A 108,890-nucleotide genomic window follows, 5' to 3' on the forward strand; every position below is an offset into this window, starting at 1 on the left:
GTCGGAGTCAGCCTGACGCAATCGGGCACGAAGTTGCGGCGAGCCTTGTAATTGCTGCACTGGCCGCTCTGCCGGTCGAGCAGGCGGCAGGCGACGTTGGTCGGATAGATGCGGCCCGTATCCTCATCCTCGGCCTTGTGCAGGCAGCATTTGCCGCATCCGTCGCACAGCGCTTCCCATTCCGCGCGGTCCAGTTGGTCCAGGGGTTTTTCCCAGAAAGGCGTCACTTGATCCATTTACCCAGGAAGGCCTGCACTTTGTCCGGCGCGCCTTCGTCCACGTCCGCGGTCGACGGATCGTCCACCGGCACCAGCGCCACCGGCTTGCCGTCGCCATCGAACAGATAGGGCGTGCGGCTGTGACTCACCAGATAGCCGCTCGCGCCCTCTGCTTTTTCGGGATTATAAATGACGACGAAGTCCTTGGCGACCTTCGCGATCTGTGCATCCGTGCCGGTCAGGCCGATGAGGCGCGGGTGGAAGGCCGCGACATAGGTTTTGAGCACCGCTGGCGTGTCGCGCTTGGGATCCACGCTGATCAGCATCGGCTGCACCTTGGCGGCGAGCGCCGGCTTCTCCTTCTCGAACCGGGCAAAGCCCTGCATGATGCGCTGCAAATCCACCGGGCACACATCGGGGCAATAGGTGTAACCGAAATAGACGATCCGGTACTGGCCCTTGAAATCCTCCCAGCGCGTCGGCTTGCCGTCCTGATTTGTCAGGGTGAAGGATGCGCCGATGCGCGCACCGGCGAGGTCGCCCTGCACGCTCTCGCTTGATGCATTGCCGCCCACGCCCATATTGCAAGCGGCCAGCAGGGCCAGCATCGGCAGGATGAGCAAGGGAAGGGCGGAAGCCTTGGCGTCTTTGTTCATGGCACGGCCAGCCATGCCCTGCTAGGGATGGATTTGCAAACGCAACGGGGCGCATGATGACGACGAAGACGATTTCGGCCTTTCTCGGTTTGGCGGCACTGGCCATGGCGGCCGCCACGCCGGCACGCGCGCAGTTTTCCGACAATTATAATTTTCTTAAGGCGGTGAAGGACAAGGACGGGCAAAAGGTCACCGACCTGATCCAGAAGCCCGGCTCGACGGTCATCAACAGCCGCGACGTCACCAGCGGGGAAAATGCCCTGCATATCGTCGTCGCGCGCCGCGACGCGACCTGGCTCGCCTTCCTGCTGGCGAAGGGCGCCAATCCCAACCTTACCGACAATGATGGCAACACACCGCTGATGGACGCGGTGCAGGGCCGGTTCGAAGAGGGCGTGCGTACGCTGCTCGCCAACCGCGCGCAGGTCGACAAGGTGAATGACAGCGGCGAAACCCCGCTCATCCGCGCCGTTCAGCTGCGCGACGTCGGCCTCGTCCGGCTGCTGGTGGCGCAGGGTGCCAATCCGGACAAGCGCGACACCATCGCCGGCATGTCCGCGAAGGACTATGCCAAGCGCGACAACCGCACGCCGGGCCTCGCCGAAGCGCTGGACGCGGCCAAGGCCGGAGCCAAGCCCACCGGCCCGGTGCAGGGCCCGGTTTTCTGACGATCGTCCGACCGCGCGCTACCAGCCCAGTTCCGCTGCATGATCGGGATCGCTGAGCGCCGTCAGCCGCCGCGCCGCACGGCGCGCGAAGCGCAGCGTCTCCGCCTTGCGCCGCGCCGCCGCCAGCGGTTCCACCGGGGCGGGGCGCACCAGCTCCGCGTCATACTGGTCCGCGACGATCAGGCCGGTGCGGTTCGGCCATAGCGCCTCGCTCTCAAAAAGGGTCAGATCGAACCCCGCGGGCACCGCCCAGAAAAACCGGTCGCAATAGTCGAAATAATCCGGCCATTTCATGTCGCCGACCAGGTCGGCCCGGCTGCATTTGATTTCCACGATGGTCAGCCGTCCGGCGGCGTCGATCGCCATGATGTCCGCGCGCCGGCCATTGGGCAGCGGCACTTCCAATATGCCGCTCATGTCGTGCCGGAAGAACAGGCGCAACGTGCCCCGCGCCACCGCCAGCGCGGTGCCGTCGGTCAGGGGCGAACATGTCTCGGTCGTGGCGGCATCCATGACCCGACCTTAGAACAATCGGGGAACAAATGAAAAGGCCGTTTCGGCATCCCGAAACGGCCTTGTTCAGACGCTGCTGCCTGACGGCAGGTTCAGCGATAGAAGATATGGTTGTCGATCGACGCCAGCTTGGTCTTGCCCCATGCCGGCGAAACGCGGCGAGCATGGAAATAGAGCGCGCCTTCCGCCAGGCTGTCCCACTCGTCCTGCGCCGCGATCTGCGCGATCGCAACGGCTTCACGCCAGCTGCGGCTCTCGGTGCGAATCGGGGGCATGCCACCGCCGCGCACGAAGCTGAACTGGCTCGGCTGGTAGACCACGCCGCACAGGCTGCTGGCGAAGCGGCCCGACTTGGCGCGGTTGATGATGACGCGCGCGACGGCCAGCTGGCCTTCCAGGCTCTCGCCCTTCGCTTCGAAATAGACCGCTCCCGCCAGGCACTTCATGTCGCCGTCAAGCTCCTCGGGCGCGCCTTGGGCGTCGACCAGAGCAGCGAGGCTGCGTGCCGGAACATTGGAGTCGGAAGAAAGAACGGCATCGCCCTTGGGGGCGGAGGCCAGCGGCTGCGCGACTTCGCGCGGCGCGGCGAAAATGACGGGCTTCTGCCCCGTCGCGGCTTCGATGGGAAGCGTGGTGGCCGATGCCAGCGTCTCGCTCGCAATCGACATGTCGGACGCCATGACCGCTGCGGATACGGACAAGGCAAAGGCTGCGGCGATCGCAGCTTTCAGGCGGAAACTCATCTGGGCTCAAAATAAGGCGGTTCTTGGCCGGGGCGTCGTCTTTTAACCCAAATCTTCTCTCGACGACCGGCCGCCCCCCGTCTGCGTGTTTACCGCGCCCGCCCCCCATGGGCGAAAGCGGCAACCTGCGCGTTGGCGTGGGCGGCCCTGTGCACGGACCATGACGATGAGTCAACGATCAGCAGATCGTTCCAGCGGCGAACCGTTCCGCATCCGGGATGTCGAGTTCTATTATCCACAGGTCGGGGTCCGACCTGCGGCGACGCGCCAGATATTGATCCAGCGCCTCCGGCCCCTCCTCCGCCGAGGGGCCACAACGCATCAACGCGCCACCGCCGTCAAGGTTCGACACGCGCTCGAACAAACCCTGAAACGCCCCTTTTTCAAGCGCCTGGACCAGGATGACGCCGCTGATGGCATCCCCCTTCGCCACCACCGTGGCAAAGCCGCCGCTGTCGGTCACGCGGCGGCGCAGTGCCCCCACCAGCATCTCGCTGGTGAGCCGCGGATCAGCCGGCATAGCCGGGCAGGGAGGAGAGGGGGAATTGCGATCGCATGAAGGTGCCCGTGCCGCGTCCCACTTCTTCCCCGTCCGAATCGATCAGGCTCGCTTCGGCGACATAGACGCGGCGCTTGCCGCTGATCCATCGCCCCTCGGCACGGATTCGCCCCGGCCCGATCGGCCGGGTGAAGAGCAGGTTGAAGGCGGTCGTCAGCAGGAAACGGTCGCTGACCAGGCTGTTGGCGGCGTAGAAGGCCGCATCGTCCAGCATCTTGAAATAGACGGTGCCATGCACAGCACCTGCGGCATGGAACTGGCTTTCGTCCACGTCGAAATCGATGATCGACCGCCCGGCGCCCGGAATAATAAGTTCGGAACGGAACAGACGATTGATCGGTGCGGATCGATAGAGCGATTCGAGCGCCCGGAAATGCGCCGCCTCGCCGCTCGGCCCGTCAGGCAGCGTCACGCGCGCCCGCGCCAGACAGCAGCGCATGGAGCGCGCCGGTCGACTTCGCGCCGCGTAACTGCGCGACGACAGTCTCATCGCGCAGATAGCGGGATACGCGCGCCAGCGTCTTCAGATGCTCGGCGCCGCTATCCTGCGGCGACAGCAGCGCGAATACGACGTCCACCGGCGCGTCGTCCACCGCGTCGAACGGCACTGCAGGGTCCAGCAGCACGACAACGCCGCACATCCGCTCCAGCCCCGGAATCTTGGCATGGGGAATGGCGACTCCGCCGCCGAATCCGGTCGATCCCAGCCGCTCGCGCTCGAACAGGGCGTCACCCACCTCGTCGGCATCCAGGCCATAGGCGCAATTGGCCAGCGCCGCGATCTTCTGGAACAGGGCCTTCTTGCCATTGGCGGCGAGGCCCGTAGCCAACGCTTCGGGGGAAACGATGTCGTTGAAATGAACCATGGTCAATCCGAACCGGCCGAGCCGCGCCTTGAATTTCCGCGCGCTCCTCGGACTATGAAAGCCCGGCCCCATAAGCCGCCTGCGGGGCAAGGTCAACTGGCGGGGGAGGGGGCGGACGATAGCGACCGTCCGCCAACCTTCCATTCATCGGGGGAGGGGTTCTACCCAGCCGCCACCCATACCTTCAGGCACGGGGTTCTACCCAGCCTATCGTCCCGTCATGGCGACGATAGACCATATTATAGGCGGACGTCCCCGCATTCAGGAACAGCAGCGCGTTGGTGTTGCGCAGGTCCAGCATCATGACTGCGTCGGACACGCTAGCTTCGGGAATGTCGACGCGCGTCTCCGCCACAATCAGCGGCGCGTCCGTCGCCTCCTCTTCCTCGCTGCCGCCAGCGAAGATGGTGTATCCGGCACCATCGATCTCATCCAGCGCGTATCCGTTGCTGCGCTGCGCTTCGGCCGCCGCCGCCTGCGCGCTGCGATCCTTCAACCGGCGCATATAGCGGCGCAGCTGCTTTTCGATCCGGTCTGCCGCCTGGTCGAAGGACGGGTGCGCCTCCTGCGCCTCGCCCGCGCCCTTCAGGATCAGGCCGGTCATCACATGGCACACGATGTCGCAATGGAAAGCGCCATGGGGCGCGGTGCGGAACGTCACCTGGGCGGAAAGCGCGCGGGAGAAATATTTCTCGGCCATGGCCTGCAAACGGTCGGTGACGTGGCTCTTGAGCGCGTCGCCCGTTTCGACCTGATGTCCGGAAACACGAATATCCATATGCCTTCTCCTTGTTCTTGCCGCGCCGCCGGGAAGGCGGTGCGGTTCATTCGGGAGGCATAGGCCATTGGGTAAGGGTCTATGCCTCCTGCAACCAGAGCGGCTCCTTCAGCGTCGCGACGAACGCTGCATGCCGCTCCAGCTCCTCCGCGCTGGCCGCAAAGACCCGCGCAGGACGTACAGGGCGAACCGTGGCGCCAGCCGTCAGTTCCACCCTGACAGTTTCTTTTATCTCCTCTTGTGCCAGACCCAGGCCGATCTGCCGGCCGCCGGTCAGTTCGATGTAAAGCTGCGCCAGCAATTCCGCGTCCAGCAGCGCCCCATGCTTGACGCGATGGCTGCGGTCGATGCCATAACGGGTGCAGAGCGCGTCCAGGCTGTGCTTCGCGCCTGGATGCAACTGGCGCGCGATCGCGACCGTGTCGATCATCCGGTTCATCGATACTTCCGGATGACCGCACAGCTTCAATTCATGGTTCAGGAAGCCGAAGTCGAACCGCGCATTGTGCGCGACCAGCGGGCTGTCCTCCAGAAATTCCAGCAGCTCCAGCGCGCCGCGCCCGAAGACCGGATGCTTGGCGAGGAAATCGGCAGAAAGCCCATGCACGGCGAAGGCGGCGGCGGGCATGTCGCGCTCGGGATGATAATAAGCGTGGAAGGTCCGACCGGTCGGCACCCGGTTGATCAGCTCTATGCACCCGATCTCGACCAGCCGGTCCCCCGATGCCGGATCGAATCCTGTCGTTTCGGTATCGAAAATGACTTCGCGCATGGCCTCTTCAACGACTCTTGCCAGCCTATCTTATCGGCCTGTCTTCGCGCCAAGGCAAGCGACCAGACGCCGCACCTGCGCGCGCGTGTCGGCGAAAGTGGTGCCGGTGTGAATAATATGGTCCGCCCGTCGCCGCTTTTCCGCGTCGGGCGTCTGCAACCGCATGATCTGGCGGAATTTGGCCGGCGTCATGCCCGGCCGCGCGAGCACCCGGCGGCGCTGCTTCCATGCGGGCGCGGTCACCACGATCACCCCGGCCAGCTTTTTGTGCCCGCGCGTCTCGAACAGCAGGGGGATATCGAGGATAACGAACGCGCGGCTGCGGTGGCGGCGCAGAAAGGCGCGCCGGCTGGCCTGCACCGCCGGATGAACGATGGCTTCCAGCGCGCGCCGTTCATGCGGATGGCCGAACACCGCCGCACCCAGTTTCGCGCGGTCGACCCCCTGCGCCCCTGTCGTACCGGGAAAGCGCGCCTCGATCGCCGGCAGCAGCGCGCCGCCAGGCCCTTGCAGGCGATGCACCTCGGCATCCGCGTCGAACAACGGCACGCCCTCGCGCCGGAACATCGCCGCCACCGCCGACTTGCCCATGCCGATAGATCCGGTGAGGCCGTAGACCTTCATTCCCCCGCCGACAGCAGCAGCGCGCGCAACTCCGCGTCCAGCTCGCGCGGGGCCTGCGCGTCGAAGAAGATGTCGAAGGCCAATGCCGCCTGCCCGATCAGCATCTCCAGGCCATCGAGCGTCTTGAGTCCGCGTGCCCGCGCCGCCTTTAAGAGTGCGGTTTCCAGCGGCGCGTAGACGATGTCATAGACCGTCGCGCTATCCGGCAGCTGGGAAAGATCCAGCTCCAGCACCGGCTGCCCGACCATGCCGAGCGACGTCGAATTGACCAGCAGGTCGGCGGGCGGCAGGGGATCGGTCAGCGCGAGGACGCGGCCCTTCACCCCGGCGCGATCGAGCAGCGCCTGCCCTTTCGCCCGGTCACGCGCCATGATTATGATCTCCGGCACGCCCAGGCTGATCAGCGCAAACAGGATCGCCCGCGCCGCGCCGCCCGTACCGATCAGCACCGCGCTTTGGCCCTTCCACTTGTCGCGCAGCAACGGCTGCAGGAACCCGCCCGCGTCCGTGTTGGTGCCGATCAACGGACCGCCGGTTTCGCTGGCGATCGTGTTGATCGCGCCGATCCGCTCCCGCACACCGCCGGGATCGTCGACATAGTCCATCACCGCGATCTTGTGCGGAATGGTGATGTTGCACCCCAGCCAGTCCGGGTCGGCCCGTCGCCTCAGGAAATAGGCGGACAGGCCCTCCGCCGTCACATGCGTCTTGCGATATTCCGCCTCGATATCGAGCGCATTCAGCCAGAAATTGTGGATCAGCGGCGATTTGCTGTGCGCGATCGGATCGCCGATCACTTCGGCATAGGGGAGCTGGTCGGTCATGCCGCCAGAACGCCCCGCACGCGCAGAAAGTCAAGCAGGGGCAGCAGGGGGAGTCCCTGAATCGCGAACTGGCTGCCCTCGATCCGGCTGAACAGTTGAGCGCCCGGCCCCTCGATCCGGTAACAGCCCACGCACCAGCGCAGCTGCTCCCAGTCCGCGTCCAGATAGGCGTCGATGAAGCCGTCGGACAATGGCCGCACCGTCATCGGCACCCGCTCGACATGCCGCCAGATCGCCTCGCCGTTCAAAGCTATCACCGCCGCGCTGTGAAGATGATGCACCCGGCCGGACAGCAGGCGAAGGATGCGCCGCGCATCCTCCCTGTCCACGGCCTTGTCGATCATCTCGCCGCGCTCTTCGCCGTCACCGATCGACAGCGTCTGGTCGCACCCCAGCACCAGAGCGCCGGGCGCGCGCCGTGACACGCGCAGCGCCTTCAGCTCCGCCAGCGCGTCCGCCAAAGCCCGCGCGTCGAGCCCGTCCGCCCGCAGCGCTTCCTTCGCCGCCTCCTCGTCCACCTGTGGAGACAGCGCCTCGAACGGCACCTGCGCCGCGCTCAGCATGGCCCGCCGGCTTGCGCTCTGCGACGCCAGCACGATCATGCCCCGGCCTCCGCCTGGCCGTCCGCGCCTTCCGCCAGTTCGCGGTCGTTGAACAGGTTGATGATCGCGGCGGCGGCCTCCTCGATCGACCGGCGGGTCATGTCGATCACCGGCCAGCCATTGTCGGCGAACATGCGCCGCGCAAAGGCCAGTTCCGCCTGCACCTTGTCATTGTCGACATAGGCGGTTTCGGGCGCCTGGTTGAGCGACAGCAGCCGGTTGCGCCGGATCTGGATCAACCGTTCCGGACTGACGGTCAGGCCCACGACCATCGGATGCTTCAGCGAGAACAGGCTGCGCGGCGGCGGTGATTCCGGCACCAGCGGAATGTTCGCGGTCTTGTATCCCCGGTTGGCGAGGTAGATGGAGGTCGGCGTCTTGGACGCGCGCGACACGCCGGCTAGGACGATGTCGGCTTCCTCCCAATTTTCATGGCCCACGCCATCGTCATGGGCGATGGTGAACTGAATCGCCTCGATCCGCGCAAAATAGGCCTCGTCCAATATATGCTTGCGCCCGGGACGCGTGCGCGTCTCCTGCCCCAATATGTTGGACAGCGCGTCTGCCACGCTGTCGAGCGCCGCGACATGGGGCAGGCCCAGCGCGCGGCATCGCGTCTCCAACCGCCTGCGCAGCGGATGGTTGGTGAGGGTGAAGAGGACGAGACCGGGGTTCGCCGCGATCTCTTCCATGATCCGGTCGAGGTGGACATCGGACCGCACCATCGGCCAGAAATGGCGGACCGCTTCGACATTTTCGAACAGCCCGATCGCTGCCTTGGCGATATTCTCCAGCGTCTCGCCGGTGGAGTCGGACAGCAGGTGCAGGTGGATGCGCGCCATAGCGCATCTCTGTGGGCAGGTTGTGGATAAAGCAAGGGATGAAATCGGGGATGAAATGCCGCCTTCATCCCGTCCCTGCAGCCCGGACTCTTATCCACAAGGCCCCCACAGGCCCGATTTTTCATCCACATGCTGTGGATAATGGGGATGATCGGACTGACTCGGACGGCAAAGCATAGGGCTGGGGAGTCAAGCTGTTGGCAAAACCGGGCACAGCGCATAAACCCCGCTGCCAACGGAGCATCTATCTCCATCCACCTTTGAATCTAATATTAAGAGAGAATAAGATGCCCGTGGACGCCCTCGCCGGATCGACTGAAACATCTTTGGTCGAAAAGCCTCTGCTCGGCGTCCTGCGCGGCGAGGTGCCTGTCGTTCCGCCGATGTGGCTGATGCGCCAGGCGGGCCGCTACCTGCCCGAATATCGCGCGCTCCGGGCGCAAATGGGCGGCTTTCTCGAACTGGTCTATGACAGCGAAGCCGCCGCCGAAGTCACGCTTCAGCCGCTCCGCCGCTTCGGCTTCGATGGCGCGATCCTCTTTTCCGACATTTTGATCGTTCCCTATGCCATGGGACAGGATCTCTGGTTCGAGGCTGGCGAAGGCCCACGCCTCGCGCCGATCCTCGCCGAAACCGACCTGTCGGCGCTGACGCCCGACTTCTCCCGCTTCGACGCCGTCTATGACACCGTTAGGCGGGTGAAGGCGGCGCTGGATCCCGCCGTCACCTTCCTGGGCTTTGCGGGCAGTCCCTGGACCGTGGCCACCTATATGGTCGCGGGGCAGGGCAGCAAGGATCATGGAGCGGCGCGACGCATGGCCTACCAGCAGCCAGAGCGTTTTGCCGCCCTCATCGACGCGATCATCGAGGCGACCGTCACTTATCTCTCCGGCCAGATCGACGCGGGGGTGGAGGCGGTGCAGCTGTTCGACAGCTGGGCCGGCAGCCTTGCGCCCGCGCAGTTCGAACGCTGGGTGATCGAACCCAACCGCCGCATCGTCGAACGGCTGAAGGCGATCCATCCCGACGTCCCGGTGATCGGCTTTCCGAAGGGCGCAGGCGCGAAGCTCGCGGACTATGCCCGGCTGACCGGCGTCGATGCCGTGGGCGTCGACGAAACGATCGATCCCAATTGGGCCAATGAAGCGCTACCCGCCGGCATGCCGGTGCAGGGCAATCTCGATCCGCTGGCGCTCATTGCCGGCGGCGCGGTGGTCGAGCAGGCGGTGGACAACATTCGCGCCGCCTTCGCCGGCCGGCCGCATATCCTCAATCTCGGCCATGGCATATTACCCGACACGCCCATTGCGCATGTCGAGGCGCTCATTAGCTATGTGCGGCGATAAGGAGCACTGACCCATGGCTTATCTCGGCGCCGCCTATCTCTGGGTGAAGGCCGCCCATGTCATCTTCGTCATCTTCCTGATGGCGGGGCTGTTCATGATACCGCGCTTCTTCGTCTATCATCAGGAAACCGCGCCCGGATCGCCGGAGGACCGCAAATGGGTGGAGCGCGAGACGCGGCTGCTCAAGATCATTCTCAATCCGTCGCTGGTTCTCGTCTGGATCTTCGGCCTGATGCTCATGGTGGAGATCGGCGCCTGGAACTTCGGCTGGTTCCACTTGAAGCTGCTCTTCGTCCTGGGCCTCTCCGCCTATCATGGCTGGATCGCGGGCTATGCGAAGAAGCTCGCGAAGGGGCAGAGGCCCCTGTCCGACAAACAATTGCGCATGATGAACGAGATACCAGGCGTTGCCGCCGCGATCATCGTCATCGCGGTGATCGTCAAGCCCTTCTGAGCCCATGTCCTAAAGGCGGCGCATCATGGTAGAAGGATGCTGCCGCTTTGCGATAGGATCAGCCCCGCGCAACTTTATGTCAATTTCTGCGGGACATATGCGAAGTTAAGCGGGATCGACCGCGATATTGTCGATGAGGCGCGTCCGCCCCAACCGCGCCGCGCCCAGCAGCCGGGCGGGGCGATCCAGCAGCGTCATCGGCTCCAGGGTGGCGGCGTCGCACAGCGTCACATAATCGACCGGATCGAAGCCATGCTGGCCGAGAGTGGTGATCGCCTTCGCCAGCGCGCCCTCCACCGGCTCGCCCTTCTCGATCTGCCGTTTCGCTTCGCCCAGCGCGCGGGGCAGGGCCAGTGCCGCCTTGCGCTCCTCCTCGCTCAGATAGGCATTGCGCGAGGAGAGGGCGAGGCCGTCTTCGGCCCGCTGCGTCGGCATGCCGATGATCTCGATCGGCAGGTCCAGGTCCGAAACCATGCGCCGGATGACGGCGAGCTGCTGATAATCCTTTTCGCCGAAGATCGCGACATCGGGTCGCACCTGATTGAACAATTTGGTGACCACCGTGGCGACCCCGTCGAAATGCCCCGGCCGCGCCGCGCCGTCCAACCCTTCGCTGACGCCAGACACGCTGATGTTGGTGGCGAAGCCCACCGGATACATGACCTCGACCGTTGGCGCCCAGAGGATATCCACGGCCGCCGCGGCAAGCATCTGCGCGTCCTTGGCTTCGCGCCTTGGATAGGCGTCCAGATCCTCGTTCGGTCCGAACTGTTTGGGATTGACGAAGATCGACACGGCCACATGCCGTCCGTGTCGGCGCGCTTCCTCCACCAACGCCATGTGCCCGTCATGCAGTGCGCCCATGGTGGGCACCAGCGCCAGCGGCTTTCCGTCGCGTTTCAGCGCGGCCACGGCGGCACGGAGGGCGGGCAGGTCACGCAGCGTTTGCACGGAAGGATGGGCTCCGATAAGGGCGATGGAAACAGGGATGACCTGCTAGGCATGGGCCGGCGGGACCGTCAACACAGATTGCGACAACAAGGGTTATCACCGGACCAATGGCCACTCCGCAGCCGCACCTCATCGTCTTCGCCAATGAAAAGGGCGGCACCGGCAAGTCGACCACGGCGGTCCATACCGCCATCGCCCTGACGGCGCTTGGCCACAGGGTCGGCATGATCGACCTCGACCCGCGCCAGCGCACCGTCACCCGCTACATGGAAAACCGCGCCGAAACCGCGCGCCGCCGCTCCATCGAGCTTCCCGCACCCGAATTCGCCGTTCTGAAGGGCGACAGCATCGACGCGCTGGAGGCGGAATCGGCCGCCGTGTCGGAGGGCAAGGATTTCCTGATCGTCGATACCCCCGGCCGTGACGACGCCTTCGCCCGGCACATGGCGGCGCGCGCCAACACGCTCGTCACGCCGATGAACGACAGCTTTGTCGATTTCGACCTCATCGGCCAGGTGGACGCCGAAACCTTCAAAGTGCGCCGGCTGTCCTTCTATTCGGAACTGATCTTCGAAGCGCGCAAGACCCGCGCCAAGGCGGACGGCGTGTCGATCGATTGGGTCGTGCTGCGCAACCGCGTCCAGCATCATGACGCCCGCAACAAGAAGCGGGTGGGCGACGCGCTCATGGAACTGTCCCGCCGCGTCGGCTTCCGCGTCATTCCGGGCCTGTCGGAACGCGTGATCTTCCGCGAGCTCTTCCCCTCGGGCCTGACCCTCCTCGACAAGGGGCATCTGGGCGACTTGGGCGTCAGCCACATCGCCGCGCGGCAGGAATTGCGCGAAATGGTATCGGGCCTCGCCCTTCCCACCCGCGATGGCGCGGTGCCGATGGACCTGCTCGGCGCAGCCTGATGGGCCTGCTTGCGCTGTTGCTGGCTGGCCTTGCGGTCTGGCTGATCTGGACGGGAAGGCTGCAACGCATGACGGCAAAGGACGGGATGGCGCTGGGCGCGGCGCTGGTGGGTGCGGTGCTGGCGGCCAAAGGCAAGCCGGTGATCGGCGCGCCGTTGCTGATCGGTGCGGCGCTCTTCTTCGCCAAGCAGGGCAACCGGCGTGCCGCCACCCGCAAGCGTCCCGTCGCGGTGCCGCCCCGTGCCGACGATCTGGCGAAGGCGCGTGCGCTGCTTGGCGTGTCGCCAGACGCCGACCCGGCCGCCATCCGCGCGGCGCACCGCCGCCTCATCGCCTCCGTCCATCCCGACAAGGGCGGCACCGAAGCGCTGGCGGCGCAGATCAACGCCGCCCGCGACCTGCTGCTCGGCCAGCGGTCGGAGGGATGAGCCACGTCTTCCATCCAACGCTGCTGCGCGACTATGATCTGCGCGGCACGGTGGGGAAGACGCTGCACCGGGCCGATGCCTGGGCGTTGGGTCGATGCTTTGGCACCATCATCGCCCGCGGAGGAGGCCGCCGGATCGCCGTCGGCTATGACGGACGGCTGAGTTCGCCGATGCTGGAGGTCGCGCTTGTCGAGGGACTTGTCGCCAGCGGCATCGACGTGCTGCGCATCGGCCTTGGCCCGACGCCCATGCTATATCATGCCGAAGCGACTTGCGACGTCGATGGCGGCATCCAGATAACAGGCAGCCATAATCCCGCCGACGACAATGGCTTCAAGCTGGTGCACGCGCATGCGCCCTTCTTCGGCGCGGACATTCAGCGGCTGGGCGAAATGGCGGCGGCGGGCGACTGGGCGATCGGCATGGGCAAGGTCGAAACCGTTGAGATGATGGATGCCTATATCGACCGCCTGCTCCGGCATTTCGACTGCGCGCCCTTCCGCATCGGCTGGGACGCGGGCAACGGCGCGGCCGGTCCCATCGTCGAGGCGCTGACGCAGCGCCTCCCCGGTGAGCATCATCTGCTCTTCACCGATGTGGACGGCCATTTCCCCAACCATCATCCCGATCCTTCCGTGGACGCGAATCTGGACGATCTGCGCGCGCTCGTCCTTGGGAAGCGCCTCGATTTCGGAGTGGCTTTCGATGGCGACGGCGACCGGATCGGGGTGATCGACGGACGCGGCCGCACGCTCACGAGCGACCGGCTGCTCGCGCTCTTCGCCGCCGATCTGCTGGAAAACCGCCCAGGCGCGCGCATCGTCGCTGACGTAAAGACCAGCCAGCGCGTGTTCGACCGCATCGCCGCGCTTGGCGGGCAAGGCGACATGTGGAAGGCGGGGCACAGCCACATCAAGTCCAGAATGAAGCAGACTGGCGCGCTCCTGGGAGGCGAGACAACCGGCCACTTCTTCTTCGCCGACGATCATGCCGGCTATGACGATGGCCTGTACGCCGCCGTCCGTTTGATCCGCCTCCTGGGACAAGGGGGGCACAGCCTGGCCGCGCTCTCGGATGCCCTGCCCGACAGCGTCATTACGCCCGAGCTCCGATTCCCAGTGACGGAGGATCGCAAGTTCGCCGTGGTGGAGGAAGTGACCGCGCGGTTGCTGGCGATGGGCGCGGCGGTCACCCTGATCGACGGCGTCCGCGTACGCACGGCGGACGGCTGGTGGCTGCTGCGCGCCTCCAACACCCAGGCGGCGCTCGTCGCGCGGGCGGAGGCGGTGGACCAGGAGGGTCTATCGAGGTTGCTGGACCAGATTGATTCGCAGCTTGCCGAATCGGGCGTGCACCGTATCGGCTGATTCGAAGGCGGGCTTGAACGCCCACCCCCTGATCGCACGATTTTTCATCGAAAATTGACGTTACGGAAATCAGGCAAGAACCCTTCGATTGCATGAAACGCAATCAAGGCCACGTCTTTCGCATTTGCGATAGATTGCGCTGCACCGCAAAAGGAACGGGCCTTTCAGGCATCCTCTCCTAAAACTTTCAAGCCGCCCTCGTTGGCGGCTTTTTTTTGTCTTTTTTTCCGGTCGCTGTCGTCGCCCGGCCGTAGCGTTCTTCCCCAAACCACCGTCGAAGGTCAGGAAGCGACACAACAGCAACACTGGAAATTAACGCGATCTGCGTTAAGCGCATGGCTCCAGAGCCGGTCAGGCGCGTTGGCAGCGTCGCCGATCGGCACAAGACAAGTCGCAAATGAGTAGAGGATCTGCCATGTCCCGTCGCCGCCGTTTCACCCCCCATCTGGCACAATGGCTTTGCGCCACGGCTGCGCTAGCCGCGCCGGGTTCTGCCTGGGCCGGGGGTTTCTATCTCCAGGAACAATCGCCCGTCGAAATCGGCCGCGCCCTGTCGGGTGGCGCCGCAGCGGGCGATGATCCCTCCACCATCTATTTCAATCCGGCGGCGATGACGCAGCTTCAGGGAATCCAGCTCTCGGCCGGTGCTTCCGCGCTGATCGCGTCCGCGCACCAGACGAACCGCGGCACCTACCGCTCGGTTCCCGGCTCGGCGCTCCGCGTCCCGGTGCAGGGCAATGACGGCGGCAATCCCTTTGACAGCGTCATTCCCGTGCCCAGCTTCTACGCCAGCGCCCAAGTGACCGACCGCCTGTGGCTCGGGCTTGGCGTCAACGCGCCCTTCGGTCTGAAGCTGGCATATGAGGACGGCTTCTTCGGCCGCTACGACTCGATCTATACCGATCTCAAGACCTACAATATTCAGCCGTCCGCCGCCTACAAGCTGACCGACACTCTCTCCATCGGCGGCGGCGTCGACGTGCAATATGTAAAGGCGGAACTCACCAACGCCCTGCCGCAATTGTCCCCGCTGGCTCCTGCGGACGGCTTCGCCCGCCTAAAGGGCGACGATTGGTCGGTGGGCTGGAACGCCGGACTCTTCTACACCACCGGCGACACCAATTTCGGCGTCCATTATCGCTCCGGCATCAACCATCGCCTCGGGGGTACGCAGTCGGTGTCTGGCCTGCTCGGCCCAATCGCTGCGGGTAACGGCAATTTCGCCGCGACCGCGCCGCTGGACCTGCCCGACATCGTCACCGTGTCGATGATGCACAAGCTGACGCCGAATCTTCGGGCGATGCTGACCGGCAAATGGTATAACTGGTCGAAGTTCAAGGGCATCGCCGTCACCTCGGCCACCGGCACCACCAACAAGGAGCTGGACTATCGCGACAGCTATTCCTTCAGCGCCGGCGGCGAATATGATGTCAGCCCGGCGCTGACGCTGCGGGCGGGCACCATGTTCGATCGCACGCCCACAAACCCACAGCATCTGACGACCCGCGTGCCGGACGGCGATCGCGTGTGGCTGACCGGCGGCGCGACCTTCAACATCTCGCCCGCCGCCGCGCTGAACCTCAGCTACGCCCACACTTTCGTCGAAAAGGCGAACATCATCCGCCCGGACAGCTATTTCCCGGCACCCGCGACCGTCACGGCCACTACCTTGGCCCAGACCAGCGGCAATGCGGATCAGGTCGCGGCTTCGGTGACGCTCCGCTTCTAATATCGAACGCGAATGACTATAGGGGCTCCGTAGCTTACGGAGCCCCTTTTCATGTCCGACCACAATCCCGGCCTTCGTCCCTGGCGGGACATCGCGCGCCGCCAGAGCCGTCAGATCATGGTCGGCAATGTGCCGGTGGGTGGCGGCGCGCCGGTGACGGTGCAGACGATGACCAACACGCCCACGCATGATGTGCGCGCCACGATCGACCAGATCCGCCGTTGCGAGGAAGTGGGCGTCGACATCATCCGTGTGTCCTGCCCGGACGAGGAATCCACCGCGGCCCTGAAGCAGATCGTCCGCGCCGCGCGCGTGCCGATCGTCGCCGATATCCATTTCCACTATAAGCGTGCGCTCGAAGCGGCGGACGCGGGCGCGGCCTGCCTGCGCATCAATCCCGGCAACATCGGCAGCGAGGCGCGGGTCAAGGAAGTGGTGGACGCGGCCAAGGCGAACGGCTGCTCGATCCGCATCGGCGTCAACGCCGGCAGCCTCGAAAAAGACCTGCTCGAAAAATATGGCGAACCCTGCCCCGAAGCGCTGGTTGAATCCGCGCTCGATCATATCAAGCTGCTGCAGGATCAGGATTTCCACGAATATAAGGTCGCGGTGAAGGCCAGCGACGTGTTCCTCGCGGTTGCCGCCTATATGCAGCTTGCCGACGCGGTCGATTGCCCGCTGCACCTTGGCATCACCGAAGCGGGCGGGTTGATCGGCGGCACGGTCAAGAGCGCGATCGGCATCGGCAACCTGCTCTGGGCGGGGATCGGCGATACGATCCGCGTCTCCCTCTCCGCCGAACCGGAAGAGGAAGTGCGCGTCGGCTATGAAATCCTCAAGTCACTGGGCATCCGCACGCGCGGAGTGAAGGTCATTTCCTGCCCGTCCTGCGCGCGGCAGGGTTTCGACGTCATCCGCACGGTCCAGGCGCTGGAGGAACGGCTCCAGCATATTCACACGCCGCTCTCCCTCTCGGTCCTGGGCTGCGTCGTCAACGGCCCCGGCGAAGCGCGCGAGACCGACATCGGCCTTACTGGCGGCGGCGCCGGCAAGCACATGGTCTATCTCTCCGGCCTCACCGACCACACGGTCCAGGACGAAGGCATGATCGATCATATCGTCTCCCTGGTCGAAGCAAAGGCGGCGGAGATCGAGGCCGCGAAGCTGGAAGCGGAAACGACCGACGCAGGCAAGGCGGAAGCGGCGGAATAGCTGGCCTCGCATGGAAAAGCTTCATCGCGGCTTCGCGATCCCCTTTGCCGTCTGCTGCCTGGGCGTAGCGCTGTTTTCCGTCATGGACGCGGCGATGAAGGGGCTGAGCCTTTCTATCGGCCTCTACAACGCCCTGTTCTGGCGCGCCGTGACCGGCACCCTCCTTGGTCTTGCCCTGATGTTGCTCACCCGCCAGCGCTGGCCGACGGCGGCGGTGTTGCGCATTCACCTGCTGCGTGGAACGGTGGTCGCGCTGATGGCCGCGCTCTTCTTCTGGTCGCTGATGCGCCTGCCTTTGGCCGAAGCGATCGCGCTGTCCTTCATCGCCCCGCTCATCGCCCTCTATCTCGCCGCTCTGCTGCTCAGGGAGCGGGTCGGGCGGCAGGCGATCGGCGCTTCCCTGCTCGGGTTGGTGGGCGTGGGCGTCATTCTTTCGGGCAAGCTCCAGGGCCGTTATGACGCCGACGCCCTGCTCGGCGCGCTGGCGGTGCTGGCGTCCGCCGTGCTTTTCGCCTGGAATCTCGTGATCCAGCGGCAGCAGGCGCAAGTCGCCTCTCCCATAGAGGTCGCCTTCTTCCAGCATCTGGTGATGCTCGGCGTCTTCGCGCTGGCCGCGCCGGTCTGGCTGGCTGTGCCGCCGGCCGCCGCTGTTCCGCTTGTCGTCCTTGCGGCGACCCTTGCCTTCACCTCGCTGTCGGCGCTCGCCTGGGCCTATGCGCGCGCCGAGGCACAGCGGCTCATCCCGGTCGAATATAGCGCCTTCCTTTGGGCGGCGATCGTCGGCTGGCTGGCGTTCGGCGAAAGGGTGACGGCGGTCACGATCGCCGGCGCCTTGCTGATCGTCGCCGGCTGCCTTATCGCCGCGCGCTCGAAACGGCCGGACATGGCCCATGTGGAAGCGGGAACAGTATGAGCGCCATCATCATCCGCCCGGCACGCGCCGACGATCTTGATACGATCCACGCCTTCATCCTCGCGCTGGCCGACTATGAGCGGCTCGCCCATGAGGTGAAGGCGGACCGCGCGACACTGGGCCGCTACCTGTTCGGCGAACGCCCCATGGCCGAAGTGCTGATCGCGGAGCAGGAGGGCACCGCCTTGGGCTTCGCGCTCTTCTTCCATAATTTCTCGACCTTCGAAGGACGCCCCGGCCTCTATCTGGAGGATCTGTTCGTGCTGCCGCAGGCGCGGGGCCTTGGCGCCGGCAAGGCGTTGCTCGCGCGGCTGGCGCAGATCGCGATGGATCGCGGTTGCGCCCGCCTCGAATGGTCGGTGCTCGACTGGAACGAACCGTCCATCGCCTTCTACCGGTCGATCGGCGCGAAGCCGATGGACGAATGGACGGTGCAGCGGGTCGATGGCGACGCGCTTCATGCTCTCGCCCGCGCGGGACGAGCCGAACCGCCCCGCACTTGACGGCGACTCCCCCCTCGGCGCATTGTGCCGGAACGGAACATTTGGGGGACATGGGGTAGTTATGGCCGTCGGCCGCACCGTCAAACGATCGCCGGAATGGCGGGAAATGCTGAAGCGCAGCCTGATCCGCAGCGGCGCGCTGATCGGCGCACTGGCGCTGATCGCGGCGACCCTCTTCCTTGCGCTCGCCTTGCTCAGCTACGCGCCCAGCGACCCCTCGATGAACACGGTGGCGGGCGATCATGTCGCTAACATCATGGCCGCGCCGGGTGCGTGGACCGCCGATTTCCTGCTCTGGCTGCTGGGCGTGCCGGTTGCCCTCATCCTGCCGCTGATGGCGGTGACTGCCCGCCGCATGTGGGGCGATCAGGACATGGCGGGATGGAAGGCGCAGTTCGGCAAATGCCTCTTCGGCATCGCCCTCGTCGGCATCGCGCTCGCCCTGTTCCAGACAGAGCCGCTGGTCGGCCTGCCCGCAGGCTGGGGTGGCGTCATCGGCCTCGTGACTGCGAAGGGCATCGCCAGCCTGACCGCGCAAGTCCCCGCCGCAGCCCCGTGGATCAGGGGCCTGCTGATCGTCGTTGCGCTGATCGCGGGCCTGTTCGCCTGTTACCGCAGCCTTGCGCTGGAGAAGCCGTTGATCGCGATGCGCCGGCCCAGCTTTCCGCGACTCAGCCTCCCGCGCCCCGCGCTTGCCTTTGCCGGCGGCGCGGCAGCCGAGGACGTCTTCGACGATGAGGACGAACCCGCCGAACGCGTCATCGCGCCGCGCAAGCAGGTGTCGAACGAACCCAAGCCACCCATCACCATCCAGTCGCCCAAGCCTGCGCCGGTGCAGCGCGCCATGGCCCCGGTCAGCCAGGACGACCTGTTCGGCAACTCCTCGCTGCCCTCGCCCGACCTGCTCAATCCCATCCCCGCCAATCAGGGCGGCAAGATCGACAAGGCCGCGCTGGAGCGCAACGCGCGGCTGCTCGAATCGGTGCTCGACGACTTCCATGTGAAGGGCAACATCACCGAAGTGCGTCCCGGCCCGGTCGTGACCATGTACGAGCTGGAACCCGCGCCCGGCATCAAGGCGAGCCGCGTCATCGCGCTGGCCGACGATATCGCCCGCAACATGTCGGCGCTCTCCGCCCGCGTCGCGACCATTCCGGGCCGCACCGTCATCGGCATCGAACTGCCCAACGCCCACCGCGAGGGCGTGTCCTTCCGCGAACTCATCACGTCCGAACAGTTCGCGCAGGAAGCGACGCTGCCCATCATCCTGGGCAAGAATATCTCGGGCGAACCGATCATCGCCGACCTTGCCCCCATGCCCCACCTGCTGATCGCGGGCACCACCGGTTCGGGCAAGTCGGTCGGCCTCAATGCCATGATCCTGTCGCTGCTCTATCGCATGACGCCGGACCAGCTGCGCCTCATCATGATCGATCCCAAGATGCTGGAACTGTCGACCTATGACGACATTCCGCATCTCCTTTCGCCGGTCGTCACCGAACCGGCAAAGGCGATCCGGGCGCTTAAATGGGCGGTCGAGCAGATGGAGGACCGCTATCGCATGATGGCGTCCATTTCCGTGCGTAACCTCGCCAATTACAACGAGAAGGTCCGCGCCGCGAAAGCCAAGGGCAAGCCGCTGGGCCGCCGTGTCCAGACCGGCTACGACCCGGAAACCGGCAAGCCGATCTATGAGGAGGAGCAGCTCGATTTCCAGCCGCTGCCGCAGATCGTGGTGGTGGTGGACGAGCTTGCCGACCTCATGATGACGGCGGGCAAGGAAGTCGAATTCCTGATCCAGCGCCTGGCGCAAAAGGCGCGGGCGGCCGGCATCCACCTCATCCTCGCGACGCAGCGCCCCTCGGTCGACGTCATCACCGGCGTCATCAAGGCGAACCTGCCAACCCGCATCAGCTTCTTCGTCACGTCGAAGATCGACAGCCGCACCATCCTGGGCGAACAGGGCGCGGAGCAGCTACTGGGCAAGGGCGACATGCTCTACATGCACGGCGGCAAGGGCCTGATGCGGGTCCACGGTCCGTTCGTCTCCGATGACGAGGTCCGCGTCGTCGCCGATCATTGGCGCGCGCAGGGTCAGCCCGACTATATCTCCGCCGTGACAGAGGAGCCGGAGGAAGGCAGCTTCGCCCTGGATGGCGTCGATCTTGGCGACGACAGTCCCGACGCGCAGCTTTTCCGCAAGGCTTGCCAGCTGGTGTTCGAAAATCAGAAGGCTTCGACCAGCTGGCTCCAGCGGCAGCTGCGTGTCGGCTACAACAGCGCCGCGCGCCTTATCGAACGAATGGAGGAGGAGGGCCTGGTCGGCCCGCCCAACCATGTCGGCCGCCGCGAAGTGCTGCGCGACGAGAATGGCAATCCGCTCTGACCCCGGCTGATTGCGTTTCGCGCAATCATAGTCGCCCGGTTCGCATTTGCGACGAATCCAGCCGAACGGCATATGGAAGAGGCCTTTCAGGCATCCTCTCCTAAAAACTTTCCGGGCCGGTCGTTTCGATCGGCCCTTTTTTTATCCCCACGCGGATGGATGCCGCCGCAGTCCTTGCAATATCGGAACGACCGGGTTCACAGCGGGTTCAACCCTCCACCCCTAAGCCATGGCTTACAGACCAAGATGGAGTTGAACCCATGAAGCGCCTGGTTGCGCCCCTGATCCTCGTCCTAGCCGCTGCGCCGGTCGCGGTGCCGCTTGCTCCGCTCGCGGCGCAGCAGGCCCCATCTGGCCTTGGCCAAGTGAACGCCTATCTCCGCGCCGTCACGACGATGACGGCGGACTTCGCCCAGACCGATCGCAACGGCCAGACCCTGACCGGCCAGCTGACGCTGAAACAGCCGGGCAAGATCCGGTTCCAGTATCAGAAGGGCGTTCCCCTGCTGATCGTCGGCGACGGCAAGGCGCTGACCGTCATCGATTACGAGGTGCGGCAGGTGCAGCGCTGGCCCATCGGCAATTCGCCGCTGGGTGCCCTGCTGGACCCGTCGAAGGATCTGTCGAAATTCGGCAAGGTGATCCCGACTGACGACCCGTCGATCCTCAGCGTCCAGGCGCGCGATCCCAAGCGCCCGGAATTCGGCACCATCACGATGATCTTCAAGCGCGATGCCGTCAGCCCGGCCGGGCTTCAACTCTATGGCTGGGTCGCGCTTGATTCGCAGAACAACCGGACCTCGGTGAAGCTGTCGAACCAGCGTTACGGCGTGCCGGTGGCCGACTCGGCGTTCCGCTGGACCGATCCGCGACCGCGCGGGCGTTCCGGCGGATGAACCGAGCCCATGATGCGGCGGGCGGATAAACTTTCCGGCCCGTTCATCTGCGGCTCATATCCGCGGCGCTAATCAGGATTTCACGGCGGAGGGCACTACCGGGATTTCCCCCCTGTTACCCGGTCCCCACCTCCGCCGCGAAGCGCTTCAAGGGCGCGATCGAGACCCCCGTTCCATGCCCCCGGAGCGGGGGTCTTACTTTGTGCTTCCCGCCCTCTTGCCCCCGCCCGCTTGCGCAACAATGCGCGTCACCTTAGGTGGCTTGGCATGGCCGACACGCTTTCCATCTGCTCCTGGAACATCAACAGCGTCCGCGCGCGCATCGACATCGTCGAACAACTGCTGCGCGAGGAAGCCCCCGATATTCTCTGCCTTCAGGAAACGAAGGTGGTGAACGACATCTTCCCGCGCGAGATGTTCAGGCGGATGGGCTATGTGCATCAGGTGCTGAACGGCCAGCGCATGCATCATGGCGTCGCGATCATGAGCAAGGTGCCGGTCCACGAGGACGACCGGTTCGACTGGCAGGCCAATGGCGAGGCGCGCCATGTCGGCGTCCGGCTCGACAATGGCGTGCGGATCGAGAATGTCTATGTTCCGGCTGGCGGCGACATTCCGGACCGCGATCTCAATCCCAAATTCGGTCAGAAGCTGGATTTCCTGGAACGCATGATCCAGTGGTCGTCCGCGCTTGACGACAAGCCGACGATCCTGACCGGCGACTTCAACATAGCCCCGCTCGAATGCGACGTGTGGAGCCACAAGCAATTGCTGAACGTCGTCAGCCACACGCCCGTCGAGTGCGAGATACTCGGCCGGTTGCAGGCGTCCAACAACTGGGTCGACATCGGCCGCCACTTTCACCCCGCACCCGCCCGCCTCTACACCTGGTGGAGCTATCGGGCGAAGGACTGGGCGGAATCGGATCGCGGCCGCCGTCTGGACCATATGTGGATGACCCGCGACGTTGCGGACAAGGCGATCGCCCATCGCGTGGTCGAACCCGCGCGCAGCTGGGCCAAACCTTCTGACCATATCCCCATCATCACCGAGTTCGCCTTCTGATGAGCACCCATGCCAAGGGCCGCGACGCCGCGCGCGCCATAGACGCGCTGCGCCGTGGCTGGCCGATCCGGCTGAACGCTGAGGATGGCGCGATCCGGCTGATGGCGGTGGAAGGGGCCGACGCCGTGACGCTCGCTGGTTTCGATCCGGCCGGGCGCGCGGACATCCTCATTTCCGCCGCGCGCGCCGAAACGTTGAAGCTCGCCAACCAGCTCGCCGCAGCCGACCCCGACTGGCCGGTGCTGGTCGAGCGCGCGCCGTGGATCGACGCGGATGTCGCCACCGCCATCTCCGACCCGGTGCTTGATCTGGCGTCCCCGCTCAAGGGGCCGTTCCGCGCGCTCCCGCTCGCGGCCCCCCATGCCGCCAAAGCGGCGCTGCGGCTTGCCCGGCTGGCTGGCATCCTCCCCGCCTTTTTCCTGTTGGACGGCGACGGTCCGGCGGAAGTCGATGTCGATGCCGACGCCATTGGCGCCTATGACGATGCCGTCCATCTCGCCATCGCCACCCGCGCGCGCCTACCCGTCGCGGCTGGCGAACATGCGGAAATCGTGGCGTTCCGCAGTGCCGATGAACCGCGCGAGCATGTGGCGCTGGTGATGGGCCGGCGCGACGCCTCGCCCCCCGTCATCCGCATCCACAGCGAATGCCTGACCGGTGATGTTCTCGGCTCGCTCAAATGCGATTGTGGGCCGCAATTGCACCAGGCGCTGCACCAGATCGCGGATGCGCGCTGGGGCATCCTGCTTTACCTGCGACAGGAAGGACGCGGCATCGGCCTCGTCAACAAGCTGCGCGCCTATGCGCTGCAGGATCAGGGTTTCGACACCGTCGACGCGAATGTGCGCCTGGGCTTTGCCATCGACGCGCGCGATTTCTCGGTCGCGGCGCGGATGCTCGACCTGCTGGGCGTAAAGGACGTGCGGCTGCTCACCAACAATCCCAACAAGGTGGCGGGGCTGGAAGCGGCGGGGATCAGCGTGACCGAACGCCTGCCGATCGTCCTTCCCGCCAATCCGCATAACGAACGCTATCTCGCGACCAAGCGCGATCGCACCGGCCATCAGCTATGAGCCTGATCCGGGTCGAAAGCGGCGCGGGCCGCCTGACCTTCGGTGATCTTGTGATGTCCTGCACCATCGGTCGGGGCGGATCGTGCGCTGCAGGGGACAAGCGGGAAGGGGATGGCTGCACGCCGCTCGGCTCATGGCCCATCCGCGCCGCGCTCCTTCGGCCAGGCAAGGTGTCAGCCATGGGCCTGTCGCTTCCCTGGCGCTGGATCAGGTCAGCGGAAGGCTGGTCGGACGATCCTGTGGATCCTGCCTATAATCGGCCTGTCCGTTTGCCGCGCGGCTTTTCCGCCGAAAGCCTGATCCGCGAAGATGATGCCTATGACGTGATCATCGTCCTTGGCCACAACGATGCGCCACCAGTGCGGGGTCAGGGCAGCGCGATCTTCTTCCACCTGTCCGAAGGGCGTCCCACCGCGGGCTGTGTCGCGGTGGAACGAAGCGACATGCTCCGGCTGCTGCCCCTGCTTGCGCCGGGAGACGCGATGGAAATCCTGCCCTGAAGCGCCGGGGCTTCAAGCCATCTCCAGCGCTTCGCCCACCTCGCCGCCCGCAGCCTCCAGCAAACGCCGTTCCAGTGTCTGGAGGCGCCCCTTGCTCTCGATCTTCCCGCCCAGAAGGTCGGTGACATAGAAGGTATCGACCGCCCGTTCGCCATAGGTGGCGACATGGGCGCTGTGCACTGTGACCTTGGACTGGAACAGCGCGTTGGCGAGGCTGAACAGCAGGGCGGGCCGGTCGCGCGCATTCACTTCGATCACGGTGAAGCGGTTCGACGCCTTGTTGTCGATCAGCACATTGGGCTCGATCCGGAACGCCTCGGCGCGGGTGCGGGGCAGCGGCCGGGCCGACAATTTGGTGATGAGCCGGTGGCGGTTGGACAGCGAATCCTCGATCGCGTTGCGGATGCGGTTCAGCTGCTCAGGGCTGTGGAACGCTCCACCGAACGGATCCTGCACCAGGAAATTGTCGATCGCCACGCCGTCGCGCGTGGTGTGGATGCGCGCATCGATGATGTTGCCGCCAGCCAGATGGATGGCCCCGGCGATTCGATAGAACAGGCCGGGATGGTCGGCGGCATAGACGGTGACCAGCGTTGCGCCGCGCTGCGGATAATAATGCGCGGCGATTGACAGCGCCGCGTCGCCCGCCGCCAATATGTGCTGCGCATTGTGGACCAATATGTCTTCCGGTTCCGCGATCCAGTAGGATTCGGGCATCCGCCGGCTGAACGCCTCGAACGTCGCCTCGTCCATTCCCAGCGCCTCGCGCAAGGCCGCCTGCTTGGCGGCGACGCGCTCGCCCCGCCCTCTCTGCTTGTGGCCCAGGCGCAGCACCTCCTCGGCGGCTTCGAAGAGATCGCCCAGCAATTGCCGTTTCCAGCTGTTCCAGACGCCCGGGCCGACCGCGCGGATGTCCACGATCGTCAGGCACAGGAGCAGACGCAGCCGCTCCGGGCTTTGCACCACGTCCACGAAGTCGAGGATGGTCTTGTAGTCGGCCAGATCGCGCTTGAAGGCGGTGGCCGACATCAGCAGATGATAGCGCACCAGCCAGGCGACCGTTTCCGTCTCGGCGGCGCTGAGGCCAAGCCGCGGACAGAGATGCTCCGCCACTTCCGCGCCCAATATGCTGTGGTCGCCGCCGCGCCCCTTCGCGATGTCGTGCAACAGCACCGCGACATAGAGCACCCGGCGCGACAGGATTTTGCCCATCAGATCGGTGGCAAGGGGATGGTCGGCGCCCAATTCCCCCTTCTCGATCCGCGCCAGCAGCCCGACCGCCCGGATGGTGTGCTCGTCCACCGTATAATGGTGATACATATCGAACTGCATCTGCGCCACGACGCGGCGAAAATCGGGAATGAAGCGGCCGAACACGGTCGATTCGTTCATCCAGCGCAGCACCGTCTCGGGATCGCGCCGGCTGGTCAGCACCTCCATGAAAGCGGCGTTCGCCCTCGGATCCTTCCGCACCTTCGCGGTGATGAGGCCCGCGTCCCGGCTGGCGGCACGCATCGCGCTCGGATGGATTTGCAGCCCGTGTTTGTCCGCTACGGCGAAGATTTCCAGCATCCGCACCGGATCGGCCTGGAAGAAATCCTCGCTCGGCAATGCCAGCCGGCCACGCTCCAGGACGAAGCCGTCCAGCTTCTTGGGCCTTCGGAAGATGGCGGGGATATAACGCCGCCCCTTCGGACCCATCTGGTCGTCCAGATGCGCCAGGAACACGGCTGTCAGATCGCCCACGATCTTTGCGTTCAGGAAATAGTAGCGCATGAAGCGCTCAACCCCGGATCGGCCTGCGCGCGCGGTGAAATGCATCCGCGTCGCCGTTTCCAGCTGGAGGTCGAAGGTCAGCCGGTCCTCGGCCCGCCCTGTGATAGTGTGGAGGTGGCACCGCACCGCCCACAGGAAATCCTCCGCCTTCTGGAACTGGCGCAGCTCGCTTTGCGTCAGCAGTCCCACATCCACCAGCTCGGCGACGGAGCGGACCCGGTTCACATATTTGCCGATCCAGAACAGCGTGTGCAGGTCGCGCAGCCCGCCCTTGCCTTCCTTCACATTGGGTTCGACGACATAGCGGCTGTCGCCCATCCGCTTGTGCCGCTCCTCCCGCTCCTCCAGCTTTTCGGTCACGAAGGCGCGGGCGTTGCCCTGCATCACCTCCGCGTCGAAGCGGGCCGACGTCTCCTCATAAAGCGCTCGGTCGCCCCAGATGTAGCGCGCCTCCAGCAGCGCGGTACGGACGGTAAGGTCGCTCTTCGCCATGCGCATCGTCTCGTCGACCGACCGGCTGGAGTGACCCACCTTCAGCCCCAGATCCCACAGCGAATAGAGCATGGATTCGATCACCTGCTCGGTCCAGCCGGTGGGCTTCCATGGCGTGATGAAGCCGATGTCGACATCGCTGTGCGGTGCCATCTCGCCCCGGCCATAGCCGCCGACCGCGATCAGCACGATGCGCTCCCCGGTGCTGCGGTTGCCGGCGGGATAGAGATGATGCGTCGTCGCGTCGTAGAGCAGGCGCAATATCTGATCGATCAGGAAGGCGAAGGCGGTGACCGACTCCCGGCCCCGTGTCGGGCGTGCGTCCAGCCGCCGCGCCACCTCGGCCCGGCCCTCGTCCAGCGCCGTCTTCAACTCCCGGACGATCAGCCCGCGCAGCCGCACGCCGTCACCCTTATGCTCCTGGGCAAGGGCGTCGATCGTGTCGGATATGGCGCGTCGGTCGATGATCGCACGGCGCGATCCCAGCGCGGGGGATTGCATGACCATCCCCGCTATCTAGTCATGACGGGCATCGGCGGCCAGTTGTTTCAGCCGATAAATGTGATCGAGCGCTTCCCTTGGGGACAGGGCGTCGGCGTCGATGGCCTCGATCGCGGCGCGTAGCGGGTCTGGCGCGGCCTCTTCCTGCGCGGCGGTGGCGGCGAAAAGGGGCAGGTCGTCAAGGCCCGCCGCGATGCCCCCGGTCTTCGCCTTGCCCGCTTCCAGCCGGGCCAGCACGTCCTTTGCGCGCTTGAGCACCGCCTGCGGCAACCCGGCAAGCCGCGCCACCGCCAGGCCATAGCTGCGATCGGCCGGACCTTCGGCCAGTTCGTGCAGCAGGACAAGGTCGCCCTTCCACTCGCGCGCGCGGACATGGTGCAGCGATAGGGACGGCAGCGTCTCGGCCAGACGCGTCAGTTCATAATAATGCGTGGCGAAGAGACAGCGGCAGCGATTGACCTCGTGCACCGCCTCCACCACCGCCCAGGCGAGCGCCAGGCCGTCATAGGTGGATGTGCCGCGCCCGACCTCGTCCAGGATGACGAAACTGCGCTCGGTCGCCTGCGCCAGGATCGCGGCGGTCTCCACCATCTCGACCATGAAGGTCGACCGTCCCTTCGCCAGATTGTCCGACGCTCCCACCCGGCTGAATAATCGATCGACCAGCGTCAGCGTGGCCGATGCGGCAGGCACATAGCCGCCCGCCTGCGCGAGTATGACGATCAGCGCATTCTGCCGCAGGAAGGTCGACTTGCCGCCCATGTTCGGACCGGTGACGAGCCACAGCCGGTCGCCGTGCGACAGGCGACAGTCGTTGGCGACGAACGGCTGTCCGTCGCGGCGCAGCGCATCCTCCACCACCGGATGCCGCCCGCCCACGATGTCGAGGCATTGCCCCGCGCCGTCCGCCGGTACGAAATGCGGCCGCTGCCAGCCGCCCTCGGCCGCGCGTTCGGCCAGCGCCGCCGCCACGTCCAGCCGCGCCAGCGCGTCGGCCGCACGGGCGATGTCGGCCTTGCGGTCCAGCACCGCCTCGATGAGGCCCTCCAGATGCGCGGCTTCCGCCACCAGCGCATGCGCGCCAGCCTGCGCTACGCGCCCGGCCTCTTCATGCAGGTCGATCGAATTGAAGCGCACCACGCCCGCCAGCGTCTGGCGATGGGTGAAGCCGCTGTCGGGCGCCATCAGTCCGTCGGCCGATCGGGCAGGCACCTCGACATGATAGCCGAGCACGCCGTTATGACGAATCTTCAGCGTCGAAATGCCCGTCTGCTCGCGATATTTCGTCTCCAGCGCGGCGATCGCGCGCCGGCCATCGCCCGCCATGCGCCGCAACTCGTCCAGCGCCGGATCATAGCCGTCCGCGATATAGCCGCCGCTGGCCGTCTCGGTGGGCGGAGACGGCACCAAGGCGCGCGACAGGGCATCGACCAGCGCGCCATGGCCGTCCAGCGCCGGCAGCAGCTGCGCTAGCAGCGGCGGAATATCGACCAGGCGGCCCAGCCGCTCGCGCAGCAGCCGCGCTTCACCAAGGCCGTCGCGCAACTGGCCCAGGTCGCGTGGACTGCCGCGCCCCACTGCGACGCGCCCCAGCGCCCGGCCGATGTCGGGCAGGGCGCGCAAGGCGCCACGCAAGCTGTCCCGCAGCCCCGCATCGTCGTGGAACAACTGTACCAGCCCCAGCCGTGCCTCGATCACGGAGAGGTCCATCAGCGGCGCAGACAGATCCTGCGCCAGCAGCCGCGCGCCCGCGCCGGTGACCGTCCGGTCGATCGCATGAAGCAGGCTGCCCGCACGCGTGCCTGCGGTGGTCGTCACGATCTCCAGGCTCTCGCGCGTGGCTGCGTCGATCGCGACATGGCCGCCCGCTGCCTTACGCAAGGGCGGGGCGAGAAAGGGCAGGCTGCCCTTGCCGGCATGATCGAGATAGGCGATCAGGCCGCCCATCGCCGCCAGCTCCCCCCGTCCGAACTGACCGAAGCCGTCCAGCGTCGCCACGCCGAACAGCCGCTTCAGCGCCTCTTGCGCCCGTGTGCTGGAAAAGGCCGCGCGATCGAACGGATGACCGTTCGCCACCTCGATCGTCGATCCGTCTGGCAGGACCGTTTCGCTCGGCCGCAACCGCGCGAGTTCGGCCGGCAGATCGGCCGCCATGCAGGTCATCGTCTCGAACCGGCCGGTGGATATGTCGGCGGCGGCGATGCCGATCTCGCCGGACGCCTCGCCGCCCACTTGCGCCAGAGCGACCAGCATGTTGTCGCGGCGGCTGTCGAGCAGCGTCTCTTCCGTCAGCGTGCCCGCGGTCACATAGCGCACGATGGCCCGCGCCACGAGCGCCTTCCCGCCGCGCGCCTTGGCCTGCGCGGGGGTTTCGGTCTGCTCGGCGATGGCGACGCGGTGCCCGGCCTTGATCAGTCGGGCGAGATAGCCCTCCGCGCTGTGCACCGGCACCCCGCACATCGGGATTGGCGCGCCACCATGTTCGCCCCGGCTGGTGAGCGCGATGTCCAGCGTCGCCGCCGCCAGTTTGGCGTCGTCGAAGAACAGCTCGAAAAAGTCCCCCATGCGATAGAAGAGCAGGCAATCGCGGGCCTCCGCCTTCAAGGACAGATATTGCGCCATCATCGGGGTGGGAGCGGTGCTGTCGGTGGAGATCGCCATCCTGTCAGCCGATAGCGGGAAGCCATGCGGGAAACCAGAGCTTCGAAATGGAGCAGGAAAATTGCGCTTCTCGCACTTGCCCACAAGATAATCTTGCCGCTAGGGCCGGCTTCACTGCCCTGAAATGAGAGTGTCCGATGTCCGACAATTCGAATGTGGAATTCTCCGAGCGCGAGGCGCTGTTCTTCCATTCGACCGGTCGGCCCGGGAAGATCGAGATCATCGCGTCAAAACCGATGGCGACGCAGCGCGACCTCAGCCTTGCCTATTCGCCCGGCGTCGCCGTTCCGGTCCGCGCCATCGCGGAAGATCCTGCCACCGCCTATGACTATACGGCGAAGGGCAATCTCGTCGCCGTCATCTCGAACGGCACGGCCATCCTTGGCCTTGGCAATCTGGGCGCTCTGGCGTCAAAGCCGGTGATGGAGGGGAAGGCGGTGCTGTTCAAGCGCTTCGCCGACGTCGATTCGATCGACATCGAACTCAAGACCGAAGATGTCGACCGCTTCATCGACGCGGTCGAACTGATGGAGCCGACCTTTGGCGGCATCAACCTTGAGGATATCAAGGCGCCCGAATGCTTCATCATCGAACAGACGCTGAAGGAACGGATGAACATCCCGGTCTTTCACGACGACCAGCATGGCACCGCGATAATCGCGGCGGCGGGCGTCCTGAACGCGGCGCTGCTCACCGGGCGCGACATGAAGGACATGAAGGTGGTGGTGAACGGCGCGGGCGCCGCCTCCATTTCCTGCACCGAACTCATCAAGGCGCTGGGCGTGCCGCATGACAATGTCATCATGTGCGACAGCAAGGGCGTGATCTACCAGGGCCGGACCGAGGGGCTAAACCAGTGGAAGTCCGCCCATGCGGTGAGAACGGACGCGCGCTCGCTCGCCGAGGCGGTGAAGGGCGCGGACGTTTTCCTCGGCCTTTCGGTCGCGGGCGCGATGACGCCGGAAATGGTGAAGTCCATGGCCGACAGGCCGATCATCTTCGCGATGGCCAATCCCGACCCCGAAATCCTGCCTCCGCTCGCCAAGGCGGCGCGCCCGGACGCGATCGTCGCCACCGGCCGGTCGGATTTCCCTAACCAGGTCAACAACGTCCTCGGCTTCCCCTTCATCTTTCGCGGCGCGCTCGACGTGCGCGCCACCGGCATCAACGAAGCGATGAAGCTCGCCGCCGCCAAGGCGATCGCGGAACTGGCGCGCGAACAGGTGCCCGAGGAAGTGGCGAAGGCCTATGGCCGCTCGCACAGCTTCGGTCCCGACTATATCATCCCCGCGCCGTTCGATCCGCGCCTGATGGAGGTGGTGCCGGCGGCCGTCGCCCAGGCGGCAATGGAAACCGGCGTTGCGCAACGGCCGATCGCGGACATGGCGGCCTATCGCCAGTCACTCAAGGGACGGCTCAATCCGACCACCTCCGTCCTCACCACCGCCTATGAAGTGGCCAAGGCCGATCCCAAGCGCGTCGTCTTCGCCGAAGCGGAGGAGGAAGTCGTGCTGCGCGCGGCAATCCAGTTCCGTGACCTGGGCTATGGCGTGCCGGTGCTGGTCGGCCGCGACGATGTGGTCGACAAGCTGAAGGCGCTCGGCGTCAGCGACCCCCACAGTTTCGAACTGCACAACAGCGTCAATTCGCCGCTGGTGCCCGACATGGTCGAACTGCTCTATGCCCGGCTTCAGCGGCGCGGCTATCTGCGTCGCGACTGCGAGCGCATGGTCAACCGCGACCGCAACATCTTCGGCACATTGCTCGTGAAGATGGGCGTGGCCGACGCGATGCTGACGGGAACCACCCGCCCCTATCACCAGACGCTGCGGGAGGTGAAGCGCGTCATGGATCCGAAGGCCGGCCGCACGCCCTTCGGCATCCATGTGATGGTCGCGAAAGACAAGACCGTGTTCCTGGCCGACACCACCGTCAACGAGCGGCCGTCCGCGGCGGAACTTGCCGACATTGCGGAAGGCACGGTGGCGGTCGCCCGGCGCATGGGCCACGATCCTCGCGTCGCCTTCCTGTCCTACTCCAATTTCGGCAATCCGCCGGGCAGCTATCTCGACAATGTTCGCGACGCCATCAAGCTGCTCGACACGCGCGACGTGGATTTCGAATATGAAGGCGAAATGACGCCGGATGCGGCGCTCAACCCGGCTGTCATGAAGAGCTATCCGTTCAGCCGCCTGTCCGGCCCCGCCAACGTGCTGGTGATGCCGGGACTGCAATCGGCCAACATCTCGGCGAAGCTGCTGCGCGAACTGGGCGGCACCTCCATGATCGGGCCACTGCTGGTCGGCATGGAAAAATCGGTGCAGATCGCCACCATGTCGCACAATGCGTCGGAGCTTCTCACGCTGGCGGTGCTGGCCGCCGGCGGGGTCGCGCTCTGATCGCTTCGATAAGTTATTCTCGCCTGCCCCCCAGGGCTTTTCGCTTGCCAGCGGCGTGAACGCCGGGGCAGGGGAAGGCGGCAATTGCTTCGGAGCAGAGGAATGAGCGCGGCCAGTTTCGACAGTGCGACCTTCCGGCGGGTGCTGGGCCACTATCCGACCGGCGTATGCGTCGTAACGGCGGTGGAGCCTGATGGCGCGCCGATCGGCATGGTCGTGGGTTCCTTCACCTCCGTGTCACTCGATCCGCCGCTCGTCGCCTTCTTCCCGGCAAAATCCTCCAGCAGCTGGCCGCGGATCGAGCGCCTGGGCAAATTCTGCGTCAACATATTGGCGAGCGACCAGCTGCCGCTCTGCCGCCAGATCGCGGCGCCCGGCCCTGACAAATTTCGGGACATTGCTCACCGTGTTTCGGCCAACGGGTCGCCGATCCTGGACGATGTCGTCGCCTGGATCGACTGTACGCTGGACGCAGTACATGACGCGGGTGACCATCATATCGCCATCGGGCGGGTGGCGGCGCTTGAGGTGGAGCGGGCCGACCGGCCGTTGCTCTTTTTTCAGGGGAAATATGGGGAGTTTTCCCTGCTGGACTGACGGGAGGCAGCGGCGATCCTGATCCACCGGCCATCTTCCCATCCGGCGAATGATCAGACATGGAAGAGACATAGTACGGCTCGTTAACGTCTGTCCCTTAATCCAGCTTCGTCGCACCTGCTCCGGATCGTTCATGACCTCCCTGCTCATCACCGTGGATACGGAGCTGTCATCCTCCCTGCATCGTGGCGGCGCGAGCGTGGAGGATAATGTCGCCCGGTCGATCTGGGCCGAAACGTCGCAAGGCGCCTTCGGCGTCGGCTGGCAGATGGACCTGCTGGACCGGCACGGATTGAAGGGGGTGTTCTTCCTCGACCCTTTGCCTGCGCTGGTCCATGGGCGGGACTTCCTGCGCCCCATCGTCGGGGCCATCGTGTCGCGCGGGCACGAAGTGCAACTCCACATCCACACCGAATGGCTGGAGTGGGTCGGGGATTCTCCGATCGGAGGACGTCGCGGCCGCAACATCGGCGACTTCCCGCTCGACGACCAGATCACGCTGCTGAGCCTCGCCAGGACATTGCTGGAGGAGGCCGGCGCGCCGCCGATCCTCGCGTTCCGCGCCGGTAATTTCGGCGCCAATGACGATACGCTGCGCGCGCTCGCTGCGATCGGCATCCTCTGGGACAGCAGCGTCAATCCCGCCTATCTCGGTCGGGAGTGCGACATTGGCGTGGACGCGCAGCAGATCGCCGCCACCCGCAGGCTGGGCATGGCGGAACTGCCGGTTTCCGGTATCGCCGATCGGCCGGGCAGCTTCCGACCCGCCCAGATTTGCGCGATGTCCTCGGCTGAGATGCGCGATGGCCTCCGCCACGCCGTGCAGGAAGGGCAGGACGCCTTCGTTGTCGTCACCCACAGTTTCGAAATGCTCTCGCGCGATCGTCGCCGGCCGAACCGCGCCGTCATCGCCCGCTTCGAACGGCTCTGCCGGGAAGCGAGCCGCCTGCCGGCGCTGCGCTCCGCCGGCTTTGCCGACCTGCCGCCCGCCCTGGCAGACATGCCGAGCCGGCCCTTCACGCGCGCCGCGCCCAGCCGTCTGCGCACCGGCCTGCGTCAGGCACAGCAGGCCTGGGCGACATGGCGCTACGAACATCGGCTGGTTCCCGCGTGACCCTTCACCCGGTTGCGATCGTCATCGGTCTGGAAAATGCCATCGGCCTCACGGTCGTGCGCGAACTGGGCGAACATGGCGTCCCTGTCCATGGCGTGGCGCGGAGTCCAGCGGCAATCGGTGCGGCGTCACGCCATTGCCGCGACTGGTCGCTCAGGCCGGAAGGCGCTCCCGCCGACTGGCTGCCCGACCTCATAACCCGCACCAGCGCGAAAGCGGTGTTCGCCATATCCGAAATCGATCTCATCGCCCTGTCGCAGCTTCCGCCGATCATCGGGGATTGCCACATCCTCGTCCCCCGTCCGCAACCGCTGGCCCGGGTGCTCGACAAGCGGCGCACGCTGGAGATCGCGGCGGCCGCCGGGCTGCTCGTGCCGGACACCTGGCAACCGGTCGAGGGGGAGGATTTCGGGGCCCGTGCCGCGGCGATGCGCTACCCGCTGGTCGCCAAATGGGCCAACCCGCCAGAGGTGATGGCGGCGCTCGACCAAGCCGGCCTCGACTGGTTCAAGACCGCCTATGTCCACACGCCGCGCGAGTTGCTGGCGCTGCTTGATCGCTACACGCCGATCGCTCGCTGGCCGCTCATCCAGCAATATTGCGGCGGCGTTGGCCTCGGCCAGATGCTCTACATGGCGGACGGACAGGCGACATTGCGCTTCCAGCATCGCCGCCTGCATGAATGGCCACCCGAAGGGGGCGTATCGACCCTGTGCCGGGCGGAACCGGCGGATGCGCATGCCGCGCAGATGGCGCTGTCGGAAAAGCTGCTCCGCGCGCTGGAGTGGGAAGGGCAGGCCATGGTGGAATATCGCTATGAACCCGAGTCCGGCCGCTACTGGCTGATGGAGGTCAACGGCCGCTTCTGGGGGAGCCTGCCGCTCGCGCGCCACTGCAACGCGCATTTCGCCTGGGAGGCCTATCGTCGCGTCGTGTTGGGCCAGATCGACGCTGCGCCGACGCCGCTCGACGGCTTGCGCGCCCGCTATATGGTGCCGGAAACAAAGCGTCTGGCGCGCCTCCTGCTGGGGCCGGACCGCATCGGCGACCCCTTCTTCCATCCCCGCCCCATGGCCGACCTTATGGCCTATATCCTCGGCTTCCTCGATCCGCGCGGCCGCTATTATGTGTTCAGCCGCTCCGATCCGCGCCCGTTCCTGCGCGATCTCACCCAGATGCTCAGGAAAGCCTTGCGCCTGGAAAAGCGCTGACCAGCCGTTCCACCGCCCGTTCGATCCGGCCGAGGCATTGCGCCATATAGCGATCGTCCAGGCTGTAGGGATCGTGCAGATGCGGCATCATGGGCCTGGTCCAGCGGCCCAGCAGCATCCGCGGCAGGCCGGTAAGGCGCGGGTCGGCTGCCAGCCGATGCAACTGCCGCACCTCCATCGCCAGCAACAGGTCGCCTTCCTGCGGAACATAGTCTTGAAGGTCCAGCGCCCGATGCGCCGACAGGTCGTGGCCCAGCGCCTCCGCTGCGACGATGGCGGGATCGTGCGCGGCGCGTCCGCTGCTGGTAGACAGGCCGAAGGACGCGCTGTTCATCCCCGCCCGCCGCGCCGCCACGTCGGCGAACGCGCTGCGACAGATATTGCCCTGGCACACGAACACCAGCCGGCGCACCTGTGCGGGATCGGGCGGACGTTGCCCCGAAAGGCCGAACATCATCTGCGGATAGGAAAGCGCCAGCCTGACGAGGCCGCGAACGGTGCCGAAGCGGGACGTGATCATCTGCGGTCGCTTCCTAGCCTGTTTCTACGAAGCGCGCCACCTGCCTACATAAGAGCTTGGTTCGGCAAGACGACAATCCCGAATTGAAAGCATCCCGCTTCCCCGGCAAGGAAGGCACATGCGCGCCGCCAGCTCTGCCCTTCTCCTGCCCCTGCGCCCGATAGCGCGCGGCGCAAGCGCGGAACTCTTCGACTTGGGCGATGGACGTGTGCTCAAGCTGTTCCGTGACACCGTGTCGGACGAGATGATCGAACGCGAGATCGCCGCGTCCGTCCATGCCGGCAATTGCGGCCTGCCCACAGCGGCTGCCATCGGTCGCGACGATCGGGAAGGCCGACGCGGCGTCCTTTATCCCCGGCTGGATGGCGGCACGCTGATGGACTGGATTCGGCGCAACCCGATGAAGGCAGGCCAGGCTCTGGACGGCATGGCCGGCATCCATATTGCCATGCATCGCAAAGAGGGCGGTGCCCTTCGCGCGCTCAAGGATGTGCTCGCGACCGACATCGCTTACGGCCCCGCGCCGCTGCCGGTCCAGCAGGCCGCGATCGCCTACCTCCAGCGCCTGCCGGACGGTCGTGCGCTGACCCATGGCGACTTCCACCTCGGCAATGTCATGATGACGCCGCAGGGCATGGCGGTGATCGACTGGTCCAAGGCTGCCGTTGGCCACCCGGCCGCCGACGCGGTGCGTTCCGAAATGCTGATGCGCTTCGGCATCGGGCCGGCTGACTGGGTAACGAACCTGTGGCGCGACTGGGCGGCGGGCCGGTTGCGCAGGGCCTATCTGGCCTCCTCCCCGGTCACCTCGCGCGAGCTTGACCAATGGCGGCCGGTGGTAGCCCTCGCCTGGCTGCGCGCCCGCGACGCCGGGCGAAACGCAGCCTTCCAGCACTATCTGGACAAGGCACTCGTCCAGGCGAAACTCCCCCCTCTTGGCGCGGGCCCCACCAGAACCGATGAGCCGGGATTATAGCGTCCTCTAATCCCGCACTTTTTGCAGCGCTTCTTCATTCAGCCGAGCTGCGCGTTCCGTGCTGTCGCTTTCGGTGTAGCAGCGCAGCTCCGGCGCGTTGCCGCTGGGGCGCAGGTGGATGATGTCGCCGCCGGCGAAATGGATGCGCAGCCCGTCGGTGCGGTCGATGCCGTCCGCCTCGCCCGCAATATCGCCGAACATCGCCGTCAGCCGCGTCAGGATATCCGCTTCGCTCCCCTCTTCCAGATGCGCGATCAGCGCCTGGCTCTGCGCCGTCGGATAGTTTTGCAGCCGCTCGCTGAACGTATAGCGCGCCGGCAGTTGCGCCATCAGCGCGGACAGCGCCACGCCCTGCCGCCGTGCGTCCACCAGCGTCGCGAGGATCGGCAGGACCGCATCCCGCGTCGGCAGAGCGCCGAGTTCACGCCCTTCGACGGCAACCGGCCTCGCCAGCAGGAAGCCGCCATTCGCCTCGTAACCGCACACGCTCTCATGCCCTTCCGCGCCCAACGCGTTCATCGCCTCGATGACGAAGGGCGATCCGATACGGGTGCGACGAACAGCGCAGAACAGCCCGGAAAGCTCGACCGCGCTGTTGCAACTGACCGGCGTCGCCACCGCCCGGATACCCAGCGCCCGCGCGCACAGGATGCCGAGCACGTCGCCGCGCATCCATAGGCCGCGTTCGTCGGCCAGCAGCGGACGATCGGAATCCCCGTCAGTGGAAAGGATCGCGTCGAGCTTCAACTCCGCGGCCCATTCGCGCGCAAGCGCCTGGTCCTCGGGGCGGACGGCTTCGGTATCGACGGGAATGAACCTGTCCGAACGGCCGAGCGACACCGCTTCGCCGCCCAGCGCTGTCACCAGCGCGACAAGGATATCGCGTCCCACCGCCGAATGCTCGTAAATGCCGAGCGTCATGCCAGCCAGCGCCTGACTTCCGAAAGCATCGACATAGCGCGCGATATAGGGCGTCGCGACATCCACCAGCGGCGGCAGCGTCTGAACTTGCTTCAGCATGCCCTCTTCGTCGAACAGGTCGGGAAGCGTCACGCCCTGCGCCCGGATGCCCTGTTCGTCGGCTTTCAGCACCTCGCCGTCGGTCCGGTTGAACTTGATGCCGTTGCGGTCGTCAGGGATATGGCTGCCCGTCACCATCAGCGACGGGATGCCTTGCGCGAAGCCATAGGCCGCAACCGCCGGAGACGGCACGAACCCGCAAACATGCACCTGCCCGCCCATGTGCCGGATCGCCGCCGCGCAGGCCGCCACGATGCGAGGGCTGGACGGCCGCAGATCCGCTGCGATGGCGACCGCTTTGCCCGGCGCGAACTGGCCGATGGCGGTCAGATGCTGAAGGAAGGCGCAGCTATAGGCAAAGCACACCCGGTCCGTCATCGCGCTGACGAGGCCGCGCGCGCCGCTGGTGCCGAACGCGACGCCCGATTGCGTCATCAAGTCGGCAATGGAAACAATCTGCGTCATTAATGTCCTTTTATGCCCCAGCAGGGCTATTCGAAGATGCCGTCACCCCCGCGCGTATCGGTCCTCGTAGCGCACGATGTCGTCCTCACCCACATAAGGCCCGGTCTGTACCTCGATGAACACCATCGGGATGCGGCCTGGATTTTCGATCCGATGACGCGCGCCGACGGGGATGTAGACCGACTGGTTTTCGGTCAGCAGCGTCACATCGGCATCCAATGTCACCTTGGCGGTGCCTTCCACCACGATCCAATGTTCGGAGCGGTGGAAATGGCTCTGCAGGCTGAGTGACGCGCCTGGCAGCACGGTGATCCGCTTCACCTGAAAACGGCCGCCGATCAGCAGGCTCTCATACCATCCCCATGGACGATGATCCTTGGGGAAGGTTTCCGCCTGCGCCGCGCCTTTGCGCTGCAGCGCCTCGACCACCTTCTTGACGTCCTGCGTCCGGGATTTGTCGGCGATGAGCACCGCGTCGTTCATCGCCACGGCCACGATGTTGTCGAGTCCGAGGCCCACGATCTCCAGCCCTTCCGTCTCCGACCGCAACAGCGAATTGCGGCAGTCGATCGCCGTCGCCGCGCCGGCTACGCTCACGCCCTGCTCATCCGGCCCCATATGGCCCCACACCGAATCCCAGTCGCCAAGGTCGGACCAGCCCGCGCCGTAGGGGACGACGGACAGGTTGTCCGCCCGCTCCATGATGGCATAGTCGATGGCGATATTGTCCGCCTGGGCCCATGGATCCGCGGCCAGGCGCAGGAAGCCGAGATCCGCTTCCGCCTGGTCCACCGCTTGGACCACCGTTTCAAACAGCTCCGGCGTGTGCTGCTCGAATGCGGCGAGAATGTCCTTTACCGCGAAAAGGAATATACCCGCGTTCCACAGATAGTTGCCTGTCGCCAGCATCTCCTCGGCACGGACTGCGTCGGGTTTCTCGACAAAGCTGCGGAGCGCGATCGGCATTCCCGATCCGTCCGGCCGTTCGCCGATCTCCAGATAGCCATATCCCGTCTCGGCCCGCGTCGGCTGGATGCCGAATGTCACCAGATCACCCCTCGCGGTGGCCATCAGTCCCTTCGCGATCGCCTCGTGAAACGCGACCCGATCCGTGATCACATGATCGGACGGCGCGACCAGCATGAAGGCATCGGGCTGCGTCTTCGCCAGGTGGACGGCGGCCGCCAGGATCGCGGGCGCCGTATTGCGGCCTTCCGGCTCGATCAGAATGGCTTCCGGGTCGATGCCTTCCTTCGCCAGTTGCTCGGCGATGATGAAGCGGAACAGCGAATTTGTGAGCACCATGGGCTTGGCGAAATGCACCGACCCGCTCGACCCCGACATGCGCCGCGCCGCGTCCTGGAACAAGGTTCTCTCGCCCAGCAGCGGCACGAACTGCTTGGGATAGGATTTGCGGGACATGGGCCACAGCCGCGTGCCAGAGCCGCCCGCGAGTATAACGGGGGTGATGGTCGGTCCGGAACTACCGGTAGTGGTCGTCACCATGGCTCAGCTAAATCCCCCAGGCCGCCTGAACGAAATTTTCTTTACGCACCGCCCCTTATATCGACTTTGGCGTACAGGGAATGTTCAATTAGACTATGGATATAGTTTGGAGCGATAGCCTGACGATGAACGCGGCAAGCGTACCGCCCGTTCATGCGTGCAGGACTTACAGAAAATAGGAAAGGGTGGCGGAGACGGAGGGATTCGAACCCTCGGTAGCCCCTTAAGGCTACGACGGTTTAGCAAACCGCTGGTTTCAGCCACTCACCCACGTCTCCGCACGAATTTGCCCGACTGGAAAGGCGGGCAGTGGCTAGGGGAGGGGCTATAGCGGCGGCTTTGCGGCATGGCAACGGTTCTGTGGGCCGATTTTTTGACGGGCTTGGCGGAAAAGGGATTCGGCCGGGCGCGCTATGGACTCGGGTCGCCGTTCGTTCATTGCCGTTTCAGCTTCGCTTTCGATAATCGCAGGCTATTGTTGCCGGAAACGCACATCGCGGGGAGTATAAGGGCATGATCGGCATTACCTGGCGCATCGGCGCTCGCATCGGGCGTGCGGCGGCATGGGGCGCGGCCGTCGCGGGCATGAGCCTCATGCCACTCGCCGCCGCGGCACAGGTGCGGACCATCGATCCCAACACCGCCATCGACGCCGATCTCGCCCCACCGCCACCGGCTCGCACGACGCCGACCGATCCAGGCGTCGATCCAACGGTGCAGGCGGAGAGCAGGAGCGCGCCTCCCGCATCCACCGGCAGCATTCCCCCGTCGACCGCTACCACTGCCACCGGTGCGCCCGTCACCCCCACCAGCCCGCCCGCCTCGCCATCGCCCAGCGATTCCTACCAGCAGGACGACCTGATCGGCGCGGCGGAAGGCGTCTTCGGCAAGGGCGCGCAGGGTCTCGCCGGCATCATCGAGAAAGTGCTGAAAGATCAGGGCCGGCCCAACGCCTATATCGCCGGGCGTGAGGCGTCGGGCGCCTTCGTCGTTGGCCTGCGCTACGGTTCGGGCACGCTGAACCACAAGGTGGAGGGCAAGCGCGAAGTCTATTGGACCGGCCCGTCGATCGGCTTCGATGTCGGGGGCAACGCGGCCAACACCTTCGTCCTTGTCTATAATCTCTACGATACGCAGGATCTTTATCACCGCTTCCCTGCGGCGGAGGGGACGGCCTATCTGGTCGGCGGCTTCACCGCCTCCTACTTGCGCTGGGGCGATGTCGTGCTGATCCCGATCCGCCTTGGCGTCGGCTACCGGCTGGGCGTCAACGCCGGCTACATGAAATTCACCGAAAAGCGGAACTGGCTGCCTTTCTGACCTGGCTCTAGAGCGACAGGGCGAACTGCTCGCCCTGTTCGACATCCTCTTCGCCTTCCAGATTGTGGACGCCAAGGCCCAGCAGCCGCGCCCCCATGCGCAGCGGCAACTGCGCCAGCAGCAGGTCGCGCCCCGCCTGCGCCAGCACCGCCTTCGACCGAACGGGGGCCGAGAAGCTCCGGGATCGGGTGATGATGCGGAAATCCGCGAACTTGATCTTCAGCACGACGGTGCGGCCCCAGGCCCCCGCCTTCTCGATCCGCCCCCACAGATTGTCGGCGATCCGGTCCAGCTCCGCCACCAACGCTGCTTCCTCGCTCAGGTCGTCGAAGAAGGTGTCCTCCACGCTCACCGACTTGCGCCCTTCGCGCTCGCGCACCGGCCGATCGTCCTCGCCGCGGGCGGCGCGATAATAATAGTCGGCGGCGCTGCCGAAGTGCGCTTGCAGAAACCCCATGTCCCGCGCGCGCAGGTCCGCGCCGGTCTCGATCCCCAGCGCTTGCATCCGTTTCGCCGTCACCGGTCCCACGCCATGGATGCGCCGCACCGGCATGGCGGCGATGAAGGCCGCGCCCTCGCTCGGCCGCACGACGCAGATGCCGTCTGGCTTGTTCTGGTCCGACGCCAGCTTTGCGATCAGCTTGTTGTAGGACACGCCGGCCGACGCGGTCAGGCCCGTCTCCGCCCGGATCATGGCGCGGATCTGTTCCGCGATCTGCGTCGCGGACGCGATGCCCGGCTTGTTCACCGTCACATCCAGATAGGCTTCGTCCAGCGACAGCGGCTGGACGATGTCGGTGAAACGGCTGAATATCTCGCGCACCTGCCCGGACACCGCGCGATAGACCTCGAACCGAGGCTTCACGAACACAAGGTTCGGGCACAACCGCCGCGCCCGTCCGCCCGGCATGGCCGATCGAACGCCGAACCGGCGCGCCTCATAGGAACAGGTCGCCACCACGCCGCGCGGCCCGCCGCCCCCCACCGCGATCGGCAGCCCGCGCAGCGACGGATCGTCGCGTTGCTCGACCGACGCATAAAAGGCGTCCATGTCGATATGGATGATCTTGCGCGGGGGCGGCGAATCCATGCGCGCCCTTATGCCACGCACCGGAACGAAAGGGAAACGTCAGCCTGCCTTGTCGTCGCTGCCCTTGAGCGCCAGCAGCGCGGCGAAGGGACTGGCCTGCTCTTCGCTCAGCACGCCCGCCTCCTTCAAATAGGCGTCGGCATCGGGCGATCGGGGGAAGGGCGTCATTGCCAGCGCCATCGTCTCGGCCACCGCCTCACCCATGTCGATCGACTGCCCGTCATAGCCGATCGTGTCGACATCCTGCGCGTCCAGTTCCAGCTCCTCACCTTCGGGCAGCGCCTCGCCTTCTACCACGAAGCGGAGGGCAAAATCGGTGTCGATCGTTTCGGCCACCGGCTCGCCGGTTGCGATGCAGGGCTGTGCCAGCGCCGCCCGCACCCGTCCGCGCGCCAGGATCGCGTCGCCCTCCTGCGTCAGGCTGTAATCCGCCTCCAGCCGGTCGAGCGCAGACAGGCCGAAGCGCCGCGCCAGCGCCGCCCGCTCGCTCTCGTCCGCCTCGACATGCGTGTCGCCGGTCAAGCGCTTCACCTGATCGGCCTTCACGATCCGCGAAAATTCCGGTGCCATGCTCATCCAAGGTCTCCCGCCAGCAGCGCATCGCGGCTGAGGCAATTCAGCCGCGTCCAGCGGGCGCGCAACGCGCCCTCGACATGCGCGACCGCCTCCTCGTTGACCGGCCCGCCGCGATAGAGGTTCCGGCGCAGCGCCTCGCCCATGTCGCCGCCCTGCGTCAGCGCCGCACGATAGGCGCTGATGCGCCCGCCCAGCGCGCTCATCATCCGGCCGACATGCTTGCCGACCACCACGTCGCCAATCCCTTCCTGCCGCAACTGGCCGTCCATATCCTCGACGAAGAGTTCGGTCAGCCACACGCTTTCCTGCGGCGCACCCAGTTGCTCCAGCCGCACCAGCGCCTGCGACAATATGGCGACCAGCATGTCGAACCGGCCGTCGATCGTGTCGGGCACCGCGCCGGTCAGATACCAGTGCGGCTGACGCGCCTCCCCGATGACGGCATTGTAGAGTGGGCGCAGCGCCTCGCGGGGATCAGTACGTCCCATCAGGCGCTGGAGGAAGGAAGGGCGTGCGGACATGGGCTGGCTTTTCAGGATGGATCGGGCGGACGCGCGTCATCCGGTACTCGCGCCCCTTGTGGGCGCGCGCGCATTTCCATATTGATCGCGGCGTCGCCCAATGCAATGGCGAGATCGTAGATTCCAAGGGTATGCGGGCTGCCCCCCGCCGGAGAAGTTCATGCCTCAGTTCAGCCGCCACTCCCGTCGCGGGCGACTCCTCATCGCCGTCGGCCTTAGCGCGCTGCTGCTCGGCACATCGGCCTGCACCCGCATCCGCACGCATCAGGGCTATCAGGTCGACAAGCTGCTGGTCGATTCGGTCCAGCCGGGAATCGACAATCGCGCCTCGGTGGAAGGGACGCTGGGTCGCCCCAGCTTCGTGTCGCAGTTCGGCGAGCAGGACTGGTATTATGTCTCGCGCAGCATGAAATCGCTGGCTTTCTCCAACCCGCGGCCCGTCGAGCAGACGGTGCTGCGCGTCCGCTTCGATCCGGCGGGCAATGTCGCGGCGGTCGACCGTATCGGGCTGGAACAGGTCGCCCGCATCTCGCCCTCGGGCGACAAGACGCCGACGCTGGGTCGCCATCGCAGCCTGTTCGACGAAATCTTCGGCAATATCGGCGCGGTCGGCGCTGGCGGCATGGGCGGTGCCAGCGGATCGGGCCCGAACGGCAGCGGCCCGAACGGCAGCTGACGGGCGGTCCTGACGCCCGTTCAGGACCAGCCGCCGCCCAGCGCCAGGAACAGCGCGATCTGATCCTGAACCAGTTGCGTGCGCGCCGCCGCCGCCGTCACTTCCGCGCTCGCCAGGCTGCGCTGCGCGTCCAGCAGGGACAGGAAATCGCCCCGTCCGAAGCGGAACAGCCGCGCCGCCTGCGCGGCTGATGTCGCCGCGCTGTCCCGCGCCCGGTCCAGTGCCGCTGCCCGCTCCGCATCCCGGCGATAGCTTTCCAGCGCCGTTTCCGTCTGCCGCAACGCTTCCAGTACATTGGCGTCGAAGCCGGCGATGTCGGCCCGCACCTGCGCGTCCGCCTGCGCGATCCGCGCCCGCACTACAGGCCGGTTCGGGAAGCTCCAGCTCAGCAGCGGCCCCAGGCTGAAGCCGAAGCTGGTCGGGCCGCCAATATCCTTCAACGGACCGGACAATCCCACCGACCCGCCGATGCTGACCTGCGGATAGAGGTCCGCCGTCGCCACGCCCAGCCGCGCCGTGTCGGCGGCGATCGCGCGCTCGGCCCCCCGTATGTCGGGCCGCCGCCGGATCAGCGCCGCGCCGTCTCCCACCGGAATCGGCTGGCCGATCGATGGCAGCGCGGCGCAGCCCTCCGCCTCCCGCGGATAGTCGGCCGGCGGCCGGCCCAACAGCGTGGCGAGCAGGTAAAGCCCGTTCTGCCGCTGCGCTTCGAAGGCGGGCAGGGCAGCCGCGCTCGCCTCCATCGCCGCCTGCGCCCGGCTCACGTCGAAGGCCGTGCCCCGCCCGCCCCGCGCCAGCCGGCGTGTCGCGTCCAGCGTGTCGCGTTGCAGGGCGACGACGCGGCGATTGACCGCCAGGCTGAAATTGGCGGCGCATACCTGCGCATAGGCCCGCGCCGCCGCTGCCGCCACGCTGACCCGCACATAGTCGCGCGCTGCCGCGCTCGCTTCCACGTCCGCGCTGCTCGCCTCTATGGCGCGGCGGATGCGCCCGTTGAGGTCGAGCGGATAGGATGCCGACAGGCCAAGATCATAGCCGACTACGCCCGGCAGGCTGTATCCCGTCCCCGACGGCCGGGCCAGCGTGCCGCCTGCCTCCACTCCCGTACTGACGGTTCGCCCCGCCTCCGCCTCGCGCAGCACCGCTTGCGCGCGCTCGACATTGGCCTGCGCCTGCCTCAGGTCGGCATTGGCGGTCAGCGCCTGCTCCACCAGCGCGTCGAGCCGCGGATCGGCATAGAGCCGCCACCAGCGATCGGGCAGCTCGGCCGGGGCGAAAAACTGGCCTTGTGCCGAATGGAAGGCACCCGTCGCGGCCGGCGCGGTCGCGGCGGATAGGACGGGCGGCCGATAATCCGGCCCCGCCGTGGCGCAGGCGGACAGCGCCAGCGCCGCCAACAGCGCCGCCACGCCCTTACGCATGGCGACAGTCTCCTGCCTTTGCCTTTGCCTTGTCGTCCGTCGGCTGCACCGTCACGGTCGCAGTCCGCCCTGAAATCAGCCGCAGCCCCGGCGGCGGCCGGTCCAGTTTCACCCGCACCGGAATGCGCTGCGCCAGCCGCACCCAGGAAAAGGTCGGTTCGACATTGGGCAGCAGATTGCCCGAATCGGACCGGCTGCCGTCATTGATGCCGAAGGCGATGCTCTCCACCCGGCCGCTTAGATCCTGGGCCTCGCCCATCAACCGCACCTTCACCGGCGCGCCGATGCAGATGAGGCCCAGCTTCGTCTCCTCGAAATAGCCTTCGACGCGCAGCGAATCGCTGTCCAGCAGCGCCAGCGCCTGCGATCCTGCCCCCACATAGTCGCCCGGATGCAGGTCCAGGTTCGTCACCACGCCATTGACCGACGCCAGCACGCGCGTGCGCTTCAGGTTCAGCGCCGCGCCTTCCTGCGCGCTCATCGCCTCGGCCAGCGCCGCCTGCGCGGTCTCCACCCGCGCGACATTTTGCTCGTGCGTTTCCGCCGCGACCAGATCGCCCAGCGCCAGGTCGCGACGCGCCTCCCGCTGCGCCTGGGCCAGCGTCGCCCTCGCGCTTGCGATCCGCGCCTTGGCCTGCTCCAGCGCCAGCGCGTACCGCGGCGTGTCGATGACGAACAGCAGGTCGCCCGCCTTCACCTGCTGATTGTCGCGCACCGCGACCGACGTCACCAGGCCGCTGATGTCGGGCGTCACCCGCACCACATCGGCGCGCACCTTGCCATCGCGCGTCCAGGGGCTGCGCTCATAATGGTTCCACATCCAGATCGCGGCCAGGGCGGCCGCGATGACCAGGATGATGGTGACGGCGCTGCGGGTCAGCATGGGGAGGATCGACTTCATAGGCGGATTCCAAATGTGGGGACGAGCAGGGCGAGACCGCCCAGGATAAGGATGAAGAGGCTGAGGTCGACCGCCGCCCGATAGGCAACGAAGCGATAGAGGCCGAACGCGCCGATCAGCCGGGTCACCGCCCAGGCGAGGATCAGCGCCACCAGCGCCAGCAGCAGCAGCGTCGGCACGAAAATGCCGCCCAGCGCGATTTCTCCGGTCATGCGGCGATCCTCCTGTAGCCGGGCGCTTGCGGAAACAGGTTCCGGCGCAGGCTGACCAGCCCTAGCACGCTTTCGCGCTGCACGGCGGCGTCGGGATGCGCGGCCAGATCGCCGATCGCGGCATCGATGTCGTGCAACAACGCGCCGTCCGCTGGAGCGGGGGCCGCGGGGTCCAGCGTGCGATAATAGCTGCCGACTCCGTCCAGCACGTCGCCCAGCGATGCGGCCTGATCGGGCGGCAGGTCGATCCGCACCTGCCGCAGCTCGCCGATGGCGACCCCGGTGCGCAGGTCGCGCAGCGCATCGTAGAGCGGCGCGCCGCTATCCTGCCGGGTCGCTGCCAGGCGCGGAGCGAGCAGGGCGATCCGGTCGAGCATCCGGTTGATCCATCCGCGCACATCAGGCGGCGTCATCAGTGTGGCGCGGCTGGCAATGTCCCGCCATCCCGCGCGCACCGTCCGCCGGATCGCGCCCTCCACTCCGGCCGATTGCAGCAGCCCGGTCATGACGATCGCGAACCATATCCCCACGAGCTGCGCCACCGCGCCGTTGGCGTAGCTGGCAAAGGCCCCGACATATCGGTCGGACAGCAGCACGGGGCTGCCAAGTCCCAGCAGCGTCGGTAGGGCGATGCCCGCCCATGTGGGCGACGCCATCATCGCTCCCAGCACGAGCAACGCCGGTGCATAGGCCATCGCCAGCATCGCGAACCCGTCGAGCCGCGGCATGATCACATAGCCATAGACGGCACCCAGCGCGGTCGCGGCCAGCGTGCCGACCATGAAGCCCTTGAGCGGAGCCAGCGGATTGTCCGATGCCGCAAACAGCGCCAGGAACACGCCGGCAAGCATGACGGCGCCGCCGCCGTCCTTCCATCCGCTGCCGATCCACAGGGCGGAGCCGACGAGGATGGTCACGAACGCGCCGAAAGCGCCGCGCGCAGCACCTGCATAGTCGCGATGGAGCGCCCGGTCTCTGCGCCCGGCGAGCAACTGCGCCACACGGGGGGTCAGCGGCGCGCGGCTGTGCGTCGCCATCTGATCCGCCAGGTCGCGGCAGTCGCGATGCGCCGCGATCAGCGTCGCCAGACGGGAAAAGAGGCTGAGGCGCATCATGTCCGCCCATTCCATCTCGGCCCGCAGCGCCGGCTCCATCGCGTGGCATCGATCGATCAGCGCCTGGGCGCGGGCCGCGCGGGCCGCATTGTCGACCGGCGGCGAATCGAGCCAGGCGCGGACATCGGCGATCAGCGCTTCGACACTGGCGGGCACCATGCCGCCGTTCGCGGCTGTCAACTGGGCCAGCCGGTCCTCCACCGCGGCGCCCAGCGGCAGCAGCAGCGACAGCTGGTCTTGCAACGCGCGCACCGTCCGGATGCGGGGCGCCTGCCGGCTTGTGTCATAGGGCAGGTGGATCGACATCTGGTGCAGTTCGGTGACGTCTTGCGCCAGCCGCCGCCGCTCGGCATCCAGTCCCTCGATCGGGCTGGTGGCGATCGCGTCGCGCGACCAGCGTTCGGCGTCGCGCAGCATCGTCTCCACCCGCGCCAGCAGCGCGCCGGTGATCGATCCGGGCAGCAGCACCCCGTGGACCAGGCTGCCGCAGGCGATGCCGATCAGGATTTCCTGCACCCGTAGTGACGCCACCGTGAAGATCGTCTGCGGGGTGTCGACATCGGGGAACACGATCAGGCAGGCGGTATAGCCCGCCAGCACGAACATGTAGGATCGCGGCGTCCGGTCGAGCAGCGATACGAATACGCATAGCGCCAGCCAGCCCGCCATCGCCAGCACCAGCAGTTCGGGCGCATTGACCAGCGGCGGCACGACCGCGACGGCAAAGGTCGCGCCCACCAGCGTACCGATCGCCCGGAACACGGCCTTGGATATGACCGCGCCTGCCATGGGCTGGGCGACGATATAGCTGGTGAGGAAGGCCCAATAGGGTCGCTCCAGACCGATGCTGAACGCCACGAACAGCGCCAGCATGGCCGCCAGCAGGCATTTGACGGAGAAAATCGCGGCAGGCAGGCCGAACCGTTCGCTCATGGCCGCGTCCGATATTCCCTGATGCGCAGGTTGAGCAGGTCGAACAGCCAGACGGCGACCTCTACTACATCGTCGGGCACGTCCTTCAGCAAGTCGGCCCTCAGGTCCGCCAGCCGAGCTTCGGCCCGCCCCGCCAGTTCGTGGCCCTTTTCCGTCAGCCCGATAAGGTTGGAGCGCTTGTCGTTGGGATGTTGTGCGCGTTCCACCAGGCCTGCGCTTTCCAGCTGGGCCAGCGTGCGGACCAGCGATGGCCCCGCGACATCCAGCGAATCGGCCAGATCCGTTTGCCGCACGGTGGGGCCGTCCCGCTCGATATGGAGCAGACACCAGGCGGCGCTGTTGGATACGCCCAGCTCCGCAAGCGCTTCGTCGGCCAGCCGCCGCCAGTTGCGTGCAACGGGAGCCATCTTGTGCGCCAGCGCGCGCTGCGGATCAAGCAAAGCCATATCCATTAGTTAGCTAACTAACGAATATAATCAAGCCGCGACTGTCTACTTCGCTGTCTCACAAACACAAAAAAAGCCCCCGCATCGCGGCGGGGGCGCTCATCGTCCGCTGCCGGGGCAGGTCAGGGGCGGCGGGTGCCGGAAAAGGCCGATGCCCCGAATGCGCCCAGCTGCATCGTACCGGTGATGCTGTCGCCCGTCACATCTGCCTCGCATTCCAGCGTCATGGGCATGGGCATGGTCATTTCCATTTTCCATGTGAGCTTGTTGCCCGCCACCTGGCCATCGACCACGTCCAGCGATCCCATCATTCCGGCGAACGTGCCGTTGAAGCGATCGCCGCTGCTGATGACGGTGAACACACCCTTCTGGTCGCCCATCGGCGTCTTGGCCACGCAATCATATGCGCCATCCACGGTAGCCATCTTGATTCTCCTTTACGTATCCGTCAATCCGCCAATGTCCCCGTTTCCACCGGCAACCCCACCGCGTCAAGCTGTGGCCGCACCAGTTTCGCGTCGCCGACCACGACCCAGATCAACCGGTCGGGATTGATGGCGTCGCGCGCGGCCTTGTCGAAATCGGCGGCGGTCATGGCGCGATACGTCTTGGGCAGCGTCTCATAATAGTCGTCCGGCCGCCCGATCAGGTCGTTGCGCATCATCGCGGAAAGCAGGTCGGACGATGTCTCGAAACTGCCGGGCAATGACAGGATCTGGCTGTTGATCGTCTGGTTGCGCTCGGTTTCCGTGGTGCCCTTGGTCGTCAGATAGTCGTTCATGTCCTTGCGCACGGCGATGATCGACTCGCCCGTCTTGTCGGTCTGGACCGGGGCATAGACCAGCAGCGGGATGGTTTCCTTGACCCCAGACAGCGCCGTGCCCACGCCATAGGCCCAGCCCTTGGTTTCGCGCAGGTCCATCCACAGCCGCGAGGAGGTCGATCCGCCCAGCACCTCGTTGGCGGTCTGGAGCGTCACCGGATTGTCGGTGCCGCTCTTGTTGGTGAGCAGGCCGGAGAGGATCATCGACTGCGGGCTTTGCGGCTTGTCTATGAGGACGATCCGCGCCGGGCGCATCATCCGGTCCATCCGGAACGTCTTCACGCCCTTGGCGGTGGCCGGGGCCTTCCAATCGCCGAACCGCTTCTCCAGCAACGGCATCATCTCGGCCAGCGTCGTGTCGCCCGCGACGAAGATCGTCGCATTGTCGGGCCGCAGCCACTTGTCGTGAAATGCGGTGAGATCGGCGCGGGTCACCGCCTTGACGCCCGTTTCGGTGCCGGAACCGGTGAAAGGGATGCCATAGGGATGCGCCTGTCCATAGAGCAGCGGCGGCAGCATCCGCTGCGCGATCGCCATCGGCTCGGTCTTTTCCGCCGCGATCCGCGTCAGAACCTGTCCGCGCAGCCGCTCAACCTCCTCTGGCTTGAAGGCGGGGTTGCGGACCACGTCCGCCAGCAGGCCCAGCGACGCGTCCAGATTGGGCTTCAGCGCGAACAGCCCCACGGTCGTGCGGTCCATGCTGTTGCCCGCGCTGATCGACGCGCCGAGCCGCTCCTGTTCCTCGGCGATCTGCTTCGACGACCGGGTGGTCGTCCCTTCGTCCAGCAGCGCGGCAGTGAGGCCGGCGGTGCCCAGTTTCGCCTTGTCGTCGGCGGCATTGCCGGCATCAAACGCCACGGACACCCGCACGGTCGGCACGGCGGTCCGCCGCGCGAAGACCAGCTTGATCCCGTTCTTCAGGGTCGCCCGCTCGACATCGGGAAAGTCCAGATCCTTGACCGGTTCGATCGGCGGTTCCGCGATCTTGGTGGGGGCGGGCGGGCTGCCCGCCGCCGGGGCCGGCGTGCCGGGCTGCTGGAAGTAGGCGGGCTGGTGGGTGGCGCCCTCAGCCTTAGCATTGCCTGCCAGCGCATTGTCCGCCGCGCTGCGCTCGCCCGGCGCCACCGTCAGGCGCAGCACCGGCCGACCCAGCCATTTGCGCGCGGCCGCGCTCACCGATTGCGGCGTCGCGGCGGCGTAGATTGCCAGATCCTTCTTATATTTGGCGGGGTCGTCGGAATAGACCGCACCCTCGGCAAGGGTCACCGCCTTGCCGGAAAAGCCGCCGACCTTTTCCAGCCCCGAAATCGTGCCGGACGCCTGCCGGGTCGCGGCGCGCAGCACCTCGTCCGCGTTCGGCCCCTTGGCCAGATAGTCGGCCAGCAACTGGTCCAGCCGCTTGCCCACCGCGACCGGGTCCGCCCCCGGCTTCACGTCCACCGTGATCTCGGCGATCGACAGCTTCTCGAACGGCTGGATGCTGGCCTTGACGGCGACCGCGACCTTCTCGTCACGGACAAGCGCATTGTCGAGCCGCGACGATCCCAGCCCCCCGAACACGGTCATGGCGAGGTCGAGCTGCGGCAGGTCGGCGGAATTCACCCCCGGGACGATCCAGTTGCGATAGAGCCGGGTGGCGGCGACATTGTCATGCATCGTCACCTCGGCGTCCTTCGCCAGCGTGGGCACGCTGGCGTCGACATCCTTAGGGGCAGGGCCGGCGGGGATGTTGCCGAACCATTTGCCGACCTTCGCTTTCGCCGTCGCTAGGTCGATGTCGCCCGCGAGCACCAGCACGGCGTTGTTGGGGCCATAATGGGTCTTGAACCATGTCTGCACGTCGGCGAGGCTCGCGGCGTTCAAGTCTGCCATCGATCCGATGGTAGAATGGCGATAGGGATGCCCCTCCGGCAATAAAGCGGCGAGCTGCGCATATTCGACCAGGCCATAGGGCTCATTCTCGCCCATGCGCTTTTCATTCTGTACGACGCCGCGCTGCGTATCCAGCTTCACCTGCGTGACCGCGCCCAGCAGATGGCCCATGCGATCCGATTCGAGGAACAGCGCCCGGTCGAGCGCGCCGGTCGGCACCGTCTCGAAATAGTTGGTGCGGTCGAACCAGGTCGTCCCGTTCCAGTCGGTCGCACCGATATCCTCCAGCCGCCCGAAGAAGGGGCCGTCCGCATTTTCCGATCCATAGAACATCAGATGCTCGAACAGATGGGCAAAGCCGGTCTTGCCCGCCGGCTCGTAGCGCGACCCGACATGATACCAGACCGACACCGCCACCACCGGCGCCTTGCGATCGGTGTGGACGATGACGCGCAGACCGTTGGGCAGGCGGAACTCCTCATAGGGAATGTCGACCTTCGACACGAGGCTGGACAGCGGGGCTGGCGCAGTGGCCGCCGACGCGCCTTGCGCTATGGCATGCGTCGCCGGCATCAGGGCCAGCGACGAGAGGCCGGCCATCAGGGTCAGGCGGCGCGACAGGGAGGAAAGGATCATCGGGGGCCTCTGGCAAGAGCGTGCACCATGCGGGCGGGAACCCGCCGCGCCTGCCCGCACCATAGCGGGGCGTGATAGCCGCGCAATACGCTTCGATGGGCTGCGCCCGCCGTCCGCGATAATCTCGGCATGGCCCTTGTGTTGTTTTTCAGCAACACTACATGTCGTCCGAAAGTAAGAGTGGGACGCCATGAACCTCGAAAAATTCACCGACCGCGCCAAGGGATTTCTCCAGTCGGCGCAGACCGTCGCCATCCGCATGAGCCACCAGCGGATCAGCCCGGAGCATCTGCTCAAGGCCTTGCTGGAGGATGAGCAGGGTATGGCGTCCGGCCTCATCAGCGCCGCCGGCGGCGATCCAAAGGTCGCGCTGCGCGAAACCGACGCCGCGCTGGCGAAGGTGCCCGCCGTTTCGGGCAGCGGCGCGCAGCAGACCCCCGGCCTCGATAATGACGCCGTCCGCGTCCTCGATTCCGCCGAGCAGGTCGCTCAGAAGGCTGGCGACAGCTTCGTCACGGTCGAACGGCTGCTGCTCGCCCTCACACTTGCCACCACGACCGCTGCGGGCAAGGCGCTCGCCGCTGCAGGGGTGAAGGCCGAGGCGCTCAATGCCGCGATCAACCAGCTGCGCGGCGGCCGAACCGCCGACACCGCAGGGGCGGAGGACCGCTACGACGCGCTCAAGAAATTCGCCCGCGACCTCACCGATGCGGCGAGGGCAGGCAAGCTCGATCCCGTCATCGGCCGCGACGAGGAAATTCGCCGCACGATCCAGATTCTCGCCCGCCGCACCAAGAACAATCCCGTCCTGATCGGTGAGCCCGGCGTCGGCAAGACCGCCATCGCCGAAGGCTTGGCGCTGCGCATCGCAAACGGCGACGTGCCCGATACGCTCAAGGATCGCACGCTGATGGCGCTCGACATGGGCAGCCTCATCGCCGGCGCCAAATATCGCGGCGAGTTCGAGGAGCGGCTGAAGGGCGTGCTGGACGAGGTGAAAGGCGCAGACGGCCAGATCATCCTCTTCATCGACGAAATGCACACGCTGATCGGCGCGGGCAAGTCCGAAGGCGCGATGGACGCCGGCAACCTGTTGAAACCCGCCCTTGCGCGCGGCGAACTGCACTGCATCGGCGCGACCACGCTCGACGAATATCGCAAATATGTGGAGAAGGATCCCGCGCTCCAGCGGCGGTTCCAGCCCGTGTTCGTCGGCGAACCCACGGTGGAGGATACCATCTCCATCCTGCGCGGCATCAAGGACAAATATGAGACGCATCATGGCGTCCGCATTGCCGACAGCGCGATCGTCAGCGCCGCAACGCTTTCTAACCGCTACATCACCGACCGCTTCCTGCCCGACAAGGCGATCGACCTTATGGACGAAGCGGCGAGCCGCATCCGCATGGAGGTGGAGAGCAAGCCCGAAGAGATCGAGAATCTCGACCGCCGCATCATGCAATTGCAGATCGAGCGCGAGGCGCTGAAGAAGGAGAGCGATCAGGCGTCGAAGGACCGCCTGGCCGCGCTCGAATCCGACCTCGCCAATCTGGAGCAGCAGTCGGCCGAACTGACCCAGCGCTGGCAGGCGGAAAAGGACAAGATCGCCGGCGAAGCGAAGCTCAAGGAGCAGCTTGACGCCGCGCGTGTCCAGCTGGAGCAGGCGCAGCGCTCGGGCGAATATGCCAAGGCCGGCGAACTGCAATATGGCACGATCCCGACCCTGGAAAAGCAGCTTGAGGAGGCGCAGTCCGCGTCGAAGGGCGCGATGCTGCGCGAGGAAGTGACGAGCGAGGACATTGCCGCCGTCGTGTCCCGCTGGACCGGCATCCCGGTCGATCGGATGCTGGAGGGCGAGCGCGAGAAGCTGCTCAACATGGAGGCGGAACTGGGCAAGCGCGTCATCGGTCAGGCCGATGCCGTCAAGGCCGTCTCCACCGCCGTCCGCCGGTCACGCGCCGGCCTGCAAGACCCCAACCGCCCGCTCGGCTCCTTCCTGTTCCTTGGGCCGACGGGCGTCGGCAAGACGGAACTCACAAAGGCGCTCGCCGGCTTCCTGTTCGACGACGACAGCGCGATGGTCCGCATCGACATGAGCGAGTTCATGGAGAAGCACAGCGTCGCCCGCCTGATCGGCGCGCCTCCCGGCTATGTCGGCTATGAAGAAGGCGGCGTGCTGACCGAAGCGGTTCGCCGCCGTCCCTATCAGGTCGTCCTCTTCGACGAGGTGGAAAAGGCGCATGGCGACGTGTTCAACATCCTGCTCCAGGTGCTGGACGATGGCCGGCTGACCGACGGGCAGGGGCGCACCGTCGATTTCACCAACACGATCATCGTGCTGACCAGCAACCTTGGCAGCCAGTATATCGCGGGCCTTGGCGACGACGATCCGGTGGAGAAGGTGGCGGATCAGGTGATGGACGTCGTCCGCGCCCATTTCCGGCCCGAGTTCCTGAACCGGCTAGACGAGATCATCCTGTTCCACCGCCTGGGCGCGGCGCACATGACTCCGATCGTCGACATCCAGGTCGCACGCATCGGCAAGCTGCTGAAGGACCGCAAGATCACCCTAGACCTGACCGACGGCGCGCGGACGTGGCTAGGCCGGGTGGGCTACGACCCGGTTTATGGCGCACGGCCTCTGAAGCGCGCGGTCCAGCGCTACCTGCAAGACCCCCTCGCCGACCTCATCCTGCGCGGCGAAGTGCCCGATGGCGCGACCGTGCGGGTGGAGGACGGGGATGGAGCGTTGAAGCTGGCGGTGGACTAGACCTCCGTCAGTAGGCGGGTGGTTGCAAATCGCAGGCGATGGTCAATCTTTCCCCCGACGCGAATGGCAGCGTGCGGTGCCACATCGTCGAGGGAAAGATGACCAGTCTCCCGGGTACAGGCTCCACCGTGGCATATGCCGGCAGGTTTAGCCCCAACTCAGGCGGTGGCGTTCCCAGTTCGAGCCATCCTGCTGGCGCTCGACCCATATCTTCGGTGGACGGCCGGTCGATGTAGAAGACGGCGCTGATCCAGCCATGTGGATGCGTATGTGTAACATGAAAGCCGCCGCCCTCGAGTCGCACGGACCAACTGCCCTGAAATCGCAGATCGTTGCGCGCTGATTCCAGCAACGGATGACCAGCCTGACGCGGGGGAAGCCGGTCGACAAAGGTCCGGAACGCTTCGATAAGATATTGGCGGAGATGGGTTAATTCCGGCTCAGGCCGGTGGAACAGCGGCTGATCGGTCTGCGTGCCGCCGCGGACAGATTGAGCGGGGAAGGAAGCGTTCGCCGTGTGAAGGCCGCGCACTATCTCCCCCAACGTCGCAAGGTCGTTGACGGACAACCCGAGATTTACATTTTCGATATAAGGCGGCTCGCCGTCCAACCATGCCGCTCGTCTATTTCCCGTCAACCGCCAGATAGTGGAAAGATAAGGCCACATCGCCATATTCCGCCCGCCGTCTAACGCGGCCAGCGCGCGTGTCTCTGCTTGGCCGGTATGACCGGCCTTCAGCAAAAGCCGGACATGGGTAATGGCGACCTGCTTCGCCACAGCGCCGGGCAGGCGATTGAAGAGAGTCATCGCTACGCCCGAGTCGCCATGCTCCGCCTCCCAGCAGGCACGGCTTGCGTCCAGCGCCGGATCGCGCAACGGCCCTGCCGCATCCAAAACGATGCGCGCGTCACCGGCATGATCGGTTTGCATAAGGATGCGATACAGGCTCAACCTCAAGCCGACATTGGCGGGATGCCGCGCGATGGCGCGATCCAGCGAGTCACGGAACCGCTCTGCCCGACCCCTCATCCATCGCAGGAGGGACAATGCCTCATGCCCCTCTATCCACTCCGGGGCACGGCCCAAAAGCCCGGACAGCATGGTATCAGCCTTATCAACTTCACCCTCGGCTGCGAGCGCCATGGCCTGGTTCAACAACAGTCCCAGATGGCCGGGAGCCAGCTTGGCGGCCCGCTCGAACAATTGCGCGGCCGGATCACCGCGCTCGAACCGGGCCTGCGCGACAGCCATGGCGATGCGGGGATCGGTGGGCGAAAGCTCGTGGGCTCTGGATAAGGCATGCACTGCTTTATCCATCTGTTGGGTGTCGCGAAACGCAAGCCCCAAGCATTGCCAGATCACGGCGTCCTGGCAGCCCCTTTCGGCAATAGGCTGCAACAGCTTTATCGCGAGGTCGGGGCGGCGCGCATCCAGCGCATCCAGCGCGAAATCCGTGCAGTCGGCACCATTTGCGCGGCCCGGTTTGGTCGGATCCAGTTCAGCCTGCAACCTTTGCAGTCTGACTTCAAGTTGGTGCGTCACGTCTCACAGGCCATGGACGTGGCCGCCCGCGGCGATGATCGCCCGAATGGCATCGCGGGCTCCATCATCAAGATCGGGGTGCCAGATGTCGAAAATCAATATGACGCGCAGGCGATCGGTAGGATTCATCGCTTCATGATCGACAGTATCGTCGAAAACCCATGCTTTTCCAGCCCGCCATTCCCGCCGCTCCTCGCCTGCTCTAAACCAGCATCCGTTTGGCACCAGAAGCGGCAGATGGCACACGAGGCGGGTGTTGGACACGCCGGTATGGGGCGGGATGTGCGTGCCGGGAGCCAGCAGCGAGAACATGGCGTTCGGGCCGGCACCGGGGATATCGGGTTGGGGCAGGCGCTGCAGAAAGCCCAAGGTTGCGGGACAGTGCCGCGCATTGGCGTGGACCGAGCGCCCTTTCTCGATCAGATGCAGCGCCGACCAGTCCGGGCTGTGGTTGAGCGTCGCCCACTGTTCGAGCGGCATGCTGTCGGGATATTGCACATAAGCCACACTGGCGGCATCACGTGATGCCAGCAGCACTTCCAATTCTCCCGTTATGACAGGGGTCAGCGCCTCCAGTTCCTCCAGCCAGTGGAACCTTTCGGCAGGATAGAACGGAATTTCCGGAAGACCAGGGTAACAATAATGACTTGGCCCTGCGCGGTGCGGTTCGCGGATATGGCAGATCGTGTCGATGAACAGCCGAACATCGCTGTCTGGAGGGCTTCCAGTCGCTTCGATGACTGCCTGGGTAAAGGCGGCTGACTGACGGACCTGCCACTGCCCGTATCTCTCTTCGGCCGTGGTGATGATCTGGCGCAGCATAGGGGGCGGGGTCGCGCGATCGCACTGGGCGAGCGCGCGCCCGTAGGCTACGCCCGCCTCATCCTCTCGCCCAAGGGCATGGAGCTGGGTGGCACGCATCAACAGCGCCATGAGATCTAGCGGCCGGATCGACAAGGCCCGATCCACCCAATGGAGCGATCGATGAATATTGCCCTGGGCTCTCTCGACCGAGGCGAGTTTAAGCATTGGCTCGAAGCCGGCTTCCTGCTTGATCCGTTCCGCCAATAATGAACAGGCGGTCGTCAGGTCGCCGCGTGCAGCCGCTTCGTCCGCCGCGCGGTCCATCGCGTTCAGGTTCATGGCATTCCTTTAAAGACTGCACCGGCAAAAGAAAAGGCGGCGGAACGCAGGTTCCGCCGCCCAATCAAGCAACCTTGTACGAGCCTTAGAAGTCGGCCGTCAGGTTCACGAACAGCTGACGACCAAGGAAGTCGTAGGTGCCCGGGAAGGTGTTGCCGTTGCCGAAGCCGCCCAGCGATGCCTGGCTGACCAAGGGCGGGTTCTTGTCGAACACATTGTTCATGCCCAGACGAAGCGTGATCGTGTCCTTGAGCGGCAGGCTGGCCTGAAGGTCGATATAGTTCTGAGCCTTCAGAACTTCGTCGACGGTCGGGGCAGCGCCCGGCGAGGCCAGATCCGGGTCGGAGCTGATCGTGTCCACCTTGACCTTGCTCAGATGGCGCCAACGGGCCGTCAGAGCGATGTCGTTGGCGAAGGTCCACTTCAGGTTGGTCTGGAACCGGAACTTCGGCGACGGATTGCCGCAGGTGATGCCGTAGAAGCCGGCGCAATCATAGCTGAAGCCACCCGTGATCGGCTGGGCGATATACTTGTCCAGCACCGTGCCAACGAACTGCCAGCGCAGCTTGTTGTTGCCGATCGAGGTCGAGTAGTTGCCGTTCAGGTCGAAGCCGGAGGTCTTGAGCGAACCGGTGTTCGTGGTCTGGTTGTTCACGAAACCGCTTTCGTCCAGCCAGAGCGAACCGGCGGCAGCACCGGCCGAAGCAGGCGAACGATTGATCTTCGAGCAGAAGAACGGATCGCCCGACTGAATGCACTGGTTCAGAATGACCTGCGAACCGATCGTCCCGACGGCGTCCTTCACCTTGATGTTGAAGTAGTCGACCGAGAAGAGCAGGCCCGGAACGAAGCTGGGCTGCAGGATCACGCCGGCGGTCCAGGTGTTCGCCTTCTCCGGACGGAGGTTCAGGTTACCGCCCGACAGCTGGTTGTACTGCGCCGCCGAGTTGACGTCGATGTTGCCGTACTGAGCCGCGGTGACGCCGGTAAGGGCGCACTGAGCGGCCGTAGCGCTGGGTGCGGCGCCGGCGCACGGATCGCTGCCGCTGAACAGGCCGACCTGCTGGTTGAAGAACAGCTCGCTGATGTTAGGCGACCGAACGGCGCGGTTGAACGATCCGCGGAACTTAATGTCCCGAATCGGCGACCAGGTGCCCTCGATCTTGAAGGTGTCAGCCTTGTTCTGCGACGTCGCGCCCTGAACGTTGTAGGACGAGTGGCGATAGCCAAGCGTCAGCGCCAGCGCGTCGAAGAAAGGACGATCCATTACCAGCGGGATGTTGGCTTCGGTGAAGAGATCCTTGACCGTGTACTGGCCCTCGATCGGCAGGGTGGGCCCGCCCTGGCCGGCACCGTCGCCGTTGATGTACGCCTGGTCAGGTTGGGTCGCCAGCTGTTCCTTGCGATATTCCGCGCCGAGCACGATCTTGACGCCGTCCTCGGCGAAGGGCGACTTGAAGCCATACATGCCCAGATCGCCGACCACGGAGCCGTTCACGATGGTTTCCTTGGTCGTGCCGGTCAGCACCAGCGGGATGCCGATATAGGCGGCAGCGGCCGGGGTGACACCATTGGGCGTGAACACGTTGTAAGGCACGCACGATGGGTCGGTGCCGTCAACCACCGACTGACAAGTCGCGACACCGCCAACGTTGACGACGTTCAGCGCGTTGTCGATCTTGGTGTTCGACGTGTCATTGCGATAGGTGTTCGCGACCTTGATCTGCCCGAACTGCACATAGGCGTCGTAGTTCCAAGCGTCGCTGATGTCGCCGCGCAGGCCGGTCACGATACGGAACTGGTTGAAGCCGATATCGTTGAAACGCGGACCGCCTTCGATGTTGCGCTTGCCGAGCAGGAAGTCGGCGGTAGCGTTGGTGCCCAGCGCCGCACCGCAGATCGCGCGGCCGGTCTGCGTACCCTGAAGGAAGGGGTTGTCGCAGTTGACCGTGCGCGGTCCATAGAATGCACCGGCAGCGGCGATCTGCGCCTTGGTGCTGTAGTCCATGAACATGAAGTCCATGTACGGCTTGAAATGCTCGTCGATCTCATATTCCGCGAACAGGCCGGCCGTGTACCGGTCAGACGGACGGCGGAAATAATTGACCGGGCCGAAGTTGTACGCGTCGCGCAACGAAGAATAGGGGGTCAGGGTGCCGTTGTCGGTCAGCGTGTAGCTGCTGGCCGTGGGAATGCCCGCGAGGGCCGCGTTCGCAGCGGAGATGCCGCCGATGCGCGGACGGGCGGGAGTGCCGGAGCCACCGCAATCGAAATAATTGTTGGCGGCGTCGGGGTTCAGCGTGCAGACCGAATAGTCGTAGCCCGCCTGGGTGATGGCGCTGTCATGACGATAGCCCGCATAACCGACGATGCTGCCGCGGTCGTCGTCGAAGCCGACGCCGAAGGCGAGCGTTGCGTCATAGGCGCCGCCCGTGTTGGTGTTGCCCGCCGGGGCGCGATACTTGCGGTTGACGACCGCCTGGATGTCCTCGTCGTCATTCTTGTGCGAGTAGAGGCTGTACTGGCCGTCCAGGCGAATGCCGCGGAAGCCGCGGTTCATCTTGAAGTTCACGACGCCCGCAACGGCATCTGCACCATAGGTGGACGACGCACCGCCGGTCAGCAGGTCGACGGCCTGTACCAAGGCGCCCGGAATGAAGTTAAGGTCAGCACCAGCGCCGCCGCCGATGTTGCCCGGCATCAGACGTCGACCGTCGATCAGGACAACGGTACGGCTCGGCCCGAGGCCGCGAAGGTCGATCGTCGCGGTACCGTCAGCGCCGTTGGACACGCCCGAGCTCTGGCCGGCGAACACCTGAGGCAGCGTGTTGGCGAGATCTTCGATCTTGGAATAGCCGCTTTCACGGATGTTCTCGGCGCTCAGGGTGGTGACGGGAGCAGCACTGATCTGGTTGGGGGTCGCAATGCGCGAACCGGTGACGACGATGGTTTCGGCGTTTTCCGCGGCCGGCTGTTCCTGCGCTATGGCAGCGGCCGGCAACATCACGCCCAGTATGACAGGCGCGACACTTGCGCGCAGAAGCGCGCTTCTCGAGATATTCTTCACTGTCCAGTCCCTTGCTCTGGAGTATGACGGATGAGTCCGCCATCATTTTGTCGCTCAGCAGAGGGATAGATGCCCGACAGCGCCCCCCACTGAAACTGCCGAAAGTCTGCGCAAGCGCCGTACGGCTGTAAAGCAAAGTTGCGATGCAGCAGGATTTTGATTGATCTGTGTAGCATAAATGCCACAAGCCGGCTCCAACGACGCCCACGCGGATTTCAGTGTAACTACCGCAGCCATGAACGCGCGCCCGAAGGGGAGTTTGCGGTGGGCCTTGACCTTTTTACCACCGCGTGATCTTCCTCCATCCCTCGGGACATTAGGGCAGCTCTATGCGCAATCATTTATTCAAGGCCTGCATGATTGTGGCGCTTTTGGCCGGCGCGTCGGCCTCTGACGCGGCGGTCAAATCGCAACCGGCGGCGCTCGACCAGCTGGTGCGCTGTCAGGCAATCACGGATAGCGATGCGCGGCTCAAATGCTACGACCAGCAGGTGACGGAGCTCAAGACCGCCAGCGAGAGCAACAAGCTGATCGTCATGGATCAGGAGGATGTCAAAAAGGCGCGAAGGTCGCTTTTCGGCTTTTCGATGCCGAAGCTGCCCTTTTTCGGCGACGACGATGACGATGAGAGAGACAGCGTAAAAGAAGTGACGGCGACTATTGCCACTGCTTCGGCGGTCGCTGGTGGCAAATGGGCGATCAGGCTGGACGATGGTTCCGAATGGCAGACGGTCGAACCGACGGAAATGGCCACGCCGAAGAAGGGCATGTCGGTCCAGATCCGGCGCGCGGCTCTTGGCAGCTATATGGGCAAGATCGACGGCCGCCGCTCCGTCCGCATCAAGCGGGTCGGCTAACGCCGGACCTTCGGTCCGTCACCGACCCTGCGGCATCGGCCCGGCGATCAGCATCGGGTCGATCCGCGCGTCGTTCCACTTCATGCCCCAGTGCAGATGCGGGCCCGTCGCCCTGCCGGTCGCACCGACCGCGCCGATGCGCTGCCCCTGCCGGACCGCCTCGCCCAGCCGGACATCGATGCGTGACAGGTGGAGGAAGGCACTGTTGAGGCCATGGCCGTGATCGATCATCAACAGATGGCCTTCTAGCGTATAGGGCTTCTCGCTCGCCGCCAGGATGACGACGCCATCGGCCGGCGCGACGACCGGATCGCCTGTCGCCCCTGCTATGTCCACGCCGCCGTGGAACGCGCCCGGTTCGCCCCGATAGATGCGTTGCGACCCGAACAGGCCGGAAATTCGCCCGATCCTCGGCCAGATGAAGGATTGCCGCCACCCCTTCGCGTCCGTCACCTTGGCGCGCGCCTCGGCAATGGCCTCCAGTTCCGGTCGGCGCAGGGCGAGGAAGGCTTCGCTGCTGGTTGTGGGACGAAGCGGCGCATCGACCCGCTCGATCCGCCATTCCCGCGGCGCGACGGCCAGGCTCTGGCTCAGCACCCGGCCGCCGCCCAACCGGGCCGTCAGCAGCGCCGTTGGCGCGGCATCCCGATCGAAGGCAATGAGGAAGCGTCCATCCGTATCGACCGCGACGGGCTTGCCGTCCAGCGTCAGCGAAACCGTGTTCGGCGGCGCGACGCCCCGCAAGACCGCGCCTTGCATGGGCGCGCCGTTCAGTCCGAAATCATGGGAAATGGGCGCCGCCGGCTGCGCCACAGCGACGCTCGCCAGGGCGATCGACACCGCGAGGACGGCAGTCCTCATCGCGCCCCGCGCGCGGCCAGCTCCGCCTTTGCGGACGCCTGCGCATCGGCATAGGCTTCCTGCCGCGCGATGCTCCAGTAGCGCAGATTTTCGAGCGCGATCCGCTGGCCGGTGACGGCGCACAGCACATGATCGCCCGCCTGCAGCACGCGGAAGCTGTAGGGCATATAATGGAGCCTGGCGATCCGGTCCCCGCTGGACATCAACATGCGTTGGCCTTTCTGTTCGCGGGCATCAGGAAAACAGGTCCTGCTGCCGTCCTGCCGTCGGCTCGCGCGTCCTGCGCGGGGAACGGGCGGGCAGTATATCGGCTGCCGGTCCCGGCTCAAGCGGTCCAACCGTGGCCTCGACCGCGCCGTCGCGGAAGTGCAGCGTGACCGCTGCGGCCGCCTGCGCTTCCTCCACCGATTTCACCAGCTGCCCCTGCGCCGTGATGCGGGCGTAGCCGCGCTGCAACGGCAGATCGGGGTCGAGCGAAGCGAAATGGCGCGACACCCGGTCCAGCGCGACGCTGCGGTCCGACAGAGCGCGCATCAGATAGTCGGGTCGCAGCCGCAGCCGGTCCAGCCGCTCCGCCGCGCGGGTCAGGTGCTGCTTGAGCAGGGGAGGGCGCAACGCCGCGCCTGCTTCGCTCAGATGCGCGCGCGCATCAGCCAGGCGGTGGCGCAAGCCATGCTGCAGCCGCATCGACGCATCATCCAGCCGCTGCCGCTGCGGGCTGAGCAGCGTGTCGGGCGTCGGCATCAGCCGCGCCTGCATGTCCAGCCGCTCGCGTGCCTGCGCCGCGCCCCGCCGCACCGCGCGGCCCGCGCGCAGGCTCATTTCGCTAAGACCCGCCAGCAGTTCCGCGCGCACCGGCACCGCCATCTCGGCCGCAGCAGTCGGCGTCGGCGCGCGCCGGTCGGCGGCATAGTCGCACAGCGTCGTGTCGGTCTCATGCCCGACGGCGGAGATGATGGGGATGGTGCAGTCTGCGACGGCGCGGACCACGATTTCCTCGTTGAAGCTCCACAGATCCTCGATCGACCCGCCCCCGCGCGCCACGATCACCAGGTCGGGGCGGGGCAGCAGGCCGCCTGCGGCCATCTCGCTGAATCCGCGCACCGCCCGCGCCACCTGCTCCGCCGCGCCCTGCCCCTGAACCAGCACCGGCCAGACCAGCACATCGGTTGGGCAACGATCCGACAGGCGGTGCAGGATGTCGCGGATGACCGCGCCCGTGGGCGACGTCACCACGCCGATGGTGCGCGGCAGGAAGGGCAGCGGCTTCTTGCGCTCTGGCGCGAACAGCCCTTCGCCCGCTAGCTTCCCCTTCAGCTTTTCCAGCAGCGCCATCAGCGCGCCTTCACCTGCCAGCTCCATCCGGTCGATCACGATCTGATATTTGGACCGGCCAGGATAGGTGGTCAGCTTGCCGGTGGCGATCACCTCCACCCCGTCCTGCGCGGCGAAGGCCAGTCTTTGCGCCCCGCCCTTCCACATCACCCCGTCGATGACGGCATTGTCGTCCTTCAGGCACAGATAGAGGTGGCCGGACGCCGCCCGCTTGAATCCCGATATCTCGCCGCGCAGACGGACATGGCCGAACCGATCCTCCACCGTGCGCTTCAGGGAAGCGGACAATTCGCTGACGGTCAGCGGCGGCGCGTTGTCGCCGGCCCGCTCCTCCGCTAACAGGCGGCCCGAACTGTCATAGGCATCATAATCCGGGGACATGGGCGAAATGAACATCCTTCTGCTTGGCGGCGGCGGCCGGGAACATGCGCTGGCATGGAAGCTGGCGCAATCGCCCCGGCTTTCGACCCTTTATGCCGCGCCGGGCAACCCCGGCATAGCGCAGCATGCGCAACTGGTCGACCTCGACGCCACGGATCATCGCGCGGTGCTGGATTTTACCGTCCGCCATTCCATCGGTCTTGTCGTGATCGGTCCGGAAGCGCCATTGGTCGACGGGCTGGCCGACAATCTTCGCACCATGGGCGTTCCGGTTTTCGGCCCGAACAAGAAAGCGGCGCAGCTCGAAGGGTCGAAGGGCTTCACCAAGGATCTGTGCCGGCGCGCGAACATCCCGACCGCCGCCTATGTCCGCGTGACCAGCAAGGATGGCGCGATCGCTGCACTCGACGACTTCTCCCTGCCGGTCGTGATCAAGGCGGACGGCCTCGCTGCGGGCAAGGGCGTCATCATCGCGCAAACCCGCGAAGAGGCGCTCGAGGCGCTCGACACCATGTTTTCCGGCGCGTTCGGCGCGGCGGGCGAGGAAGTGGTGCTCGAAGAATTCATGACCGGGGAAGAAGCCAGCTTCTTCGCCCTGACCGACGGCACCGCGATCCTGCCCTTCGGATCGGCGCAGGATCATAAGCGCGTCGGGGATGGCGACACCGGTCCCAATACCGGCGGCATGGGCGCCTATAGCCCCGCGCGGGTGCTGACGCCCGAATTGGAAATCCAGGTGATCGACACGATCGTCCGCCCCACGGTGGAAACGCTCGCGGCAGAAGGCATGCCCTATTCGGGCATACTCTATGCCGGGCTGATGCTGACGGACGAAGGGCCCAAGCTGATCGAGTATAACGCCCGGTTCGGCGACCCGGAATGTCAGGTGCTGATGACCCGCTTCGACGGCGACCTGGTGGAGCTGCTGCTCGCCGTGGCGCAAGGCCGTCTGGCGGAGCAGGGGCCGGTGACGCTGGCCGACCGCGCGGCCCTCACCATCGTCATGGCGGCGACGGGCTATCCCGGCACGCCGGAAAAGGGCGGCAGCATCGGCGGCATCGATACGGCGGAGGCGACGGGCGCAAAGGTCTTTCATGCCGGAACCGCCGAACGCGACGGCGCGCTCGTCGCCAATGGCGGGCGCGTGCTGAACGTCACGGCGACGGGGGACACGGTACGCGCGGCGCAGGCGGCCGCCTATGCAGCCGTCGATGCGATCGACTTTCCGACGGGCTTCTGTCGTCGCGACATCGGCTGGCGGGAAGTCGCCCGCGAGCAGGAATGAGGGGACGGGACGACAAGAAGTCTCCAAGGGCGGAATCGACGCTCTTGCGGCGCGCCGTCCACCGCCCCTAAATAACCGCATCAACCATCCTATAAGGGGAGGCAGCGGCCGATGCAGGAATTCTTCATGGACTATGGGCTGTGGCTGTTGATCGCCCTGCTCGTGGTGATCGTTCTGCTGTTCCTGTTCTCGGGTCGCGGCAAAACGACGGCTGACGAGTCCTCGGTCGAGCCAGTCGCGCAACCCTCCACGCCGCCCAAGGCAGCAGAGGAAACTGTCTCCGCGCTTGCGGCGCCGCAACCCGCCCCCGCCACGCCCGTTTCGGTGGAGCCCGTTACCATCACGGCGGCCGACCCTATTGTCGAAGCGGTCGCCCCGGACGCTGCACCTGCACCTGTCTCCCCCGCCGTCACCAGTCTGCCCGAAGAGCCGGACGATCTCCTGCGGCTCAAGGGCGTCGGCCCCAAGCTCAAGGCGCTGCTGATCGACCTTGGCGTTACCCGCTATGCGCAGATCGCCGCCTGGACGGACAGCGATATCGCCGCGATCGATGCCCGGCTCGGCACCTTCAAGGGCCGCCCGGTTCGCGATCAGTGGGTGGATCAGGCGAAATATCTCGCCGCCGGGGATGTCGCGGGTTTCGAGGCCAAATATGGGAAACTCTGACCGGCCTGCCTGACCGGAGGCTCACCGCCCCAACGACTAAGGTACGGACCGGCCGGCCTGTCAGTGCCGCGCCGGCACCGCGTCCGACTGGCGGCGGATCAGCTGATAATCCAGCTTCACCTTGCCGATAATGTCGTCCCCGCCTTCCTCCTGGCTGCGGAACCGCATGGCAAGCAGGCCGATCGCCTCCCGGCTCATGTCGCGTATCGGCTGGCGGATGGTGGTCAACGCAGGCCAGATGGCGCTGGCGAGCGGCGTGTCGTCGAAGCCGCAGATGCTGACATCGGCCGGCACGTTGATCCGCCGCTGGTGCGCGACGGTGATCGCGGCGGCCGCCATATCGTCGTTGCAGGCGAAGATGGCGGTCGGCCGCACCGGCAGGGACATCAGCCGCTCGGCCGCGTCCAGGCCCGACCGATAGCTGAAGTCGCCCGGCACGATCAGCGCTTCGTCCAGGTCAATGCCATGGTGGATCAGCGCGTCGCGAAAGCCCTGCACCCGGCGGGAATTGGCGCGGTGGCGGGGATTGCCCTCGATGAAGCCGATACGCCTGTGGCCCAGTTCGATGAGGTGCCGGGTCAGGTCGTAGGCGGCATGGCGATCGTCCGTGCCCACCGACAGCATGTCCGGCCCATCCTGGTCCGGGGCGACCGCCACCACGGCAATGTCCCGCGCGCGCAGCCCGTCCACCAGGTCGCTCCAGTCGCACAGCGGCGGCGGGAGGATGACGCCGGCGACGTGCGCCTGCGCCACCTGATCGACGATCTCTTCGGCAAAGGCGCCCGGCGCGCATTGTTCGACCACCAGATGCAGGTGGCGCTGCGGCGCTTCGCCCAGCGCGCCCAGCAGCAGTTCGCCAAGATAGGCGGAGGTGGTCGAATGGCTGTGCAGCAGCGCGACGCGCCGGTCGACATTGCCCGCCAACGCCCGGGCAGAGGCGTTGGGGACATAGCCCAATTCCTTGACCGCCCTCTCGACCGCCTGCTGCGCCTTCGCGCTGACCAGCGCCTTGCCGTTCACGGCGCGCGATGCGGTCATGACCGACACGCCCGCGCGGGCGGCGACTTCCTTGATGGTGGGCGCTTTTCTGGCCGGCGGCTTGTCCATCGGGCGCTTCTAGCGGCTTTTCGGGGCGTGTAAAATCTTGCGCGCCCGCATCGCGATCAGCGCAGCAGCTTGAGGTCCACGGCAGCCGCCATGACGGCGAAACCGGCATCGTTGGGATGCAGCGCGTCGCCGGCGTCATAGGCTTTCGCCATGCGCGCCGGATCGGCCGGGTCTGCGATCGCCTTCGCCAGATCGACAAAGCCGTCCGCTTCCCGGGTCGTGCGAATCCAGCGGTTCACCGCCTCGCGGGTCGCTTCTCCTTCCGCGCTCCAATATCCCGCACCCTTGTACGGCAGGATGGTCGCCAGGATCAGCTTGACGCCCCGATCATGCGCCCGCGCGATCATCTGGCGATAGGCGCCGATCAGCGCTTCGGGCTTCAGCATCGGCTGCCTGTCCCGCGCCGCATTGCCAAGGTCGTTGACGCCCTCCAGCAGGATGACATGGCTGACCCCCGGCACCGCCAGCACGTCGCTGTCGAACCGCGCCAGCACATTATAGCCTTCGCCTTCGCTCAGCAGCCGGTTGGCACTGATCCCCGCATTGGCGACGCCGACATTGGTGCGCCCCGCCTTCTGCAGCCGCTCGGCCAGCAGGTCGGGCCAGCGGCGGTTGCTGTCCGGCGTCGCGCGCACGCCATCGGTGATCGAATCGCCCAGGGTGACGATGGTCGTTGCGGGCGCGCGGCTTTCAACCTCCACGGCCGACAGGATGATGCGCGATCCCAGTGTCGCGCTGTCGGTCAGGCTCACGGCGTGGGTCTGGTTGCCCGGCGCGGTCCAGCCAGTGGCGGCGGAATAGCTGTGCACCGTCGCGTCTGGGGCGCCTTTGGGCAGATGGATGCTGACGGTGATGCGGGTCAGCGGCTTGACCGGCAGGTCGATGGCGTCGCTTATCAGCGGCGCGCGGGCCGGGATCGCCGCGCCCTGCATTCCGTTGAACGTCACGACCCGATCGGTGCCTGGCTCGATCCGCCCACCTTCGCCCGCCAGCGCGACATGCACCGCGCCCAGCAGCAGCGGCTCTACCGACATTTCGTTGGACAGGCGCAGGCGGATGCGCGCGCCCCCGCTGCTGATCCGCACCACCTGACGCACCGTGCGGTCGGTAAGGTCGGGGCGCTTTTCGGGGGGCGTCTTCGACAGCTGCGGCGCGGCCATCCAGCTGCGCGACCAATGCTGCGCCTGTGCCGGCATCGCAACCGCCGCGCCGATCAGCAGCACCATGGCCAGCCTCGAAATCCGCATCATCCTTACCCTCTATCCCGTTCCATTCAGCACCGCTGTCTTGCCGCAGCGAAAGCGACCGCGCCAGTGCTATCGCGCATCCCTGCCGGCGCTCGCCTACAGCTTGCTCAGGTGCGATAAAGGACATCGCCCCGATCGTCCCTGCGCAATCATATTTCACGGGACGGACATTCTATGAGGATTTCTACGGGAAATATGCGAAGTTAAGCCGCGCATGTCCTACACACCCCTCCTGCTCCACGGATGAAAAAAAGCCCGCCGGCGCTCTGCCGACGGGCTTCATCGAAGCGCTCTCGCGCCGGTCAATATTGGATGGTGACCGTCACCGCGCGGCGGTTCTGCGCCCATGCCGCCTCGTCCGATCCAAGCGCGGCGGGCCGTTCCTTGCCATAGCTGACGGTGGTGATGCGGCTCGGCGCGATACTCAGCGAGGCAAGGTAGTTTTTCGCCGCATTGGCGCGCCGTTCGCCCAGCGCGATATTATAGTCGCGCGTGCCCCGTTCGTCGGCATGACCTTCGATCGTGACGCGGACAGTGGGATTCTGTTGCAGCCAGGCCGCCTGGCTCTGGAGCGTCGCCTGATCCTCCGCGTCGATGTCATATTGGTCGAGGCCGAAGAAGATGCGATCGGACGCGACCGACGCCACGAAATCCTCCTGGCTGCCCTTGCGCGGACCGGTGGCCGTGCCGGTGCCGGCGGACGCGCCGGTTTCGGTGCCTGTGCCGCCCGGCGCGGGCGGCAACTGGGCCGGCGGTTTCTTGGAGCAGGCGGCCAGCGCGATCACGGTGCTCGCCATCAGCAAGGTCCGGGACAATTTCATTGGAATCTCCTCATTTCCATCCGTGCCGCCCCACGGTTGAAACCATGGTTGGCGAAGGTCGTTACGCTGTCAAGACGAGCCGCGTCGTCCATATGTTTCTGCCGTCCGCGACAACGCAACTGTCGAACATTTATATCCGCAGGCTGAACCTCGGATTACGGCAGCAAAGGCCCCCAGGCCGGGTCCGATCCGCTGAGCGGGGTCGGAATGCGCCGTTCGTTGACGCCGGTCAGGTCGACCTGCCACACTTGGCTGGTCCCGTCGCGACCCGGCGTCGTGCGGAAGAATTGCAGCACGCGGCCATTGGGCGACCAGGTCGGCTGCTCGTCCTGCCAGCCGTTGGTCAGGGTGCGCTCATTGTCGCCGCTGGGGCTCATCACCGCGATCTTGAAGTCGCCGGACATTTTGGTGAAGGCGATGAGGTCGCCGCGCGGGCTCCATTCCGGCGTCGCATAGCGACCGCCGCCATGGCTGATCCGTCGCTGGTTGGAACCGTCCGCATTCATGACATAGATTTGCTGCCCGCCCGACCGGTCGCTTTCGAACACGATCTGGCTGCCGTCGGGCGAATAGCTGCCACCCACATCGATGCCGGGCGATGTGGTCAGGCGAACGGGCGTGCCGCCGCTCGCCGGCACGCGATAGATGTCGGTGTTGCCCGCCACCGCCATCGAAAACAGGATGCTACGCCCATCGGGCGACCAGCGCGGCGCAAAGGTCGGATTGTTGCTTTCCGTCACCAGCTTCTGCTGGCCCGCGCCGATGTCGTAGACGTAGATGCGCACCCGGCTGCCCAGATAGCTCACATAGACGATCGACTTGTAATCGGGCGAGAAACGCGGGGTCAGCGCCATCGACTGGCCGTTGGTGATGAAGCGGTGGTTGGCCCCGTCCGAATCCATGATCGCCAGCCGCTTGGTGCGGTTCCCCTTGGGACCGCTTTCGGCGATATAGGCGATGCGGCTGTCGAAGAATGGGCTTTCGCCCGACAGGCGCGCATAGATGGCGTCGGCGCATTTATGCGCGGCCCGCCGCCAATCGCGCGGGGCGACGACATAGCCCTGCCGCGTCAGCTCCTGCTTGAGCGCCACATCGTAGAGATAGCAGCCCACGGTGATGTCCGCCTCGCCGCCGCTGGTGCGCACGAAACCCTGCGCCAGCGCCTGATAGGCACCCCATTTGTCGTAGACCGGGTTGGTCACCTCGGGAAAGGCGACCGCAGGCAGTCCGCCGGGACCGGACGGATCGAACAGGCCCGATCCCTTTAGGTCCGACGCGATCACTTCCGCGATCTTGCGGCCCAGCTCGCTCGCCGGTCCGGCGGGCGTGTCCACCTCCTGCTGCGCGGGAAGCGGGGGCACGGCAATCTTCAGATTGCTGTCGATCTCGCCGGTCACGTCCACCGACAGCTGCGCCATGGCGGGTGCGGCCAGCATTGCGGCCAAGGCCCCCGCGGCGAACGCCACCTGGCGCAGGATAGGGAATTTCATCGGTTCAGCCTCGCGTCAAAGCGGAGTGGCCGCAGCCATTTCCATTGGTCGTAAAATTCACCGGGCAGATTGCGGAACGGCGATGCGAGCTTCACCGCCTGGACGGCCCGCTCGGCATGCAGCTTCGCCTGCGGCCGGTTGCTGGCGGTGACGCCCTGCTGGTCTATCACCTCCGGCGTGCCGACGACATTGCCATTCTGGTCCAGCCGCACTTCCAGAAGCGTGACCAGCTTGTCGGCGTCCGCGCCCGACGGCGGCCGCCAACGCGGTTTCAGCTGCCGGCGGATTTCCGCATCCAGCGCGGCCTTCTGCTGCGGCCCCATCGCTGCGGCGGGCGGCGGCGCGGGCTTGCGCGGCGCGTCGTCGCTGGTGTCGATCCCCTTCAGGAAATCTTTGCCCAGCAGGGAACCGCGCGGCTTATCCGCCTTGCCCTGACCGGATGCCTTGGCCGGCGCATCGCTTTTGGCCTTCGCGTCGCTCTTGCTGCTGCTTTTGGCAGGCGCTGAGGATTTGACGTCGCTCTTCGCTGGCGAGGGCTTGGCCTTGGGCTTTTCCGGAGCGGGTTTGGCTTTGGGTGCTGGCTTTTCAGGCGCTGGCTTTGGCTTCGGCGGTGCCTTCGCCACCTCTTTCTTCGCCGGAGCCGGCTTGTCCTTCGGCTTTGCCGGCGTTTCCTTCACCACCTTCTTGGGCGGCGGCGGAGCCGGAACGGGCTTGGGCTGAGGTTGGGGAGGCGTTGGCGTCGGCTCGGGCGCTGGAGCGGGTTCCGGAGCCGGCTTCGCGTCCTCGGTCGGCCCCTGTTCGGGTGCGACGCTGGGCGGAGGCGGCTGCGTCGACACCTGCGGTGCGGTCGATTGCAACGCCACCTCGTCCACCAGGCTGACGTCCATCGGCGGCGAATTGAGCTTCAGCGGGTTGGGCGTCGCCAGGAAGCCGGCGGACAGCAGTCCGAACAGCAGGACATGTCCCGCCGTCGCGACGCCCAGGCCGATCTTTTCCGAACGCTCCATAGGACCGACCTAAGGCTCCTGCCCTGAACCGCCGCTGACGTCGGCCTGCGCCGCATCGTCATTGCCGCCGGTGCTGACCAGCGCCACCTTGTTCAGTCCCGCGCGGTTGAGCTCGCCCATGACACGCATCACCCGGCCATAGTCGAGCGCGGTGTCGGCACGCAGGAAGATCTGCGGCGGCTCGGCCTTGCCGGCATTGGCCGACATGATCTCGGCCAGGCGATTGGGCAGGTCGGCATCGCTGATCTGCGCATCGTCGATGAACAGCCCGCCGTCCCGGTCGATCGACACCACGGTCGGCTTGACGTCCGCGTCCAGCCCCTTGGCGCGCGTTTCCGGCAGGTTCACCGGCACGCCAGTCACCAGCAGCGGCGCCGTCACCATGAAGATGATGAGCAGCACCAGCATCACATCGACCAGCGGCGTCACGTTGATGTCGGCCATCGGCGCGCGCCCGCGCCCGCGCCGGCCCGAAGGAGGCCCGGACATCGCCATTATCGCGCCGCTCCTGTGCGGACTGCGCTCATCGCTGCGCCTCCAGCTCGCGGCTCAACGTGGCGTAGAAACCATCGGCAAAGCGAGTCAGCGTGGATTCCAGCCGGTTGATGCCATGGCTGAAGCGATTATAGGCGATGACCGCCGGAATCGCCGCGAACAGACCGATGGCGGTCGCGAACAGCGCCTCGGCAATGCCCGGCGCAACCACCGCCAGGCTGCTGTTCTGCTCCGCCGCGATGGACGTGAAGGCGCGCATGATGCCCCAAACGGTGCCGAACAGGCCGACGAAGGGGGCGACCGATCCGACCGTGGCCAGGATGTTGAGCCGGTCGGACAGCCGATCCACCTCGCCGCCGATCGCGCTCGACATGGCCGTGGACAGGCGGTCGCGCGTGCCGTCCCGGTCGATCACGCGCTGCGCGGTCGAGCGCCGCCATTCGGTGACGCCCGCCGCCATAACCTTGGCCGCCGGAAACGCCGCCTTGCCCCGCGTTTCGTAAAAGCGATCGATATCTTCGGCCTTCCAGAAATCGGCTTCGAAAGCGCGGCTTTCCTTGCTCGCCTTGCGCAGCGTCACGGAAAATCCGATGATGATCGCCCAGGTCCAGATGCTGGCCAGCAGCAGGCCGATCATCACGCCTTTGACGACGATATCGGCCTGAAGGAACAGCGCGAGCGGAGACAGGGTCGCGGCGTCGGCCATTGCGCCGACGGGCAGGTTGAGGCTCATGGGTGGATGTCTTCCCCTTGGCAAAGGCGATTGAATATGGCGGTCCACGCCTTGGGCTGGCGCTGCGGGCGGCCCTGCGGCGTCAGCCAGGCGACGGTGATGTCGGCGTTGGTCAATTCTTCGTCGCCGCGCATGACTGACTGCTGAATGGAACAGCGCGTCGGGCGGACCTCGCTCACGCGGCTGACCACCATCAGGTCGTCGTCCAGCCGGGCCGGTCGCCGGTATCGGATGTTAAGCTCCGTCACCGCATAGACGCCGCTGCCGCCTTCATGCTCGCCGCGCTGGTCGATCCCGGCGATGCGCAGCATGTCGGACCGCGCCCGCTCCATATAGCGCAGATAATTGGCGTGGTAGACGAGGCCGGACAGGTCCGTATCCTCGAAATAGATGCGCAGCGGGAAATGATGCACGGCGGCGACGAAGCGTCCGCTGGCTGGCGCTGGCATCGGTTGGGGCAGGGACATGGCGGGCTTTTAACCATGGCTGTGTCCTTGCGCAAAGCGGGAAATGGCTTTTGCCCACCGTCTGTCTGGCTCTGACTCTCGGCTGGCCGCGCTCGCTCCATCGCGCTACGGGACCGCATAAGGAATCACAGGAAGAGGAACGAGCGGACATGACGGATATCAGGACGGTGGGCGTGATCGGTGCCGGTCAAATGGGCGCAGGCATCGCGCAGGTGGCGGCGCAGGCCGGCTATGATGTGATCCTGTCCGACATCGACCTTCCCCGCGCGGAAAAGGGCAAGGCCGGCATCGCGAAGCTGCTGGCCCGCGCCGTCGAAAAGGAAAAGATGACGCAGGCCGATACCGACGCTGCGCTCGCCCGGATCGAGGCGGTGGGCGACATCGCCCCGCTGGCCCGCGCCCAACTGGTGATCGAGGCCGCTACCGAGCGCGAGGACATCAAGCGCACCATCTTCGGCAATGTCGGGCCGCTTCTCGCCAAGGACGCCATCCTCGCCAGCAACACCTCCTCCATTCCCATCACCCGCCTGGCACAGGCCGCGCCCGATGCGTCGCGCTTCGTCGGCGTCCACTTCTTCAATCCCGTACCGGTCATGGGTCTGATCGAGGTCATTCGCGGGCTCGGCACCAGTCCGGAAACCGTGGCCACGATTGAAGCCTTCGCCCAGCGCCTGGGCAAGGTGGTCGTCCACGCTTTCGACGCACCCGGCTTCATCGTGAACCGCATCCTGATGCCGATGCTCAACGAAGCGATCTTCGCCCTGGGCGAGGGCGTCGCCGGCGTGGTGGACATCGACACGGGGATCAAGCTCGGCCTCAACCATCCGATGGGCCCTCTCACCCTCGCGGACTTTGTCGGCCTGGATACCTGCCTTGAAATCTGCAAGGTTCTGCTGACCAGCACGGGTGATCCCAAATATCGGCCCGCGCCGCTGCTGGTCAAATATGTCGAGGCTGGATGGTACGGCCGCAAGACGGGCAAGGGCTTCTACGATTATTCGGGGCCGGAACCCGTTCCGACCCGCTGAGAGGGACATGAGACGCGCGCGGGTTTTCACCCCGCGCTCAGCCCATGTTTCTTCATGCAGTGGCGCAGTTGGTCGTAGGTGAGGCCCAGCCCCTTGGCCGTCGCGCGCTGGTTGTAGCGGAACCGCTCCAGCGCGGTGCGGATGATCGCCGCTTCATGCGCGTCCACCGCGGCGCGCAGGTCGCTGATCTCCTCGAACGCCGCTGCCGGACTTGAGGCCGAGGCGGGGGAGGCGGAAGAGGCGGCCGTATCGTCCGCCTTGGGCATCAGTGGTCGGGGCTTCCAAGGTGATGCAAAGGGGTCGAAGGTGATACGGCTGATCGGCTTGCCCGGCTCGTCCCAGCGATAGACGGCGCGCTCCACCACGTTGCGCAGTTCGCGCACATTGCCCGGCCAGCCATGTCCCTCCAGCTCGGCCGCGCAGGCCGCGCTGAACCCCGGCCATTGGGGCCAGTTGAGTTCGGCCGCCATGCGCCGCCCGAAATGATCCGCCAGCACCGTCACGTCGCCTTCCCGCGCGCGCAACGGCGGCAGCGTAATGACCTCGAAGCTGAGGCGATCAAGCAGGTCGGGACGAAAGCGCCCGGCATCGGCAGCGGCCGGCAGATCCTCATTGGTCGCCGCCACGATCCGCACGTCCACCATGATCGGCCGCGATGCGCCGATCCGCGTCACCTCGCCATATTCGATCACGCGCAACAGCCGTTCCTGCGCCGCCATCGACAAAGTGCCAAGCTCGTCAAGGAATAGCGTGCCGCCGTCCGCTTCTTCGAAACGTCCCGGCCGCGCCTTGGTCGCACCGGTGAACGCCCCCTGCTCATGGCCGAACAGCTCGGCTTCTATCAGGGTTTCGGGCAGAGCGGCGCAGTTCATGACGATCAGCGGCTCGCCCCAGCGGGGAGAAAGGCGATGGAGGCGCTCGGCGATCAGCTCCTTGCCCGTGCCGCGCTCGCCGATGACCAGCACCGGGCGGTTGAGTTCTGCCGCACGCCCCGCCTGCTCGACCGCATCGAGGAAGGCGAAGCTCTGGCCGACAAACTGCGTATTTTTCTCCATCCGCCAACTTATGGTGAAATGTCCCACTCCTTGGCAAGGGACATATTGGCACGACCATCCTGAAGCGGCCGAAAATCGGCGGATATCTGCGCCTTTCCACGATTTGGCACGCCCTCTGCAAAGCTTTGGGCAATCCGCAAAGACATGCGGAACCACATGAAGGCCAAGGTTCAGGGAGCAAGACAATGGAAAAGACCACCAACAGCGTTCGCGAGATCGGCCAGCTGATGTCGGTCGCCGTCGCCGCCGTACTGTTCGGATCGACCATGATCCTTTCAGCCGTCGGACCGGCCCGCGCCAGCGAATCCATCGCGCTCGCAAGCCACGACATGGCCGCCCCTTCGCGCTATCTTGCCTAAGGACGCGGTTCGAACAGACACGACCAGGAGTGACGTTAAAATGGGCATTTTTTCCCGCACCCGCGACATCATCGCCGCCAACGTGACCGACTTGCTGGACAAGGCGGAAGACCCGGCGAAGATGATCCGCATGATCATCCTTGAAATGGAGGAGACGCTGGTCGAGGTGCGCGCGTCCGCCGCCCGCACCATTGCCGACCAGAAGGAGATGCGCCGCCACATCGCGAAGCTGACCGCGCTGCAGGACAGCTGGACGGAAAAGGCGCAGCTGGCGCTCAGCAAGGATCGCGACGATCTTGCCAAGGCGGCACTGGTCGAAAAGCAGAAGGCGGCCGACATGGCCGAGCAACTGGGCCATGAGATCGAAACGCTGGACGAGGCGCTGGCCGCGTCGGAAGCCGACATCGCCAAGCTGCAGGCCAAGCTGCGCGAGGCGCGCGCCCGGCAGAACAGCATCGTCACCCGGATGCAGAGCGCCGAGAACCGCCTGCGCGTGCGGGAAGCCTATGCCGGCGAGAAGGTCAACGAAGCCTTCGCCCGTTTCGACATGCTTGAACGCCGCGCCGACCTCGCTGAAGGGCGGGCCGATGCCATGAACCTGGGTCAGCAGCCCAAGACGCTGGAGGAGGAGATCGCCGAACTGCGCGCATCCGACAAGGTCGATGCCGAACTGGCGGCGCTCAAGGCCAGCATGAACAAGGGGGCCTGATCCATGGAGGACGTGTTCCTGCCCGTCGTCATCTGCGGCATGCTGTTCATCGGCATGCCCTGGCTGATCTTCCACTATGTTACCAAGTGGAAACAGGCGCCCAAGATCACCGACGAGGATGAGAAGCTGCTGGACGAGCTCCACCTTCTCGCCCGGCGGCTGGAAGAAAGGCTGCAGACGGTCGAACGGATCGTCGCCGCCGACAATCCCGATTTCCGCCCCACGCGTCCGCAGGAGACGGACGAATATAGCTTCGACCGGAGGAACTGACATGAGCGCCCGCCGCACCAAATTCTACCTCGACAAGGCTAATGGCAAGTTCATGGGCGTGTGCTCCGGCATCGCCGACTATACCGGGATCGACGTGGTCTGGGTCCGGGTCGCCATGTTCCTGTCCTTCTTCATCATCGGTTGGACGCTGCTCGCTTACTTCGCCATCGGCGTCATCGCGGACAACAAGCCATCCGGCCTCTATGCCGACAGGGACGACCAGAAATTCTGGCAGGGCGTGCGCGCCAACCCGGCGCGCTCCACCCGCGATGTCCGCGCCAAGTTCCGCGACATAGACCGTCGTCTGGCCGACATCGAAATCTATTACACCAGCCGCAACACGCGCCTGGCGGACGAAATAGACAGCCTGCGCTGATCGCCGGCCATCGACAGGGAGAATGAACATGCAATGGTCCTGGCTTCTTCCCGTGCTCATCTGCGCATCGGTGGCCCTCGGTTCGGTGCTCAACACCTGGATCAAAGCGAAGCACGGCTATCCGGTGACGGACGACAACGGAAACACCGTTCATCGAACCGATCCCGACGCCGGTCGAAAAATCGACCTTTTATCAAGCGAAAACGAAAAGCTGACTGGCCGTATCAGTCGCCTTGAGGAACGCATCGCGGTGCTGGAAAGGATCGCCACCGATCCCGCCCTCCGCACCGCCCGCGAAATCGACGCGCTGCGCTGAGCCGGTCGCGCAAGGGGAAACTCATGAACAAGGTTGATATCGCAGACACGGTTATCATCCCGAACCTGCCGTGGATCATCGGCGGAGGGCTGTTGATCGGAGCGATGGCAGTGGCGGGATGGATTTTCACCACCTGGCTCCGCGTGCGCCACTGTTATCCGCTGGAAAACAGCTGGGGCAAGGCGGTCTATCCGCAAAAGAACGAGGAAATGGTCGAGCGGATCAAGCTGCTCAGCCAGGAAAACGCCCAGCTGCGTGCCGAGGTCGGATCAATGAAGGACCGTCTTGCCGTGGTGGAGCGTATCGTCACGGACGACAGCCACCAGCTCAATCGCGAAATCGAAAGGCTGCGCGGCCCGGCCAACTGACTTGGCGGCCAGCGTGCCGAAGGGAGACGAACGATATGAATCCGTTTGAAATGGTGGTCGCCATCATCGCGATCGTCGGTATCGTACAGGTCGTGAAGGCCAAGATGGGCGTCGTGCGCCGCGACAAGGGTGAGGATTTCATCCATCGCGGCCCGGACCCGGAGGCCGAACGGCTCCGCGCCGAGGTCAAGGCGCTCAAGGACCGGGTGGCCGTGCTCGAACGGCTCGCCACTGACAGCAACACTGCGCTGGAACGCGAATTCGAAAGGCTTCGGAACGGCGATTGAAGGACGCCATTCGGGCTGGGAGGCATTTATGCAGGACCCTTATATCTATCTGATCCTGGCGACGACCAGCCTTGCCGGCATCGCCATCATCGCCGTCGCGGCCTTGCGGGGCTGGAACGGCTGGCTTGACCTCAAGCGGGCGGAACTGCTCCGTCACGGGCAGGGCGATGTCGGCGCGCCGCCATCGGCCGCCGCCCGCATCGAGGTTGCGGACCTCAAGGAACGCATTCGCAAGCTCGAAGCGATCGCGGCCGGGGTGGACCTTTAAGGCAGGAGCGGGCGCGGCCCGCAGGGTCGCGCCCGTCACCGGGTGTCAGCCCCGCAGGCTGGCTCCCAGCTTCTGCGCCGCTTTCACCACGGCGGCGCTGATCGCCTCCAGCTCTTCCTGGGCGAAGCTCTTTTCCCCCGGCTGCAGCGTCACTTCGACAGCCAGCGATTTGTAGCCTTCCTCGACGCCTGGCCCCACGAACAAGTCGAAGAGTCGGGCATCCACGATCGCCTTCTTGTCGGCACCGCGCACCGCGCGGACCAGCGCATCGGCCTCGACATCGGCCGGGACCAGGAAAGCGAAGTCGCGCTTCACGGCCTGAAGGGCCGGCGGCGCGTAAGGCGGGCGCATGAAGCCGCTCTTCCGCTTGGCCGGAATGGCATCGAGGAAGATTTCGCCGGCAACTACCGTGCCGGTCAGGTCGAAGGCCTTGGCGAGATTGGGATGCAGCACGCCATATTCGGCAAGCACGACCTTCGGGCCAAGCCGGAGCGTGCCCGACTGACCTGGATGATAGGCAGCTGACGCCTCCCAAAAATTCTGCAGGTTCGCGACTGGCGCGCCGGCGCCCGCCAGCAGCGCAAGCACTTCGGCCTTCGCGTCGAACGCGTCAAACGGCTGCGCCTTGCCGGATCGCCAGCCACGCGGCACCTTTTCCCCTGCCAGCACGAAGCCGACCGTAGCCCGCTCACCCTGCGCGAAATAGCGGCGGCCTAGCTCGAATAGGCGGACGGACGCCGCGCCGCGATCCATGTTGCGCGCCGCAGCGGACAGCAGGCCCGGCAGCAGCGATGGACGCATCACCTTCAGTTCTTCCGAGATCGGATTGGCCAGCATCCAGTGGCCGCCACCAACGCTCGCGGCTTCCTTTTCCGAGATGAAGGACCAGTTGATCGCTTCGGCAAGCCCGCGCGCCGCAGCCGTCCGCCGCACCCGGCGCTCGACCAGCTGCTCGGCCGTGGCGGTGGGGCGGGCGACGCCGGGTAGGCGAGGCAGGGGCGTGGAGGGCACCTGGTCCAGCCCCACGATCCGCACCACTTCCTCGACGATGTCCGGCCAGCCGTCGACATCGCGTCGCCAGCTGGGGACGGTCACCTGCCATCGCGCCGGCGTATTCACCGGCATCCCGTCTTGATATTCGACCGAGGACGTCTCTATTGCGATGCCAAAGCCTAGCTGCTCCAGAATATGCTGCTGCTCATAGGCCGGCACGTCTACGCCCGCCAGCGTCAGGCAGCGCTCGGGCGCATAGTCCACCACCTTGGCGGTGACCGGCGCCGCACCCGCGCGGGTCGCTTCGCTGGGGGTGCCGCCGCACAGATGGGTGACGAGGAAGGTGGCGATGGAAAGGCCATCGTCCAGGAAAGCCGGATCGACCCCGCGCTCGAACCGCCCGCGCGCGTCGGAGGTGAGGCCGAGCTTCTGGCCCGTTACCGCGATCCGCTCAGGCGTGAAATAGGCGCATTCGATCAGCACGTCGGTCGTGCCGTCCTGCGCGCCCGAATGCTCGCCGCCCATGATGCCGCCGATGTCGTGCACCGCTTCGTCGTCAGCGATGACGGTCATCGTCTCGTCGACCGTATAGGTCTTGCCGTTGAGCGCCAGCACCTGCTCGCCCGCGCGCCCCTTTCGGGCCACAAGACCGCCCTGGAGCGTGGCAAGGTCGTAGACATGGAGCGGCCGGCCGAGATCGATCATGATATAGTTGGTGATGTCCACCAGCGCGCTGATCGGCTTCTGCCCGATGGCTTTCAGCTGCTTCGCCATCCAGTCGGGCGATGCGCCATTCCTCACGCCTCGCACCACGCGGGCATAGAAAGCCGGGCAGCCGTCCGTATCCTCGATCCGCACGTCCGGGCCTGGGCCTTCGCCCACGATCTCGGGCACGATGATGTCGTTCAGCGTGCCGAGGCCCGCCGCCGCCAGATCGCGCGCGATGCCGCGCACACCCATGCAGTCCTGCCGGTTGGGCGTTACCGACACGTCGATCACCGGATCGTCCAGGCCCGCCCACTGCGCATAGACCTGTCCAACCGGAGCCTCTGCGGCAAGTTCGATGATCCCGTCATGATCCTCGCCCAGCTCCAGTTCGCGGTAGCTGCACATCATGCCGTTGGACTCGACGCCCCGGATCGCCGTCTTCTTGAGCACCATGCCGTTCACCGGCACCACCGCGCCCTCGACCCCGAACACCCCGACCAGGCCGGCGCGCGCGTTGGGGGCGCCGCACACGACCTGAAGCGGCGTCCCGTCGCCATGATCGACGGTCAGCACCTGGAGCTTGTCCGCCTGCGGATGACGCTCGGCGGTCAGCACCTTGGCGATCTTGAACGCGCCCAGCTTCTCGGCCGGGTTTTCGACGCCCTCGACCTCAAGCCCGATGGCGTTCAGCGTCTTGAGGATCGTCGGCAGCTCCGCATCGGTAACGAGATGCGTCTTGAGCCAGCTCAGCGTGAACTTCATGCGCCCACTCCTCCGCTCAGCGTCGGCACGTCCAGCGCCGAGAAGCCATAATGGCGCAGCCACCGCAGGTCGCCATCGAAGAAAGCGCGCAAGTCGTTCATCCCATATTTGAGCATGGCGAGCCGATCGACGCCGGTGCCGAATGCGAAGCCCTGCCATTCGTCGGGGTCAAGGCCGCATGCCTCGATCACGCGGCGGTTGACCATGCCGCTGCCCAGCACTTCCAGCCAGCCGCCGTCCGGTGCATCGCCGTCGCCGCCGATCACCCGCTGCCCGTTCGCCAGCGTGTAGCCGACATCGACCTCGACCGACGGCTCGGTGAAGGGGAAATAGCTCGGCCGAAGCCGCAGGACGATGTCCTCGCGCTCGAAAAAGGCTTTGAGGAAGGTTTCCAGCGTCCATTTCAGGTGACCGAGCGTGATGCCCTTGTCGATCACCAGCCCCTCGATCTGGTGGAACATCGGCGTATGCGTGGCATCGCTGTCGCTGCGATAGACGCGACCGGGCGCGATAATGCGGATCGGCGGGGGCGTGCTCATCATCGTGCGGATCTGCACCGGCGACGTATGGGTCCGAAGCAGCATCTTTTTCCCGTCGTCTCCATCGGGGAAATAGAAAGTGTCGTGCATCGCGCGCGCCGGATGCGTCTCGGGAATGTTGAGCGCGGTGAAATTATGCCAATCGTCCTCGATCTCCGGTCCGGTGGCGACGGAGAAGCCGAGGTCCGCGAAGATTTCCGCCAGTTCGTCCATCACCTGGCTGACCGGATGGACGCTCCCCTGCGGCGCAGGATCAGCGGGCAGGGTCATATCGACCCTTTCCGAAGCAAGCCGCGCGTCGAGCGCCGCCTGTTCCAGCATCGCCTTCTTCTGCACCAGCGCGGCCGTCACGCTCTCGCGCAGATCCTGAATCGGCGGTCCTTTTTCCAGCCGCTCATCGGGCGACATGGGCCCCAGCGTTTTGAGGAGGCCGGTGACCACCCCGCTCTTCCCCAGCGCGCCGACGCGCAGCGCCTCCAGTGCCTCCAACGTGTCGGCGGCGTGGATGTCGGCGATCAGGCCGGCTTTCAGTGCGCTAATTTCAGTCATCTATCTTCTCGAAGCCTATGATGGCGGACCCATGGCGCGCCTTAACGAGCCGGGCGACGCAAGGGAAGGGTCAGGCGCGTGCTCCCAGCAGCGCACCGCCAAAGCCGATGAACAGCAGACCCGTTCCCCGGTTGAACAGCTTCTGGCGGTTTGCCGGCTCCAGCCAGCGGGCGAGCCGCGCGCCGCCCAGCGCGTAGGCACCATACCAGAAGCTCTCGATCACCACGAAGCTGCCGATCAGGATGCCAAGCTGCAGCCAGAAGGGGCGATCGAGTACGATGAACTGCGGGAAGAGGGCGGCGGCGAAGATGATGAGCTTGGGGTTGGACAGGCCGGTCAGCAGGCCCGTTGCATAGAGCGCCCGGTCAGAGCGTACAGGCCGCATCGTCGCTTCACCCCCGACAGGCGCGCGCCAGGCCTTGACGCCCAGCCAGATCAGATAGGCAACACCCGCATAGCGCAGCACATCGAACAGGCGCGGCGACGCCTTGAGAAGCGCGCCCAGCCCCAGGGCCGACGCGACCAGACACAGTAGCACCGCACTCATCAGCCCCGCCATGGTAGCGAGCGCCTTGCGTGGGCCATGGGCGATGCTCTGGGTCATGACATGCAGCATGTTCGGTCCCGGCGTGGCCGAGATCAGGAAAACCGCCGTGACGTAAATCCACCAGAGATGCAGAGACATGGAACGGTCCTTTGAGGTCGCGGGCTCTAAGTACGACACCGTTCGCCCTGAGCCTGTCGAAGGGCAGTTCTTTCTTCAAGAAATGCAGGGCTTCGACAAGCTCAGCCCGAACGGGGAAGAAGAGAAACAAAAAGGGCGCCGAAGGCATCTGCCCCGGCGCCCCTTTGGACGATCTTGCGATCGTTCTAAGCTCAGGCCGCGGGCAGCGCAGCCTTCGCCTGGGCGATGATGGCGCTAAACGCCTCGCCTTCGTGCATCGCGATGTCGGCCAGAACCTTCCGGTCCAGATCCACGCCAGCCAGCTTCAGGCCGTGCATGAATTGCGAATAGGTGAGGCCTTCGGCGCGGACGCCGGCGTTGATACGCTGAATCCACAGACCACGGAAGGTCCGCTTCTTCACCTTGCGGTCGCGATAGGCGTACTGGCCGGCCTTTTCTACGGCCTGGCGCGCGATGCGGATGGTGTTCTTGCGACGGCCATAATAGCCCTTCGCCTGATCCAGAATCCGCTTATGCTTCGCCTTGGTGGTTACACCACGCTTGACACGTGCCATGGGTCAGGCCCTCCTTACTTCAGGCCGTACGGCGCCCAGAGGCGCACATGACCGGCATCGGCGTCCGACAGGACGGACGTGCCGCGGTTCTGACGGATATATTTCGCATTGTGGCTGATCAGGCGGTGACGCTTGCCAGCGACGCCGTGCTTGACCTTGCCAGTTGCGGTGAACTTGAAGCGCTTCTTCACACCGCTCTTGGTCTTCATCTTGGGCATTTTCGTCTCCTTTTTCAGCGCGACGATTACAGACGGCCACGGCAGCCCTAGTTAGCCGGGCAGTCCCACTGAATATCGCGAAGGGCGGCCCTTAGTGGCCTCGGCTCGAAAAGGCAAGCGATTCGGCGCCGTTCACGGATGATGATGGTCGTGGCCAGCGGCGTGCAGCGCTTCGAGCACATCCTCCAGCCGCGCCGGATCGCCGAGCGCCAGCACATGCCCCTCGCTCTGCGCGTTAAGCGGCTCGCCATTCCAGTCGCACATCAGGCCGCCCGCGCCTTCGATCACCGGCACGAGCGCAGCGAAATCATAGCTTTGAAGACCCGATTCTATCACGATGTCCAGGAAGCCCGACGCCAGAAGCCCATAATTGTAGCAATCTCCCCCATAGACCGGACCCTGGCGCGGCGATCCGCCCGATACCGCTGCGACCAGCGCCATATAATGCGGCACGTCCCCCTCCGCGAACAGGTGTGGGCTCGTAGTGGCGATGCCCGCGCCCTCAATCGTCGGGCAGGCGCGGGTGCGCACCGGCTTGCCGTTGAAGGTCGTAGGCTGACCGCTCATCCCGGCCCAGCGTTCGGCTGCGATCGGCTGGTCGATGATGCCGATCGTTGGCCAGCCCGCTTGCGTCAGCGCGATCAGCGTGCCGAAGATCGGCCGTCCGGCGATGAAGCTGCGCGTCCCGTCGATCGGGTCCAATATCCAGACCCGCTCGGCGTCGGTGCGCACCGATCCATATTCCTCGCCGATGATGCCGTCGTGCGGCCGTTCCTTTTCCAGGATGGCACGGATCGCTGCCTCGGCGGCGCGGTCGGCCTCGGTCACCGGCGATTTGTCCGCCTTCACCTCCACGTCATAGCGTGCCCGGAAGAAGGGACGGATCGCCGCGCCGGCGGCATCGGCAAGGCGGTTGGCGAGGGCCAGATCGTCGCGCGTGGTCATCGCACCGCCCTAGCGGATCGGTTAAGCCTTCCGCAACCCGACCGTTCTAGCCTGCATCGGGAAAGGGGCGGGTATGGCGTTGATCGGTTGGATATTGAGTTTCGCGGCGCTCTTCGGCGGCCTCGCGCTGCGGCAGGATTTGCCCGTTGGGGGATCGGTGGCGCTATCCAATCTGCTGATCGGCCTTTCCGTCCTCGCCTGCCCGATGCTGTGGCAGGAAAAGCCCATGGGGGTTTCGCGCGGTCAACGGATCGTCGCCGGCCTTGCGCTGATCCTTGCCCTGCCGCTTATCCTGCTTCCTACTGCCTGACGTCAGCCGAACAGGCTGGAGACTGACAAAGTTCAGCCGGACGATCCCCCGGATCATCCGCCAGCCCGTTCTCCTTTTAGTCGAACAGGCTGGAGACTGAACTTTCGTCCGCGATGCGCTTGATGGCTTCGCCCAGCAGGGGGGCGATGGGCAGGTGGCGGATGCGCTGCGCATTGTTCACGGCGTCGGTGCCCTGGATCGAGTCGGTAATGACCAGTTCCAGCAGTTCCGATGCGTCCACCCGGGCGACCGCGCCGCCCGACAAGACGCCATGGCTGACATAGGCGATCACATCCTCGGCCCCGGCAGCCTTGAGCGCGCTCGCCGCGTTGCACAGCGTACCGGCGGAATCGACGATATCGTCGATCAGGATGCAGAAGCGCCCCTTCACGTCGCCGATGATGTTCATGACTTCCGATTCGCCCGCTCGTTCGCGGCGTTTATCGACGATCGCGAGCGGCGCATTGTCCAGGCGCTTGGCCAGTGCCCGGGCACGCACCACGCCGCCGACGTCCGGCGACACGACCATGATGTTGCGGTCGCCGAAACGCGCCTGGATGTCGGCCGACATCACCGGCGCACCGAACAGATTGTCCGTGGGAATGTCGAAGAAGCCCTGGATCTGTCCGGCATGCAGATCGACCGAAAGCACACGGTCCGCGCCTGCCGTGGTGATGAGGTTCGCCACCAGTTTCGCGCTGATCGGCGTGCGGGGGCCGGGCTTCCGGTCCTGCCGGGCATAGCCGAAATAGGGGACGACCGCCGTGATTCGCTTGGCCGATGCGCGTTTCAGCGCATCGATCATGATCAGCAGTTCCATGAGGTTGTCGTTGGTCGGATAGGCCGTCGACTGGATCACGAACACGTCTTCGCCGCGGACATTCTCATGGATTTCCACGAAAACTTCCTCGTCGGCGAAGCGGCGGACGCTGGCGTCGGTCAGGGGGATTTCGATATAGTCGGCGATCGCCGCAGCAAGCGGCTTGTTGGAATTGCCGGTCATGAGTTTCATGGCGAAAAACCCCGTGACGAATGGATGACAGTGCGCGAGACGCGGCCCCTTTAGCGGCGCTTGGGAGCGCTGGAAAGGCGTTTTGCGCCCGCCTTCAAAATGGACTAGGGGGCCGGCATGACCGACAAACTCGTGATCGCGCTGGCGCAGATGACCCAATCCGTGGGCGACCTTGCCGCCAATGCCGATGCCATGCTGGACTGGCGCGCACGGGCGAGCGGCGCGGACCTTATCGTCTTTCCCGAGCTCCAGCTGATCGGTTATCCGCCTGAGGATCTGGTGCTGAAACCCGCGCTAGTGGATCGCGCCAACCGGGAACTGGATCGCTTGGCACAGGCCACGGCGGACGGCGGCCCGGCCATGCTGGTGGGAACGGTCGTGGCGTCGCAGGGTGTCCTCTTCAACGTCGTCGCCCTGCTGGAAGGCGGCGCGGTCACCGCCATCCGGCAGAAGCGCGAATTGCCCAATTATGGGACATTCGATGAAAAGCGCCTGTTCGCGCCCGGCCCACTGCCCGAGCCGATCGACTTTCGCGGCGTCAGGATCGGCGTACCCATTTGCGAGGATATCTGGTTTCCGTTCGTCACCGCGCATCTTAAGGCGCAGGGCGCGGAACTGCTCATCAGCCCCAACGGCAGCCCGTTCGAAATCGACAAGGACGACCGCCGGCTGAATGCGGTGGCCGGCACCCGCGTCCGCGAGACCGGTCTGCCGCTGGTTTATCTGAACCGGGTTGGCGGGCAGGACGAACTGGTCTTTGATGGCGCGTCCTTCGTGATGAACGGCGATCTGTCGATTGCGCATCAGATGCCCGACTGGGAAGAGACGCTCACCCTCACGCATTGGGAGAAGCAGGGGGGGCGCTGGACCTGCCTCCCGGGCGAACGCCACGCGCTCGATGAACGGCCCGACGACATCTATAATGCGATGCTGCTCGGCCTGCGTGATTATGTCGACCGCAACCGCTTCCCCGGCGTGGTGCTCGGCCTGTCGGGCGGGATCGATTCCGCGCTCTCCGCCGCTGTGGCAGTCGATGCGCTGGGAGCCGACCGGGTCTGGTGCGTGATGATGCCATCGCGCTTCACCGGCCAGGACAGCCTGGACGATGCAGTGGAATGCGCGCGCTTGCTCGGCGTTCGCTATGACAGCATTGCGATCGAACCGGCGGTGGGCGCGTTCGATGCCATGCTTCGCCCCGCATTCGATGGCCGCCAACGAGACCTTGCCGAGGAGAATATCCAGTCGCGCATCCGGGGCTTGACCCTGATGGCGCTGTCCAACAAGTTCGGGCACATGCTGCTCACCACCGGCAACAAGAGCGAGATGTCGGTCGGCTACGCCACCATCTATGGCGATATGGCGGGCGGCTATTCGGTGTTGAAGGACGCCTACAAGACGACCGTTTTCGATTTGGCTCGCTGGCGCAACGTCAACGTCTCGTCGCTGGGCCTCGGACCGAAGGGGCCGGTGATGCCGGACCGTGTCATCACCAAGCCGCCCAGCGCCGAACTGCGCGACAATCAGCGCGACGACGACAGCCTGCCGCCCTATGAAGTGCTGGACCCGATCCTCTATGGCCTGGTCGAGGAGGAATTGTCCGTCGAGCAGCTCGTTGCGCGCGGTTTCGATCGTGATACCGTCGCCCGGATCGAGCGGCTGCTTTACGTCGCCGAATATAAGCGCCGCCAGTCGCCGCCGGGCGTGAAGCTTGGCATCCGCAATTTCGGCCGCGACCGCCGCTATCCCATAACTAACGCGTTCCGTACCCTATGACCGTCACCACCCGCTTCGCCCCGTCGCCCACCGGACATCTCCATGTCGGCAACATCCGGGCCGCACTCCATAACTGGCTATGGGCGCGCAAGTCCGGCGGGCGGTTCCTGCTGCGCCTCGACGATACGGACCTTGAGCGGTCCAGCGTCGCATATGCGGACTCGATCAAGGGCGATCTCGCCTGGCTCGGTCTGCATTGGGACGGGGAGGAAAAACAGTCGGACCGTTTCGCCCTGTATGAGGCGCAATTCGCGGCGCTCAAGGCGACGGGCCGCGTCTATCCTGCCTATGAAACGGCGCAGGAGTTGGACCTGCGCCGCAAGATATTGCTGGGGCGCGGCTTGCCGCCGGTCTATGATCGCGCCGCTCTTTCGCTGACCGCCGACCAGATCGCTGCCTATGAGGCGGAAGGCCGCTCGCCGCACTGGCGCTTCCGGCTGGATCATGATCGGCCCATCGTCTGGACCGACCTGATCCGGGGCGAGCAGCGCTTCGACCCCCGGTTGCTGTCCGATCCGGTCGTCCGCCGCAGCGATGGCAGCTGGCTCTACCTTCTTCCCTCGGTGATCGATGATATCGACATGGGGATCAGCCACGTCCTGCGGGGGGAGGACCATGTGTCCAACACCGCGACGCAAATCCAGATGTTCGAGGCGCTGGGCGCGCCCGTTCCGTCCTTCGCGCATGAAGCGCTGCTGACTGGGGCAGAAGGGAAATTGTCGAAGCGTCTGGGTTCTCTCGGCGTCGCGCATTTTCGCGAGGCCGGGTTGGAGCCGATGGCGATCGCCTCGTTGCTCGCCCGTCTCGGCAGTTCGCAGCCGATCGAACCGTTTGCGGACATGACGCCGCTGGTCGAAAGCTTCGACTTCGCCCATTTCGGACGCGCACCCGCCCGCTTCGACGAGGGCGAACTGGCCGCGCTCAATCAGAAGATCGTGCATCTCCTGCCCTATGAAGCTGTGGCGGACCGGTTGCCCGAAGGCATGGACGAAGCCGCGTGGAATGCGATCCGGCCCAATCTGCAGACCGTGGCGGGTGCCGCCGACTGGTGGCGCATCGTCACCGGCCCGATCGACGCGCCACAGCTCGATCCTGAGGACCGCGACTTTCTGAACGCCGCGCGCGACATTCTGGCGGAGGCGACATTCGACGCCGATGTCTGGCGCTCTCTAACCATCACTCTCAAGGACAGCACGGGTCGAAAAGGGAAAGCCTTGTTCCTGCCGCTGCGCCGCGCGCTGACGGGTCTCGACCACGGTCCGGACATGGCGCAGCTCCTGCCGCTCATCGGGAAGGCGGAAGCGATCCGGCGACTTTCGGTCTAGGCGATAGCCGCCAACGCGCGGCCCACCGCCGCTATCCCCTCGGGCGCGGCGGCGAAGCCCATATGGGTACAGTCGACTTCGATCGCCTTGTCCCGTTCGCCGGCACGGCCGCGCGCGCATTCGGGCAGGATCACGCCGTCGCGCCGCGACCAGAGCGCCACCGTCGGCACGGGCGGCTTTTCCTCGCGTGTGCAAGGGAAGGGCGGACGATCGACGGGAAAACCGGACACGAGCTGATACAGCCGCCAGGCGTGGTTGGCGCGCGGATCGCCGGAGAAGGGCGTACCCATGGTGACGACGCCGGCAACCTTGTGCGGCGCGAATTTGGCATATTCCCGCGCATAAAGGCCGCCCAGGCTCCATCCCACCAGCGTAACCGGCCCGTCCTGCTCGCGGCGGATGGCATCCACGCGTGCGTCGATTCTGGACAGGCTGTCGGGTCGGGGACCGAAATTACGGCCCATGCCCCAGTCATGAGCGCTATAGTCCCCAGCGCTCAGGATTTGGCGCAGCCATCCCATCCGCTGTTCGGATGCCATCAACCCTGGAATCAGCAGCACGGATCGCCCGTCGCCGCGCATCTGCGACGCCAACTGCTCCGCCTGCGCACGCGTGCGCGCTAGGTCGAACGGCACCGACAGATTGCCCAGCAGCTGCTGCAGCGGCGGCAGGGTCGCTGCGCGCGGCCCGGGCGCGAGGCGATCCTTCCAGAAACTGCTGACGGCTTGGGCGTAAGGTGGCACGACGATGAAGTTCCCAGAGCCCGCGACGGGCAAAGATGACATTGTCGTGACAAACGAACCGGTCGTCCACCGGTTTCAACATATTCGCTAAACAGTTCGTCGTTTGTGACAGCGGACAGTTCAGGGTGCCAGTGGCGACGTCTGGCCGACGGCGGCCCCTGCAGTCCCGCGCAGCTGACGCGGCTCCAATATCGCTGCCGTTTCGATCAGGTCCAGCGCGCGCCGTGCCTCCATGTAACGCCGCGCCGCCTGTATCCAGCGGTCCGCGGCTGTCCGTCCGGGCATGTGCTCGACCTCGGTCAGGGCGGCATTCACGCGGCCGGCATCGATGTAACGCAAGGCGCGGTCCATGGCGATCTCAGGCCGGGGCGATGGCGTGCTTTCCTTGCGGATGGATACCAGCTGGCGCGCCTCATGTTCCAGCGCCGTCCACCAATCCGCAGTCCCCGGACTCTTCGTGACCTCGTCGGCGATCTGGTTGAGGCCGGCACGCAGATCGACCAACGTGATCGGGTCGCGGGCCGCGTTGATGACGGCGGCGACTGCACGCGGCTGCGCCTGGCCGAAGCGCAAGCGCAACTGGCCTTCGACATAGCCGAGCGGCGCGCCGCTATCGAGCGCTCGCCGCGCGGCAAAGGCCACCAGCAGGCCCTCGGCGCGCGCGGCGTTGCCGGATGCAGCCTGCGCCTCCACCGTGATGCGGCTCAGCCGTTCTTCCAGCTGCACGACGCGTCCGTCCAGCATTTGCGCGGCCTCGGGAGTCAAGGGACGCGCGGCGGACGCCGAATATGCTGTCGGCGCAGGGACGGCCTGCGGCGGCGCAGTCATCGGCTCCCCTCCCCATCGGCGCTGGATGTGCGGCCAGGCCCAGACGGTCAGTGCGACGCCCAATGCGAAGGCCAGCAGCAGCAGGATCAACACCGGCAAGAGATTTCGCCGTGGTGCGGGCGGGGGCATCGCGCCGACGCCTGCAGCCCCATCCTCCTCGCTCATGCCGACCCTTTCGCCTGTCATTGACCCGTCATTCGCATAATCGGCGCGCCAGGGCCAGCATCTCGTCATCATCCGGCCTTGAGACCGCATGAGTGCTCGCCCAGCCTTCTCCGCAGGCGGCCAAGGCTGCGGGGCTGATCGCGACGATATGCAGTCCGCTCCGCCGGGCAGGCGGCAGAAGCGCGGACAGTCTTTCACCCGCGCGCGGTGAATGGACCAGCAGGATGGCATCTGCGTCGGCCCTGTCGATTGGCGTCAGGTCGGGCGTCAGGCTTGCCATGGAATAAACCGGGACGCGGCGAACGGAAAGGCCGCCTATGTCCATTGGTGCGACCGTGGTGCCGGCCAGATGCAGCACGCGGCGACGGCCGTCCGTGCGCAGGCGCGCCGCGATGGCGTTGCCATCCCCCATCCCTGCAATGACTTGGTCAAAGCCCGCTTCCCGCAAAGCTTGGGCTGTGGCTTCGCCCACGGCATAGACCGGCAGGCCGCGATATTTCTCCAGCCCCGCTCCGGCCATCCTGACGCCGTTTGCGCTGGTCAGCAGCAGCGCGTCGAAATCGCCCGCGTCCGGCGGACTCCAGGGCAGTGGTTCCGGCGCGAACAGTGGCAGCAGCACAGGCTCCAGCCCTAGCGCTCTTGCCTTCGCCGCCGTCCGGCTCGCCCCCGGCTCCGGCCGCAGGATGACGACCTGCCTCACCCCTCGAACAAAGTGCGCAGCGCGGGGCTGGCGCGATCGAGCAGGGCTTGGCCTGCCGCCTCTCCGCTACGCAGATCGCCGCGCGGCAGCCGGGCCTCCTCCCGCACGGTTTCGCTGCCGTCCGGGCTGATGATCTCGGCGCGAAGAAACAGCATCTCGCCCTCGACCACGGCCAAGGCCGCGATCGGGGAATGGCAGGTGCCGCCCAATCCTTTGAGCACGGCACGCTCCAGCATCACGCAATCGAATGTCTCACGGTGATTGATCGCCGCCAGCGCCTCCGCCACCGCATCGTTTACGGTCAGCGTCTCGACGCCCACGGCGCCCTGCGACGGGGCGGGCAGCATCGTCTCGATGGACATGGCCACGCCAATCCCCTGCTGGTCAAGCCGATCGAGACCCGCCGCCGCCAGCAGCGTCGCATGCACCTCCCCTGCCGCCAGTTTGGCAAGTCGCGTGGCGACATTGCCGCGGAACAGGGTGATGGTAGCATCGGGACGCAGCCGCTTCACCTGCGCCGCGCGGCGGGGCGAACTGGTGCCGATCAGGGGATGGGCGGGCAGATCATCGAACGTCTCCGCACCGATCAGGCGATCGCGCACATCGGCCCGCGGCAGCATCGCGGCGATACGAAAGGCGTCGGGCCGGATCGTCTCCACATCCTTCATGCTGTGCACGGCAAAGTCGATCTCGCCCGCCGCCAGAGCGCGGTCCAGTTCCTTGGTCCACAGCGCCTTGCCGCCGATCTCGGCAAGGGCGCGATCCTGGATCCGGTCGCCGCTGGTCTGCACGGGAACGATCTGGATGGCGTCCTCGGCCCATCCATGGGCATCGATCAGGGCCTGCGCCGCCATGCGGGCCTGCGCCAGCGCCAGCGGCGATCCTCTGGTGCCCAGGCGCAACGGTCTGTCTGTGAAAAGCATATGCGGCTTGCTCTAATGTCCAGCGGCACTAGATGGAAGCGGCAATGACCATCATCCTTGGCCTGGAATCGAGCTGCGATGAAACCGCTGCTGCGCTGGTGACGGCTGATGGCCGCATCCTCGCACATCGCCTGGCGACGCAGGAAGAGGCGCACAGGCCCTATGGCGGCGTGGTCCCGGAAATCGCTGCGCGGGCTCATGTCGAGGCGCTGACCCCGCTTGTCGAGGCGGCGCTGGCGGATGCGGAGATGACGCTCGCCGATGTGGACGTGATCGCGGCGACGGCAGGTCCGGGCCTGATCGGCGGGGTGATGGTCGGCCTCGTCACCGGAAAGGCGCTCGCCCATGCGGCGGGAAAGCCGCTGGTCGCGGTCAACCATCTGGAAGGCCATGCCCTTTCGCCGCGCCTGGCCGATCCGACCCTTCAGTTCCCTTATCTGCTGCTGCTGGTGTCGGGCGGCCATTGCCAGTTGCTGCTGGTCAAAGGTCCGGGCGACTATAGCCGCCTCGCGACGACGATCGACGATGCCGCGGGTGAGGCGTTCGACAAGACCGCCAAGCTGCTCGGCCTTGGCTATCCCGGCGGACCGCAGGTGGAGAAGGCGGCGAAAGCCGGCGATCCGAAGGCCGTCCCGCTGCCGCGCCCGCTGGTCGGGACGGCCGAACCGCATTTCTCCTTCGCCGGCCTCAAGAGCGCGGTGATGCGCGCTGCCCAGTCCGGCCAGTATGCCACCCAGGATATCGCGGCCTCCTTCCAACAGGCCGTAATCGATTGCCTGGTTGACCGGACTCGCCGCGCCCTGGCGCGGGCAGAGGGCGTCACCGCGCTGGTCGTGGCAGGCGGGGTGGCGGCGAACGGGCCGATTCGCGTGGCGCTGGAACGGCTCGCGGCGGATCACGATCTTCCTTTCGTTGCCCCGCCGCTCTGGCTTTGCACAGACAATGCGGCCATGATCGCCTGGGCAGGCGCGGAGCGCTTTGCGGCCGGGCTGGTGGATGACCTGACCGTCCCCGCCCGGCCGCGCTGGCCGCTCGATCCGGCGGCGGAAAAGGCGCGCGGAGCGGGAGTGAAGGCATGAAGGCGGGAGTCATCGGCGCGGGAGCGTGGGGCACCGCGCTGGCGCAATTGCTGGCGGGCGACGGGCAGGATGTCCTGCTCTGGGCCTTGGAGCCTGAGGTGGTCGACGCCATCAATGAAGCGCAGCAAAACCCGCTCTACCTGCCCGGTATCCCGCTTTCGCCCGCGATTCGCGCGACCGGTTTCATGGCCGATCTTGCCGCCTGCGACCTGCTGCTGGTCGTCAGCCCGGCCCAGCATCTGCGCAAGGTGTTGGCTCAGGCACCCGCGGGCGTTCCGCTGCTGCTCTGTTCCAAGGGGATAGAGGCAGGCACCGGTCTCCTCATGTCGGAGGTCGCGCAGGAGGCGCAGCCCGCCTCGCCCATCGCCGTGCTGTCCGGCCCCACCTTTGCGCATGAGGTGGCGAGGGGCCTGCCCACCGCGATTACGCTCGCCTGCGAGGACAAGGCACTGGGGCAGCGGCTCGCCGCCCGCATCGCGCGTCCGTCCTTCCGGCCCTATCTGTCGGACGACGTCATCGGCGCGGAGATCGGCGGCGCGGTCAAGAATGTGCTCGCTATCGCGTGCGGCGTCGCGGAAGGCGCGGGCCTCGGCCTCAACGCGCGCGCCGCGCTGATCAGTCGCGGTTTTGCCGAAATGACCCGTTTCGGTCTGGCGCGAGGCGCGCGGGCGGAAACGCTGGGCGGCCTTTCGGGGCTGGGCGATCTCGTCCTCACCTGCTCTTCCACCAATTCGCGCAACTTCTCGCTGGGCAAGGGCCTGGGCGAGGGCGGCAGCGCGGCCGAGCTGCTGTCCAACCGCCGAACCGTGGCGGAAGGGGCGCACACCGCGCCCGTGCTGCGCGATGCGGCGCGCGCGGCCGGCGTGGAAATGCCGGTGGCGGAGGCCGTATGCGCGCTGCTCACCGAAGCGGCGTCGCTGGGCCAGGTGATCGACGCGCTGCTCGCCCGCCCGTTGCGGCCCGAATAATCCGTCGCGCAATACGCCGAACTTGCCTAGAACCGACCCGCAGCCATGACCCAGGCCCACGAGCCCCTTACGGCGACGGATCGCACATTGCCTGACGATGGCGGCGATATCGCCGCATTGGCGAAGGGCGGCAGGACCAATGTGTTCGGGTTCCTGCTGCGACTGGCTGCGCGCCTGCCTTTCCTGTTCATCGCCGGCCGCTGGTACGGCGCGGACGCGCTGGGGCGGTTCGCCTATGCGGTGCTGGTGGTCGAGTTCGTGGCGCAGATCGCGACCCTGGGCCTGAAGCGCGGCCTGGCCGGGGCGCTGGCCCAGACGGAACGGCCGCATGCCCATGTGGTGACGGACGCCATGGCCGTTACATTCGTCGCGACGCTCATCGGGGCAGGTATCCTCGTCGCCTTTCCCCACGCCATGTTTCCGAACAGCGGTGTCAACGGCCTCGATCGCCTGCTCGCGCTGGTCGTGATCGCGGTCGCGGGCTCGGATGTCGCGCTCGCGGCCTGCGCCTATCGGTTCGACGTTGGCGCGACCGTGCGGGCTCGGTCCATCATTGAGCCGTGGGCGATCAGCATCGGTGCCTTCGCCTTCGCCTTCTATTCGACGCGGGACGGTCTGATCCTGTCCTACGCCGTTTCGATGATCGCGGCGCTGGTGGCCTCGCTCATTCCCTTGGCGCGCCATTACGGGCTGCCGCGCGGTTGGCGGCCGGACGGGCGGCGGCTGTGGCGGCTGGCGCGGCGCAACCTGCCGCTCGCGGCGGCGGATGGCGTCGAATGGGGATCGCGCCGGCTCGACATGGCGATCCTGGGCCTGTTCGTCGGGCCGGCGGCGATCGGCATCTATTATGTCGCGCAGCAGGTCGCATCGCTGCCGCAGAAGCTCAAGACCAGCTTCGACCCGATCCTGGGGCCTGTCATCACCCGCAACCTCGCCGAAAACAATCTGGGCGCCATCGCCCGGCAGGTGAGCCAGGTAGGGTTCTGGATCATCGCCGCGCAGGCGGGCATCGCGCTCGCGCTCGGGATACCGGGGGAAGCGGTGATGGGCCTTGTCGGACCGCATTTCGTCGGCGGCACCGGCGCGCTCGCTTTCCTGCTGCTCGCCGAAGTGGTGGCGGCCACGGCTGTGGTGAGCGAATCGGCGCTGGTCTATATCGCGCGTCACCGCAACCTCATGATCTCGCTCGGCATGATCGCCCTGCAGGCCGGGTTCAGCTTTGCTCTGATCCTGGTGGCGCGGCGGATGGAATTGCCGGTGCTGTGGATCGCCGCCGCCCCGGCACTGGCGCTCTGCCTCGCGCTGGGGCTGGGCGCGTTCGTCAAGGCGCGGTTGCTGTCCCGCCTGCTCGGCGCACCGATCAACGCCTGGCGCTGGCCGCTGCTGAGCGCGGCCGGGGTCGCCTGCATCGTCGGCGCCGCCTTCGTCGCCCTGCCGCCGCGGTTCGAGTGGGTGGAACTCGCGGTCGGCGTCTGGGCGATATTGGGCGCCTATGGCGTGGTCATCTGGCGCTGGGGCTTCGGCCCGGAGGATCGCACCCTCTTTAGACGACAGAAGGCGGCGTAGGACAGCCGCCTTCCGTCCTTGGAGTTTTGCTCAAGCGAACAGCCGGTCGCGGATGACGCCGAGGTCTTCCTCCGGCCTTGCGCCCCAGTGCGAGATCACTTCCGCCGCCGCCGCCGCGCCGAGCGCAAGGCAGTCGCCGACGCCGCGATCGTCGATATGCGCCGCAAGGAAGCCGGCGGCGAACAGGTCGCCCGCGCCGGTGGTGTCGATGATGCGATCGACCGGGGCGGCGGGCGCTTCGTAGCGGACGCCGTCCACGACCGCCACCGAGCCGCGTTCGCCGCAGGTCGATACCAGCACCGGAACCTTGCCGGCGAAGCGGGCGAGCGCGGCCTCGAAGTCATCAAGCTGCGCCAGCGAACGGATTTCGCCTTCGTTGGAGAAGAGGATGTCGATCAGGCCCTGGTCGATCAGGTCGATGAAGTCCGCCCGGTGCCGGTCGATCACGAAATTGTCGGACAGGGTGAAGGCGACCTTGCGGCCCGCCTGCTTGGCGGCGTCGATCGCCGCCCGCATCGCCGCGCGCGGCTGCTCGGGATCCCAGAGATAGCCTTCGAGATAGAGGATGCCGGCGGAGCGGATCATGTCGAGGTCGAGCGCCGCTTCCGGCAGGAATTGCGACGCGCCCAGGAAGGTGTTCATCGTCCGCTGCGCATCGGGGGTGACGAGGATGAGGCAGCGGGCGGTGGGCACGTCGCCATGGCGGACGGGCGTGTCGAAGCGGATGCCGAGCGCCCGCACGTCATGCGCGAACACCGCGCCGAGCTGGTCGTCATTGACCTGGCCGATGAAGCCGCATGTCTTGCCCAGCGCCGCGAGGCCCGCCAGCGTGTTCGCCGCCGAACCGCCGCTGATCTCCTTCGCCTGTGGCATGTCGGCATAGAGGGTTTCCGCCATGGCGGCGTCGATCAGCTGCATCCCGCCCTTGGTCAGCGCATGTTGCGCCAGAAAGGCGTCGTCGCTGCGGGCGAGCACGTCGACGATGGCATTGCCGATGGCGACCACGTCAAGCGTGGCGGGAACGGAAGCGGTCACGCGAAATCCTTGTACAGATGGCTGGAATAAAATTTCGCCGTTCCTACCTGCCCGCGCCTCGCCATGCAACGGCGCTGATTGACGGGACGGGCGGGCGGGCGGATAGTCGCGCGATGGTGCTGACCGCCGCCCTTAAGGCCTTTCCGTCGATCTTCCACGGCGCTGCGCGGCGGCTGCTTGTCAAGACGCTGATCCTTACGCTGTTGTTGTTCGGGCTGCTGGCGACCGCGCTCTGGGCCGGGTTCCATGCGCTGCGCGTCTGGCTGGACATCGGCGGCGGGGCGCTGGCCGAAGGGGCAGCGACGGTGCTGGTCGTCGTGGCGGCCGGCTGGCTGCTGTTCCGGGCGACGGCGATGGCGGTGATGAGCCTGTTCGCCGACGACATCGTCGAAGCGGTCGAGCGCGCCGATTATCCCCATGCCGCCGCGCGGCAGGTGGGATGGGCGCGCAGCCTGCGCCTCGCGCTCGCCTCGCTCGGCCGGGCGATCGGCTGGAACCTGCTCGCTCTGCCCGCCTATATCCTGCTGCTGGTGACGGGCGTGGGCACGGTCGGCCTGTTCCTGGCGCTCAACGCCTATCTGCTGGGCCGGGACATGGCCGATCTGGTCGAACCGCGTCATCCCGCCCTGCCGCCCATCGGGCGCGGCAGCCGGTGGCTGATCGGCCTCGTTTCGGCGCTTCTCTTCCTGGTGCCGCTGGTCAACCTGCTTGCGCCGATCTTCAGCGCGGCTATGGCCGTGCATATGCTGCTGGGACGAAAATCGCCGTCATGACCCTGCTTCGCTTTCGCCGCCTCGCGCCCGGCGTGGGACTGCCGCTGCTCGCCGCCTGCGGAGCGGCGGTGGTGCCGCCCGCCAGCTACACGCCGCCGCCCGCCGGTCCGCCCGCCAGCGCCTTCACCCGTCAGGGACCGCTGCTGGGGTCCGACGCGAAAGCGCTGACGCGCCAGTTCGGCACGCCGCGTCTGGACATCCGGGAGACGACGGTGCGCAAGCTGCAATTCGCCAACGGCCGCTGCGTGCTGGACGCCTATCTCTATGCCGCGGCCAAGGGGAAGGAGCCGGTCGTCACCCATGTCGATGCGCGCACGCCCGCAGGCGCGGATGTCGATCCGGCGGGGTGCGCGGCGACATGGCAGGCGAAGTGAATCGGCGCGGCAAACGCGACAGGTGAAGTTCACACCATTGCGGCCGATCTTTTCCGTGCGGTTCGCAAGAATCGCGGCGGGGAAGCGACACCGGCGCGCCAAATAGGCCATGGCCGCGTATCGGTGACGCCACGGCCGGGCGACAGGATCGCGACAGGGTTTCGCGACCGGCGGGTGGGGGACATGGCGGCTTCATAGGCCAGCGATGCAGGCAGATTTCGGCGCGATAGGAAAGGCCGGGTGGAAGAAGGGAAGCGGAACCCCGGATCAAGTCCGGGGTGACGGGTGCGGAGAGGCTTTGTCAGCCTCGTCAGGTCGTCAGTCGGTCGATCGCCCATCGAGCCGCTTCGGCCACCACGGGGTCGGGATCGTCCGTCAGCGTGCGCAGGCGGGGGAGAAGGGCGGGGTCGCTGCTGTTGCCCGCTGCGACGGCGGCGTTGCGGACCATGCGGTCGCGGCCGATGCGCTTGATCGGGGAGCCGGAGAAAATCTCGCGGAAGGCGGCATCGTCCAGGTCCAGCAGGTCGGCGAGGGCGGGCGCGGCCAGTTCCGCCCGGCCGACGAAGGCGCGGTTGGCGGCGGCCGCATCGGCGAACTTGTTCCAGGGGCAGACGGCCAGACAGTCGTCGCAGCCATAGATGCGGTTGCCGATTCCGGGACGCAGATCGTGCGGGATCGGCCCCTTATGCTCGATGGTGAGGTAGGAGATGCAGCGGCGCGCATCGACCATATAGGGCGCGGGGAAGGCGTCGGTCGGGCAGGACGTCTGGCAGGCGGTACAGCTGCCGCAATGGTCCTGCTCCGGCGGGTCCGGGGTCAGTGCCAGTTCGGTGTAGATCGCGCCCAGGAACAGCCAGCTGCCATGATCGCGGCTGACGAGGTTGCTGTGCTTGCCCTGCCAGCCAAGCCCCGCCCCCTGCGCCAGCGGCTTTTCCATGACGGGGGCGGTGTCCACGAAGACCTTGAGACTGCCGGGCTGCTGATCGACCAGCCAGCGGGCGAGGGCCTTCAGCGCCTTCTTGACGGTATCGTGATAGTCCCGCCCCTGTGCGTAGACGGAGATGCGGCCCCGGTCGGGCACATCCGCCAGCGCCAGCGGATCGCGGCGGGGCGCGTAGCTCATGCCCAGCATGATGACGCTGCGCACGTCGGGCCAAAGCCCCCTGGGCGAGGCGCGCTGATCGGCGCGGTCCTCCATCCACCGCATGTCGCCATGATGGCCGGCGTCCAGCCATTGCCGCAGCCTTTCCCCCGCGAGCGGGGCGGCGTCGGCGGGCGCGATGCGGCAGGCGGCGAAGCCCAGCCGGGCGGCCTCGTCCTTCAGCCGCTGCTCCAAGGTTTCGGTTTGCATGACCATGGGTCCAGACTATCAGGGCGGGATGAACGGTGACGTCCCGGCCCCGGAAAGCCCCTATGCCGTCGAAGGCCATGGGCTTGTCAAGAATTTCGGCAGCTTTCGCGCGGTGGACGGGATCGACATCACGGTGCCGGCAGGGGCCATCTACGGCATTCTCGGCCCCAATGGCGCGGGCAAGACCACGCTGCTGCGGACCCTGCTCGGCATCGTCGACCCGGACGAAGGGCATCGCGCCCTGCTGGGCGCTGACCAGCCGCTCAGGATGGCGCGTCAGGTCGGCTACCTGCCCGAGGAGCGGGGCCTCTATCCGTCGATGAAGGCCTATGAGGCGATCGCCTTCATGGGCGCGCTGCGCGGGTTGCCGCTGGCGGAAGGGCGGCGGCGGGCGAAGGCGATGCTGGAGGGGCATGGGATGGGCGGCGCGATCGACAAGCCGATCCGCCAGCTGTCCAAGGGCATGGCGCAGACGGTGCAGCTGTTCGGCACGCTGGTCCATGACCCCCGGCTCGTCGTGCTGGACGAGCCCTTTTCCGGGCTGGACGCGATCAACCAGGAGAAGCTGGAGGCGCTGATCCGCGAACGGGCGCGGGCGGGCGTCACCATCCTCTTTTCCACCCATGTCATCGCCCATGCGGAGCGATTGTGCGAGCGGATCGCCATCGTCGCCGGCGGGCGCATCCGGTTCGAGGGCACGCCGGAACGGGCGCGCGACCGGCTGCGGTCGCAGGTGCGGCTGCGCACCCGCGCCAGCGACGGGGCGTGGCGGCGCGCGCTGCCGGCCGACACGCTGGCGCAGGATGGCGCCTGGCACTTCGCCCTGCCCGACGGCGGGATCGAGCCGCTGCTGCGCGAGCTGATCGAGGGGCAGGCGGGCATCGAGAGCCTGTCGATCGAGCGGCCGGGCCTGCACGACGCCTTCGTCGCCATTGCCGGCGCGGACGCGGCGCGTGCGATGGATGCGGCCCGGAACGAGGAGGAGGCGGCATGAGGGAATTGGCGCGCGCCGCCTTCGTCATCGCGCGGCGCGATTTCAGCGCGGTCGTGCTCTCGCGCACCTTCATCCTGTTCCTGTTGGGGCCGATATTGCCCATCCTGATCGGCTTCGCCTTCGGCGGCTTGGGCGAACGGATATCCAGCACGGACCTGCGCCCGGTGCTGGGCGTCGCCCTGTCCGCGCAGGACAATGTGGCGATCGGCCGCGCGCGCGAACAGCTGGCGGAGCGGATGGGCGACAAGGCGCTGGCGCGCATCCGGCTGATGCCGCCGGTCGCGGACCCGCGCGCGCAGCTTGCCCGGCCGGATGCACGGGCAGTGGCGATGCTGACCGGCACGCTTGCCCGGCCGGTGCTGACCGGCAAGGCGGAGGATCTGGACCGGCTGCAGGGCGACGTCAGCCTGATGGCCACCGCCGCGCTCGCCGAACGGACGTTGCGGTTCGTGCCGGTGGAGCGGCAGGAGGTGGCGACCAGCCGGGGGGCGCAGTCGCAGGGGCGGCTCCTGATCGGCCGGATCGCGCAGGTGGTGATGTTCTTCCTCACCATCCTGCTGGCGGGCATGATCCTGTCCAATTTGGTCGAGGAAAAGACCAACAAGATCATCGAGATACTTGCCGCCGCCGTGCCCATCGACGCGATCTTCCTGGGCAAGCTGATGGCGATGCTGGCGATGAGCTTCGTGGGGATCGCCTTCTGGGGCATGACGGCCTTTGTCGTGTTCGTGGTGCTGGGTGGTCAGCCCGCTGCGTTGCCCGCGCCGGCGGTGGGCTGGCCCGCCTTCCTGATCCTGGCGGTGCTCTATTTCGCCATGGCCTACACGCTGCTCGGCTCGCTGTTCTTAGGCATCGGCGCGCAGGCGGCGACGGTGCGGGAGGTGCAGACGCTCAACATGCCGATCACCATGGGGCAGATGCTGATCTTCTTCTTCGCGACCTATGCCGTCGATCATATGGGATCGCCGGCGGAAGTGGCGGCGTGCATCTTTCCCTGGAGTTCGCCCTTCGCGATGATCGCGCGGGCGGGGCAGGACGCCGCGCTGTGGCCGCACCTGCTGGCGCTGCTCTGGCAGGCGGTGTTCGTGGCGCTCATCATCCGCATCGGCGTGCTGCTGTTCCGCCGTCATGTGATGCAGTCGGGCGGGCGCTGGTGGAAGTCCCTGTTCAGGCCGGCGACAGGCTGAAGCGTGTAGGAGAGGCCCATGAACCGCAGGCATTTCCTGACCGCCCTGGGTGGCGGCGTGGCCGGCCTCGCGCTCTGGCAGATGCTGCCGGGCGAGGCGGAGGCGGCCTATCCCTACGCCCTGAGCGATGCCGAATGGCGCAAGAAGCTCAGTCCCTGGGCCTATAAGGTGCTGCGGCAGGAGGCGACGGAATATCCGGGGAGCAGCCCGCTGAACGCAGAGCATCGCAAGGGCGTCTTCAGTTGCGCGGGGTGCGACCAGAAGCTGTTCAGTTCCGCCACCAAGTTCGACAGCGGCACCGGATGGCCGAGCTTTTGGCAACCCTTGCCCAAGGCGGTGGGGACGAGCCGGGACTTCGCGCTGGGCTATGCCCGGACCGAGGTGCATTGCGCGCGCTGCGGCGGGCATCTGGGCCATGTGTTCGACGACGGGCCCAAGCCCACCGGCCTGCGCTATTGCATGAACGGCGTGGCGATGCGGTTCAGTCCCGCCTGACGCGGTAGATGTGCAGCGCGCCCTTGCCGGGCAATGGCTGGAGCCAGGCAGGAACCTGTCCGCGTGCCAGCTGCGCCGCGAGGCCGTTGGGCGCGAGCTTCACATAGCCGCGATACTCGCCAAGATCGTCGCACGTCAGCAGATACTCCGCGCCCTTGCCGCCGTTGACGCTCGCCACGATGGTCCGTGCCTGCGCCGGCGGGGCGGTGAAGCCGCGAATGATGGTGGTGATGCCGGCGGCGTTGCGGTGATGCCCGGTGGCGACGACGCGATGGCCGGTACGCACCAGGATCGTGGGACTGATGTCGAGCGGCGCGAACAGCATGGACGGCGGTAGCGCCGCAAGGTCGCGCATCGCCATGCCCGGCTGGCAGGCAAGCACCTTCTGTTCGGCGGCGGCTTCCTGAGGCGTTTCGAACAGCGTGACCGCGCCGACCCATAGGATGCTGAGGCCGAACGGCGTGAGCAGCGCCAGGCTGACCGATCCCAGCACGCGGACGATGGCGGATGAGGATGCCTGTATTCGGGCGAAGAGGGCGAGGATCAGCCAGGCCGTGCCGGGGATAGCCAGCCAGTGCGCCATCGACAGCGCGCGCATCACCAGGCACGCCACGACGGTCGATCCGGCCAGCAGCAGCGCCAGCAGCAGCCAGCGGAGAAGGGCGTGGCAATCGCGGCGGTGGGCGAAGGCGGCGACCAGCGTCGCGGCCAGGCCGAAGAGCGAGGGAATGAGGATGACGCCCATGCGCGACAGATCCTGTTCCCAGACCGGCCGCCCTTCCATGATCGCCATGTACCAGACGCGGTAGGCGAGCGGGCCAAGGCTCTGGAACGGGTCTCCAGACAGGCAGGGGCCGCCGAACAGCGCGAGAGTGAGGAGGGCGCTGCCCGCGCCCCATCCGGCGACGATCAGGCGGCGGCGCCAGTCCGATGCGCCGAGGACGGCGTGGGCGATGGGCAGGGAGATCGCCAGCGCCAGCAGGGGAAAGAGATACGGCACCGACAGGGCGTCGCACTGCACGCTTCGCAGCGGCATGATGCCCCGGGTCGCCAGTGACAGCAACAGCGCTGCGCCGCCCAGCGTCGCCGTGGCACCAACCAGCCGGCCGGTGTCGCGCGCGAACAATAGATGCTGGATGCCGATGGCCGACAGGAACAGCGCGATATAGGGCAGGGCTTCGCTGGAGATACACAGCCAGGCCGCGAGCGCGATGCCGAGGAGGATGCCGCCGCGCCGCGGCCGGGGATCGAACAAGCCGCAGGTGGCTATAGCCCCCAGCATGATCTGCCAGCCATGATGGTCGATGCGGAACGGTTGAAACTGGACCAGGATGGATGGGGCGGTCAGCAGCAGCAGGACGCCCAGCACCGCGGCGGGACCGCTGCCGCCGATCCGCCTGCCCGCCACCCAGGTCGCCGTCGTGAGGCCGCCCAGCAGCAGCAGCGGCGCCGCGATCGTCGCGAACAGTTCCGCGCCGTCCGGCCCGAGCAGCGGCCGTGCCAGCAGGATGAGCGCGGCGATCGGCAGGTCGACGATCCGCGACCAGTGCATTGGGCCGCCAAGAGGCGGGTTTACACGATGTTGCGTCACGTCAAACCAGGATTGACCGCCGAGCAAGGCGCGCACCTGTTCCAGCCGCAGTGCGTCGTCCGTGTCGAAGAAGCGCAAGTCGGTGAACGGCCATGCATAATGTACGATCATCGCCGCGCAGCAGATCAGCCAGGCGAGAAGGGCGAGCCGGGCCGTGGTGGGGAACCTGTCCATTGCCGCCATCCTATCAGGACGCAGAGAAGACGACATGCTTGCGGACCAGATAGACGAGGGTGAAGCTGGCGATCACGGCGATCGCCTTGGCCGGGGCGGCGGGCAGGCCGGCCTGGATGGCGAGGCTGACGGTGCCGACTGTCACGCCAAGGCCGAGCAGGGCGCTGAGCGCGAAGCTGAGGCGTTGGGCATGGCTGGCGCGGCCGTTGACGCGATCCTGGAAGACGAAGCGCACGGACAGGGCCCAATGAACCAGAATGCCGAACAGGTAGCCGGCGCAGGCTGCCCCGCCGGGCGGCAGCAGCCGGTCCGAGAGGGCGAGGAACAGCAGGGTGTCGGCGCACAACGCGCAGAGGCTGACCAGCAGGTAGCGGGCCAGCATCAGCCGCACCGCCATGCCGGTCAGGCTGCGCGCCGCGGCGATCGGCGGCGCGACCATGGGGTCAGGCGGCCTTCAACCGGGCCGGGACGGCGCGCACGCTGCCGAGCGCGGCCTGCGTGTCGGAATCCTGCCCATGCTCGATCTGGCCTTCTTCGCCCGCCTCATGATATTCGGCGTCCTCGTTCACCTGCCACACGTCATGGACGCGGCGGCCCGCGACGATGTTGCGCACGGTGAGCATCGCCGTCATCATCGCGTGATCCTGGTTGTTGTAACGGTGCATGCCGTTGCGCCCGACCATGTGGAGCGTGGGATAGCGCGCTTCCAGTTCGGCGCGCATCGCCTGCACATTGGCGGCATAGGCGTCGTCATAGACCGGATAGGCCTTTTCCTGCCGCACCACCGCGCCGCCCACGACATCGTCCGGGTTGCACAGGCCGAGCGCCGCTATCTCCTTCGTCGCAAGGGCGACCAGATCCTCGTCGGACGAGGCCCAGAGGCCGTCCCCTTCGAAACAGAAATATTCAAGGCCGACGCAGGCGAGGCTGGGGTCCGGCACCATTTCGGGCGACCAGCTGCGGAAATTCTGGATGCGGCCGACCAGCACCTTGGGATCGTGGATGTAGATCCAGTTGTCGGGAAAGATATCCTCCCCCTTCACCATCAGGGCGACGGTCAGGAAGTCGCGATATTTGAGGTCCATCGCCTGGGGCAGCGTTGCGGGCAGGGGATGGATTCGCGCTGCCAGCTCGCGCATGGGCGCCGAGGAGACGACATGGCCGGCGTCGATCGCCACCTCGCCATTGGGGCCGTCCGCGATCAGCCGCCAGCGGCCGGTCGCCTGATCCTCTTCCAGGCGCTTGAAGCTGTGCGCCATCAGCACATGGTTGCCGCCCTCCACCACGCGGTCGCGCGCGGCTTCCCACATCATGCCGGGGCCAAGGCGTGGATAGCGGAAGCTTTCCAGCAGCGTCTTGGTCGCCATGCCGTCATTGGGTCGCTTGTTGAGGCCGAGGCTGCGCTTGAGCCCGTCCTTGACCGCGCCCCAGAGGGACAGGCCCTTGATCCGCTGCGCCGCCCAGTCCGCCGACATCTCGTCGCAAGGCATGCCCCACACTTTTTCGGTGTAGGTCTTGAAGAAGATGGAGAAAAGCTTGTGGCCGAAGGCGTTGACGGTCCAATCCTGGAAGGAGCGGACATTGCGGTTGGGGAACAGCTTCGCCTTGGCAAAGCTCGCCATGCAGAGGGTCGAGCGCCATACGCCCAGGTTCCACAGCGCCTCGAACGCGCGGAGCGGGTAGCTGTAATAGCGGCCCTCATAATAGATGCGGCTCATGCGCGGGCGCTGGATGAAATCGTCGGGCAGGATCTCGTTCCAGAGATCGACCACCTGTTGCGACTTGGAGAAGAAGCGGTGCCCGCCAATGTCGAAGCGGAAGCCGTCGAGTTCCACCGTCCGGCTGATGCCGCCGACATAGACGGGGTCTTTCTCTATCACCGTGACGCTGTAGCCCTGCTTCGTCAGCAGATAGGCGGCGGTGAGCCCCGCGGGTCCAGCGCCGATGATGGCGACGTCGACGCTGTCGTAACTATGCGGCATTTCAGGCTGATCCCCCGGCGGTCGTTCGTGATCGGGGAATGAAGGAAATCCTCTAAGGAGTGGTTAACGGCCGGTAAGCATGGACAGCCCGCCAAAGCAAAGGGCCGCCCCATGGTCTGGAGCGGCCCCTGGCAAAATAGCGATGGCTCGGGCGTTCAGCCCATCCGCTGCGCCAGCGTATTGAGCTCAGCGCGGGCACCCTCGATCGCGCTGCCATAGCAGGTGCGATAGTCGCTCGTCACCGGCAGGATCGAGCCGCTGACATAGCCGCATACCTGCTTGGATGCGCGTACGAGGCGATAGTCGGCGCGGCGCAGGCCGCTGTCGCTGGCAAGGTTGAGGTCAGCCACGGACACGGCGATCGAGCGGGTCTGCGCGCCGGTGTTGCCGTCGACGATCACTTCCATGTCGTTGCTGCCGGCGCTGGCGAGGCCGGGCAGGGCGAGGGCCATGGAGGCGGCGAGCACCGCGAGGGTCTTCTTGGTCATCCAAACATCTCCTGTCGAACGAATTGGTGCCCCACATCTGCCGTGGAAGCAGGGTCGCGACCTAAATAAGTGGACAGGGTGTTGATGAAAAGAGGCCACTTGGCAAAAAGTGGCGGATTTCCGCGATTTTTGCAGATGCGAAAGACGAAAATCCTGATCGTACAAGGCCTTAACGCAAACCGGGCCGGTCGCTCAGGAACGCCGGCCCGGTCGTAGCGTCAGTTTGACGCGCGGCGGCAGCGATCAGTGGCGGAAATGGCGCATTCCGGTGAAGACCATGGCAAGGCCCGCCTCATCGGCGGCGGCGATCACTTCCTCGTCGCGAATCGAACCGCCCGGCTGGATGACGGCGGTCGCGCCGGCCTCCACCGCTGCCAGCAGTCCGTCGGCGAAGGGGAAGAAGGCGTCCGACGCGACGGCGGAGCCGATGGTGCGCGGTTCGCTCCAGCCCGCCTTTTCCGCTGCGTCCCTGGCCTTCCAGGCGGCGATGCGCGCGGATTCGAGGCGGTTCATCTGGCCCGCGCCCACGCCCGCCGTGCTGCCGTCCCTGGCATAGACGATGGCGTTCGACTTCACATGCTTGGCGACGGTCCAGGCGAAGAGGCAGTCCTTGAGTTCCTGTTCGCTGGGTTCGCGCCTGGTCACGACCTTCAGCTGATCGCGGGTGATGCGGCCATTGTCGCGGCTCTGCACCAGCATCCCGCCGGCGATGCTCTTCATCTGGAGGCCGGGGCGCGCGGGATCGGGCAGGTCGCCGGTCAGCAGCAGGCGGAGGTTCTTCTTCTTCGCGAAGATCGCCTTCGCGTCCTCGTCGGCGTCGGGCGCGGCGACGACCTCGGTGAAGATGGTGCTGATCGCTTCGGCAGTGGGGCCGTCGAGCGGGCGGTTGACCGCGATGATACCGCCGAAGGCCGACACGCTGTCGCAGGCGAGCGCGGCTTCATAGGCTTCGATCAGCGTGTCGCCCGTGGCGACGCCGCAAGGATTGGCGTGCTTCACGATCACCACGGTCGGCGGGCCGTCGCGGAATTCGCTGACCAGTTCCAGCGCGGCGTCGGCGTCGTTGTAATTATTGTAGCTGAGTTCCTTGCCCTGGATCTGCTTCGCCTGGGCGATGCCATTGGCCGAGGGACCGGTGGGCAGATAGAGGGCGGCGGACTGGTGCGGGTTTTCGCCATAGCGCAGCGTCGCGCCGAGCGTGCTGGAGACGGCCAGCGTTTCGGGGAACGCGACGCCCTGATCGGCGAAGGCGAACCAGCTTGCAATCATCGAATCATAGGCGGCCGTCGCCGCATAGGCCTTGGCCGCCAGCATCCGGCGGAAGTCGTAGCTCGTCGCCCCGCCCTTTTCCGCCATTTCCGCGATCAAGCGGGCATAGTCGGCCGGATCGGTGACGATCGCCACGCTCTCATGATTCTTCGCGGCGGAGCGGACCATGGACGGGCCGCCTATGTCGATATTCTCGATGATTTCCTCACGCTCCGCGCCCTTGGCGACGGTCGCGGCGAAGGGGTAGAGATTGACGACGACAAGGTCGATCGCGCCGATCTCATGCGCGTCCATCGAAGCGACATGATCGGGATTGTTGCGCACCGCCAGCAGGCCGCCATGCACCTTCGGGTGCAGCGTCTTGACGCGGCCGTCCATCATCTCGGGAAAGCCGGTGAGGTCTGAGATGTCTTTCACGTCGAGGCCTGCTTCGCGCAGCGCCTTCGCCGTGCCCCCCGTCGACACCAGTTCCACGCCATGGCTTCCCAGCGCCTGACCCAGTTCGATGAGGCCGGCCTTGTCGGACACGGACAGAAGGGCGCGCTTGATGGTGACGTCGGGGGGGGTGGAGGTCATGGAAAGGCTTTCTCTTGGGGCACGGAGAGGGCGGTGTCGCGCGGTCCCTTAGTGCCGGAGCGCGCAAAAATACAGTCCCGGTTGCGCCGACCTCCGGCGGAAGCGGGCGGCGCGGCGTTAACCTTGTTGCGGCACCGCTTCTTCATCCTCCTCGCCTAGGCAGGCGGGTGGGGAAAAGGGAGCACCGCATGATCCGCATATGCGCATCGGCCATCGTTGCCGCGATCGTCGTCTGCGCGCCCGCGCAGGCGCAGAATGTCTATCATTTCGCGGCGCCCGAAGGGGCTGGCACGCGCTATGTTCTACCGGCGGGCACGCCGATTGTGCTGCGCACCATGACGCAGATTTCTTCCAAGGACAATCGGCCCGGCGAGCGCATCCGGCTGGAAGTGGCGGAGCCGGTCGTCTTCGGCCACCAGACCATTATCCCGGCAGGATCTCCCGCCATCGCCGAAGTCGCCGCGACGCAGCGCAACGGCCATTTCGGCCGCAAGGGCAAGATCGAAATCCAGCTGGTCGAAGTCATGACGCCCCATGGCCCCGCGCGCCTGACCGGATCGGGCTATGACGAGGGGAAAAGCGGCACCGTGGCGTCCATCGGCACGATGCTGTTCGTGACCTCGCTCGGCTTCCTGATCCATATGTGGACGGCTCCCTCTTGCAAGGGCTGAACGGAAAATTTGATCGGATCGCTTGCTTCCATATGTCCGGCCTTTCGGTGCGGTCGCACGTGACCGCTGGCCAAGATGGTTTCCGCGGTGTG

Annotated in this window: 109 protein-coding genes and 1 tRNA gene (1 of these 110 cut by a window edge); 47 read left to right on the plus strand and 63 right to left on the minus strand. The window is 66.1% G+C overall.

What is annotated here, in order from left to right; translation table 11 throughout:
- Together ACFQ24_RS14500 and ACFQ24_RS14505 are read right to left on the minus strand one after the other, a co-directional pair.
- On the minus strand, nucleotides 1-236 hold the 5' portion of the coding sequence (locus ACFQ24_RS14500) for a YcgN family cysteine cluster protein (RefSeq protein ID WP_380912413.1). The gene continues 202 nt to the left of window position 1, outside the view; 236 of the gene's 438 nt are visible here — the first part of the coding sequence; it begins with the start codon at nucleotides 234-236; the stop codon falls past the left edge of the window.
- Nucleotides 224-889, minus strand: coding sequence for an SCO family protein (locus ACFQ24_RS14505; RefSeq protein WP_380912415.1), 666 nt, complete (start codon nucleotides 887-889; stop codon nucleotides 224-226). Before ACFQ24_RS14505 ends, ACFQ24_RS14500 begins: the two co-directional genes overlap by 13 nt.
- A 41-nt stretch (nucleotides 890-930) precedes the next feature.
- Between ACFQ24_RS14505 and ACFQ24_RS14510 the strand changes: the two genes are divergently transcribed.
- Nucleotides 931-1,542 (plus strand): ankyrin repeat domain-containing protein, encoded by a 612-nt coding sequence (locus ACFQ24_RS14510; protein ID WP_380912417.1) that lies wholly within the window; start codon nucleotides 931-933, stop codon nucleotides 1,540-1,542.
- A gap of 18 nt (nucleotides 1,543-1,560) precedes the next feature.
- Here ACFQ24_RS14510 and ACFQ24_RS14515 read toward each other — a convergent pair whose 3' ends face one another.
- The 11 genes from ACFQ24_RS14515 to ACFQ24_RS14565 all read right to left on the minus strand — a co-directional run bounded on the left by ACFQ24_RS14515 (nucleotide 1,561) and on the right by ACFQ24_RS14565 (nucleotide 8,665).
- On the minus strand, nucleotides 1,561-2,055 hold the full coding sequence (locus ACFQ24_RS14515) for an MmcB family DNA repair protein (protein WP_380912419.1): 495 nt from the start codon (nucleotides 2,053-2,055) through the stop codon (nucleotides 1,561-1,563).
- A gap of 92 nt (nucleotides 2,056-2,147) precedes the next feature.
- On the minus strand, nucleotides 2,148-2,798 hold the full coding sequence (locus ACFQ24_RS14520) for a cell wall hydrolase (protein ID WP_380912421.1): 651 nt from the start codon (nucleotides 2,796-2,798) through the stop codon (nucleotides 2,148-2,150).
- A gap of 178 nt (nucleotides 2,799-2,976) precedes the next feature.
- Nucleotides 2,977-3,318 carry a DUF1491 family protein gene (locus tag ACFQ24_RS14525; RefSeq protein ID WP_380912423.1) on the minus strand — a complete coding sequence of 114 codons (342 nt, stop codon included), beginning with the start codon at nucleotides 3,316-3,318 and terminating at the stop codon, nucleotides 2,977-2,979.
- On the minus strand, nucleotides 3,308-3,796 hold the full coding sequence (locus ACFQ24_RS14530) for a PaaI family thioesterase (RefSeq protein ID WP_380912424.1): 489 nt from the start codon (nucleotides 3,794-3,796) through the stop codon (nucleotides 3,308-3,310). The genes ACFQ24_RS14525 and ACFQ24_RS14530 overlap by 11 nt, the downstream gene beginning before the upstream one ends.
- Nucleotides 3,756-4,223, minus strand: coding sequence for a PTS sugar transporter subunit IIA (locus ACFQ24_RS14535; RefSeq protein ID WP_380912426.1), 468 nt, complete (start codon nucleotides 4,221-4,223; stop codon nucleotides 3,756-3,758). Before ACFQ24_RS14535 ends, ACFQ24_RS14530 begins: the two co-directional genes overlap by 41 nt.
- Nucleotides 4,224-4,407: 184 nt before the next feature.
- Nucleotides 4,408-5,001, minus strand: a complete 594-nt coding sequence (hpf, locus tag ACFQ24_RS14540) for a ribosome hibernation-promoting factor, HPF/YfiA family (RefSeq protein WP_380912428.1) — start codon at nucleotides 4,999-5,001, stop codon at nucleotides 4,408-4,410.
- A gap of 79 nt (nucleotides 5,002-5,080) precedes the next feature.
- A complete protein-coding gene (gene dnaQ, locus ACFQ24_RS14545; protein ID WP_380912430.1) occupies nucleotides 5,081-5,773 on the minus strand; it encodes a DNA polymerase III subunit epsilon in 693 nt (230 codons plus the stop codon).
- A 30-nt stretch (nucleotides 5,774-5,803) separates the two neighbouring features.
- Nucleotides 5,804-6,397, minus strand: coding sequence for a dephospho-CoA kinase (gene coaE / locus ACFQ24_RS14550; protein ID WP_380912432.1), 594 nt, complete (start codon nucleotides 6,395-6,397; stop codon nucleotides 5,804-5,806).
- The gene (gene aroE, locus ACFQ24_RS14555) at nucleotides 6,394-7,221 is read right to left on the minus strand and encodes a shikimate dehydrogenase (RefSeq protein WP_380912433.1); all 828 of its coding nucleotides are present in this window, start codon (nucleotides 7,219-7,221) and stop codon (nucleotides 6,394-6,396) included. The genes coaE and aroE overlap by 4 nt, the downstream gene beginning before the upstream one ends.
- A complete protein-coding gene (locus ACFQ24_RS14560) occupies nucleotides 7,218-7,823 on the minus strand; it encodes a Maf family protein (protein ID WP_380912435.1) in 606 nt (201 codons plus the stop codon). The genes aroE and ACFQ24_RS14560 overlap by 4 nt, the downstream gene beginning before the upstream one ends.
- Nucleotides 7,820-8,665: a pyruvate, water dikinase regulatory protein gene (locus ACFQ24_RS14565; protein WP_380912437.1), complete on the minus strand. Its 846-nt coding sequence runs from the start codon at nucleotides 8,663-8,665 to the stop codon at nucleotides 7,820-7,822. Before ACFQ24_RS14565 ends, ACFQ24_RS14560 begins: the two co-directional genes overlap by 4 nt.
- Nucleotides 8,666-8,952: 287 nt before the next feature.
- On the opposite strand from ACFQ24_RS14565, the gene hemE reads away from it, so the two are divergent.
- Both hemE and ACFQ24_RS14575 read left to right on the plus strand, forming a co-directional pair.
- On the plus strand, nucleotides 8,953-10,011 hold the full coding sequence (gene hemE / locus ACFQ24_RS14570; protein WP_380912439.1) for a uroporphyrinogen decarboxylase: 1,059 nt from the start codon (nucleotides 8,953-8,955) through the stop codon (nucleotides 10,009-10,011).
- 13 nt (nucleotides 10,012-10,024) lie between these two features.
- Nucleotides 10,025-10,465: a CopD family protein gene (locus ACFQ24_RS14575; RefSeq protein WP_380912441.1), complete on the plus strand. Its 441-nt coding sequence runs from the start codon at nucleotides 10,025-10,027 to the stop codon at nucleotides 10,463-10,465.
- A 105-nt stretch (nucleotides 10,466-10,570) separates the two neighbouring features.
- Here ACFQ24_RS14575 and panC read toward each other — a convergent pair whose 3' ends face one another.
- The gene (panC, locus tag ACFQ24_RS14580) at nucleotides 10,571-11,416 is read right to left on the minus strand and encodes a pantoate--beta-alanine ligase (RefSeq protein WP_380912443.1); all 846 of its coding nucleotides are present in this window, start codon (nucleotides 11,414-11,416) and stop codon (nucleotides 10,571-10,573) included.
- Nucleotides 11,417-11,523: 107 nt separating this feature from the next.
- Between panC and ACFQ24_RS14585 the strand changes: the two genes are divergently transcribed.
- The 12 genes from ACFQ24_RS14585 to ACFQ24_RS14640 all read left to right on the plus strand — a co-directional run bounded on the left by ACFQ24_RS14585 (nucleotide 11,524) and on the right by ACFQ24_RS14640 (nucleotide 24,402).
- Nucleotides 11,524-12,330: a division plane positioning ATPase MipZ gene (locus ACFQ24_RS14585; RefSeq protein WP_380912445.1), complete on the plus strand. Its 807-nt coding sequence runs from the start codon at nucleotides 11,524-11,526 to the stop codon at nucleotides 12,328-12,330.
- A complete protein-coding gene (locus tag ACFQ24_RS14590) occupies nucleotides 12,330-12,758 on the plus strand; it encodes a J domain-containing protein (RefSeq protein WP_380912447.1) in 429 nt (142 codons plus the stop codon). The genes ACFQ24_RS14585 and ACFQ24_RS14590 overlap by 1 nt, the downstream gene beginning before the upstream one ends.
- The gene (gene pgmG / locus ACFQ24_RS14595) at nucleotides 12,755-14,125 is read left to right on the plus strand and encodes a phosphoglucomutase/phosphomannomutase PgmG (protein WP_380912449.1); all 1,371 of its coding nucleotides are present in this window, start codon (nucleotides 12,755-12,757) and stop codon (nucleotides 14,123-14,125) included. The genes ACFQ24_RS14590 and pgmG overlap by 4 nt, the downstream gene beginning before the upstream one ends.
- A 415-nt stretch (nucleotides 14,126-14,540) precedes the next feature.
- Entirely contained in the window at nucleotides 14,541-15,854 is a 1,314-nt protein-coding gene (locus ACFQ24_RS14600) for an OmpP1/FadL family transporter (RefSeq protein WP_380912452.1), read from the plus strand.
- A 51-nt stretch (nucleotides 15,855-15,905) separates the two neighbouring features.
- Entirely contained in the window at nucleotides 15,906-17,066 is a 1,161-nt protein-coding gene (ispG, locus tag ACFQ24_RS14605) for a flavodoxin-dependent (E)-4-hydroxy-3-methylbut-2-enyl-diphosphate synthase (protein ID WP_380912454.1), read from the plus strand.
- Nucleotides 17,067-17,076: 10 nt separating this feature from the next.
- Nucleotides 17,077-17,979, plus strand: a complete 903-nt coding sequence (locus ACFQ24_RS14610) for a DMT family transporter (protein ID WP_380912456.1) — start codon at nucleotides 17,077-17,079, stop codon at nucleotides 17,977-17,979.
- On the plus strand, nucleotides 17,976-18,482 hold the full coding sequence (locus ACFQ24_RS14615; RefSeq protein WP_380912458.1) for a GNAT family N-acetyltransferase: 507 nt from the start codon (nucleotides 17,976-17,978) through the stop codon (nucleotides 18,480-18,482). The genes ACFQ24_RS14610 and ACFQ24_RS14615 overlap by 4 nt, the downstream gene beginning before the upstream one ends.
- Before the next feature lie 61 nt (nucleotides 18,483-18,543).
- Nucleotides 18,544-20,868: an FtsK/SpoIIIE family DNA translocase gene (locus ACFQ24_RS14620; protein WP_380912460.1), complete on the plus strand. Its 2,325-nt coding sequence runs from the start codon at nucleotides 18,544-18,546 to the stop codon at nucleotides 20,866-20,868.
- Nucleotides 20,869-21,128: 260 nt separating this feature from the next.
- Nucleotides 21,129-21,764 (plus strand): LolA family protein, encoded by a 636-nt coding sequence (locus ACFQ24_RS14625; protein WP_380912462.1) that lies wholly within the window; start codon nucleotides 21,129-21,131, stop codon nucleotides 21,762-21,764.
- A 267-nt stretch (nucleotides 21,765-22,031) separates the two neighbouring features.
- Nucleotides 22,032-22,829, plus strand: a complete 798-nt coding sequence (xth, locus tag ACFQ24_RS14630; protein WP_380912464.1) for an exodeoxyribonuclease III — start codon at nucleotides 22,032-22,034, stop codon at nucleotides 22,827-22,829.
- The gene (gene ribA, locus ACFQ24_RS14635) at nucleotides 22,829-23,902 is read left to right on the plus strand and encodes a GTP cyclohydrolase II (protein ID WP_380912467.1); all 1,074 of its coding nucleotides are present in this window, start codon (nucleotides 22,829-22,831) and stop codon (nucleotides 23,900-23,902) included. Before xth ends, ribA begins: the two co-directional genes overlap by 1 nt.
- Nucleotides 23,899-24,402 (plus strand): L,D-transpeptidase family protein, encoded by a 504-nt coding sequence (locus ACFQ24_RS14640; protein WP_380912469.1) that lies wholly within the window; start codon nucleotides 23,899-23,901, stop codon nucleotides 24,400-24,402. The genes ribA and ACFQ24_RS14640 overlap by 4 nt, the downstream gene beginning before the upstream one ends.
- Nucleotides 24,403-24,414: 12 nt before the next feature.
- Here ACFQ24_RS14640 and ACFQ24_RS14645 read toward each other — a convergent pair whose 3' ends face one another.
- Together ACFQ24_RS14645 and mutS are read right to left on the minus strand one after the other, a co-directional pair.
- Entirely contained in the window at nucleotides 24,415-27,177 is a 2,763-nt protein-coding gene (locus tag ACFQ24_RS14645) for a [protein-PII] uridylyltransferase (RefSeq protein WP_380912471.1), read from the minus strand.
- Between the two features lie 9 nt (nucleotides 27,178-27,186).
- Nucleotides 27,187-29,832 (minus strand): DNA mismatch repair protein MutS, encoded by a 2,646-nt coding sequence (mutS, locus tag ACFQ24_RS14650; RefSeq protein WP_380912473.1) that lies wholly within the window; start codon nucleotides 29,830-29,832, stop codon nucleotides 27,187-27,189.
- A 137-nt stretch (nucleotides 29,833-29,969) separates the two neighbouring features.
- On the opposite strand from mutS, the gene ACFQ24_RS14655 reads away from it, so the two are divergent.
- From ACFQ24_RS14655 to ACFQ24_RS14670, 4 genes are all read left to right on the plus strand, one after another.
- Nucleotides 29,970-32,231 carry an NADP-dependent malic enzyme gene (locus ACFQ24_RS14655; protein ID WP_380912475.1) on the plus strand — a complete coding sequence of 754 codons (2,262 nt, stop codon included), beginning with the start codon at nucleotides 29,970-29,972 and terminating at the stop codon, nucleotides 32,229-32,231.
- Between the two features lie 102 nt (nucleotides 32,232-32,333).
- Nucleotides 32,334-32,828, plus strand: coding sequence for a flavin reductase family protein (locus tag ACFQ24_RS14660; protein ID WP_380912477.1), 495 nt, complete (start codon nucleotides 32,334-32,336; stop codon nucleotides 32,826-32,828).
- A 133-nt stretch (nucleotides 32,829-32,961) separates the two neighbouring features.
- Nucleotides 32,962-33,942, plus strand: a complete 981-nt coding sequence (locus tag ACFQ24_RS14665; RefSeq protein ID WP_380912479.1) for a polysaccharide deacetylase family protein — start codon at nucleotides 32,962-32,964, stop codon at nucleotides 33,940-33,942.
- The gene (locus tag ACFQ24_RS14670; protein ID WP_380912481.1) at nucleotides 33,909-35,153 is read left to right on the plus strand and encodes a carboxylate--amine ligase; all 1,245 of its coding nucleotides are present in this window, start codon (nucleotides 33,909-33,911) and stop codon (nucleotides 35,151-35,153) included. Before ACFQ24_RS14665 ends, ACFQ24_RS14670 begins: the two co-directional genes overlap by 34 nt.
- On the opposite strand, the gene ACFQ24_RS14675 is transcribed toward ACFQ24_RS14670, so the two are convergent.
- Complete coding sequence (locus tag ACFQ24_RS14675; RefSeq protein WP_380912483.1) at nucleotides 35,122-35,673, minus strand: arsenate-mycothiol transferase ArsC; 552 nt, start codon at nucleotides 35,671-35,673, stop codon at nucleotides 35,122-35,124. The genes ACFQ24_RS14670 and ACFQ24_RS14675 overlap by 32 nt on opposite strands.
- A 118-nt stretch (nucleotides 35,674-35,791) precedes the next feature.
- Between ACFQ24_RS14675 and ACFQ24_RS14680 the strand changes: the two genes are divergently transcribed.
- Nucleotides 35,792-36,649 (plus strand): phosphotransferase family protein, encoded by an 858-nt coding sequence (locus ACFQ24_RS14680; RefSeq protein WP_380912485.1) that lies wholly within the window; start codon nucleotides 35,792-35,794, stop codon nucleotides 36,647-36,649.
- A gap of 6 nt (nucleotides 36,650-36,655) precedes the next feature.
- Here the strand turns inward: ACFQ24_RS14680 and ACFQ24_RS14685 are convergent, their stop codons facing one another.
- The 3 genes from ACFQ24_RS14685 to ACFQ24_RS14695 form a co-directional block, all read right to left on the minus strand.
- The gene (locus ACFQ24_RS14685; protein WP_380912487.1) at nucleotides 36,656-38,134 is read right to left on the minus strand and encodes a phosphomannomutase; all 1,479 of its coding nucleotides are present in this window, start codon (nucleotides 38,132-38,134) and stop codon (nucleotides 36,656-36,658) included.
- Nucleotides 38,135-38,176: 42 nt separating this feature from the next.
- Nucleotides 38,177-39,640 carry a mannose-1-phosphate guanylyltransferase/mannose-6-phosphate isomerase gene (locus tag ACFQ24_RS14690; RefSeq protein WP_380912489.1) on the minus strand — a complete coding sequence of 488 codons (1,464 nt, stop codon included), beginning with the start codon at nucleotides 39,638-39,640 and terminating at the stop codon, nucleotides 38,177-38,179.
- A gap of 186 nt (nucleotides 39,641-39,826) precedes the next feature.
- Nucleotides 39,827-39,918 (minus strand) — tRNA-Ser (locus tag ACFQ24_RS14695).
- Nucleotides 39,919-40,153: 235 nt separating this feature from the next.
- On the opposite strand from ACFQ24_RS14695, the gene ACFQ24_RS14700 reads away from it, so the two are divergent.
- Nucleotides 40,154-40,960 carry a DUF1134 domain-containing protein gene (locus ACFQ24_RS14700; RefSeq protein ID WP_380912491.1) on the plus strand — a complete coding sequence of 269 codons (807 nt, stop codon included), beginning with the start codon at nucleotides 40,154-40,156 and terminating at the stop codon, nucleotides 40,958-40,960.
- Between the two features lie 7 nt (nucleotides 40,961-40,967).
- Here ACFQ24_RS14700 and dinB read toward each other — a convergent pair whose 3' ends face one another.
- Genes dinB through ACFQ24_RS14715 form a run of 3 tightly spaced genes read right to left on the minus strand, consistent with a single transcriptional unit; the run spans nucleotide 40,968 to nucleotide 43,147 of the window.
- Nucleotides 40,968-42,050, minus strand: a complete 1,083-nt coding sequence (dinB, locus tag ACFQ24_RS14705) for a DNA polymerase IV (RefSeq protein WP_380912493.1) — start codon at nucleotides 42,048-42,050, stop codon at nucleotides 40,968-40,970.
- Between the two features lie 39 nt (nucleotides 42,051-42,089).
- The gene (locus ACFQ24_RS14710) at nucleotides 42,090-42,626 is read right to left on the minus strand and encodes a YceD family protein (RefSeq protein ID WP_380912495.1); all 537 of its coding nucleotides are present in this window, start codon (nucleotides 42,624-42,626) and stop codon (nucleotides 42,090-42,092) included.
- The gene (locus ACFQ24_RS14715) at nucleotides 42,623-43,147 is read right to left on the minus strand and encodes a ubiquinol-cytochrome C chaperone family protein (protein WP_380912497.1); all 525 of its coding nucleotides are present in this window, start codon (nucleotides 43,145-43,147) and stop codon (nucleotides 42,623-42,625) included. The genes ACFQ24_RS14710 and ACFQ24_RS14715 overlap by 4 nt, the downstream gene beginning before the upstream one ends.
- 160 nt (nucleotides 43,148-43,307) lie before the next feature.
- On the opposite strand from ACFQ24_RS14715, the gene ACFQ24_RS14720 reads away from it, so the two are divergent.
- On the plus strand, nucleotides 43,308-43,823 hold the full coding sequence (locus tag ACFQ24_RS14720) for an outer membrane protein assembly factor BamE (protein WP_380912499.1): 516 nt from the start codon (nucleotides 43,308-43,310) through the stop codon (nucleotides 43,821-43,823).
- A gap of 20 nt (nucleotides 43,824-43,843) precedes the next feature.
- Here ACFQ24_RS14720 and ACFQ24_RS14725 read toward each other — a convergent pair whose 3' ends face one another.
- From ACFQ24_RS14725 to ACFQ24_RS14755, 7 genes are all read right to left on the minus strand, one after another.
- Nucleotides 43,844-45,244: an efflux transporter outer membrane subunit gene (locus tag ACFQ24_RS14725; RefSeq protein ID WP_380912501.1), complete on the minus strand. Its 1,401-nt coding sequence runs from the start codon at nucleotides 45,242-45,244 to the stop codon at nucleotides 43,844-43,846.
- Nucleotides 45,237-46,145, minus strand: a complete 909-nt coding sequence (locus ACFQ24_RS14730) for an efflux RND transporter periplasmic adaptor subunit (RefSeq protein ID WP_380912503.1) — start codon at nucleotides 46,143-46,145, stop codon at nucleotides 45,237-45,239. The genes ACFQ24_RS14725 and ACFQ24_RS14730 overlap by 8 nt, the downstream gene beginning before the upstream one ends.
- Complete coding sequence (locus ACFQ24_RS14735; protein WP_380912505.1) at nucleotides 46,142-46,357, minus strand: DUF1656 domain-containing protein; 216 nt, start codon at nucleotides 46,355-46,357, stop codon at nucleotides 46,142-46,144. The genes ACFQ24_RS14730 and ACFQ24_RS14735 overlap by 4 nt, the downstream gene beginning before the upstream one ends.
- Nucleotides 46,354-48,405: an FUSC family protein gene (locus ACFQ24_RS14740; RefSeq protein ID WP_380912507.1), complete on the minus strand. Its 2,052-nt coding sequence runs from the start codon at nucleotides 48,403-48,405 to the stop codon at nucleotides 46,354-46,356. Before ACFQ24_RS14740 ends, ACFQ24_RS14735 begins: the two co-directional genes overlap by 4 nt.
- Nucleotides 48,402-48,851: a MarR family winged helix-turn-helix transcriptional regulator gene (locus ACFQ24_RS14745; protein WP_380912509.1), complete on the minus strand. Its 450-nt coding sequence runs from the start codon at nucleotides 48,849-48,851 to the stop codon at nucleotides 48,402-48,404. The genes ACFQ24_RS14740 and ACFQ24_RS14745 overlap by 4 nt, the downstream gene beginning before the upstream one ends.
- A gap of 122 nt (nucleotides 48,852-48,973) precedes the next feature.
- Nucleotides 48,974-49,276, minus strand: coding sequence for a hypothetical protein (locus tag ACFQ24_RS14750; RefSeq protein ID WP_380912513.1), 303 nt, complete (start codon nucleotides 49,274-49,276; stop codon nucleotides 48,974-48,976).
- A 23-nt stretch (nucleotides 49,277-49,299) separates the two neighbouring features.
- Nucleotides 49,300-52,182, minus strand: coding sequence for a M16 family metallopeptidase (locus ACFQ24_RS14755; RefSeq protein ID WP_380912515.1), 2,883 nt, complete (start codon nucleotides 52,180-52,182; stop codon nucleotides 49,300-49,302).
- Between the two features lie 190 nt (nucleotides 52,183-52,372).
- Between ACFQ24_RS14755 and clpB the strand changes: the two genes are divergently transcribed.
- Nucleotides 52,373-54,952: an ATP-dependent chaperone ClpB gene (gene clpB, locus ACFQ24_RS14760; protein WP_380912517.1), complete on the plus strand. Its 2,580-nt coding sequence runs from the start codon at nucleotides 52,373-52,375 to the stop codon at nucleotides 54,950-54,952.
- A gap of 7 nt (nucleotides 54,953-54,959) precedes the next feature.
- On the opposite strand, the gene ACFQ24_RS14765 is transcribed toward clpB, so the two are convergent.
- The 3 genes from ACFQ24_RS14765 to ACFQ24_RS14775 form a co-directional block, all read right to left on the minus strand.
- Nucleotides 54,960-56,495 (minus strand): 2OG-Fe(II) oxygenase family protein, encoded by a 1,536-nt coding sequence (locus tag ACFQ24_RS14765; protein WP_380912519.1) that lies wholly within the window; start codon nucleotides 56,493-56,495, stop codon nucleotides 54,960-54,962.
- 3 nt (nucleotides 56,496-56,498) lie between these two features.
- Complete coding sequence (locus tag ACFQ24_RS14770; protein WP_380912521.1) at nucleotides 56,499-57,638, minus strand: aspartyl/asparaginyl beta-hydroxylase domain-containing protein; 1,140 nt, start codon at nucleotides 57,636-57,638, stop codon at nucleotides 56,499-56,501.
- Between the two features lie 85 nt (nucleotides 57,639-57,723).
- Entirely contained in the window at nucleotides 57,724-60,705 is a 2,982-nt protein-coding gene (locus tag ACFQ24_RS14775; protein ID WP_380912523.1) for a TonB-dependent receptor plug domain-containing protein, read from the minus strand.
- Between the two features lie 329 nt (nucleotides 60,706-61,034).
- On the opposite strand from ACFQ24_RS14775, the gene ACFQ24_RS14780 reads away from it, so the two are divergent.
- Nucleotides 61,035-61,562 carry a hypothetical protein gene (locus ACFQ24_RS14780; RefSeq protein WP_380912525.1) on the plus strand — a complete coding sequence of 176 codons (528 nt, stop codon included), beginning with the start codon at nucleotides 61,035-61,037 and terminating at the stop codon, nucleotides 61,560-61,562.
- An 18-nt stretch (nucleotides 61,563-61,580) separates the two neighbouring features.
- On the opposite strand, the gene ACFQ24_RS14785 is transcribed toward ACFQ24_RS14780, so the two are convergent.
- Genes ACFQ24_RS14785 through xseA form a run of 3 tightly spaced genes read right to left on the minus strand, consistent with a single transcriptional unit; the run spans nucleotide 61,581 to nucleotide 64,139 of the window.
- Nucleotides 61,581-62,423 (minus strand): M23 family metallopeptidase, encoded by an 843-nt coding sequence (locus tag ACFQ24_RS14785; protein WP_380912526.1) that lies wholly within the window; start codon nucleotides 62,421-62,423, stop codon nucleotides 61,581-61,583.
- Nucleotides 62,420-62,632, minus strand: a complete 213-nt coding sequence (locus ACFQ24_RS14790; RefSeq protein ID WP_380912528.1) for a DUF2093 domain-containing protein — start codon at nucleotides 62,630-62,632, stop codon at nucleotides 62,420-62,422. The genes ACFQ24_RS14785 and ACFQ24_RS14790 overlap by 4 nt, the downstream gene beginning before the upstream one ends.
- A gap of 25 nt (nucleotides 62,633-62,657) precedes the next feature.
- Nucleotides 62,658-64,139 (minus strand): exodeoxyribonuclease VII large subunit, encoded by a 1,482-nt coding sequence (gene xseA, locus ACFQ24_RS14795; protein WP_380912530.1) that lies wholly within the window; start codon nucleotides 64,137-64,139, stop codon nucleotides 62,658-62,660.
- Between the two features lie 7 nt (nucleotides 64,140-64,146).
- Between xseA and purD the strand changes: the two genes are divergently transcribed.
- Both purD and ACFQ24_RS14805 read left to right on the plus strand, forming a co-directional pair.
- Nucleotides 64,147-65,424, plus strand: coding sequence for a phosphoribosylamine--glycine ligase (purD, locus tag ACFQ24_RS14800; protein WP_380912532.1), 1,278 nt, complete (start codon nucleotides 64,147-64,149; stop codon nucleotides 65,422-65,424).
- A 111-nt stretch (nucleotides 65,425-65,535) separates the two neighbouring features.
- Complete coding sequence (locus ACFQ24_RS14805; RefSeq protein ID WP_380912534.1) at nucleotides 65,536-66,090, plus strand: hypothetical protein; 555 nt, start codon at nucleotides 65,536-65,538, stop codon at nucleotides 66,088-66,090.
- A 60-nt stretch (nucleotides 66,091-66,150) separates the two neighbouring features.
- Here the strand turns inward: ACFQ24_RS14805 and ACFQ24_RS14810 are convergent, their stop codons facing one another.
- The 8 genes from ACFQ24_RS14810 to ACFQ24_RS14845 all read right to left on the minus strand — a co-directional run bounded on the left by ACFQ24_RS14810 (nucleotide 66,151) and on the right by ACFQ24_RS14845 (nucleotide 73,457).
- Nucleotides 66,151-67,197, minus strand: coding sequence for a LacI family DNA-binding transcriptional regulator (locus ACFQ24_RS14810; protein WP_380912536.1), 1,047 nt, complete (start codon nucleotides 67,195-67,197; stop codon nucleotides 66,151-66,153).
- Nucleotides 67,198-67,253: 56 nt separating this feature from the next.
- Nucleotides 67,254-68,447 (minus strand): SGNH/GDSL hydrolase family protein, encoded by a 1,194-nt coding sequence (locus ACFQ24_RS14815; protein ID WP_380912538.1) that lies wholly within the window; start codon nucleotides 68,445-68,447, stop codon nucleotides 67,254-67,256.
- A 299-nt stretch (nucleotides 68,448-68,746) separates the two neighbouring features.
- Nucleotides 68,747-69,265, minus strand: a complete 519-nt coding sequence (gene pal / locus ACFQ24_RS14820) for a peptidoglycan-associated lipoprotein Pal (RefSeq protein WP_380912540.1) — start codon at nucleotides 69,263-69,265, stop codon at nucleotides 68,747-68,749.
- A 155-nt stretch (nucleotides 69,266-69,420) separates the two neighbouring features.
- Entirely contained in the window at nucleotides 69,421-70,755 is a 1,335-nt protein-coding gene (gene tolB / locus ACFQ24_RS14825) for a Tol-Pal system beta propeller repeat protein TolB (protein ID WP_380912542.1), read from the minus strand.
- Nucleotides 70,752-71,762: a cell envelope biogenesis protein TolA gene (locus ACFQ24_RS14830; RefSeq protein WP_380912544.1), complete on the minus strand. Its 1,011-nt coding sequence runs from the start codon at nucleotides 71,760-71,762 to the stop codon at nucleotides 70,752-70,754. The genes tolB and ACFQ24_RS14830 overlap by 4 nt, the downstream gene beginning before the upstream one ends.
- Nucleotides 71,763-71,771: 9 nt before the next feature.
- Nucleotides 71,772-72,257, minus strand: coding sequence for a protein TolR (gene tolR / locus ACFQ24_RS14835; RefSeq protein WP_380912546.1), 486 nt, complete (start codon nucleotides 72,255-72,257; stop codon nucleotides 71,772-71,774).
- A 28-nt stretch (nucleotides 72,258-72,285) separates the two neighbouring features.
- Nucleotides 72,286-72,990 (minus strand): protein TolQ, encoded by a 705-nt coding sequence (gene tolQ / locus ACFQ24_RS14840; protein ID WP_380912548.1) that lies wholly within the window; start codon nucleotides 72,988-72,990, stop codon nucleotides 72,286-72,288.
- Nucleotides 72,987-73,457 carry a YbgC/FadM family acyl-CoA thioesterase gene (locus ACFQ24_RS14845; protein ID WP_380912550.1) on the minus strand — a complete coding sequence of 157 codons (471 nt, stop codon included), beginning with the start codon at nucleotides 73,455-73,457 and terminating at the stop codon, nucleotides 72,987-72,989. Before ACFQ24_RS14845 ends, tolQ begins: the two co-directional genes overlap by 4 nt.
- Nucleotides 73,458-73,606: 149 nt before the next feature.
- Between ACFQ24_RS14845 and ACFQ24_RS14850 the strand changes: the two genes are divergently transcribed.
- Nucleotides 73,607-74,485, plus strand: coding sequence for a 3-hydroxybutyryl-CoA dehydrogenase (locus tag ACFQ24_RS14850; RefSeq protein WP_380912552.1), 879 nt, complete (start codon nucleotides 73,607-73,609; stop codon nucleotides 74,483-74,485).
- A 26-nt stretch (nucleotides 74,486-74,511) separates the two neighbouring features.
- On the opposite strand, the gene pspF is transcribed toward ACFQ24_RS14850, so the two are convergent.
- Entirely contained in the window at nucleotides 74,512-75,540 is a 1,029-nt protein-coding gene (gene pspF / locus ACFQ24_RS14855) for a phage shock protein operon transcriptional activator (RefSeq protein ID WP_380912554.1), read from the minus strand.
- A gap of 185 nt (nucleotides 75,541-75,725) precedes the next feature.
- Between pspF and ACFQ24_RS14860 the strand changes: the two genes are divergently transcribed.
- The 8 genes from ACFQ24_RS14860 to ACFQ24_RS14895 all read left to right on the plus strand — a co-directional run bounded on the left by ACFQ24_RS14860 (nucleotide 75,726) and on the right by ACFQ24_RS14895 (nucleotide 78,493).
- Nucleotides 75,726-75,899 (plus strand): hypothetical protein, encoded by a 174-nt coding sequence (locus tag ACFQ24_RS14860; RefSeq protein WP_380912556.1) that lies wholly within the window; start codon nucleotides 75,726-75,728, stop codon nucleotides 75,897-75,899.
- A gap of 40 nt (nucleotides 75,900-75,939) precedes the next feature.
- A complete protein-coding gene (gene pspA, locus ACFQ24_RS14865) occupies nucleotides 75,940-76,608 on the plus strand; it encodes a phage shock protein PspA (protein ID WP_380912558.1) in 669 nt (222 codons plus the stop codon).
- A 3-nt stretch (nucleotides 76,609-76,611) separates the two neighbouring features.
- Nucleotides 76,612-76,878 (plus strand): envelope stress response membrane protein PspB, encoded by a 267-nt coding sequence (gene pspB / locus ACFQ24_RS14870; protein WP_380912560.1) that lies wholly within the window; start codon nucleotides 76,612-76,614, stop codon nucleotides 76,876-76,878.
- Between the two features lies 1 nt (nucleotide 76,879).
- Nucleotides 76,880-77,254, plus strand: a complete 375-nt coding sequence (gene pspC / locus ACFQ24_RS14875; protein WP_380912563.1) for an envelope stress response membrane protein PspC — start codon at nucleotides 76,880-76,882, stop codon at nucleotides 77,252-77,254.
- Between the two features lie 28 nt (nucleotides 77,255-77,282).
- Nucleotides 77,283-77,570, plus strand: a complete 288-nt coding sequence (locus ACFQ24_RS14880) for a hypothetical protein (RefSeq protein WP_380912565.1) — start codon at nucleotides 77,283-77,285, stop codon at nucleotides 77,568-77,570.
- A gap of 104 nt (nucleotides 77,571-77,674) precedes the next feature.
- Nucleotides 77,675-77,938, plus strand: coding sequence for a hypothetical protein (locus tag ACFQ24_RS14885; RefSeq protein ID WP_380912634.1), 264 nt, complete (start codon nucleotides 77,675-77,677; stop codon nucleotides 77,936-77,938).
- A gap of 35 nt (nucleotides 77,939-77,973) precedes the next feature.
- The gene (locus ACFQ24_RS14890) at nucleotides 77,974-78,225 is read left to right on the plus strand and encodes a hypothetical protein (protein ID WP_380912568.1); all 252 of its coding nucleotides are present in this window, start codon (nucleotides 77,974-77,976) and stop codon (nucleotides 78,223-78,225) included.
- Between the two features lie 28 nt (nucleotides 78,226-78,253).
- Nucleotides 78,254-78,493, plus strand: a complete 240-nt coding sequence (locus tag ACFQ24_RS14895; RefSeq protein WP_380912569.1) for a hypothetical protein — start codon at nucleotides 78,254-78,256, stop codon at nucleotides 78,491-78,493.
- Between the two features lie 45 nt (nucleotides 78,494-78,538).
- Here the strand turns inward: ACFQ24_RS14895 and pheT are convergent, their stop codons facing one another.
- From pheT to hisN, 6 genes are all read right to left on the minus strand, one after another.
- Nucleotides 78,539-80,956: a phenylalanine--tRNA ligase subunit beta gene (pheT, locus tag ACFQ24_RS14900; protein WP_380912572.1), complete on the minus strand. Its 2,418-nt coding sequence runs from the start codon at nucleotides 80,954-80,956 to the stop codon at nucleotides 78,539-78,541.
- Nucleotides 80,953-82,044 carry a phenylalanine--tRNA ligase subunit alpha gene (pheS, locus tag ACFQ24_RS14905; RefSeq protein WP_380912574.1) on the minus strand — a complete coding sequence of 364 codons (1,092 nt, stop codon included), beginning with the start codon at nucleotides 82,042-82,044 and terminating at the stop codon, nucleotides 80,953-80,955. The genes pheT and pheS overlap by 4 nt, the downstream gene beginning before the upstream one ends.
- A gap of 70 nt (nucleotides 82,045-82,114) precedes the next feature.
- Nucleotides 82,115-82,729, minus strand: a complete 615-nt coding sequence (locus tag ACFQ24_RS14910) for a LysE family translocator (RefSeq protein ID WP_380912576.1) — start codon at nucleotides 82,727-82,729, stop codon at nucleotides 82,115-82,117.
- A 191-nt stretch (nucleotides 82,730-82,920) separates the two neighbouring features.
- Nucleotides 82,921-83,283, minus strand: a complete 363-nt coding sequence (gene rplT / locus ACFQ24_RS14915; RefSeq protein ID WP_380912578.1) for a 50S ribosomal protein L20 — start codon at nucleotides 83,281-83,283, stop codon at nucleotides 82,921-82,923.
- A 14-nt stretch (nucleotides 83,284-83,297) separates the two neighbouring features.
- Nucleotides 83,298-83,501 (minus strand): 50S ribosomal protein L35, encoded by a 204-nt coding sequence (gene rpmI / locus ACFQ24_RS14920; protein ID WP_066699836.1) that lies wholly within the window; start codon nucleotides 83,499-83,501, stop codon nucleotides 83,298-83,300.
- A 132-nt stretch (nucleotides 83,502-83,633) separates the two neighbouring features.
- A complete protein-coding gene (gene hisN / locus ACFQ24_RS14925; RefSeq protein WP_380912580.1) occupies nucleotides 83,634-84,446 on the minus strand; it encodes a histidinol-phosphatase in 813 nt (270 codons plus the stop codon).
- A 73-nt stretch (nucleotides 84,447-84,519) separates the two neighbouring features.
- Between hisN and ACFQ24_RS14930 the strand changes: the two genes are divergently transcribed.
- The gene (locus tag ACFQ24_RS14930; protein ID WP_380912582.1) at nucleotides 84,520-84,756 is read left to right on the plus strand and encodes a hypothetical protein; all 237 of its coding nucleotides are present in this window, start codon (nucleotides 84,520-84,522) and stop codon (nucleotides 84,754-84,756) included.
- A gap of 76 nt (nucleotides 84,757-84,832) precedes the next feature.
- Here the strand turns inward: ACFQ24_RS14930 and ACFQ24_RS14935 are convergent, their stop codons facing one another.
- A complete protein-coding gene (locus ACFQ24_RS14935) occupies nucleotides 84,833-85,768 on the minus strand; it encodes a ribose-phosphate pyrophosphokinase (protein ID WP_380912584.1) in 936 nt (311 codons plus the stop codon).
- 117 nt (nucleotides 85,769-85,885) lie between these two features.
- On the opposite strand from ACFQ24_RS14935, the gene ACFQ24_RS14940 reads away from it, so the two are divergent.
- Complete coding sequence (locus ACFQ24_RS14940) at nucleotides 85,886-87,541, plus strand: NAD+ synthase (protein ID WP_380912586.1); 1,656 nt, start codon at nucleotides 85,886-85,888, stop codon at nucleotides 87,539-87,541.
- Entirely contained in the window at nucleotides 87,538-88,866 is a 1,329-nt protein-coding gene (gene gltX / locus ACFQ24_RS14945) for a glutamate--tRNA ligase (protein WP_380912588.1), read from the plus strand. The genes ACFQ24_RS14940 and gltX overlap by 4 nt, the downstream gene beginning before the upstream one ends.
- Here the strand turns inward: gltX and ACFQ24_RS14950 are convergent.
- From ACFQ24_RS14950 to hemC, 4 genes are all read right to left on the minus strand, one after another.
- On the minus strand, nucleotides 88,863-89,609 hold the full coding sequence (locus ACFQ24_RS14950; RefSeq protein ID WP_380912590.1) for an esterase/lipase family protein: 747 nt from the start codon (nucleotides 89,607-89,609) through the stop codon (nucleotides 88,863-88,865). The two genes, gltX and ACFQ24_RS14950, sit on opposite strands and share 4 nt — an antisense overlap.
- Before the next feature lie 120 nt (nucleotides 89,610-89,729).
- Nucleotides 89,730-90,623: a hypothetical protein gene (locus tag ACFQ24_RS14955; RefSeq protein WP_380912592.1), complete on the minus strand. Its 894-nt coding sequence runs from the start codon at nucleotides 90,621-90,623 to the stop codon at nucleotides 89,730-89,732.
- A 7-nt stretch (nucleotides 90,624-90,630) separates the two neighbouring features.
- Nucleotides 90,631-91,302: a uroporphyrinogen-III synthase gene (locus tag ACFQ24_RS14960; RefSeq protein WP_380912594.1), complete on the minus strand. Its 672-nt coding sequence runs from the start codon at nucleotides 91,300-91,302 to the stop codon at nucleotides 90,631-90,633.
- Nucleotides 91,299-92,225 (minus strand): hydroxymethylbilane synthase, encoded by a 927-nt coding sequence (hemC, locus tag ACFQ24_RS14965; protein WP_380912596.1) that lies wholly within the window; start codon nucleotides 92,223-92,225, stop codon nucleotides 91,299-91,301. Before hemC ends, ACFQ24_RS14960 begins: the two co-directional genes overlap by 4 nt.
- Before the next feature lie 44 nt (nucleotides 92,226-92,269).
- On the opposite strand from hemC, the gene tsaD reads away from it, so the two are divergent.
- The 3 genes from tsaD to ACFQ24_RS14980 are packed head-to-tail and all read left to right on the plus strand — an operon-like array spanning nucleotide 92,270 to nucleotide 95,838.
- Nucleotides 92,270-93,304 carry a tRNA (adenosine(37)-N6)-threonylcarbamoyltransferase complex transferase subunit TsaD gene (tsaD, locus tag ACFQ24_RS14970; protein WP_380912598.1) on the plus strand — a complete coding sequence of 345 codons (1,035 nt, stop codon included), beginning with the start codon at nucleotides 92,270-92,272 and terminating at the stop codon, nucleotides 93,302-93,304.
- A complete protein-coding gene (locus tag ACFQ24_RS14975) occupies nucleotides 93,301-94,272 on the plus strand; it encodes an NAD(P)H-dependent glycerol-3-phosphate dehydrogenase (RefSeq protein WP_380912600.1) in 972 nt (323 codons plus the stop codon). Before tsaD ends, ACFQ24_RS14975 begins: the two co-directional genes overlap by 4 nt.
- A 45-nt stretch (nucleotides 94,273-94,317) precedes the next feature.
- Complete coding sequence (locus ACFQ24_RS14980) at nucleotides 94,318-95,838, plus strand: lipopolysaccharide biosynthesis protein (RefSeq protein WP_380912602.1); 1,521 nt, start codon at nucleotides 94,318-94,320, stop codon at nucleotides 95,836-95,838.
- Nucleotides 95,839-95,868: 30 nt separating this feature from the next.
- On the opposite strand, the gene ACFQ24_RS14985 is transcribed toward ACFQ24_RS14980, so the two are convergent.
- Nucleotides 95,869-96,873 (minus strand): adenosine kinase, encoded by a 1,005-nt coding sequence (locus tag ACFQ24_RS14985; protein ID WP_380912604.1) that lies wholly within the window; start codon nucleotides 96,871-96,873, stop codon nucleotides 95,869-95,871.
- A 113-nt stretch (nucleotides 96,874-96,986) separates the two neighbouring features.
- On the opposite strand from ACFQ24_RS14985, the gene ACFQ24_RS14990 reads away from it, so the two are divergent.
- The gene (locus ACFQ24_RS14990; RefSeq protein ID WP_380912636.1) at nucleotides 96,987-97,646 is read left to right on the plus strand and encodes an EI24 domain-containing protein; all 660 of its coding nucleotides are present in this window, start codon (nucleotides 96,987-96,989) and stop codon (nucleotides 97,644-97,646) included.
- Nucleotides 97,643-98,020 carry a hypothetical protein gene (locus ACFQ24_RS14995; protein ID WP_380912606.1) on the plus strand — a complete coding sequence of 126 codons (378 nt, stop codon included), beginning with the start codon at nucleotides 97,643-97,645 and terminating at the stop codon, nucleotides 98,018-98,020. Before ACFQ24_RS14990 ends, ACFQ24_RS14995 begins: the two co-directional genes overlap by 4 nt.
- 310 nt (nucleotides 98,021-98,330) lie before the next feature.
- On the opposite strand, the gene queG is transcribed toward ACFQ24_RS14995, so the two are convergent.
- On the minus strand, nucleotides 98,331-99,377 hold the full coding sequence (gene queG / locus ACFQ24_RS15000) for a tRNA epoxyqueuosine(34) reductase QueG (protein WP_380912608.1): 1,047 nt from the start codon (nucleotides 99,375-99,377) through the stop codon (nucleotides 98,331-98,333).
- Between the two features lie 22 nt (nucleotides 99,378-99,399).
- Here queG and ACFQ24_RS15005 point away from each other — a divergent pair, with 22 nt between their 5' ends.
- Genes ACFQ24_RS15005 through msrB form a run of 3 tightly spaced genes read left to right on the plus strand, consistent with a single transcriptional unit; the run spans nucleotide 99,400 to nucleotide 102,047 of the window.
- A complete protein-coding gene (locus ACFQ24_RS15005; RefSeq protein ID WP_380912638.1) occupies nucleotides 99,400-100,365 on the plus strand; it encodes an ABC transporter ATP-binding protein in 966 nt (321 codons plus the stop codon).
- Nucleotides 100,362-101,552: an ABC transporter permease gene (locus ACFQ24_RS15010; RefSeq protein WP_380912610.1), complete on the plus strand. Its 1,191-nt coding sequence runs from the start codon at nucleotides 100,362-100,364 to the stop codon at nucleotides 101,550-101,552. The genes ACFQ24_RS15005 and ACFQ24_RS15010 overlap by 4 nt, the downstream gene beginning before the upstream one ends.
- Nucleotides 101,553-101,570: 18 nt before the next feature.
- Nucleotides 101,571-102,047, plus strand: a complete 477-nt coding sequence (gene msrB / locus ACFQ24_RS15015) for a peptide-methionine (R)-S-oxide reductase MsrB (RefSeq protein WP_380912612.1) — start codon at nucleotides 101,571-101,573, stop codon at nucleotides 102,045-102,047.
- Here the strand turns inward: msrB and ACFQ24_RS15020 are convergent.
- The 5 genes from ACFQ24_RS15020 to purH form a co-directional block, all read right to left on the minus strand.
- Complete coding sequence (locus ACFQ24_RS15020; protein ID WP_380912614.1) at nucleotides 102,034-103,812, minus strand: hypothetical protein; 1,779 nt, start codon at nucleotides 103,810-103,812, stop codon at nucleotides 102,034-102,036. The two genes, msrB and ACFQ24_RS15020, sit on opposite strands and share 14 nt — an antisense overlap.
- A gap of 13 nt (nucleotides 103,813-103,825) precedes the next feature.
- Nucleotides 103,826-104,251 (minus strand): GtrA family protein, encoded by a 426-nt coding sequence (locus ACFQ24_RS15025; protein WP_380912616.1) that lies wholly within the window; start codon nucleotides 104,249-104,251, stop codon nucleotides 103,826-103,828.
- Between the two features lie 4 nt (nucleotides 104,252-104,255).
- On the minus strand, nucleotides 104,256-105,794 hold the full coding sequence (locus ACFQ24_RS15030) for an NAD(P)/FAD-dependent oxidoreductase (protein ID WP_380912618.1): 1,539 nt from the start codon (nucleotides 105,792-105,794) through the stop codon (nucleotides 104,256-104,258).
- Nucleotides 105,795-105,949: 155 nt separating this feature from the next.
- Nucleotides 105,950-106,282: a UrcA family protein gene (locus ACFQ24_RS15035; protein WP_380912620.1), complete on the minus strand. Its 333-nt coding sequence runs from the start codon at nucleotides 106,280-106,282 to the stop codon at nucleotides 105,950-105,952.
- 243 nt (nucleotides 106,283-106,525) lie between these two features.
- Nucleotides 106,526-108,127 carry a bifunctional phosphoribosylaminoimidazolecarboxamide formyltransferase/IMP cyclohydrolase gene (purH, locus tag ACFQ24_RS15040; RefSeq protein ID WP_380912622.1) on the minus strand — a complete coding sequence of 534 codons (1,602 nt, stop codon included), beginning with the start codon at nucleotides 108,125-108,127 and terminating at the stop codon, nucleotides 106,526-106,528.
- Between the two features lie 188 nt (nucleotides 108,128-108,315).
- Between purH and ACFQ24_RS15045 the strand changes: the two genes are divergently transcribed.
- Complete coding sequence (locus tag ACFQ24_RS15045) at nucleotides 108,316-108,798, plus strand: hypothetical protein (protein WP_380912624.1); 483 nt, start codon at nucleotides 108,316-108,318, stop codon at nucleotides 108,796-108,798.
- Nucleotides 108,799-108,890 lie beyond the last annotated feature (92 nt).

The organism is Sphingobium olei (assembly GCF_042678845.1).
Classification (GTDB): domain Bacteria; phylum Pseudomonadota; class Alphaproteobacteria; order Sphingomonadales; family Sphingomonadaceae; genus Sphingobium; species Sphingobium olei.

Coding starts and splice junctions, on each gene's coding strand:
- ACFQ24_RS15005 (WP_380912638.1), top strand. CDS start 99,400: ATGAACGGTGACGTCCCGGCCCCGGAAAGCCCCTATGCCGTCGAAGGC.
- ACFQ24_RS14520 (WP_380912421.1), bottom strand. CDS start 2,798: ATGAGTTTCCGCCTGAAAGCTGCGATCGCCGCAGCCTTTGCCTTGTCC.
- pspB (WP_380912560.1), top strand. CDS start 76,612: ATGGAGGACGTGTTCCTGCCCGTCGTCATCTGCGGCATGCTGTTCATC.
- ACFQ24_RS14810 (WP_380912536.1), bottom strand. CDS start 67,197: ATGGACAAGCCGCCGGCCAGAAAAGCGCCCACCATCAAGGAAGTCGCC.
- ACFQ24_RS14585 (WP_380912445.1), top strand. CDS start 11,524: ATGGCCACTCCGCAGCCGCACCTCATCGTCTTCGCCAATGAAAAGGGC.
- ACFQ24_RS14560 (WP_380912435.1), bottom strand. CDS start 7,823: ATGATCGTGCTGGCGTCGCAGAGCGCAAGCCGGCGGGCCATGCTGAGC.
- ACFQ24_RS14510 (WP_380912417.1), top strand. CDS start 931: ATGACGACGAAGACGATTTCGGCCTTTCTCGGTTTGGCGGCACTGGCC.
- ACFQ24_RS14530 (WP_380912424.1), bottom strand. CDS start 3,796: ATGCGCTGCTGTCTGGCGCGGGCGCGCGTGACGCTGCCTGACGGGCCG.
- ACFQ24_RS14770 (WP_380912521.1), bottom strand. CDS start 57,638: ATGAACCTGAACGCGATGGACCGCGCGGCGGACGAAGCGGCTGCACGC.
- ACFQ24_RS14675 (WP_380912483.1), bottom strand. CDS start 35,673: ATGATCACGTCCCGCTTCGGCACCGTTCGCGGCCTCGTCAGGCTGGCG.
- ispG (WP_380912454.1), top strand. CDS start 15,906: ATGTCCGACCACAATCCCGGCCTTCGTCCCTGGCGGGACATCGCGCGC.
- ACFQ24_RS14745 (WP_380912509.1), bottom strand. CDS start 48,851: ATGGCTTTGCTTGATCCGCAGCGCGCGCTGGCGCACAAGATGGCTCCC.
- ACFQ24_RS14505 (WP_380912415.1), bottom strand. CDS start 889: ATGGCTGGCCGTGCCATGAACAAAGACGCCAAGGCTTCCGCCCTTCCC.
- ACFQ24_RS14940 (WP_380912586.1), top strand. CDS start 85,886: ATGACCGACAAACTCGTGATCGCGCTGGCGCAGATGACCCAATCCGTG.
- ACFQ24_RS14885 (WP_380912634.1), top strand. CDS start 77,675: ATGGCAGTGGCGGGATGGATTTTCACCACCTGGCTCCGCGTGCGCCAC.
- mutS (WP_380912473.1), bottom strand. CDS start 29,832: ATGGCGATCTCCACCGACAGCACCGCTCCCACCCCGATGATGGCGCAA.
- ACFQ24_RS15020 (WP_380912614.1), bottom strand. CDS start 103,812: ATGGACAGGTTCCCCACCACGGCCCGGCTCGCCCTTCTCGCCTGGCTG.
- ACFQ24_RS14895 (WP_380912569.1), top strand. CDS start 78,254: ATGCAGGACCCTTATATCTATCTGATCCTGGCGACGACCAGCCTTGCC.
- ACFQ24_RS14730 (WP_380912503.1), bottom strand. CDS start 46,145: ATGAAGTCGATCCTCCCCATGCTGACCCGCAGCGCCGTCACCATCATC.
- ACFQ24_RS14655 (WP_380912475.1), top strand. CDS start 29,970: ATGTCCGACAATTCGAATGTGGAATTCTCCGAGCGCGAGGCGCTGTTC.
- ACFQ24_RS14720 (WP_380912499.1), top strand. CDS start 43,308: ATGCCTCAGTTCAGCCGCCACTCCCGTCGCGGGCGACTCCTCATCGCC.
- ACFQ24_RS14980 (WP_380912602.1), top strand. CDS start 94,318: ATGACCCAGGCCCACGAGCCCCTTACGGCGACGGATCGCACATTGCCT.
- ACFQ24_RS14785 (WP_380912526.1), bottom strand. CDS start 62,423: ATGAGGACTGCCGTCCTCGCGGTGTCGATCGCCCTGGCGAGCGTCGCT.
- ACFQ24_RS14750 (WP_380912513.1), bottom strand. CDS start 49,276: ATGGCTACCGTGGATGGCGCATATGATTGCGTGGCCAAGACGCCGATG.
- ACFQ24_RS14575 (WP_380912441.1), top strand. CDS start 10,025: ATGGCTTATCTCGGCGCCGCCTATCTCTGGGTGAAGGCCGCCCATGTC.
- queG (WP_380912608.1), bottom strand. CDS start 99,377: ATGGTCATGCAAACCGAAACCTTGGAGCAGCGGCTGAAGGACGAGGCC.
- ACFQ24_RS14880 (WP_380912565.1), top strand. CDS start 77,283: ATGCAATGGTCCTGGCTTCTTCCCGTGCTCATCTGCGCATCGGTGGCC.
- ACFQ24_RS14830 (WP_380912544.1), bottom strand. CDS start 71,762: ATGGAGCGTTCGGAAAAGATCGGCCTGGGCGTCGCGACGGCGGGACAT.
- ACFQ24_RS14955 (WP_380912592.1), bottom strand. CDS start 90,623: ATGACAGGCGAAAGGGTCGGCATGAGCGAGGAGGATGGGGCTGCAGGC.
- ACFQ24_RS14690 (WP_380912489.1), bottom strand. CDS start 39,640: ATGGTGACGACCACTACCGGTAGTTCCGGACCGACCATCACCCCCGTT.
- ACFQ24_RS14590 (WP_380912447.1), top strand. CDS start 12,330: ATGGGCCTGCTTGCGCTGTTGCTGGCTGGCCTTGCGGTCTGGCTGATC.
- hpf (WP_380912428.1), bottom strand. CDS start 5,001: ATGGATATTCGTGTTTCCGGACATCAGGTCGAAACGGGCGACGCGCTC.
- ACFQ24_RS14740 (WP_380912507.1), bottom strand. CDS start 48,405: ATGAGCGAACGGTTCGGCCTGCCTGCCGCGATTTTCTCCGTCAAATGC.
- ACFQ24_RS14805 (WP_380912534.1), top strand. CDS start 65,536: ATGCAGGAATTCTTCATGGACTATGGGCTGTGGCTGTTGATCGCCCTG.
- ACFQ24_RS14565 (WP_380912437.1), bottom strand. CDS start 8,665: ATGGCGCGCATCCACCTGCACCTGCTGTCCGACTCCACCGGCGAGACG.
- ACFQ24_RS14990 (WP_380912636.1), top strand. CDS start 96,987: ATGGTGCTGACCGCCGCCCTTAAGGCCTTTCCGTCGATCTTCCACGGC.
- ACFQ24_RS14610 (WP_380912456.1), top strand. CDS start 17,077: ATGGAAAAGCTTCATCGCGGCTTCGCGATCCCCTTTGCCGTCTGCTGC.
- pspC (WP_380912563.1), top strand. CDS start 76,880: ATGAGCGCCCGCCGCACCAAATTCTACCTCGACAAGGCTAATGGCAAG.
- ACFQ24_RS14680 (WP_380912485.1), top strand. CDS start 35,792: ATGCGCGCCGCCAGCTCTGCCCTTCTCCTGCCCCTGCGCCCGATAGCG.
- ACFQ24_RS15030 (WP_380912618.1), bottom strand. CDS start 105,794: ATGCCGCATAGTTACGACAGCGTCGACGTCGCCATCATCGGCGCTGGA.
- ribA (WP_380912467.1), top strand. CDS start 22,829: ATGAGCACCCATGCCAAGGGCCGCGACGCCGCGCGCGCCATAGACGCG.
- hisN (WP_380912580.1), bottom strand. CDS start 84,446: ATGACCACGCGCGACGATCTGGCCCTCGCCAACCGCCTTGCCGATGCC.
- ACFQ24_RS14515 (WP_380912419.1), bottom strand. CDS start 2,055: ATGGATGCCGCCACGACCGAGACATGTTCGCCCCTGACCGACGGCACC.
- ACFQ24_RS14850 (WP_380912552.1), top strand. CDS start 73,607: ATGACGGATATCAGGACGGTGGGCGTGATCGGTGCCGGTCAAATGGGC.
- msrB (WP_380912612.1), top strand. CDS start 101,571: ATGAACCGCAGGCATTTCCTGACCGCCCTGGGTGGCGGCGTGGCCGGC.
- ACFQ24_RS14815 (WP_380912538.1), bottom strand. CDS start 68,447: ATGATGCGGATTTCGAGGCTGGCCATGGTGCTGCTGATCGGCGCGGCG.
- tolB (WP_380912542.1), bottom strand. CDS start 70,755: ATGAAATTCCCTATCCTGCGCCAGGTGGCGTTCGCCGCGGGGGCCTTG.
- ACFQ24_RS14525 (WP_380912423.1), bottom strand. CDS start 3,318: ATGCCGGCTGATCCGCGGCTCACCAGCGAGATGCTGGTGGGGGCACTG.
- purH (WP_380912622.1), bottom strand. CDS start 108,127: ATGACCTCCACCCCCCCCGACGTCACCATCAAGCGCGCCCTTCTGTCC.
- tsaD (WP_380912598.1), top strand. CDS start 92,270: ATGACCATCATCCTTGGCCTGGAATCGAGCTGCGATGAAACCGCTGCT.
- dinB (WP_380912493.1), bottom strand. CDS start 42,050: ATGGATTCGCCGCCCCCGCGCAAGATCATCCATATCGACATGGACGCC.
- ACFQ24_RS14710 (WP_380912495.1), bottom strand. CDS start 42,626: ATGAGCATGGCACCGGAATTTTCGCGGATCGTGAAGGCCGATCAGGTG.
- ACFQ24_RS14615 (WP_380912458.1), top strand. CDS start 17,976: ATGAGCGCCATCATCATCCGCCCGGCACGCGCCGACGATCTTGATACG.
- ACFQ24_RS14715 (WP_380912497.1), bottom strand. CDS start 43,147: ATGTCCGCACGCCCTTCCTTCCTCCAGCGCCTGATGGGACGTACTGAT.
- ACFQ24_RS14995 (WP_380912606.1), top strand. CDS start 97,643: ATGACCCTGCTTCGCTTTCGCCGCCTCGCGCCCGGCGTGGGACTGCCG.
- pal (WP_380912540.1), bottom strand. CDS start 69,265: ATGAAATTGTCCCGGACCTTGCTGATGGCGAGCACCGTGATCGCGCTG.
- rplT (WP_380912578.1), bottom strand. CDS start 83,283: ATGGCACGTGTCAAGCGTGGTGTAACCACCAAGGCGAAGCATAAGCGG.
- pspA (WP_380912558.1), top strand. CDS start 75,940: ATGGGCATTTTTTCCCGCACCCGCGACATCATCGCCGCCAACGTGACC.
- gltX (WP_380912588.1), top strand. CDS start 87,538: ATGACCGTCACCACCCGCTTCGCCCCGTCGCCCACCGGACATCTCCAT.
- pgmG (WP_380912449.1), top strand. CDS start 12,755: ATGAGCCACGTCTTCCATCCAACGCTGCTGCGCGACTATGATCTGCGC.
- xseA (WP_380912530.1), bottom strand. CDS start 64,139: ATGTCCCCGGATTATGATGCCTATGACAGTTCGGGCCGCCTGTTAGCG.
- ACFQ24_RS15045 (WP_380912624.1), top strand. CDS start 108,316: ATGATCCGCATATGCGCATCGGCCATCGTTGCCGCGATCGTCGTCTGC.
- ACFQ24_RS14685 (WP_380912487.1), bottom strand. CDS start 38,134: ATGACGCAGATTGTTTCCATTGCCGACTTGATGACGCAATCGGGCGTC.
- ACFQ24_RS14625 (WP_380912462.1), top strand. CDS start 21,129: ATGAAGCGCCTGGTTGCGCCCCTGATCCTCGTCCTAGCCGCTGCGCCG.
- clpB (WP_380912517.1), top strand. CDS start 52,373: ATGAACCTCGAAAAATTCACCGACCGCGCCAAGGGATTTCTCCAGTCG.
- pheT (WP_380912572.1), bottom strand. CDS start 80,956: ATGAAGTTCACGCTGAGCTGGCTCAAGACGCATCTCGTTACCGATGCG.
- tolQ (WP_380912548.1), bottom strand. CDS start 72,990: ATGAGCCTCAACCTGCCCGTCGGCGCAATGGCCGACGCCGCGACCCTG.
- ACFQ24_RS14645 (WP_380912471.1), bottom strand. CDS start 27,177: ATGGTCATGCAATCCCCCGCGCTGGGATCGCGCCGTGCGATCATCGAC.
- hemE (WP_380912439.1), top strand. CDS start 8,953: ATGCCCGTGGACGCCCTCGCCGGATCGACTGAAACATCTTTGGTCGAA.
- pheS (WP_380912574.1), bottom strand. CDS start 82,044: ATGACTGAAATTAGCGCACTGAAAGCCGGCCTGATCGCCGACATCCAC.
- ACFQ24_RS14755 (WP_380912515.1), bottom strand. CDS start 52,182: ATGATCCTTTCCTCCCTGTCGCGCCGCCTGACCCTGATGGCCGGCCTC.
- pspF (WP_380912554.1), bottom strand. CDS start 75,540: ATGGAGAAAAATACGCAGTTTGTCGGCCAGAGCTTCGCCTTCCTCGAT.
- ACFQ24_RS14890 (WP_380912568.1), top strand. CDS start 77,974: ATGAATCCGTTTGAAATGGTGGTCGCCATCATCGCGATCGTCGGTATC.
- ACFQ24_RS15035 (WP_380912620.1), bottom strand. CDS start 106,282: ATGACCAAGAAGACCCTCGCGGTGCTCGCCGCCTCCATGGCCCTCGCC.
- ACFQ24_RS14930 (WP_380912582.1), top strand. CDS start 84,520: ATGGCGTTGATCGGTTGGATATTGAGTTTCGCGGCGCTCTTCGGCGGC.
- tolR (WP_380912546.1), bottom strand. CDS start 72,257: ATGGCGATGTCCGGGCCTCCTTCGGGCCGGCGCGGGCGCGGGCGCGCG.
- ACFQ24_RS14670 (WP_380912481.1), top strand. CDS start 33,909: ATGGCGCTACGAACATCGGCTGGTTCCCGCGTGACCCTTCACCCGGTT.
- ACFQ24_RS14600 (WP_380912452.1), top strand. CDS start 14,541: ATGTCCCGTCGCCGCCGTTTCACCCCCCATCTGGCACAATGGCTTTGC.
- rpmI (WP_066699836.1), bottom strand. CDS start 83,501: ATGCCCAAGATGAAGACCAAGAGCGGTGTGAAGAAGCGCTTCAAGTTC.
- ACFQ24_RS14735 (WP_380912505.1), bottom strand. CDS start 46,357: ATGACCGGAGAAATCGCGCTGGGCGGCATTTTCGTGCCGACGCTGCTG.
- ACFQ24_RS15025 (WP_380912616.1), bottom strand. CDS start 104,251: ATGGTCGCGCCGCCGATCGCCGCGGCGCGCAGCCTGACCGGCATGGCG.
- ACFQ24_RS14790 (WP_380912528.1), bottom strand. CDS start 62,632: ATGTTGATGTCCAGCGGGGACCGGATCGCCAGGCTCCATTATATGCCC.
- ACFQ24_RS14780 (WP_380912525.1), top strand. CDS start 61,035: ATGCGCAATCATTTATTCAAGGCCTGCATGATTGTGGCGCTTTTGGCC.
- ACFQ24_RS14535 (WP_380912426.1), bottom strand. CDS start 4,223: ATGGTTCATTTCAACGACATCGTTTCCCCCGAAGCGTTGGCTACGGGC.
- ACFQ24_RS14935 (WP_380912584.1), bottom strand. CDS start 85,768: ATGAAACTCATGACCGGCAATTCCAACAAGCCGCTTGCTGCGGCGATC.
- ACFQ24_RS14620 (WP_380912460.1), top strand. CDS start 18,544: ATGGCCGTCGGCCGCACCGTCAAACGATCGCCGGAATGGCGGGAAATG.
- dnaQ (WP_380912430.1), bottom strand. CDS start 5,773: ATGCGCGAAGTCATTTTCGATACCGAAACGACAGGATTCGATCCGGCA.
- ACFQ24_RS14660 (WP_380912477.1), top strand. CDS start 32,334: ATGAGCGCGGCCAGTTTCGACAGTGCGACCTTCCGGCGGGTGCTGGGC.
- xth (WP_380912464.1), top strand. CDS start 22,032: ATGGCCGACACGCTTTCCATCTGCTCCTGGAACATCAACAGCGTCCGC.
- ACFQ24_RS15010 (WP_380912610.1), top strand. CDS start 100,362: ATGAGGGAATTGGCGCGCGCCGCCTTCGTCATCGCGCGGCGCGATTTC.
- purD (WP_380912532.1), top strand. CDS start 64,147: ATGAACATCCTTCTGCTTGGCGGCGGCGGCCGGGAACATGCGCTGGCA.
- ACFQ24_RS14700 (WP_380912491.1), top strand. CDS start 40,154: ATGATCGGCATTACCTGGCGCATCGGCGCTCGCATCGGGCGTGCGGCG.
- ACFQ24_RS14910 (WP_380912576.1), bottom strand. CDS start 82,729: ATGTCTCTGCATCTCTGGTGGATTTACGTCACGGCGGTTTTCCTGATC.
- ACFQ24_RS14845 (WP_380912550.1), bottom strand. CDS start 73,457: ATGTCCCTGCCCCAACCGATGCCAGCGCCAGCCAGCGGACGCTTCGTC.
- ACFQ24_RS14725 (WP_380912501.1), bottom strand. CDS start 45,244: ATGCGTAAGGGCGTGGCGGCGCTGTTGGCGGCGCTGGCGCTGTCCGCC.
- aroE (WP_380912433.1), bottom strand. CDS start 7,221: ATGACCGACCAGCTCCCCTATGCCGAAGTGATCGGCGATCCGATCGCG.
- ACFQ24_RS14665 (WP_380912479.1), top strand. CDS start 32,962: ATGACCTCCCTGCTCATCACCGTGGATACGGAGCTGTCATCCTCCCTG.
- ACFQ24_RS14860 (WP_380912556.1), top strand. CDS start 75,726: ATGGAAAAGACCACCAACAGCGTTCGCGAGATCGGCCAGCTGATGTCG.
- coaE (WP_380912432.1), bottom strand. CDS start 6,397: ATGAAGGTCTACGGCCTCACCGGATCTATCGGCATGGGCAAGTCGGCG.
- ACFQ24_RS14975 (WP_380912600.1), top strand. CDS start 93,301: ATGAAGGCGGGAGTCATCGGCGCGGGAGCGTGGGGCACCGCGCTGGCG.
- ACFQ24_RS14640 (WP_380912469.1), top strand. CDS start 23,899: ATGAGCCTGATCCGGGTCGAAAGCGGCGCGGGCCGCCTGACCTTCGGT.
- hemC (WP_380912596.1), bottom strand. CDS start 92,225: ATGCTTTTCACAGACAGACCGTTGCGCCTGGGCACCAGAGGATCGCCG.